The organism is Mucilaginibacter calamicampi, assembly GCF_042676765.1.
GTDB classification, from domain to species: Bacteria; Bacteroidota; Bacteroidia; order Sphingobacteriales; family Sphingobacteriaceae; genus Mucilaginibacter; species Mucilaginibacter calamicampi.
The window spans coordinates 57,672-173,014 of the sequence record NZ_JBHTHU010000009.1 but is presented as its reverse complement, the minus strand read 5'-3'; the positions used below and the strand labels follow the sequence as shown (position 1 = coordinate 173,014).

Below are 115,343 nucleotides of genomic sequence, written 5' to 3'. Positions count from 1 at the left end.
CCCTATCATCTCAGAATACTTCCGTTTAGAGGAAGAGGATACTTACTACAGCATTTTACCTACAGCAACGCAATATGCCCGTAACTCTATATTTGCCGGTTTAATGCCGTTGGAAATGGAAAAGCGTTTTCCGGACAAGTGGCAGAACGATGAGGACGAAGGGGGCAAGAATTTGTTTGAGGCTGATTTTTTAAGTGATCAGTTAAGTCGCGTTTTACGTAAAGATGTTAAGCACTCTTACCACAAAATATTGAATATTGATGAAGGGCGTTCGCTAAATGATTCCGTAAACAATCTGATGAAGAACGACCTGAACGTTGTGGTTTACAACTTTGTAGATATGCTTTCGCATGCGCGTACCGATATGCAGATGATACGCGAACTGGCGAGCGACGATGCCGCTTACAGGTCGCTTACATTATCATGGTTTGAGCATTCACCGTTGTTTGATCTGCTTAAGTTTTTAAGCCAGAAACAGGCGCGGGTAATAATTACTACCGACCATGGCACCATCCGCGTTAAAAAAGCAAGCAAAATAATAGGCGATAGGAATACCAACACCAATTTGCGCTACAAGCAGGGCCGTAATCTTAACTTTAATCCGAAGGATGTTTTTCACATTCGCAACCCGCATGATGCTATGCTGCCTAAGCTACATGTGAGCTCAAGTTTTGTTTTTGCTAAAGAGGACACTTTTTTTGTTTATCCCAACAACTACAACCACTTTGTTAATTTTTATAATGAAACCTTCCAGCATGGCGGCATCTCATTAGAAGAAATGATCATTCCGGTGGTTACTTATGGGCCAAAGTAATGTTGATTATTTTGCTTAATTTTGAATAAAGGTGTACTACTATGGATACTGCCAAGATTAATATACAGATAAACTTCCAGCAGATTGTCAATGCTGTAAAACAACTCAGCCCTGCAGAAAAACTAAAGTTAAATGAGTTAATTTGGGATGAGAGCAATACTATTCCTTTGGAGCATCAACTGTTAGTTTCGGATCGCATTAAAAAAGCCAGGAAAAATCCTGAAAGCATGCTGGATTGGGATGAAGCTTCGAAAACGCTACTGCCATAAATGACTTCGTATAAGATAAAGATCAGCCCAGAAGCTTTATCAGATATTCAGGAGGCTAGTAATTGCTATAATAAACAAGTCCCTGGATTGGGTTCCCGCTACCAAAAAAACGTGAAACAACAAATTGAAATATTAAAGAAACGCGCAGAGGGTTACAGTGTGCGCTATGAGGATGTTCACTGTGTGCTGGTGAAGAAATTCCCATTTTTGATTCACTTTACTATTAACAAAGAAGCTCATTTTGTAGAGGTGTTTGCTGTTTTTCACACAAGTCGTAACCCCACGATATGGCACGAGAGAAAAGGAGAATAATATTCTTATTTTTGACACTCATATCATGCAATAACGATTTGAATTAGAACATAAGTGACGTTAACAGCCACATCCCTTTCTGATCTCCCTACCATTGCGCAACAGCTTCTAAGTTACGCCGGAGATACACGTATATTTTTATTTCATGGTGATATGGGCGCAGGCAAAACTACGCTGATAAAGTCGGTTTGTGCTGAATTAGGTGTAGCAGCCTCCGTTAGCAGCCCCACATTCGCTATAGTAAATGAATATGAGCGTGCAAAAGATCGTATTTATCATTTTGATTTTTACCGCCTTAAAAATCAAACGGAGGCCCTGGATATGGGATGTGAAGAATATTTTTACTCTGGCGACTACTGTTTTATTGAATGGCCGGAAAAGATTCCGGATATGCTCCCGGCTCATTATATCAATATAACCATCAGCGTTTTAAATGACGCTACCCGGACGATATCATTTGAAGCATTTTAATGTTTTTTTCTTATCTTCATCGGCCATAAATAACGCGTTATGAGTTCAGGGAAATACAGTGGGTTCTCAGATGTAGCCAAACAAGCTATGATGCAACCTCAGGAGTCAATGCTTGAGGTAAAAAACAAAAAAAACAAACTATACATAGGTATTCCCAAAGAGGTCTCTTTTCAGGAGAACCGCATACCACTTACGCCATTGTCTGTAGCCTTGCTGGTAAACAACGGGCACGACGTTATGCTGGAAAGCAACGCCGGAAAAGCCGCAAAGTTTTTAGATAAGGATTATGCCGAACAGGGCGCGCAAATAGTATTCGAAACAAAAAAGGTTTACGAGGCTGACATAATCATTAAAATAGCTCCGCCTACCCTGCAGGAAATTGAGCTGATGAAACCCGGTCAGATCTTAATATCCGCACTGCAGATCTCAACCATGAAAGCCGAGTGCCTGCAGGCTATGATGGCGAAAAAGATAACCGCTTTGTGTTTTGAGCATCTGAAAGACGAGGGCGACTCTTTGCCGGTGGTACGCGCTATGAGTGAAATTGTGGGGGCAACCTCTATTTTGATAGCCGCGGAATACCTGAGTAATATTTTTGGTGGTAAGGGCCTGATGTTAGGTGGCATTACGGGCGTTCCGCCTACAGAAATTGTTATTTTAGGTGCCGGCACCGTAGGCGAATATGCTGCCCGTACAGCCATATCCCTCGGCGCTGAAGTGAAGGTTTTCGACCCATCAATCTATAAGCTTCGCCGCCTGCAAAATAATATTGGCGCAAGGGTATTTACATCCGTTGTACAGCCTATTGTATTAGAAAAAGCTATCACCACCTGTGATGTGGCTATTGGTGCCATGCGTGCCGAAGATGGCCGCAGCCCTTGCATCGTATCAGAAGCTACAGTAAGCCGCATGAAACCCAACTCGGTAATTATTGATGTGAGCATAGATCAGGGTGGCTGTTTTGAAACATCCGAAATTACCAACCATACCCATCCTGTTTTCCGCAAGTACGATGTTATCCACTATTGTGTGCCCAATATAGCATCGCGTGTTGCACGTACGGCAACCTATGCGCTTACCAATATTTTTGCCCCTATTTTACTCGATATAGGCGAACAAGGCGGTATAAAGAATGTAATATGGCAAAAAGCGGGCGTACGGGAGTCTGTTTATATCTATCAGGGCAATCTCACTAACAAGTACGTTGCCGAACGTTTTTCCCTGCCATGCAAAGACCTTGATCTATTGATCGTATCGCACCATTAACCTACTGCAAAGCTTACTAATGACTATTTGTAGGGGGAACAAATGATGGGTAAAAGCTCTCCAAAATATATTGCTGAGGTATTTCTGTTGAATGCTGTTTTTTACCGTAATGACTTATAAAAAGGTCAACTTTACCGGAGTTGGCATTTAAAGTAACAGTAAACATAAGGTCATTATCATTAGCGGCTACACCAGAAAAAGGCGACGCGGCCCCTAAAGCGGAGAGCAAGGGTATAACATTATTATATTTGGCCACTACCAACACTTTATTACCCACAAAATTCTTTTTTATCTTGTCGGCTAACGCTTTGATGCTATCAGCATAAACACGCGGAAGTATTTTTGCCTTCTGGCCTAATACGTCGGCAGTTTGTTGCGCTGCCTTAGTTTCGTCAATATAAATGGCCTGTAACTTTTCGCGTTTTAATATTTTAGCCAACTCCTCCGCGCGGGCCTGCCCTGCCGAATTTAAAACATCCTGCTTGCCCGTTTCAGCATGCATTACAATCCAAACGCTGGTTTTCTGCGCAAGGGCATTAAAATTGCTTAGCAATAAGCAACAAATTATAACAGTAAGTATGCGTATAGAAGAAACGTATCTTTTCATGAGCAAAGAAGTATATTTAAAAATTCATGCGTACTATACAAATATATCTCATTTAAAATGATAATTAATAAAGAGTATATGAAAAGATTCTGGAAGGTTTTAGTTGCAACGTTTACCGGCTTTTCTGATGATAACGGGTTAAAGCTGAGCGCTTCTTTAGCTTATTATACCGTATTCTCTATAGCACCATTGTTGTTTTTGTTGATAGCTATAGTGGGGCTTTTTCCAATGGCAAAGGGCGATTCGCTTTACCAGGATCTGGGCAGATTTGTAGGTAAAGACGCCGCTACGCAACTGCATACTACCGTAACAGCATTAAAACTTAGCGGTAAAAGCACATTGGGGTTTGTATTGGGTATTGCCACGCTTATGCTTGGTGCAAGCAGCATATTTATTGAGATACAGGACTCGTTGAATACCATATGGCGGGTTAAGGCTAAACCCAAAAAAGGTTGGGTAAAAATGCTTCAAAACAGGTTTCTTTCCTTCTCACTCATTATCAGTTTAGGCTTCCTGTTGCTGGCGTCGCTGTTGATAAACTTACTGGTGGATGCTTTAAGCGCCCGCATTGAACACTTTTTACCGGCAATAACCGGGCTGTTATTAAAGGGGGTTAACATGGCGGTTGAGGCCATCATAATCTCTATACTGTTTGCCATCATATTTAAATTTTTACCTGATGTTAAGATCAGATGGAAAGATGTACGCATAGGCGCTTTTTTTACTGCCGTACTCTTTATGTTGGGACAATATTTAATTGGCATATACATACAATACACAGCCCAGGGATCAGTTTACGGGGCTGCCGGATCACTTATCGTTATTTTAGTTTGGATCTACTACACATCGGCCATTCTATACATTGGCGCGGAGTTTACACAGGTATACGCCGAAGCTATAGGCAGTAAAATTGAGCCTGCCCCATACGCCGTGTACGTTAAACAAACAGAAGTTGAAGCCGTAGTTAAGGAGTTGCCTCCGCAAAATCCGCAATTGGAGGGTAAACTTAAAACCCCTACAGACAAGGGTAACTAATTGTAAGTTAGGTTAATTCCTTTTTGCTCATTAAAATTTGTAATTTTAATAGCCAATTATAATTATCAGTTAATAATGTCGCGGGCTGTAAAATATAACACCCTTTTATTTTTATTGACGCTTATCTGCTGCGCTTCATCAGCATGGGCGCAGCAATTTGACATTATCGGTAAGAAAAATCGCGTATCTATCAACTTCAAACTGATACGCAGCATGGTGGTTGTACCGCTAAAAATAAACAGTAAAGGGCCCTACAATTTTATACTCGACACGGGTGTCGGGTTGATGCTTATTACCGATCATAAGCTTATTGATTCTTTGAATATTGCAAATAAACGCACCATAACAATAGCCGGATTAGGCGAGCGCGACAATTATGAAGCCGTAATTGCCCCATTGGTGAATATTGACATCGCCGGTAAATTGGTTAGCCGGGATGTATCAGCGGCTATATTAAAAGAGGATTTTTTTGGGCTATCTAATTATGCCGGTATACCCATCCATGGTTTGCTTGGGGCCGATTTTTTTAAAAAACTTGCCGTAAAAATCAGCTTTGTAGATAGCACGCTGGTAATCACCCGGCCAGGCGGCATGCATATTTTCAGGGGGGCAGAAAAAATACCCATAACTGTAGAGGAGGGCAAGCCGTATATAAAAACCCAGGTTACTTTAACCAACGGAAACAAAAAAACCAACAAATTATTAGTTGATCTGGGAGCGGGGCATCCTGTGTCATTAGAAAAAATAACCACTCTGCCACAAAAATCAATCAAAGCGAATTTAGGCGTAGGTTTAAACGGCTTAATTGACGGTCATTTAGGGCGTATAAGCAGTATAGCCCTGGGGAAATATAATATTAACAGCGTAATTGCTTCCTTCCCCTCTGACGACCCATCATTTAAAATATCTGTACAACGCGATGGCAGCATAGGCGTGGGGATACTTAAGCGGTTTGACATTATATTCGATTATCAAAATAATCTGATGTATTTAAAGTCCAATATGTATTTCAAGCTTCCTTTTGAACATGACATGACAGGAATAAGCTACCATGCCAATGGAGAAAATTTTGAACACCTGATAGTTGAAAAAGTTGATGAAGGTTCAGTTGCCGAAGAAATGGGCATACAGGTAGAGGATGAAATAGTATCAATAAATTTAAAGCCAGTTGGCAAAATGAATATGCAACAAATTGACGATCTGCTTAAATCAAGAGACGGGCGCACACTTCTGCTGGAATTATACCGCGATAAAACAACCGAGAGGGTATTGCTTACTTTAAAACGAAGGATTTAACCTGCGTTTATATTATTTTAACTGACTTATATTTTCAAAAAAAGCTGTTTGCAGATCAAGTAGCGACCGGACATTGATTTTTTCGCCATACATATCGAAGCATAAAAATTTTGAATTCTTTTGATCACCGGATTTGCTTTTTTCCAGTAAATTAAATGTTTCAAAAAAATAATGATTGGTTGTTACCTTGCTTCGCTTATTGGTTTGGGAAGTGTTTAATCTGAATCCGATGGCATTTAGCCATTTGTGCACTTTGTTGTGCAAGTTGCCAATATTGTTCATAAGAGAGATTGTTTTATGAATTTAACGAAAAATTAAAAGATATGTTTCATCAAAAACACCTCATTTATAAACAGTTGTTAAATATCTCGCTCCGTGACGTTAAATTAATATATTTAAAAGAAATGACGGTTAGCCATAAGGCTTGGCTATCGCAATACACAAACACAATAAAATAAACCCCAATAAAAACTTATATATGAAAGTAAAATACCTGCTGTCAACTTTATTATTTACCACGCTAATCATTGCATCGTGCGGCAAAACCGGCCCCGACGGACCTAAAGGTGATACCGGTGCTGCCGGGCCTCCGGGTGCCACCGGCGCGACAGGGGCTTCAGGCGCTCCCGGCCCGCAAGGGGCTACAGGAGCCACCGGCGCAACAGGGGCAACGGGGGCTACAGGAGCCGCCGGCACAACAGGGGCCACCGGGGCTACAGGAGCTACCGGTGCTGACGGGCCACAGGGAGCGACCGGACCGGCCGGTGCTGACGGAAAAGATGGTGCTGATGGAAAAGATGGTGCCGACGGACAAAGCGCCGTTGTAGCCAACTATCTTTTTACTAATAAAAGTGTAGTGCTGGTGGGCAATACCCGTTTCAATTTACCGGCTATTACCCAAAGCATTGTCAATACAGGCATTGTATTGGCTTATTTTAGAAATACCGGCACATCTACATCATGGAATGCCTTGCCATATAATGAAGCGGGAAATACGTTAAGCCTCACGTCGTATGGGGTTGGTTATGTTGACGTTAAGGCCAACTTTGCTGCTTCGGGCCTTGATTTTAGGTTTGTTATTATTCCGGGCACATCACTAACCAATATGATGGCCAATAACCCCGGGCTTAATTTGAACAACTTTAACCAGGTACAGGCAGCTTTACATATTAATTAACAGCGCCTTAATGGGCAAACAATTTAAATTAACAAGGATTGCGCCTACGCCAAGCGGGTATCTGCATTTAGGAAATGCCTACTCGTTTGCGCTTACCGCGGCCATTGCTAACCAAACCGGAGCTGAAATTTTATTGCGCATAGACGATCTTGACCGTGAAAGGACAGAGACAGCGTACGTAAACGACATTTTTGAAACACTCAGCTTTCTGAATATCGCGTGGCAGCGGGGGCCGTCTAGTTTGGATGAGTACATAAATCAATGGTCGCAGTTATTGCGATTGAGCATTTATCAGCCGGCCCTTGATAAATTAAAGCAAAGCGGTAACATTTTTGCATGCTTATGCTCGCGCAAACAACTGCAAACTGCCGGATATGAATGTAACTGTGCTCAATTAAATGTCCCGCTTGAAACCGCGGGGGCTGCATGGCGTATACTTACTGATGACAGGGTTTTATTCATCAATACGCTTACAGGGGGCACAATAAATTTGCCATTGCCTGCAGATATGAAAAACTTTATCGTGAGGAAAAAAGATGGGTATACGGCCTATCAATTAACATCCCTTATGGATGACATTCACTTTGATGTAGATCTCATTGTACGGGGCGAGGATCTTTGGCCCTCTACCATCGCCCAACATTATCTCGCTGCTGTTTTGGATATAAATGCATTCAATCAAATAACTTTTCATCACCACAAATTATTACTTGCTGATAGTGATGCAAAGCTTTCAAAATCGACAGGGGCAACATCAATTCAACACTTGCGTAACCAAGGCCTGTCATCTGATATGGTTTATGATAAGTTGGGTCAGATGCTTACCCCGAAAATAAAACTGTCTCAATGGGCCGATCTATCGTACAACTTTTAGTTGTTTCTCAGCACTAAAAGCTCTAAATATGTTTACATCAACGTTCTGTAATATTTACGCACGCCATTAAAACCGTTAAAAGGTTTTTAACTACTTTTGTACCATGATAGAATTGCCGGTAGTTCCAGCTAATCAACAAACGCGTAAGCCAGACTGGCTAAGAGTAAAGCTTCCAACCGGGAAGGAATATGCTCATGTACGTGGTTTAGTTGATGATCATAAATTGCATACTATTTGCGAAAGCGGCAATTGCCCTAATATGGGCGAGTGCTGGGGTGCCGGTACCGCTACCTTTATGATCTTAGGTAACATATGCACCCGGTCATGCTCATTTTGCGCCGTAGCCACCGGAAGACCGCTGGCAGTAGACACCGATGAGCCGAACCGCGTTGCTAATTCGGTTAAGCTAATGCAGGTAAAGCATTGCGTTATAACATCTGTTGACCGCGACGACCTAAAAGACGGTGGCTCAATCATTTGGGCCGAAACTATAAACGCTATCCGCCAGCAAAGCCCGGGCACCACTTTAGAGACTTTGCTACCTGATTTTAGAGGTAATTGGGATAACCTGGCGCTGGTGCTGGCAACACGCCCCGAGGTGGTATCGCATAACCTTGAAACCGTAAGGCGCCTTACCCGCGAGGTACGTATACAAGCAAAATACGACCGTAGTCTTGAAGCGTTAAAGCACATATCACAGGCTGGTTTACGTACAAAATCGGGCATTATGCTTGGCCTGGGCGAAACAGAAGCTGATGTTTTAGAAGCTATGGATGATCTGCTTACCGCAGGCGTACAAATTTTAACATTAGGCCAATATTTACAGCCTACACGCAGTCATCATCCCGTGGTTGACTGGATACATCCGGATCAGTTTGCCTTTTATAAGGAAGTTGGATTAAGCAAGGGTTTTAGATATGTAGAGAGCGGGCCGCTGGTACGCTCGTCATATCACGCTGAAAAACACCTGTTTGAAATCTGATATTTCCTTTATATATTCACCCCCGTTGAGTAGAAAAAGCAAAATATCCCTATCAGAAGAACAGCTGGTTTTGGCCTTACAAAACCGCGAAAAAATAGCTATCGAGGCATTGTACGATATGTACTCGGCCTCGTTATATGGCGTAATTTCCCGCATAATTAATGATACCCCTACTGCCGAAGATGTTCTACAGGAAACCTTTGTAAAAATATGGCATTCCTTTGCTGCCTACAGCCCTGATAAGGGCCGTTTGTTTACATGGATGGTAAATATTGCCCGCAATTTGTCAATAGACAAGCTTCGCTCCAAGGATTTTAAAAATCAGAACAAAAACCAGGAGATAGAAAATAACGTAACTTTTATAGACGAACAGCGCAATACGGTTTACAAACCCGAGCTGCTTGGAATAAAAGAAATGGTGCAAACGTTAAAACCGGAGCAGCAGGCTATTCTTGATCTGGTTTATTTTAAGGGATACACCCATGTGGAAGCTGCCGAAGAATTAGGCATACCATTAGGCACCATAAAAACCCGCTTAAGAACGGCAATAATTGAGCTGAGGAAATACTTTAATTAACGCTTAGTTGGACGATACAAAAGCATATATTGAATCTGGAATACTTGAGTTGTATGTTTTGGGGGATGGAAACCCCGAAGAGCGCGAACAGGTAGAGCAAATGGCTGCTGCTTATCCGGCTGTAAAGACGGAGTTGCGCGATATAGAAGCCGCGCTTGAGCTTTATGCCGCCGAGAATGCCGTTGAACCCGCAGAGCAACACAGGTATAAAGTATTGAACAGCCTGGTTACCAATTTTGCCGACGACAGTACCTTCCGCTCAAAAAAACCCGACGTTGAAACAAAAGTAGTTTCGCTCCCTGAGCGCTCAACCGGTAATTTTTATAAGTATGCCTTTGCAGCCAGTATTACGCTGTTAATTGGCAGCCTGGTTGCCTTATATAGCACGTATAATAAACTGCAAAACAGCAATCAACAGTTGATCGTGCTTAATTCACAAAACACAAAGTTCAGTAAAACCATCAACCATATAGATGAAGAGCTTGGCGTTTTCAGGGACTCTACCTTTAAATTACTGAAGTTAAAGGGAACACCCAAAATGCCCTCAGCACAAATGACGGTGGTCTGGAGCCCTGTTAAAAAGAAGGTGATGATAGACATGGTTGGCATGCAATTGCCAGACAATGATCAGTCGCACCAATACCAGTTGTGGGCCATTGTTAATGGCAAGCCTGTTGATCTGGGCGTATTTGACAAAAGCAATGCTGACGCTACAGACATGAAGCCTATGAAACCCGTTGAACAAGCCGTAGCATTTGCCGTAACGCTTGAGCCCCGCGGCGGCAGTGTTAACCCCACCATGAGCGAAATGATGGTTATCGGTCAGTTCTGACCCTCTCTTTTTTAATTAAAAATCAGTTCCTTTTTCTGGCTTTTGGCAAAAAATTGTCAAAAAAATCATTTTGCGTGTAATTTTTATGCCTTACTGTGCTGTAATTAGCCAAAAGAAAGTGCAAACCGCTACTAATGATCTTTTTAACACATTTTTTTACAAAAAAATACTATTTATTGTAACGAAGCGTATATAAATGGTGTCTTATAGATATACCAGCAAAAGAGTATTAGTTCTTTATAAGATCAGTTAATATGTTTAGAGAAACGGATGTGTGATACTCGCATCCGTTTTTTTTATGCCATTAATTTTGACATTGTTGCCGGCAGCCTTTGTATTACCTGAGTTGGCATAACCACATTGGCGCGATTAGGTAAGGCCAGGTCATCACCTGCTTTACCATGAATATAAACACCTAATATACACGCATCTTCGGGCTGATATTTTTGCGCCAAAAGGGATGTTACTATACCGGTTAAAACATCGCCCATACCGCCCGTAGCCATGGCAGGATTACCTGTAGAATTGAAATAAACACGCCCCTTCGCTGTGGCTATAAGCGTATAATCGTTCTTCAAAATAATATTGATATTCAATTCGGCTGCTTTGGCACTTGCCGTTTGCATGCGTTGCCACCAGTTAGCATGTTGGCCAAACAGCCTGTCAAACTCCTTCATATGCGGCGTTAAAACGCTTCCTGCGGGCAGTTTATTTAACAGGTGAGGAGTTTCTGCTAATAAATTAAGCGCGTCCGCATCCACAACAATGGGCTTGTTAAAATGCTCAAGTGTTTCTGCGAGTAACTTAAGCGCGTTATCCTTTTTGCCCAGCCCTGGTCCAATGCCAATGGCGTTATACTTATCCCAATCAATTTTGGGGGCTTGGTTTTCTTCACGAATAATAGCCATTATCTCCGGCTGTGCGCTGTTCAACGCAACCAAACCGCTTTGCGGGATGCAGGCAGTTGTAAGGCCCGCACCCGTAAACAAACAAGCCGAAGCACTTAATAAAGCTGCACCCATAGTTTCAGGTTCGCCGGCTATAATTAAAGCATGGCCATAAGTTCCTTTGTTGCTGAATTGCGTACGTGGTTTAATGATCGCTTTTGCATCTTTTTCTTCAACAAACTGATAAGGTGAGTTAAGCGAATTAGTAAACTTTTCGTCGAGGCCGATATTTACTGCCTTCCAGCAATGTATGTAGGGCGCGGATTCGGGCAGCAAGAAATTGATCTTGGGCTGCTGAAAGGTAATAACCACATCCGCCTTTATCACCGTTGCATCTGGTGTTATCTCACCATCAGCAAAAAAACCTGTAGGGATATCAACAGCCACCACATTAGCTGATAAGCTATTGATGAACTTCGCGAGCCGTTCATAATCGCCCTTAAGCGGCTTGTTCAGTCCGCTGCCCAATAAAGCGTCAATAATAACTGAAGCAGTCTCGCCGGCAAAGTCAACGCCTGGCAAAAGCTCTAAAATGTTAATTGCTGACTTCTGGAGTCGTTGCAAATTAACATCAAAATCAGGCGTAGTTTTTTCGGCATAACGCGCTACTTTAACATTCAGGTTAACATAGCCATGTTCAAATAATATACGTGCTATAGCTAAACCATCGCCACCGTTGTTACCTGTACCGCAGTAAACGGCGATACCCTGCTTTTTATCCGGAAAATGATTTACAAACCAACCTACAAATGCTTTGGATGCGCGCTCCATCAAATCAACAGAACTTATGGGTTCATTGGCTATAGTATAAGCGTCGGCCTGGCGGATCTGTTGGGCGGTTAATAAAGGCAGCATATTAGATCAATTTGATTTTGACGGCTTTTGTTTTAAATATACCTAAAGCGGGTGCAGCGTAAACAAATGCTCATCCAAAATTTCCCCATCCTTTACAACCGATCTGGGCAATATACCCTGTTTAATAAAACCTGCTTTCTCCAACACCCGCATTGATGCCGGGTTATTACCAAGTGTATTGGCCTGTATGCAAACAATATCCAGATGCGTAAATGCGTAGTTGGTAATCAATTCGACAGCTTCGGTAATTATCCCCTTGCCTCGATGAGCCGGGGTTATCCAGTAACCCAACAAAGGGGTTTTGCGGTAAATATCTTCCCGCATATCAACACTTATTACACCCACAACTTCGCCGTTTATATCAATGGCAAAATTGGTAATGGGCTCTTCAATTATTTTTATGCTGATAAAATACTCCGCATCGGTAATAGTGTAGGGGTAGGGAAACCGGTCTAACAGGGTAGCAGATACGCTTCTGTCATTAGCATGCTTCTGAAGCGAGTTGGCATCGTTAGCCCGCCAGCGCCTCAACACAAAGTTATTTCCGGTTAATTGCATGCCATAAAATTAGTAATATTACACTATCACAATCAGATGAAAAAAATATATCCCCTACTGTTATTACTTTATTTCGGTTGCAGCAAGCCCCAACCCGTTAAAATAAAGGCGGAACTGGTGGCAAAAAAAAGCATACTGGCCATAAGCGGCCTCGACTCGGTTATATTAAATGACATTGCCCGGGATAGTATTGCCAATTGGCAAAGTGTTTTCCCGGTTTACCGCATGCCCGTTGATACCGATATGAAAGATTACCAGAATGAGCAGCCGGGTAACTATTGGGTAAACAAAGGCACCCTGTTTTTTCAACCCGACACCGCGTTTAAACCACACCAACCCTACTTTTTACGCTACTATGATCACTCTACCGGGAAAGAGGCCTGGGATTACATCAAAAACAATAACCAAAAAGGCGCCACAGCCTATACAGACCTTACATTTACACCCTAATGGTATTGATAATCAAATATTAATTATTATATTTGCATCGAATAAAAAAAGAGGGGGCCGTTTGCCCCCTCTTTTTAGTTAACAATAATTTTTTATTCGCGCATTTACTGCATAAAGTTGATGCGGGATATTAGTGTGGCAGAATATGAATATTGAAAAAAGGGTTGCCGAACTTGTTGCTGAGAAGATAACCGAGATTGAACGCCCCGACCTGTTTTTAGTAAGTGCAAACCTGTTATCAAACGGTCAGCTTATTATTCTGGTTGATGGCGATAGCGGGATAGGGATAGCTGAATGTGTACAGATAAGCCGTTATGTTGGCTTTAAACTGGAAGAGGAAGATGTTATTAAAACCGCTTACAACCTGGAGGTTTCATCGCCGGGCATTGATACGCCTTTAACAATGGCGCGCCAGTACACTAAAAATATAGGCCGCAACCTGGCCATTAAGATGGCTGATGGCAGCAAGCGCGAAGGCAAGTTGAACGGGCTTACAGAAGACGCCTTATTAATAGAAGAACAAATAAAACAAAAAGGGAAAAAGGCTGAAATTATTGAAAGCGTTATCCCTTTAGATAATATAACCGAAACAAAAGTTTTAATATCATTTAAGTAAGAACCATCGTGAGCTACAAAAATCAACTCGCTCATGATAGCTTCATTACCTTAAAGAACAACAATTCAATGAAAAATGAGCAATATTAATTTGATCGATTCCTTTCAGGAATTTAAGGATTTCAAGAACATTGACAGGCCCACAATGATGAGCGTGCTGGAAGACGTTTTCAGAAGCATGATCCGTAAAAAATATGGCACAGACGAAAACTGCGACGTAATTGTAAACACCGACAACGGTGACCTGGAGATATGGCGCACGCGTGTGGTTATGGAAGACGGATTTAGCGAGGATGACGACCTGGAGATTGAATTAGCAGAAGCTAAAAAATTGGATGAGGACCTGGAAGTTGGTGATGATTATGTGGAGTTGATCACTTTAGAAAGCTTTGGCCGCAGGGCTATTTTAGCTGCCCGCCAAACACTGGTTTCAAAAATTCTGGAACTGGAGAAAGATGAGATCTTCAAAAAATATAAAGACCGCGTTGGCGAGATCGTTACCGGTGAAGTATACCAGGTTTGGAAAAAAGAAACTTTGGTATTAGATGATGAAGGCAACGAGCTTTTATTGCCTAAAACTGAGCAGATCCCTGCCGATTACTTTAAAAAAGGCGACAGTGTTAAAGCCATTGTTTACAAGGTAGATATGCTTAACGCTAACCCTAAGATCATTATATCACGTACAGCTCCTGAGTTTTTACAGCGTTTGTTTGAACTGGAAGTGCCCGAGATCTTTGACGGTTTGATCACCATTAAAAAGATCGTTCGTGAGCCGGGCGAGCGTGCTAAAGTTGCCGTTGAATCATATGATGACCGTATCGATCCGGTTGGTGCCTGTGTGGGTATGAAAGGATCACGTATACATGGTATAGTACGCGAATTGAAAAATGAAAATATCGACGTAATAAACTTTACTAACAATATTCAGTTATATATACAGCGTGCTTTATCGCCTGCAAAGATCACTTCTATAAAACTGGATGACGAGAAAAAAACGGCGGCGGTTTATTTAAAGCCAGATCAGGTATCATTGGCAATCGGTCGTGGTGGCCACAACATCAAATTAGCGGGCAAGTTAACCGGCTATGAAATAGACGTTTACCGCGAGGCTGATGAGCATGATGAGGACGTGGATATTGAAGAATTTGCAGACGAAATTGACAGCTGGATATTAGACGAGTTTAAACGCATAGGCCTGGATACTGCAAAGTCAGTATTGGCACTATCAGTAAATGAGCTGGTTAAACGTACAGATCTGGAAGAAGAAACCGTTAAAGATGTGCTATCGATATTAAAGGCTGAGTTTGAATAAAATAATATAAGCCAAATTAAAATCGTATTTTTGCATTATTAAGCAGGGAAAGACTTATAAAACAAGAGAAAGAGTAATAAATGTCCGAAGACAAATCTATTAAGTTAATTAAAGCAGTAAAGGAACTCAACATTGGTATGGGTACCATTGTAGACTTTTTAGCCGGCAAAGGCTTTAAAGTTGAAAAGCAGCCAATGGCTAAGCTTAGCAATGACATGTACAGTGCCCTTTTGAAAGAGTTTGCTGTTGACAAAAGTATTAAGGAAGAAGCCAAACAGATCAGCATAGGCAAGATCAGGAAGGAGGACGCAGGGTTTCCTGCCGATAAACAGCCTGAGGTACGCCGTTCGCGTGGTGATTTTGAAAATGAGGAGATCCTTATTAAAAATGCGGGGCAGTTTAACGCTCCTGCGGCTCAACCTAAGCCGGCACCGGCACCCGCAGCACCTGCTGCAGAACGCCCGGAAAGCCAAAATCAGGATGCACTTCCTGGTGTAAAGGTGGTTGGCAAAATAGATTTGAACAACTTACACGCAAAACCTCCGGTAACTGAAAATAAGCCTGAACCACAAGTTGAAAAACCTGTGGCAGAAGAAGTGAAACCTGTTGCACAGCTCGAAGCTGCTAAGCCGGCGGAGCCAGAAGTGGTAAAACCACCTGTGGCAGAAGCACCTCCGGCTGTTGCACCCGTTGCTGAAAAAGCCCCGGCTGCGCCTGCACCAACGCAAAAACCAGCTGCTACACCTGAACCCCAGGCAGAAGCGGCCAGTGAAGATAATGAAGTTATTCGTGCTAAAGCAGAACGCCTTAGCGGACCAAACATTGTAGGTAGAATTACCCTGCCCGTTAACGAGCCTAAGCGTAATCCGGTGGCATCGTCGTCAAACACCAATGCCGACCACAAACGTAAACGGAAGCGTAAAGAGGGCGGCCCTAACCCGCAACAAGGTACAGGCACACCAGGTACTAACCAGGGTGGCGGACAAGGAAATAACAACAACAATAATAATCGCCCGGACTTTAGAAATAACAGGCCGGGTGGTCAAGGTGGTGGTGTAGGTCGCCCTGATTTCAGGAACCGGAATGCTACACCTTCTACGCCGAAAGAAGAACCGACTGAAAAAGACATACAAGACCAAATAAAGGCCACACTTGCCCGTTTAAGCGGCGCAGGTAAATCTGGTAAATTTGCTCAGCGTGCTAAGTTCCGCCGTCAAAAACGTGATGATGTAGCCGCAAATGCTGATGAACTGGCAATGGAGCAGGAAGCACAATCAAGAGTGCTGAAAGTTACAGAGTTTGTTACGGCAAATGAGCTGGCTATAATGATGGACGTACAGGTAACGCAGATCATTTCAACCTGTATGAGCCTGGGTATGTTCGTGTCTATCAACCAAAGGCTTGACGCTGAAACATTAAGCATTGTTGCCGAGGAATTTGGCTACAAAGTGGAGTTTGTTAAGCCACAGGATGAAGAAGCCAACCTTGATCAGGAAGATGAACCGGAAGATCTAATACCACGCGCGCCTATTGTAACCATAATGGGCCACGTTGACCACGGTAAAACATCATTGCTTGACTTTATACGCAAAACCAACGTAATAGGCGGCGAAGCAGGTGGTATAACCCAGCACATTGGTGCTTATGAGGTAACCCTTCCGGGAGATAAAGGCAAAATAACATTCCTGGATACACCGGGTCACGAGGCGTTTACCGCCATGCGTGCAAGGGGTGCACAGGTTACAGATATTGTAATTATAGTTATTGCTGCAGACGATAGCGTGATGCCGCAAACCCGCGAGGCCATAAACCACGCGCAGGCTGCAGGTGCCCCTATCATCTTTGCCTTTAACAAAATAGACAGGCCAGGGGCTAATGCTGATAAAATACGTGAGCAACTGTCTGCCATGAATATTTTGGTTGAAGAATGGGGCGGTAAATACCAAACACAAGAAATCTCAGCTAAATCAGGCTTAAATATTGAGCTGCTTTTAGAGAAAATATTGCTTGAAGCTGAATTGTTAGAGCTTAAAGCTAATCCTAACAAACGTGCTGTAGGTACAGTAATTGAAGCCGCTTTAGATAAAGGCCGTGGTATTGTTACCACGATATTAGTACAATCAGGCCGCCTTAAAGTGGGCGATCCGATATTAGCAGGCTGCTACAGCGGTCGTGTTAAGGCACTGACCAATGAGCGTGGCCAGCGGGTTGAATCTGCAGGACCATCAACACCGGTACAGGTTTTGGGTATGCAGGGCGCACCAACAGCGGGCGATAAATTTAACGCGTTAGAAAGCGAAGTTGAAGCGCGCGAAATTGCAAACAAACGTATGCAGTTACAACGCGAACAAGGCTTACGCACACAGAAACACATTACCCTTGATGAAATTGGCCGCCGTTTGGCAGTTGGTAACTTTAAGGAGCTTAACCTGATTGTTAAAGGTGACGTGGATGGTTCTATCGAAGCATTATCCGATTCATTATTGAAACTTTCAACTGAGCAGATCCAGGTAAACATTGTATCAAAAGCGGTTGGGCAGATCTCTGAGTCAGACGTATTATTAGCTTCGGCTTCTGACGCGATCATCATCGGTTTCCAGGTTCGCCCTTCAGGCGGTGCACGTAAACTGGCAGAGCAGGAGCAGATAGATATCAGGTTATACTCCATCATTTACGATGCTATCAACGAGATAAAAGCGGCGATGGAAGGCATGCTTGCGCCTGAGTACGAAGAGAAAATTGTTGCTAACGTTGAGATCCGCGAAACCTTCAAGATCAGCAAGGTGGGTACTATTGCAGGTTGTATGGTATTGGATGGCAAGATCACCCGTAACAGCAAGATCCGCATAGTGCGCGAAGGTGTAGTTATTTACACCGGCGAACTAGCTTCGTTAAAACGTTATAAAGATGATGTTAAAGAAGTTGCTACAGGTTACGAGTGCGGTTTGAACATCAATAACTTTAATAATATTGAGGTAGGCGACATTGTTGAAGCTTACGAAAATGTAGAAGTTAAGCGTAAGTTGTAAATAAATAAGATAAAATAATGAAAGCCGCCTTGTTGAAAGGCGGCTTTCTTTTTTACCGTTTACTTTGCCAGATGACTTATTCCATTTTCTGATGGTAACAAATCCAATATTCTATAAAGAACAGCAAAAGCCACTTCTTATAATATTAAATTTACGCTTCATTTTCCTGGGAGTTTATCAAAAAGTGATGGAGATCCCAGATCGCTTATATCATATTTATCTGGTGTAAACATATCCATAATTTTATCTAATTCTGTCTCCGGCTTAATGGCATGAAACTCCAACGCGTCTGCTTTACCGTTATAAAATGCAGCCACTCGCAACAGATATTTAAAAGCGCGAAAAAGAATTTGCACCAAAAAGATCAATATAGCAGTCGCGCTAACTCGAACAGTTATCACATTTGCTGGATCTACAACTTTTACAGAATCTACAGGATGAATTAAAACGTAAAACCCCGCTATAATGACAAGTAAGGTTGCAATGAAGACTATAACCGATATATTGTTGAATAATACTGCTCTTAAACGTAATTTTTTAACTAGTTTAACGGAGCTATCATTTGCTATCCATTCATGATTGTCGAAAATTATAAATGGGATTAAATTAAATGGTATCACCAACAATAAACCTATCACCAGCAGCAAAACTGTGGCAAACGAAAGCCATGCGATAGGTGATTGTTGGTTAACCAGGTAGTGCTTTGCAAGCATAACAATTATTGCAATGGCAATTGCAATCAATCCTATTTTAACTTTCATAAATGGTTCAGGATGAGTGTTTGTATAAAAATACGTAAATATTTATCATTATTATATAGCTGCATATAGTATCCATTTAGTGTTAATAATATAACAATATTAAAGTACACCACATTGTTGAAGCTCACGAAAATGTAGAGGTTAACGTAGGTTGTAAGCTTACTAGAATTATAAAGGCCCTTCGTAATGAAGGGCCTTTTGTTTTGGATATAATTGCGTCTGCTCGAGCCAGATTCTCTATTTGCTCTTATGATTATCTCCAACGGGAATATCTTCGTCCCATTTTTTACATATAACTCAACTGAAGCTTCCGGTAAAACAGCGCCAATGTTAAAAATGCTGTAACCATTTAACGCTCAAGGAGGTCTTGTAAAGAAAACCAACAAAAATTATGAAAAAAGCCTTTTTGTATTTCCTTTTCTGTTGCTATGTAATTAATAATGCAAATGCCCAGGCAGGCAAGGCCCCCGAAGCATGGCTCGCCATGACGAATAAATTAGCATCGCTTAAATCTATTGCTTATACGTATAAGCACGAGACCAATAACATCAAAGACAACTCTTACGATACGCTGATGGCGACCTGTTACCTGGATTTTAACTATGATGATGAACAAACTATTTCTAAATTCAGAATAGAATCAGATAAGATCATTTCAATATTCAACGGAACAGAATTATTTACTTTAAACAAGGCCAGCAAAACCTACTCGCTAACCGAACAGGCTAGTCAACGCTTATTCTCTAATCGTTCATTGTTTCAGAATTCTCTGCAAACCTTGCGTAACGCGGCAAACCAAATTACAGCTAACGACGGTATTATTAAAACGCAAAGGGACACAGTTATCAACAACAAAACCTATAAGCTGGTACAAATGGATATGTTCAAAAAAACGCTTTCGTACGCGGTAGATCTGATGCAATTCACAAAGGATGTAACCGTTTACTACAAAGTAATTATAGATCCTGCTACCTGGTTGCCCTATCAGGTATTAAATAGTAACAGCCTATCCAAAGAGGGTTACAACACAAAGACTGTCTTTAGCGATATAAACACTAATCCTGTTAAACCCGATGAGTATAGCTGGTATTACAGCACCTATCAAAACGAATACAAGCCAGAGAAAAAAGAAGCACGCTCCCCCTTGATCGCCGCGGGTTCTAAAATGCCTTTGGATTGGAGCTTACCTGAATATACCCAAAAAGCAAATCCTGTTTTTAAAGGCGATGGCTTAAAAGGCAAGCTAATTCTTTTTGATTTTTGGATAATGAATTGCGGCCACTGTATAGAATCTTTGCCGGTACTTAAAGAATTACAGGCTAAGTATGGTGGCGACAAATTTCAATTGATCAGCATAAACGCGTATGATAAAAAGCAAGAGATAGACGCTTTTTATAAACGCGAGCGACCCCAATATAAGATACTGTATAATGGCTCCGCTTTTGCCAAAAGTTTAGGAGTATTCGGTTATCCAACATTTATTTTAATGGATGGAACAGGCAAGGTGCTTTTATCAAGCGAGCGTATTAATCATCCTATGATTGAACCGCTTATAAAAGCTAATCTTTAACGATGCTTACTTCCCCTTAAACTCAGGTTTCCGCTTTTGCAAAAAAGCGGAAACACCTTCAAGTCTGTCTTCAGTGTCAAAGCAATTGGCAAACCCGTTTATTTCAGTCTCAAAGCCTTCCGCGCTGCCGGCCGCATTTATGGCTGTTATTGCTGATGCGATGGCTAGTGGAGCCCTGGTTAACATCTTTTGCATAATATCCTCCGCTTTAGCCAACAGTTCATCCTGGCTAACTACATGATTAACCAGGCCAAAAAACTGAGCTTGGTCTGCGGTCATCATGTCGGCGGTCATTATCATTTCAAAAGCTTTGCCTTTGCCTATAAGGCGCGTTAAGCGTTGTGTGCCGCCGTAGCCGGGTATCAGCCCTAAGGTAACTTCTGGCAGGCCCATTTTGGCATTCTCAGAAGCTACGCGGATATGGCATGCCATAGCCAGTTCCAATCCGCCGCCTAAGGCAAAACCATTAACGGCCGCGATAACCGGTTTGCTGCCGTTTTCAATTAAGTTGAAGACATTGTTATGCGCGTTGCGGGCCATTGCTTCTGCGCCTGCTTTATCCAAACCTTCCAGCTCACTTATATCTGCCCCGGCAACAAAGGCTTTAGCTCCCGCCCCGGTAATAATAATACCGCCAACGCCGTTGTCGGCAAAGGCAGCGGTAAAAACGGCATTAAGCTCGCGCAATGTTTCCGCGTTAAGGGCGTTCATTTTGCTCTCGCGGTTTATAGTGATATGTAGTATGCGCTCCTTCTGTTCAGTAAGTAGGTTATTGTAGCTCATCTTAATTAAAAATTACGATGCTGATGCACCCATTGGGTAATGTATTCAACTATATCATGCGTGCTGGTTCCGGGCGGGAAAAGTTCGCCAACGCCCAATTCCTTCAGCGCTGCCCGGTCGTCTTCAGGAATAATGCCACCCCCCGTTATCAGTACATCATCCATTCCTTTTTCCTTTACCAGTTTGATGATCTTCGGAAAAACCGTCATGTGCGCGCCGGAAAGAATAGATATGCCGATAGCATCCACATCCTCCTGCAAGGCTGTATTTACCACCATCTCGGCAGTTTGCCGTAAACCGGTGTAGATCACCTCCATACCCGCATCGCGCAATGATGTAGCTATAATGCGTGCGCCACGATCATGCCCGTCAAGGCCTACTTTGGCAACAAGTACACGTATAGGGCGGTTAAAGGGTGAGGTGCTCATTATTATGCAAGATAAGGATAATGTACTGAGATGGGAACAATGAAATGTTTGCTAAGGGAAGCACCTACGGAGCTTAATTTAAACTATTGGTATTTTCTACAAACAGGTAGCTCCTACGGAGCAAAATTGACAGGCAGAGCGTATACAACCACGGGTTGTATTGGCCATTTTCAAGCGTTTTTGTATAAATAAAGATGCGAAGCAACTAAATAAAACTTTATAAATCAACTACTTGCATAATCAGGTGTATATCAATTAAAAATAGTGTATACCTGTATACGGCTACACTTTGCAATAAAATAGTTGGTCAAAAAATCGAAAATCCGAAATCCGAAATAAAACTACCCCACCAACTCCACCACCTTCAAAATAGCATCAACATATTCGCGGTTATTAGCCAGGCGCGGTACTTTATGCTGCCCGCCTAATTTGCCCCTGTCGCGCATCCAGTTAAAGAAAGTATCTTTCGGCACGTTACGCACTATCGGGCGGCGCAGGGCCATATCTTTAAAGCGCTTAGCGTCGTAGTCAGAGTTTACGCGGCGCAGGGTTTCGTCCATAATATCAACAAAGCGTTCAAACTCTAAAGGGCGCTTTTCAAACTCTATCAGCCATTCGTGGGCACCGCACTCATCGCCGTTAAAGTAAACGGGGGCCGCGGTGTAGTCGCGAATTATGGCACCTGTTTGGGCACAGGCTTCTGCCAGGGCACGCTCGGCGTTGTCTATAATTATCTCTTCGCCAAAGGCGTTTATAAAATGTTTGGTGCGCCCGGTTATTTGTATCCGGAAAGGATCAAGCGAGGTGAATTTAATGGTATCACCTATCATGTAGCGCCAAAGCCCCGCATTGGTACTGATGATAAGCGCATAGTTTTTATCCAGCTCCACTTCATCCAACGTTAGCGTATGCGGGTGTTCATCGTGCAGATTTTCTAAGGGCAAAAACTCGTAAAAAACGCCATAATCCAGCATTAGCAGCATTTCGCCGGGTTCTTTGGTGTCCTGAATGCCGAAGAATCCTTCTGATGCGTTGTAATTTTCCAGATAGTACATGTTATCATCAGGAATGAGCTTTTTAAACTGCTCGCGGTAAGGGGTAAAATTAACCGCGCCGTGGAAATACATCTCCAGGTTGGGCCATACTTCCAGCAGGTTTTTTTTTCCGGTTATCTCTAATATGCGTTTAAATAAAAGCAGGTTCCAGGTAGGCACACCGCTTATGCTGGTAACATTAACATCTTTGGTAGCGTGGGCCATACGCTCTATTTTCTCTTCAAAGTTTTCCAGCAGGGCAATATCCAGATCAGGCGTGCGATGAAACTCGGCCCATAGCGGCAGGTTCTTCATCAGTACTGCAGACAGATCGCCAAAAGAGGTATCCGGGCTCAGCTGACTTATTTGATGACTGCCGCCAAGCGTAAGGATTTTACCCGTAAACATCTTGGCATCCGGGCGATTATTGAAATAAATAGTGAGCAGGTCCCTGCCGCCTTTAAAATGACATTCTTCCAGGGCGTCTTCGCTCACGGGGATAAATTTGCTCCTGTCGTTTGTTGTACCCGATGACTTGGCAAACCATCTTATCTCTGATGGCCACAGCACATTTTGCTCGCCTTGCAGCATGCGCTCTATGTAGGGCTTTAACGTATCATAAGTTTGTATGGGTACGCGCTCCTTAAACTCTGTAAGGTTGGTGATACTTTTATAGTGGTGCTTTTTACCCCACTCGGTGTTCTCGGCACGCGTTATCAGTTGTTCAAACCACTCCTCCTGTACCTCGTTAGGATACTTCATAAAAAGCTCTATCTGGTGGATACGCTTTTTCATGAACCACGTAAAAACAGAGTTAAAAATGGTCATACAATTGGTTTATAATTATTGACTTACTTTCTGCCCATCGGCCGAAAAGTTTTTCCGCTTTAAAACAAAGTTGGCTCCAAGGTATACCTTTCGCACCATTTCATTCTCCGCTAAAACTTCGGGTACGCCGCTTTCCAGTATCTTACCCTCAAACAGCAGATAAGCCCTGTCTGTTATTGACAGTGTTTCCTGCACGTTATGGTCGGTTATCAATATACCAATATTACGGTATTTTAGCTTAGCCACCATAGATTGAATTTCTTCAACCGCTATGGGGTCAACACCGGCAAAAGGTTCATCCAACAAAATAAAATTAGGTTCAGCAGCAAGTGCGCGTGCTATCTCCGTGCGGCGGCGTTCACCGCCGGATAGCAGGTCGCCGCGGTTGCGGCGCACTTTATGCAAGCTAAACTCATCTATCAGGGTTTCCAGCTTTTCTTCCTGCACATCTTTTGGCAGCTTACCCATCTCCAGCACTGCCTTAATATTATCTTCAACAGTTAGCTTCCTAAAAACTGATGCTTCCTGAGCCAGGTAGCCAATGCCTTTTTGCGCACGGCGGTACATAGGATCAGTAGTGATGTTTTGATCATCCAAAAAGATGTTACCCTCGTTAGGTTTTATCAAACCAACAATCATGTAGAACGATGTTGTTTTACCCGCCCCGTTCGGCCCCAGTAAACCCACAATCTCCCCCTGCTCCACGTTAAAAGAAACATCGTTTACAACAGTACGCTGCTTATACTTTTTTATTAAATGCTCTGCTCTTAGTATCATTGTGTTGCTTTAGTTGTAAGTTGTATGTTATAAGTTGTAAATAGTCAACACCTACAACTCATAACATATAACTTACAACATTCTAATTCCCTTTATATTTAATTGTATGGTTCGCTTTTCGCGCCAAACGTTTTCTTCAATCGCATAGCAAATATCAAAAGGTACATCCTTTTTTATTTGCGATGCATATTCGCCATGATTAAAGGCTATGCAATCAAAATGTGCAGACCCGGGTTGCATCACCGTCATTTTTATATGATTACTGCCCACAATGGCCGGGCTACCGCTAACATACACATTTTTGCTGATGAACACCGGCGCCATATTTTCGGGCCCAAATGGGGCAAACTGGTTCAATATCCTAAAAAATTTAGGTTCTATCTGCTCTAAACGTAATTCGGCATCTATTGGTATTTGTTGTATCAGTTGCTCGCTGGTAATACTGGCGCTCACCACTTCTTCAAACTTATCTATAAAAGCAGGTACATTGTCTGGGTGCATGGTTAAACCCGCCGCGTATTTATGCCCTCCAAACTGGATTAAAAGGTCGCTGCATTCGCAAAGTGCTTCATAAAGATCATACCCAAAAACAGAACGTGCAGAACCCGCCACATGGCCATTTGATTGCGTTAAAACTACCGTTGGACGGTAATATTTCTCGGTAAGTCTTGACGCTACAATGCCTATCACGCCTTTATGCCAATTCTCATTAAACACAACGGTAGATTTACGCCCAATCAATACATCGTCACTCCCTATCATTTCCAGCGCCTGGTCGGTAATAGACAGATCGTGTTCTTTTCGCTCCGTATTTTTAATGTTGATCAGGTCGCCCTTTAACTGCGCGTCAGCTTCGTTGCAAGCTATCAATAGCTCCACGGCATGTTTAGCATCATCAATACGCCCCGCCGCGTTAATGCGTGGGCCCAACAGAAAAACAATGTCAGATATAGTGTAGCTAATGCTTTTACCCGCTACACCCATTAAAGTTTTAAGGCCTATGCACGGTTCGCTGTTTAGTTTTTGTAAACCAAAATAAGCCAGTGTACGGTTCTCGCCGGTAATAGGTACAATATCGCAAGCTATGCTCACAGCCACCAGATCGGCATAGCGGGCAACCTTTTCAAAATCGATGTCATTCTTTTCGGCAAAGGCCTGTATCAGCTTAAAACCAATGCCGCAACCCGAAAGCTCTTTGTAAGGATAATTACAATCGCGGCGTTTTGGGTCTAATACGGCAATCGCCTCGGGCAGTTCATCGCCGGGGGTATGGTGGTCGCATATCACAAAATCAACTCCTAATGAGTTGGCGTAAGCAATTTTATCAACAGATTTTATCCCGCAGTCCAGCGCAATTATTAAGGTAAAACCATGTTGTGCAGCATAGTCAATCCCCTGCTGGGAGATACCGTATCCTTCTTTATACCTATCGGGGATATAGTACTCAATATAGCTATGGTACTGTTTAAAAAAACTGTACACAACTGCAACTGACGTGGTACCATCCACGTCATAATCGCCATATATAAGTACTTTTTCCTTATTGATAATGGCGTGTTCAATCCGCTCAATGGCCCGCTCCATATCCTTCATTAAAAAAGGATCGTGCAAGTGGCGAATGTCCGGGCGGAAGAAAAACCTGGCCTCTTCAAAGGTATTCACCCCGCGTTGCAACAACAAGGCGCTTAAAACCGGGTCGATGTTAAGTTCGGCAGCTAAACGATTTACGTTATCAACCGCCGGAACATCCTTAATCGACCACCGTTTATTCATATCTTTGTTGCTTAAAACAGTAAATATAATTTAAATGTGCAGATTTTTTAGATGTGCAGATATGCAAATGTGCAGATGTGCAGACTTTTAAATCGTTACTCATTTTAAAACAAGTATTTAACAAACATAATAACAGTAAAAATATTGCACATCTGCACCTTCGCATATCTGCACATTAACACGCATGAAAATATTCGCATTAAGTGAGGGTTCCTATTCGGTGGATGCATCAAAAAAATTCATCCCATTTGATCCTCAAAAGCATAACTACCGCGACCGCCCGGGGTCGCTATTTATACACGTTAACCCGTTTTTGGTAAAAACTTCAACAGATTTGATATTGCTTGACTCAGGTTTGGGTTACAAAGATGAAGACGGCGAGCTGATACTGCATAAAAACATCCGTAAAGCCGGTTTTGATCCTGACGATGTTACGTTGGTTTTAATGTCTCATCTGCATTATGATCACTCCGGCGGCCTGGTTGTTGAACGCGACGGTAAGCTGGAGCCCAGCTTTCCTGGTGCTGAACATGTTATTAACCGTCAGGAATGGGAGACGGCGTATACCAAGGTTTCAGACTCTTATCATACAGAAATATTTGATGTACTGCAGCGCTCGGCTACTTTAACCTTTGTTGAGGGAGATGGCGAATTTAAACCGGGCATAAAATATGAACATTCGGGCGGTCACAGTCCTTATCACCAGGTTTTCTGGCTGGAAGAGGGTGAAGACAAGTGTTTTTTTGGTGGCGACGAACTTCCCGAACCCGAACAATTGATAAGGAAATTTATTGCCAAGTATGATTACGACGGCCGGAAAGCGATGGAACTGCGAGAAATTTATGGCACTAAAGCCGCCAACGAAGGCTGGACCTGCCTTTTTTATCATGCCAAATCCAAACCCGTTAGCAAAGTGGGCCTAAACGAAAATGGCTTTGTTATTTAACACCGATAGTAATACAAATGAAGAAGAATAACACCATACTTATTGTTGACGATATACACCCCATTTTTATAGAACAGGTTGAAGCAATGGGCTACGTGTGCGACTACCAGCCGACAATCAAGTTAGACGAAGCGCTTCAAATTATTGGCAGCTACGCCGGTTTGGTTATCCGCTCTAAGTTTAATGTTGATAAAAGGGTTTTTGATGCGGCTATTAACCTGCGTTTTGTCTGCCGTGCCGGTGCAGGCATGGATAATATTGACGAGGGTTACGCTAAGGAAAAAAATATTGTATTGATCAACGCGTCAGAAGGTAATATGGATGCTGTTGGCGAACATGCGGTGGGCCTTTTACTGTCTTTGATGAATAATTTTAACACCGCCAATGAGGAAATACGCGCCGGCAAGTGGGACCGCGAAGGCAACCGCGGGCACGAATTAAAAGGCAAAACAATAGGCATTATTGGTTATGGCTTTATGGGCCGCAGCTTTGCTAAAAAGCTAAGTGGCTTTGAAGTAAACGTTATTGCTTACGATAAATATAAAACAGGCTTTAGCGATAAATACGCCCGGGAAGTTAGTATGGAAGAAATTGTAAAGCATAGTGATGTTTTGAGTCTGCATATACCGCTTACCAGCGAAACCAAAGGGCTGGTAGACGATGAATACCTGTTCCATTTTAAAAAGCCTATATTTTTTATCAATACCGCGCGTGGCGGTGTGGCCAAAGTGCAGGCAATACTCAATGCAATTAAGCAGGGCAAAGTTTTAGCTGCCGGACTAGACGTGCTGGAAACAGAGAAATTCCCTGCCTTGGCCGAACAAAGCTGGTTTGAGGAATTGACGCGTAGCGGCAAGGTAATACTAACCCCACACGTTGCCGGATGGACGTTTGACTCTTACAGAAGGATAAGCGAGGTAATGGCAGGCAAGCTGAAGCTGGCTTTTAAAGATTAATTATTGATTGCTGAAGATTGGTTGCTGAAGATTGGCTATTGAAGATTGGTGGTTGAAGATTGAAGATTAGGATCTGTCGCGCGGCACTTATCCATAGTATTAAAGAGCTGAATGGTTCGCTAATTTTCAATAACAGAAGCTAATCTTTTTTTAATTCTTCATATCACCAATCTTTAATCTTGAATCACCAATCTTCAAATATCAATCTTTAACCTTCCTCGCATCAATCTTTAATCTTCAATCACCAATCTTTAAATATCAATCACCAATCTTCAAGAACAACACAACAAAAAATTTGGATATTAAAACCCAAATCGCTTATCTTCGTTTAATACAAAAGCAAGACTATACGGGCATACCTGCATAGTCTTGTTTGTTTTTTATAACAACTCGTCCTTCTTTAAGCAGGGAGGGCGGTTTTTTTTGGCAATTTTTAATAACAATATTATACGTGAGTTATGGCAGAGGTAGCATACTTTACCAAAGAAGGTTTAGAGAAATTAAAACAGGAATTACAGGAACTGAAAACCACCGGTCGCTCAGCTATATCTAACGCGATAGCCGAGGCACGCGATAAAGGTGACTTATCTGAGAATGCAGAATATGATGCCGCTAAAGAAGCACAGGGTTTACATGAAGCCAAAATAGCACAGATGCAGGAAACATTAGCGTCGGCACGTATTCTGGATGAATCAAAGCTGGATGTTTCAAAAGTATTGGCACTATCAGTTGTTAAAATAAAAAACGTTAAAAGCGGTGCTACTATGAGTTACCAATTGGTAGCCGAGAGCGAAGCTGACATGAAATCAGGAAAAATCTCTGTTACATCACCAATAGCAAAAGGCCTTTTAGGCAAATCAGTAGGGCAAATTGCTGAGATCATTGTACCTGCCGGGAAGATGGAATTTGAGGTATTGGAGATAAGCAGATAGTATTTGTTAATGCGTGATTGAGTGAATTAGCGAATGAGTGATTGTTTCTTGCTAATTCATTCAATCACGCACCAATACATAATGAACTGGGTGGATCAGCTAACCTATCAAGTTTCTTATTCTCTCAATCACTCAATCACTCAATCACTCATTCGCTAATTCACTCATTAAACATGGCAAGTATCTTTTCAAAAATAGTAGCAGGCGATATACCGGCTTACAAGGTAGCTGAGAGCAATGATTTTCTGGCATTTTTAGATATTAACCCACTTGTTGAAGGGCATTTATTGGTGATACCCAAAAAAGAGGTCGACCGTTTGTTTGATCTGGATGATGAGACCTATACGGGCTTAATGCTCTTCGCTAAAATAGTAGCTGCTGCAATGAAAAAGGTTTTTACCTGCGACCGTATTGGCGTCACTGTTTTAGGATTAGAAGTACCACATGCGCACGTTCACCTTATTCCGCTAAACGGAATGCGCGATATGGATTTTACCCGCCCAAAATTAAAATTCACCCCCGAAGAGTTTCAAGCTATAGCTGATAAGATAAGAAAGGCGTTGTAAGTGTGCAGATATGCACATCAATAATCATTTCACTACTCGCTTGGCGTTATCCTTCACAAAATTTTCCCAACCCGAGTAATTTTTTATGGTCCCCCCCTTACCTGTTGCAACATTTTGGAACGAGTGACAAACAGCCACAGCCAAACCATCCGTAGCATCTAAAAAATCGGGCGTTTCGGTAAAGTTCAACAGGCGTTGCAGCATGCCTGCAACCTGCTCTTTTGTAGCGTTACCGTTGCCGGTAATAGACTGTTTTATTTTTCTGGGAGAATATTCGGTTACATCAATATTTCTGGACAAGGCTGCTGCCATGGCTACTCCCTGCGCACGCCCCAGCTTTAACATAACCTGTATGTTTTTGCCGTAAAACGGCGCCTCAATGGCCAGGCAATCCGGCTTATAGCTATCAATAAGTGCAACTGTTTTTTCAAAAATGCGTTGCAGTTTTAGCATATGGTCGTCAATCTTGTCCATTTTAACCACGCCCATACTTATCAGCTCTGTTTTTGAGCCGGTCTGTTTTACCAGTCCGTAACCCATAACAGCCGTACCGGGGTCAATGCCTAAAATTATACGCTCTTTTATGACTTGCTGCATATTTATTCTTTTCTGTCATTGCTGAACTTGGGTAAAGATAAATAATCACTCCGCACTATCCCGCCAATATCTCCATATATTCATCCCGACCAATCATTCGTGCGCCCATTGATTCCAGGTGCTCCGTATGAACCTGGCAATCTATCAGTTTATACTCTTGCGTTTGGCACAAAGTTATCAAAGCCACTTTTGATGCATTGCTTACCTTGCTAAACATGCTTTCGCCACAAAAAACATTGCCAACTTCAACACCGTACGCACCGCCAACCAATTCATTATTCTGCCAAACTTCAACCGACTGTGCCAAGCCTTCTTTATGCAGTTTTAAATAGGCAGCCTTCATATCACCGGTTATCCATGTGCCATCTTGCCCGGGCCTGGTTATTTGTGAGCAGGCGCTGATAACATCGGCAAAGGCTTTATTGCGTGTTACCTCAAACAGGCCTTGCTTTAAAGTTTTCTGCATGGATTTACTCACCCGCAATTCATCCGGAAAAAGCACAAAACGCTCATGGGGCGCATACCACAAAATGGGCGTATCGTGGCTATACCAGGGGAAGATGCCGCTTTGATAGGCCAGTTTAAGGCGCTCAATGGAAAGGTCTCCACCCACCGCCAGCAAGCCATCAGGCTCTGCAAGTTCAGTTGGCGGGAACACCATATCATCATTAAGCCTGAATACCATCAGGGCAAATTTCAGGAAAATTTAGCTACAATTTCACCTGCCGATAGTTTGTGCTGCGTACCGGTAAGCATATCTTTAACAGTAAGCAAGCCGCTTTGCATTTCGTCGCTGCCTATTAAAATTACGTGAGGGATATGTTTGCTATTGGCGTAATCTAACTGTTTTTTGATCTTAGCTCCGGCCGGGTAAAGTTCGGCACTAATGTTTTCCGCCCTAAGTCGCTGCAGCAGGGGCAGGGCGTACAGCTCGCCGTCTTTGTCAAAGCAGCATATTAAAACCTGCGATGCCTGACCGGCATCTTCAGGGAAAAGGCCAAGCTCTTCCATTACGTCATAGATCCTGTCGGCACCGAAAGATATACCTGCACCGGTTAGGCCTTTCAACCCGAACATACCGGTAAGGTCATCATACCTGCCGCCTCCGCCAATGCTGCCCATTTGCACCTCGTTGGTTTTCACTTCGAAAATAGCACCGGTATAATAATTAAGGCCCCGGGCAAGGGTTATGTCCAGTTCGCAGGTTGCGGTTTGCAGTTGGCAGAGTTTAAGATAACTAAAAACCTGTTCTATTTCATCGCAGCCTTTTAAGCCAATGGCAGATGCCGCCAATACTTCGCGCAGTTGGCGCAGCTTTTCTTCATTGCTTCCATCCAGCAAAATAATAGGTTTAATGCGGTCAATATCAGCCTGCGTAAAGCCACGTTCCAGCAGCTCTTTGGTAACGCCATCTAAACCTATTTTGTCCAACTTATCAATAGCGACAGTAAGGTCAACTATGTTATCAGCTTTATCTATAATCTCTGCTATTCCTGATAGAATTTTTCTATTATTGACCTTGACGGTAAAATCCTTTAATCCCAGGCGGCTTAAGGCCTCATCGTAAATCATTACAAACTCCGCTTCGTTAAGCAGCGAATCAGACCCTACCACATCAGCATCACACTGAAAAAACTCGCGGTAGCGGCCCTTTTGCGGCCTGTCTGCGCGCCAAACGGGTTGCACCTGGAAACGTTTGAAAGGGAAAGTTATCTCGTTTTGATGCTGTACAACGTAACGGGCGAAAGGAACGGTAAGATCATAACGGAGGGCTTTTTCTGAGATAACGGGTGTAAGAGCCTTAGAAGAAAACTCAAAGCTTTCAACTTTCTGCTTTCTGCTTTCTGCTTCTCCCCAAAAATCCCCGCTGTTCAAAATTTTAAACATCAGCTTATCCCCTTCATCGCCATATTTACCTGTTAAAGTGCTCAGGTTTTCCATAGACGGGGTTTCTATCTGCTGATAGCCGTATTTACGGAAAACACTTTTAATGGTATCGAATATGAAATTGCGACGCCCCATCTCCAGCGGAGAAAAATCGCGGGTGCCTTTGGGTACTGATGGTTTAATTACAGCCATGCGGCAAATGTACAAAAATGCGGGTACTAACGTCAAAGTCATGCTGAACTTGTTTCAGCACCTCACGGGACCGGCTGGCGTTGTTTGATGGGATGCTGAAACAAGTTCAGCATGACCAGGGCGATTTGGCGCACAGACTACTTCACATACTCCAACAGCTCCAACCTATTCCCAAACGGATCATAAAACGTAAAACGGGCGCGGCCGGGGATTAATGGCTCTTCGTATAATTTAATACCGTTATGCTCCAGCCAGCTACGTGATGCGGCTATATCAGTCACTTCAAAGGCGGTATGCCTTGCGGAGCGGGGCGATACCGGCTCAATACCTATATGCAGCTCAATATCCGCCCAGGTAAACCAGTGCCCGGGTACATCAAAAACATCGGGGCGCTCTTTTTGAGTAAGGCCCATAACGTTTATGTAAAACAGCCGCGCCTCTTCCAGGCGCTCAACAGGCACGCATATATTAATATGGTCGGTACGTTTATATATCAGCGGATTATTCATGTTCGGCAAATGTAAGTACGTATCCGTTGTTATCTTTTATTGAAAACTCTGTGGCTCCGTAAAACGTGGTTTCCAGGCCTTTTAAAACGGTTACCTTATCTTTTATATCTTCAAAAAACTGCCTTATGTTTTTTAAATTGATATACAACAACAGCGAGCCTCCATCCGTGCGCGATACCTCCGGAAGTTCGCCAGCCAGGCTTTCAAATGTTTGAAACATCATGGTAACGCTGCCGTTAGCCATCATTGCCCAAACCAGCTCGTCGCCGCTTTCGGGCACAGATAGGGTAATGTTAAAGCCTAAAATCTTATAAAAGGCAATAGTTGCCTTCATATCATTAACAAAAATATTGGGTGCCAGGCTTTCCATAACTTATCAGTTTACAGCGTTAAAAATACGCAAACAAGTTTCAATTGTATTTACTCATAAACAAAAAAGGCGCCCTGAATAACAGCGCGCCTTTAATGTATTGTTCAAATACTTTATTCTACCGTAACAGATTTTGCCAGGTTACGTGGCTGATCAACATTACAATTACGCATTACCGCTATGTGGTAAGCCAGCAACTGTAAAGGTATGGTAGCCAGCAGCGGAACAAATGCATCATTTGTCGCGGGTATTTCAATAACATAATCTGCCATTCCCTTAACCTCGGTATCTCCTTCGGTAACTATGGCTATAACGCGTCCGCCGCGGGCTTTCACTTCCTGTATATTGCTTACCACTTTCTCATACGAGGAGTTTTTAGTGGCAATAAACACTACCGGCAAATCGGCATCAATAAGGGCTATAGGGCCGTGTTTCATTTCGGCTGCCGGGTAACCCTCGGCATGGATATATGATATCTCCTTAAGCTTTAAAGCACCCTCTAAGGCCACTGGAAAAGAACTTCCTCTACCTAAAAACAGGCAATTGCTTGCATCTTTAAATACCCCGGCTATAGCCTCCACCTCATCATTACATTTAAGTGTCTCTTCAACCAACTCCGGTATCTGGGTAAGCTCTGTTAAATATTCAATGGATTTGCCTTTGGTCATTGTGCCCCTTACCTGGGCAATGTAAAATGCCAATAAGGTTAATACCGTAACCTGTGCTGTAAAGGCTTTTGTAGAAGCTACACCAATTTCGGGCCCCGCATGGGTGTAAACGCCCGCGTGGGTAATGCGCGGTATAGACGCGCCTACTACATTACATATGCCGAAAATGGTAGCGCCTTTTTCTTTTGCCAGTTCAAGCGCTGCCATTGTATCGGCAGTTTCGCCAGACTGTGAGATGGCAATAACAATATCTTTCTCTGATATGATGGGATTACGGTATCTGAATTCAGAAGCATATTCCACTTCAACTGATACACGTGCATATTCTTCAATCAGATACTCGCCAACAAGGCCGGCATGCCATGACGTACCACAGGCTACAATAATTATACGATCAATATTTTTGATCTTATCAGCATACTCCTTAATTCCGCCTAACTGTACTTTACCTTTCTCTGCATAAATGCGGCCACGCAGGCAGTCGCGTATTGAGCGCGCCTGCTCATAGATCTCTTTTAACATAAAGTGGTCATAACCACCTTTCTCCAACATTTCCAGTTTCAGGTCAAGTTCCTGGATATATGGTGTCTGAACAGTATTGTCTATGTTTTTTATCAGCAGATCATTACGCTGAATATAAGCTATCTCGTTATCATTTAAATAAATAACATTTTTAGTATACTCTACAATAGGTGTAGCATCTGATGCTACAAAATACTCGCCCTTGCCTACGCCAATTACCATTGGGCTGCCTTTGCGTGCTGCAATAAGCAAGTCGGGTTCTTCGGCACTCATAATTACAATGGCATAAGCGCCTATTACACGGTTAAGCGCTATACGCACCGCTTCTTTCAAATCCACGCCCGTTTCGGCCAGAATGTCCTCTACCAGGTGTATTAAAACTTCGGTATCTGTATCGCTTTTAAAAACATGGCCTTTTGCTAAAAGAGTTTCTTTAATAATGCCATAGTTCTCAATAATGCCGTTATGAATAATTGTCAGTTTGCGATCTCCGGATGAGTGCGGATGCGAATTACGATCACTTGGCGCACCGTGCGTTGCCCAGCGTGTATGGCCCATTCCTATAGCTCCGGTGAGCCTGATTCCCTTAACAAAATCTTCCAGATCACTTACCTTACCTGTTTTTTTATATACTTTAAGGTTTAAGTTTTCATCAAGTAAAGCAACACCTGCACTGTCATATCCGCGATATTCCAGGCGGCGCAGGCCTTTAATAATTATTGGATAAGCGTCTCTGTGGCCTACATAGCCTACAATTCCACACATAAATTTTATTTAAATAAAAGCTGTAAAAATAATCAGCTATATAATAAAATTATATAGCTGATTGTTTTTTATTAGTAAAGAAACCACATTTCTGCACAGAAACGTGTTATTTTGATATTTTGGTATAAATTATATTAAGTTTTATGCGATAAGGAGACGGCGAGCTGCTATCAAAGCCGATGGCCGCAGTACGCCCATCCAATTGCGCATTTGGTGTTACATCGCCAAAATAATCTGCCCCAACGTTATTTGCCGCGCCTAAATACGCGCCATAGTCAACCACTTTTCCGCGCATAAGGTCTTGTACATAGGCCGTTACCAAAAAGTGATACTCTTTTTTTTCCGGGTTGTAAAACCCACCAAATGACGAGTTGGAACGGGGGTCTGATGAAAGGTTATCCTGGATGTTAACACGCTGCTTTGCCAGGTCGAGCTTATAAAACATCAGGCTCTTTAAAGGTTCGTAAGGAATGGTTGTGCCCGACTGGGTTGTTATAACTAACTCTGCACGGTTAACAATTATATCGCTACCCACCTTAGTAATAATATCCTTTAAATACGGGAACTGTATTTTAGATCTTAACCCCAATAAACCCTGAACGTAAAAATTACCCCGCGTTTTTTGGGTGCTGGCCAGTTCTGTTGCTATAACTGTTCCGCTATAATCATGACTAATTTCGGCAGATCTTACGTTGCTCGGCATAATTATATATGTGGTATCTATCTTATCAAGCCCGGCAGAAGTTGTTTTTATTTTGAAATAAACTTTAACAGACGCAGAGTCCATGCCTAACATAAAAGTACCACCGGGTCCTGTTTGCCCTTTATCAAGCGTAACATACAATCCGTTAACCGCGTTCTTAAAAATAAGGTTTGATGCTAATTGCGAAGCGGGCGCATCAAATAAATTATCTCTTATAAATTGCGGGTTAATAGGAATGCGTAACTGCGGCGCAAATTTTTGTAATGAATCTTTTTTATCCCTTATAGGCTCAACAACCTTAACACTATCATTAGTTCTGGAAAAGAATGATTGTGAGCCTAACAATACGCTTTTATGCTTCCATTTTTTTGAAGCAGGATAAGAAGCGGATGATAACATGCGTTCGTCTAACTGATACACGTTAGCCTTATAACGCGTTGTGATGGAGTCGCCGTAAAAGCCGCTGGTATAAGGTAAAACTAATACAGCCGAATCTATTGTTATAGTACCTGCCGGCAAGGCGTATGCAGAGCTTACAGGCAAATTCAGATCCATTGCTACATTAGATTCTGTAATGCCAAAAACCGGGTCTTTAAAATAGGATAAAGGTGTTCTTGTTAAACCAGATCCAGGGGCGTCATCCTCGCGCACAGTACTAATAAATACCGAAGATGTGTCTATCAGTTTGCCTTCAATAATATTATCACTATTAACCCCAAGGTTAACGGTGCCTTGCTTTTTACAGCCACTTAAAATAAAAAGACTTATTAACAGGGTCAATAAGTCTAATCTGAAAAATTTCATATTCGATCTCAAAGCTTATACAACATTTACCAATTCTTCAGTGGTAATTTCGTCGTAAAAATTGTAATAATTTTCGAAATCTGCAGTGGAATTGAACTCTAAAACCGATTTATGGCTGTTTTTAACATTATTTAACACATCCTCATCGATATTCTCGCCGGCCAGTACAATGCCATCGCTGTAATGAATAGCACCTTCGTAAAGCGAAGTATTGGTGCCCGGTTTGTACATTTCGGTATGTTGCTCTGTCATGCCGCTCATAACTGCCTTTTGGGCAAAATCAGCATTCATTTCACCTTTAAAATCATTTTCATAAATAGAGTAAACTATTTTTGAATGCTTAAAGGTCGGATCATCTTTATAAGTTGTTTTTAAGTACGCCGGCACTAAAGAACTCATCCAGCCATGACAGTGTATAATGTCTGGCGCCCAACCTAATTTCTTAACCGTTTCCAACGCTCCCTTACAGAAAAATATCATCCGCTCATCGTTATCGGCGTAAAACTTCCCGTCTTTATCCTCAAACACTTGCTTTCGCTGAAAATACTCTTCGTTGTCCAGAAAATAAACCTGCATACGCGCTGCCGGTATAGAGGCAACTTTAATTATCAGCGGATTATCATTATCATTAATAATAATATTCATACCCGATAAGCGGATCACTTCATGAAGGCGATTCCTGCGCTCATTGATATTACCGAAACGAGGCATAAGGATACGGATCTCGTAACCTTTTTCCTGCATTGCCTGCGGAAGTTGCCGTGTTATTTCAGAAATTTTAGTGAGTTCAAGGAAAGGCGACATTTCATGAGTTATAAACAATAGCTTAGATTTACCCATCTCCAATTCAGAATTTAAATTATAAAACTTACCCAAAAAAATTGGGTTTGCAAATATAAGCATTATAATAACAACTATCAACCAATTACACAAGTAGTTTGGTTATTAATGATCTATTATGCAACTTAGCCCCCTTTTGTTGTTGTAAGCGCGGTGAAACATTTTACTACTATACAAAGCCTTGTGCAGCACCTGTCTGGTCTGCATAAAAAGGGCCTAAGCATTGGATTTGTACCCACTATGGGCGCTTTGCACAACGGGCATTTATCGCTTATACGCATAGCGCAGCAACAATGCGATATAGTAGTTTGCAGCATTTTTGTTAACCCAACACAGTTTAATGACCCGCGCGACCTGGAAAAATATCCCCGCCCCATTGCAGAGGACATAAAAAAATTAGAGCAGGTAAAAGCTGATATTTTGTTTGAACCCAGGGTAAAAGAGATGTATGCCGATAATGAGCATTGGCATTTACCCATAGGCGAATTAGAGCATTTGTTGGAAGGGGCATCGCGCCCGGGCCACTACCAGGGCGTTACCCAGGTGGTTAATAAACTGTTTGCCATTGTTAAACCCGACGTTGCCTTTTTTGGGCAAAAAGATTACCAGCAGTTTTTAGTGATAAGCAGAATGGTGACTTTGCTTAACCTGCCTGTTAAACTAATTATGTGCCCTATAGCGCGCGAAACTGATGGTCTGGCCATGAGTTCGCGCAATGTGCACTTGTCGGCCACAGAGCGGCAGAACGCGCTTATACTGTCAAAAACGCTCAACAGGGTTAAGCATAATTTTAATAGCGATGATATATGGCGGCTTAAGCTTGAAGCCGAACGGGCCATTGCCGCCCAGCCAGGAGTAGAATTATCTTACTTTGAAATTGCCGATGCTGAAACATTGCATGCTGCAACAGCAAACACCCCCCATATTGTCGCCCTGGTTGCCGCTAAAGTGGGCAATACCCGGTTGATTGATAATGTGATATTAGTTGATTAGTGATTGGTTGATTAGTGATTAGTTTTAAAAGCTTGATAACATCAGTACTAATCAACTAAATGTAATCATTTACTAATCTCTGCTCAACTAATCACTAATTAACTTAATTTTACCCCCATGATTATTGAATTATTGAAATCAAAAATTCATCGTGCCCGTGTTACCCAGGCAGAGCTTAACTACGTGGGCAGCATTACTATTGATGAGGATTTGATGGATGCGGCAAATATTATTGCCAATGAGAGGGTGCAGATAGTTAACAATAACAACGGTGCCCGTTTTGAAACCTATGTAATTAAAGGCGAGCGTGGCACAGGTACCATTTGCCTTAATGGCGCTACGGCCCGTTTGGCGGCGGTTGGCGATATAGTTATCATCATGTCGTACGCGCACATGGATATGGACGAAGCGCGCAAATATGAGCCTATATTGGTATTTCCGGACAATGATAATAAGTTGCTGAAGTAATTTATTGGCGCCCGTCACTGTAACCCTATTTCAGGACAAACAGTGGGACAAAAAAGTTGAACTTTTCAGCATATCTGTAAATCAGTTAGTTAACTAAAAATTACAGCTAATTTTCCTGACTTATAAGTTGTCTCACTTTGTCCCAGCGCAAAAACACAAATACCTCACTACCAGAATTTTACTGAAAAATCTGTCCCAACTTGTCCCACTTTGTCTCACACACACGTGGGACAAGAACTAGCTTTTACAACGCCAGTTTCCCCTGGTAATAATCTAATATGCGGGTACGGATAAGGTAATCGTACCGGGCGTTTATAAGGTTTATCAACGTTTGATCAAGCTTACCCTTTACAACCAAAAAATCAACAGACGTAGATGCCCCCGCATTAAAACGGGCTTCGGCTATGCGGAACGACTCTGTAAAAGCCTCTGTTTGGGCTTGTAAAAGCTGATAACGCTCAAACGCGGCGCCCATATTAGCATACGCCTGATCTATGTTTACTTTTAACTGTACCTGGTTTGCCTGTTCATTGTCTCGCGCGGTTTGCAGTGTGAGCTTGGCCAGCGCTATCCTGTTCCTGTTTTGAAACCCGTTAAGTATGGGCACACGCAAACCCACCCTTACATTGGTGCTATAATTATTTCTGAACTGATCTACAAAGCCTATGTCTTGCCCTATGTAATTAGATTTCATAGTGTAGACCGGTTGGCGGCCTGCCGGCGTTTCTATAAAGTCGCCGGTAGCGGCAACAGTTTCATTAACAAATAAAGACCGCTGCGCCGCGCTTGAGTAGTTGGTGTTTAAACCGCCTGATAGTGAAAGGGTAGGCAATAAGGTGCCTTTAGCAACTTTCAATCCTTTTTCGGCACTCTGCCTTTTTAATGTGCCTGATTTAACCAGCGCAAAGTTATTTAGGGCCAAGTTGTAAATTTGCTGCGCGGTTTCACCATAATTTCCGGTTACCGCGTCAGTTGCCTGCCGCTGAAACCTGATGCTATTATTGTAGGGTACATTAAGCATCTGCAGCAAGTTCAATTTATTTCCTGTAACGGCATTCCGGGCAGTAATAAGACTCACCTTATCAGCTGCTAACTGTCCTTTAATATCATAAAACGTTTGGGGTGGCGCGGCGCCTTCTTTATTAAGCACATCCGCGCGTTCCATTTGCTTTTCAGAAACCGCCAATTGTGTTTTTGCCTGTTCCAATTGATCTTCGCTGCTGAGCACCTGCAGGTAAGCTATAATTAAGTTAAGCGTTAGAGTGTTTTTGGCCTGCTCCAGATCCATTTTACCGGCCTGATAGGCAAGTGCTGTTTGCCTGATGCTGTTTTGCAGCGTTAACCCGCCCGACAAGATCAAACTTCCGTTTAAGCCATAATTGCCTGAGGTTATTGGCTGTTCAAGGTAACCGTTAGTAAACGGGTTTAAGCTGCGGCCCTGACTAAAGCTCTGGCTGGCATCTCCGTTAAAAGATGGTAGCAGGTTTTCGCGGGCCTGTTGCCAGTAAATACGGGTGGCCTCCATCTGCGCTTCCGTCTGTTTTATCATCAGGTTATTTTTGATACCAATATCCAGGCACTGCTGTAGCGTAAGCACGGTATCGGTTATCTGCTGGGCTGCGGCGTACTTACCCATTGCAAGCAGCGCTAAAAAAATAAAGTATCTACTTACCCTGCCCATTTTTAAATTTGTTGTGATGACGCGATAGCGCCGTCAAGCAGATTAATAATGCGCGTACCGTACGCCGCATTCTTTTCAGAATGGGTTACCTGTATTATGGTCATGCCTTCTTCCTTATTCAACTTGCGAAAGAGCTCCATTATCTCTTCACCCTGTTTTGAGTTGAGGTTACCTGTAGGTTCATCAGCAAGTAATAATTTAGGTTTTACAATAAGCGCACGGGCTATACCAACCAGTTGCTGCTGCCCGCCAGATAGCTGCGATGGGAACAGATCTTTTTTACCCACTATTTGAAAACGATCCAGCATATCGGCAACCAGGGCTTTGCGCTCAGATCCTTTTACATCATGATAAAGCAAGGGCGTTTCAATGTTTTCATAAACATTCAGCTCATCAATTAAATGATACGCCTGAAACACAAAGCCTATATTTTTTTTGTACAGGGCTGAACGCTGTTTTTCTTTTAGCTGATGAACGGGCTCATTCACAAAATAGTGGTAACCGTCTGAAGGTTCGTCCAACATGCCGATAATATTAAGCAGGGTTGATTTACCCGACCCTGAAGGCCCCATAATAGACACAAACTCCCCGGCATCAACATCAAGGTTGATATTGTTGAGTATGTTTACCTGCGCACCGCCGTTTTTATAGTATTTTGATATGTTTTTTAGTGATAACATTATTATAATTTTTGAATTGCTGATTGAGTGAATTATTGATTGAGGGCCGTGAAGTTAGTTTTTATCTAAATAAGTGATTTTAAGGTTAGCAAAGTCCCCGTCTGAATTATTGCCAACCCACAGGCCCAGTATTCCGCTTTTACGATCGTTTAATTTTGTAACTACCAGGCTTGGTGCTGCGGCGCCGTTAACAAAAGTTTTTACAACAGGATAGTTGACTTCTATACGGACGTGAAACCATTGGTTAGGGTCAGGGACAAGCGCAAGGCCAGTTTCGTATTTGCCGTTAAACTTCTCGCGCAAAACTTGCCAGGGGTACTCCGGATGGGATGCATACTGAACTGAATGACTGCGCTTCACCGAATCCAGAGCTTCAAAATTGAAAGGCCGTAAGTAAATCACGTCGAAAGTTTTAGTGTCTTCCAAGCCGTGAAAAGCAACACCTAAAAAGCTTTGCTGTTCAACGTTTTTTCCTTTGATGTCCAGCTCAATAATTCCGTTTGAAAATTTGACCTCATTGAGCCACACTACTCCCTCGCCAGCAGAGGACGATATCCTGATACCATCTTGTTCTTTGCCGGCAAGTTGCGTAGCCTCTCTGTTTGTAGTAGACAATTTACCAGAGCTTAATAACCCGGAAAGATTGTAACTCACTGTTCGCTGTTGCGGAAACCCCAATCCGCAATTAACGATCATCACAAGAGTAACCAGCAGGTATTTTTTTATTCCTTTCATTTATTCGCTCTTTAAACTTTTAACCGGATTGGCCCATGCGGCCCTAACTGCCTGCCAGCTTACCGTAAGCAGGCAAAGCGCAATACTTATGCCCATAGTTGCTATAAATACCCATACACTCATAGCAGTATGATAGGTGTATTTGCTAAGCCATTTATCAATATTATACCAGCTTATTGCCGCCCCTATTGTAAACGAAATCAGCACCAGTTTAACAAACTCCTGCGACAACCTTGCCCATAAATGGATGGTGTTTGCCCCAAGCACTTTACGAATGCCTATTTCTTTACGGCGCTGCTCGGCAGAGAACGATGCCAGACCAAATAACCCCAGGCAGGATATAATTATAGCCAAAGCAGTAAAACAGGTAGCCATAGTACCCAGCAGCTTTTCGGTTTTAAATTTGCTGTCGAAGTTCTCGTCTGTAAACTTATATTCAAACGGATATTGCGGGTTGTACTTTTTATAGATAGCAGCTAATTTTGCAACACTTTCTGAAACAGGCCTGGCGGGATTGAGCTTTATAGCGATAGTACCGGCCCATTCTTTCATAAAGCCAATAATAGCCGGTTTAACAGGTTCGTACGGCGATCCCCAGACAAAGTCTTTTACTACACCAACTACCGTTCTATTAACACCCTGCCACTTTATTTGTGCACCTATAGGGTCTTTAAGCCGCATCATTTTAACGGCTGCCTCATTCAGCATTAATCCTACGGAATCAATTGGCTGGCTTTTATCAAAATCCCGACCTTTTACTACATCAAGGCCATAGGTATTTGTAAAATTATATGTTACCGCAATCTGGTCTATTGGCGTTTTTTCTTCTCCGGGACGTTGGCCGGGCCAGATCACGCCCCATGTACTGCCCGTACTGTTAGTAATACCCCCTGATGTTAGCGCGCCATCAACAATTACCCCGCTATTGATAGCTTCTCTGCGGAAGTCCTCAAACCTGTCGTACATTTTGCCCTCAATATCCATCTCTAGCACGCCGTTGCTATTATATCCAAGGGGCCTGTCTTTTATATAATTTATCTGTTTGTAAATAAACAAGCTCGATAAAATCAGACAGATGGCGAAGGTGAATTGAGTTACTACAAGCACTTGTCTGGGCTTAACTGTTGCCCGTGTTTCAATTAATTGCGCCTTCAGCACTTTTATGGGCTTAAATGAAGAAAGGAACAGGGCCGGATAACTACCGGCTACAAATCCTGTAAGTAGAGTAACGCCTAAAGCGCAAGCCCAGGCCCAAACATTTTTATAAGGCAGATCAAGCGTTGTGCCTATGATACTGCTAAACAACGGCAGCAATAATAACATAACCACAATTGCTAATGAGAACGCTACAAGGGCCATCAGCATTGATTCGCTTAAAAACTGCTTTACCAGGGCCAACCTACGCGCCCCGATGGCTTTGCGCACACCAACCTCGCGGGCGCGGCGCTCAGAACGGGCGGTAGAAAGATTCATGAAATTGATACAGGCGACCAATAAAATTCCGATAGCCAGGTAAAGAAACAGCTTAACCTCCTCAATTTTACCACCCACACTTATACCATTTTCAAAGGTTCCGTATAAATGCAGGCGCTGCCATGGGTAAAGAAACATTGCATGCTCTTTGTTGTCCGGATCATAGCGCTTCACTATGCCTGTCAATTTACTGTTAAAGGCGGCCACAGACACTCCGGGTTTTAACAAAGCAAAGGTTGCAAAGGTGTAATTACCCCAGCCCGCAGTTTTCACCCAGGGCTGCAAGGTAGTATAGGCATCCCAGGGGATAAGTGCCTTAAATGTGAAGTTTGAATTGGCAGGATGATCTTTTATCACAGCACTTACCTTCATGCCTGATTTAAAATTATTTACCCGGATAACTTTGCCAACAGGATCTGCGTTGCCGAACAAAGCTTTTGCTCCGGCCTGTGTTAGTATTATTGATGACGCATCTGCAAGTGCCTTGCGTTTATCTCCTTTAACAAAATCAAAAGTGAATACGTCCAGGGCTGCGGGATCCGCAGCCATAAAATTTAGCTTTATGTTAACATCGCCATAGCCTGTTAAAATATCATAGCCGTTGTTGGTGCGGGCTACCTTGTCAATTTCCGGATAGTCTTTCTGCAATGCTTCCGCCAGCGGGGCCGGTGTTTCGCCGCCCGTACCAATACCACCATCGCGGGGCTGATTGTGCATTACTTTATAAATCCTGCTGACATTTGCGTGCGCACCGTTGTAGGTAAACTCGCTATACACATATAACAGCAGCAAAAAACTCACTGCCATGCCAATAGCAAGGCCACCAATATTTATGGCGCTATACAGCTTGTTTCTAAGCAAATTGCGCCAGGCTGTTATAAAGTAATTCCTTATCATTAATAAGCGTTTTAACTTGTTAAGAAAATACTATACCAAAATATAAAATTCTTATTTACAGAAAGTTACAATTAAAACCCAGGAAAGGCACGTTCATAATTGTAACAGTGGTTGTTCGGTTATGATACAGTATTTATTCGCTTCATAAGCTTTTAACCGGATTGGCCATAGCTGCCTTAACTGCCTGATAACCTACTGTTATAAAGGCTATCAATATAGCCAGCACAGCGGCTATTACAAAAAGCCACCATTGTATATCAATACGGTAGGCAAAGCCCTGCAGCCACTTGCTCATTATCCACCATGCTATAGGCGAGGCAACTACAACGGCGATTAGTATCAGCTTTAAAAAGTCTTTGGATAGCATGGCGGTTATGCCTGCAACGCTTGCGCCTAATACTTTGCGTATACCTATTTCTTTGGTGCGCTGCACGGCAATTAATGATATCAAGCCTAAAATACCGAGGCAACTAATGGCAATGGCAACTATAGCGCTGGTGCTTATCAGCTTGTTCATCATTTCTTCCTTTTTGTAAAAGTCAGCCAGTTGTTCATCCAAAAAGCGGTATTCAAAAACATGATCGGGATAAACACCTTCCCATGCTTTTTGGATCCGTTGAATAGCTGATGAAGGGTTACCGGGGCCGATCTTTACTCCGGCGAAGTGATATTCTTTTCTGAACGGGGCAATATACTCAGGCGCTATAGGAACATACAATGATGTGGCATGAAAGTCCTTCACTACCCCCACAATTATCCCAGGCTCATTAGACAGATTACCCGCGGTAAACTTTCTGCCCAATACCTGTTGCGGATCTTTAACCCCTAATTGATGCATCATGGTTTCATTGATCAGGAATTCGCGGGCATCGTCGCTTTCGTTAAAACTTCGGCCGGCAGCTAAGCGCAAGCCGAACGTTTTAACATAATTGGCATCGCCGGTAACTTCATGCCCAACAAACTTTTCCCAATTGCGGGTATCATATTTAATTGATCCGCCTCTGCCCGATGTTGAAGAGGGGGCCATGTAACAAAACGAAACATTTTTTATGGCCGGGTCTGCCATTAATTGGTTGCGTAAATAGTCGGTTTTACTTTTTGCATTATCCGGAACGGGAAGCATTACGGTAGCGGTCTTATCAAACCCGAGGTCGGTTGTTTTAAGATACCTAACCTGCATGGTTATTAATATAGTACTCACTATAAGCACCTGCGCTATTACATTTTGAACAACAATAAGCCCCTTGCGGGTAAAAGCGCCGGTTTGCAGCTGAGTACTGATCTGATTTTTTAACGCGTTTACAGGTTTGAATCTGCTTAATATTAACGCCGGGTAAGCTCCGGCGGCAGGTATTACTACCATTAATATCAGCGTTATAAAAATGGCAAGTTTATAGTCTGTAAAAAAATTAAAGCTCAACTGTGTTTGGAGCCAGTTATTTATTGTAGGGCAGGCTACAGCAACCATAGCGAAAGCCAACAACACGGCAAAAATTACTATATAAGCTGTTTCGCAAATAAACTGTATAAATATTGCGCCGGGCGAGCTGCCCAAAACTTTACGCGTACCTATCTCTTTGGCCCTTTTAAAACTTTGCGCGGTAGCCATATTTACAAAGTTTACACAAGCAATGATGATAAGCAACAAGCCAATTATACCCAATGTGGTTAATAACGACCGCTGCATTACTCCTGCAAAGCGGCCATCAAAATGCATATCACTTAACGGAAGAAGCATAAAATGAAACGCTTGTGCCATATTTGCGCCCTGGGCCTTTATATTCAGTTGGGCAATGCTACGCTCAATTACTTGCGGATCAACGTCATCCTGTAAAGTAAGGTATACCGAATTGGTGCTGTTTATAAACGACCACTGCTGCTCTATCGCTTTCGCATACTCAGGGGTTATATTTTTTAAGCTTGATAAGGAAAGGAATAGATCTGATTTAATATCCGTATTAGCCGGATGATCTGCCACCACGCCGGTTACTGTAAAAGTATTCTTACTATCAACCCGGATAGTTTTGCCAACAACATCCTGGCTGTTAAAGTATTTTTGAGCCAGGCTGTGGCTTAGCACAACCGTGTTAGGCTGCGTAAGCGCGGTGTTTTTATTGCCTTGCTCCCATTGATAATCAAACAGTTTAAAAAACTGCCCGTCTGTTAAGCCGATGTTTTCATGTTCGGCAAATTTTTTCTTTTCTTTATTATCATCTCCCTCAATCACAACATTTATATTGTGCATACGCAGTAAAATACCGATATCCTTTATGCGGGGATCATTGGCTTTCAGGTCGCGTGCCAGGGCAAGTGGGGCTCCCTGATCATACATAGGCACCCCATCTTCAAAAGTAATTGAGTGGACAACCCTGTATATGTTTTTTGCTTCGCGATGATAAGTATCAAAGCTTAGATGGTAAGTAATAAACAAAAACAGGATAATGCTACAGCTAATGCTTAACGCCAACCCGAATATGTTTATAGATGTATAAAACTTATGTTTCCATAAGTTACGCCATGCTATTTTTATGTAGTTGTTTAACATAGGTAATGGTTCATGATGCCTTATCGACTCTTGGTTCTTGATTCCCCCTACTCGCTCCTTAAACTTTTAACCGGGTTTGTCAGCGCCGCTTTTATACTCTGAAAACTCACGGTTAATATCGCTATAAAAACTATTACACTACCCGAAAGCGCAAACATCCACCACGGCACGTTTGCTTTGTACGCGAAGTTTTGAAGCCAGTTATTGGTAACAAGCCATGCTATTGGCGAGGCGATTAAAAACGATACGATTATAAGTTGCAAAAACTCTGATGAAAGCAACCTGAATACTGAGCTAACGCTGGCGCCGAGCACTTTTCTGATACTTATTTCCTTACTGCGTTGCTCGGCAACAAAAATGGATAAACCTAATAGCCCCATGCACGAAATAAAAATTGCCAAAACCGCGCTGCAATTAGATAGCTTGCTTACCAATTGCTCGCTTTTATACAAATTGTTGTATTCCTGGTCTGCAAATGAATAGCTGAATGTATAATTAGGATTTATTTTTTTAGATAAGGTTTGCAACCCCATAATTGCCTGCTGCGTTTTACCGGGGCTAACGCGTACCAGGATGGTTCCCCATCTCTGGTTGTCTGCCAGTCGGATAATTAATGGCTCTATAGTTTGGTGCATAGAGTTAAAATGGAAGTCCTTTAGCAGGCCAACTATCTTTCCCTGTTTGCCCCTAAACCAAAGTGGCATTCCAACCGGGTTGTTATAACCTATTTTTTTTGCTGCCGCTTCGTTTAACAGAAAGTTAGCAGAATCGGCAAATTCTTTCGAGAGATCGCGTCCGGCAGCCAGCTCTAATTTCATGGTTTGCACAAAATCATAATCAACCACAGCATCGTTGAGTGAAACCTCTGCTTTTGCATCTTTACCTGTCCAGCCAAAGTCTCCGGTAGAATGGCCTATAACAGTAGGCGACTCCTTCATTTTAGTGATGGCTTGAATACCGGGTATCTTTTGCGCTTCATCTTTAAATACGGAATAGCTTTTTACCAGATCGCCCTCAAAAGGAATAAAAACCAAATTCTCGCGATCATAACCAAGATTTTTTGCCTGCACGTATTGCATCTGCCGATAGATGACCACAGTGCCTATCAGCAACATTATTGTTAAAGCAAACTGAAACACCACAAGCCCTTTTCTAAAATACGCGGCACTGCTGCTAAATGTAAGCTTACCTTTTAAAGTACGGATGGGGTTAAGTGATGCCAGGAAAAATGCCGGATAACACCCGGCCACAAGCGCCGTGAGCGCAAACATGCCAACCACGATCATCCAAAAGTTGAGGCTTAAAATTGGAATGGTTAGCTGCTTTGCGGTAAGGGCGTTAAACGCCGGTAACAACAACACTATTAACGCCATTGCTACACCAACAGCAATTAAAGTAAGTAACACGGCTTCAGATAAAAATTGCGCTACCAGCGCTAACCGTTGCGCACCAATAACTTTTCGCACGCCAACCTCTTTAGCGCGTTTAGTTGAACGCGCGGTGGCAAGATTCATAAAGTTGATGCAGGCTATCAACAAAATAAAGACTGCAACTATTCCAAAAAGCCGCACATATTCAATACGACCTCCATCGATCTCTCCATTTTTAAAGTTGGAGTGCAGATACCGTTCAGCGTAAGGCTGAAGCGCCAACTGGATGTTTGCTTCGGGAAGATGCTGACGGATGAAATTTTTTATCTTGCCGTTTACTTTTTCAGCATCGGCATTCGCGTTTAATTGTATAAATGTTGCGGGGCTTGTGCTTTGCCAGCCGTTTGCCCATGATGCATTGTCAGCAACAAATGCCGTCCAGCTCCTTAAAAATTCAAATTGTTGCGACGAATTAGCCGGAACATTTTCAAAAACGGCGGTAACCTGCAGGTTATCTGCATTTTCATAACGTATTATTTTGCCCATGGCGTTCTCCGGCGAACCGAAAAAAAGTTCTGCCATTTTGCGCGAAATAGCAATATCATTAGCGTTCACAAGCGCGGTCTCTGTCTTACCCTGTAACAACTTGTAACTAAACATCCTGAAAAAATCCTGACCGGCATAAGTTCCGTCTTGCTTAATAACTTTTTTCCCAGCTTCAAAAGTGCGCGGAAAGTTTTGCTCCATACCGGTTGCATACCTAATTTCGGGGATGTTCTTTTTCAGCTCGTTAGCCAATAAACCTTGCGTTAGATAACTTGCTTCAACCTTGCCTTCGTTAGTTTTCCGTTCGTACACCTGGTATAAATGATCAACGTTGGTATGGAAACCGTCAACGCTTCGCTCGTCCTGTATCCAAAGCATTATCATCAGGCTGCAGGCAAGGCCAACAGAAAGACCTGTTATGTTGATAAACGCATTTGCCTTATGCTTAATAAGGTTGCGCCATGCTACTATTATGTAATTTCTTAACATATTTTTAGGTTTTAAATAATAAGTAATAGCCTACTCGCTCCTTAAACTCTTAACCGGATTAGCCAGCGCGGCCTTAATTGCATTATAACTTATAGTAATCACTGAAACAACTACAGCAATTATTGCAGCCAGTAAAAACACCCACCACGGCACTGCAATACGGTAAACAAAGCCTTGCAACCATGTATTCATAGCCCACCATGCAACAGGCGACGCGATGATAATGGCCAGTATAACCAGCTTTAAAAAATCTGCGGATAATAAATTGTTGATGGATGTGGTACTGGCCCCTAACACCTTACGGATACCGATCTCCCTAATACGCTGGTGAATGGTGAATGCTGTTAGCCCGAACAGCCCAAGCACCGCCAATGCTATAGCTGTACAGGTAAAAAAAGTAAATATGGAGGCCAGCCTGTCTTCTGCATGGTATTGCGCTTTAAAGTCTTCGTCTAAAAAGGTAAACTCAAAGGGAGCTTCCTTGTCGTAATTAAGAAAATTTGCTTTTATACCCTCTAAAAGCGACCGCATGTTTGTATTCGGTTTTACCTTCACAAAGGCATACCCGCCAGACCCACCCCAGCCTTTTACATCTTTGGGTAGCATTAAAAACGCCAATGGCTTAATCGCTTCTTCCATAGACTGGTAAGTAAAGTCTTTTACTACTCCCTCAACCATTTTATCAGTTTGCCACATCTTAACTTTTTTTCCTACCGGATTTGGCCCCAGTTTTAACTGTGCCGCTGCTGTTTCATTAATAATAACGCCGTTATAACCGGTCAGCTTATCCATACCCTCGGGCTTGTGTTTCCAGCCAACATTAAGTACCGAAAAAAACTCTTCGTCAACCTGCATATCATTCACAGTCAATGTTTCGTCTGAGTTAGGTACGGGCGCTATAGAAGAATCATAATACTTACTGTAAATTGGAAGACGTGCTGTAGCCACCTCTTTCACTCCGGCAAGCAATTGCACATCATGTTTAAAAGCCTGGTAATTGTCTCCAAATGTGGGCGGGATCTCGATGGATATAACATTTTCCCGGTCAATACCGGTGTCTTTAGTAGTCAGAAAAAACAACTGTCTGTCTATAACTACCCCGCAAATAATCAACGCCACGGCTATGGTAAATTGCAGAGTAGTAAAAACTTTACGCACTATGTATCCGCCAGATCGCCTGTCGCTGCTGCCCTTTAATGAAACCACGGGCTTTAGCGAGGAAAGTATGAATGAGGGGTAAACACCCGCTAACAAAACTGTTATTAGAAACAGCGCTAAAACAGCATAGGTAAGCTGCGAAGTATAAAAGAAAGACATATCGATATTTAACTGTAGCCGCGCAATAAACCAGGCTGCGGTTAACGAGCAAAGCACATAAGCCAATACAAATGCCAAGAGTGTATACAATGCCGATTCGAGGTAAAACTGCACAAACAGGCCTTTTCGTGAAGCGCCGGTTATTTTGCGTACGCCAATTTCTTTAGATCTTAAAGTGGCACGCGCGGTAGAAAGGCTGATATAATTTACCAGGGCAAGCAACAATATCAATGCTGCTACAAAAGGAAATATCTTTAAGTATTTAACTGCCGAGTCATTAAAATCAGGATTCAAGTGCAGATCAGGTAAAGCAGATAGCATTACACGGGCTTTTTTTGTTGGTTCTTTCTTTTCAGCCAGCACTTGTAGTGATTGCCTGAATCGGGCCGTATCAGCGTCCGGCGTTAACACAAAGTATGTTTTAAATGATCCCTCTCCAAAGCTTTGCTCATCTTCAAACACGCTCGACCTTTTGCCCATTGATCTTAAACTTTCAGTAGACGCTATAAAATCATATAAAATGCTGGAGTTAGAGGGTGCATTTTGTACTATCCCAGTAACGGTATAAGTGTAAGCTGAGTCTATTTTTATTTTTACGGTTTTGCCAATAGCATCATCATTACCAAAATATTTTTTGGCTGTGTTTTCTGTAAGCACTATGGTAAATGGTTGACTAAGCGCCGTTTGCTCATTCCCTTTTAATAGCTTGAACGAAAAAAAATTAAAGAAATCTTTTTCACCGAACAGCACTTCATTCTCCGAAAATTTAACCGCTGTGTTTAGCGGGTTTTCTACTATAAGAGGAGCATAGTGCTTGTATGTGCGGGCATAATTTTCAACCTCGTTATCAAGCTGTTTTGCTAAGGGCGCCGTAGCATAAGTAAACGTGCTCGGGCGCCTGGTAAGGCTGCCATATTGAAGACTCTGCCTTATTGTATATATATTTTTCGCGTTTTTATGGAAACTGTCAAAACTCATCTCGTGGTCCACATACAGCATTATCATAATGCAAACCGCCAATCCAACAGTCAAACCCGATATAGTAATAAGGCTATATAATCGTTGTTTAACAAGATTTCGCCACGCTATTTTTATATAGTTTTTTAACATAATCCCTGGTTTATCGTTAATAGTTCATCCTATTTATCTTCATTTCCGGCTCTTGCTTCTTGACTTTAAACTATTCGCTCCTCAGGCTCTTAACCGGGTTTGCCAGCGCGGCCTTTATCGATTGAAAGCTAATTGTGGCAAAAGCTATTAAAGCAGCTCCAATTCCGGCTGTCAATAGCATCCACCAGGTTATTGTGGTTTTATATGCAAAACCCTGTAGCCATTTGTTCATAAATAGCCATGCCAGGGGCGCTGCTATTATAATGGCTATTAACACCAGCAGCAAAAAGTCCTTTGTAAGCATACCTACAATTGCTGATATATTAGCGCCTAAAACTTTTCGTATACCAATCTCTTTGGTGCGCTGCTCTGCAGCATACGCCGCAAGGCCGAACAACCCCAGGCAGGCCACTACTATAGCAAGCGAAGTGAACGCGATGGATATTTTACCCATACGTTGCTCTGCAAAATAAATGTGGTTAAAATCATCATCCATATAAGAAAAATCAAACTGTACATTTGGCGACAAGGCTGCCCATTTTGACGCAATTTGGGCACGGGTGGCGGCAACATCATTAGCATTAAAACGAACACTCATAGAATAGGTCTCGTCGGCTGCGCGGAGTAAGAGGGGACTTACACTCTCTTTTAATGACCTAAAATTGAAATTTTTGATAACTCCAATTATGTTATAATGTCTTACGTTGTTTGCATCATTACCCCCGGGGTTATATAACTTTTTACCTACCGGATCCTGATAACCCAATAGCTGCGCTGCCGCTTCATTGATAATTATCGCATCCGAATCCGTTTTCATATCTTTTGAAAAATTTCGGCCGGCTTTTAATTTTATACCGAGTGTAGGCAGGTAATCTTCGTCTACACTCCATATTGATGTATTCAGCGCCTGTTTAGCATCCATTGTAGACTCTTTAAAAAAGGATGTTGTGTTGTCAGAAGTCGCCGTTGGCAGAAAACTGGTTAGCGTAACGCTTTTTACACCCGCCAGTTGCTCAACATCATGCTTAAATGTTTTAGCTTTTGTAACCCCAAGGCTGCCAACCTGGTGCACAACTATTACTTGTTCGCGATCATAACCTACATCCTTGTTCTGAATGTATTTAAGCTGACTGTAAATAACAATGGTGGCAGTAATAAGAAAAATAGATATAGAAAACTGAAAAACCACCAGCGAGCTACGCAACCGCCCGCCCTTAAAACCTGCGGCCAGCTTCCCTTTTAGTACTTCTATAGGTTGAAAGCCGGAAAGGAAAAGCGCGGGATAAGAACCCGCCAGGCAACCTACAACAACTATGAACGCCAACAAAACCGGTAATAACCAGGCTATAATTTGAGGTGTTACAGTTAGCTCTTTGCCAGACATTTGATTAAAAACCGGCAAAAATGCCCATGCCACAAATACGGCTATTAAGGCACCAGCTAAGGTTACCACAATTGACTCCGTAAGAAACTGTGCAATAAGATACTTGCGCGGCGAACCCAATACCTTCCGAACGCCAACCTCGCGTGCACGGTTTGATGACCGGGCGGTTGAAAGATTCATGAAGTTAACGCATGCGATGAGCAATATAAATAAAGCAATAGCCGAAAAAATATACACAACGGTAATATTACCTGGCTGGCCCAGGCTGCCTTTTATACTTGAATTGAAGTGTATATCTGTTAGCGGTGTTAAACTCCACCGAAAATAACTGCCAGATGCCTCCAGTTTGGAAAACGTCATGTGTATAACCGTTTGGAGTTCGGGCTCTGCATTCTTCGTCAGAAAGGCCGACATTTTAGGTTCGAACTTTGTAACGTCCGTGCCTGGTTTGATCAGAATGTAAGTATGAAAATTGTTGGTGAACCAGCTTTCGTTCCGGCTTTGTCCATTGTCCGCCATAGGCAGGAAAAAGTCGAAATCCAAATGCGACTGTTTGGGGATATTCCTTATTACACCGGTTACTTTATAAAACGCGGTATCGTTAAGTGTTAAAACTTTACCAACGGCATTTACGCTATTGAAGTACTTCTGAGCCGTTTTTTCGGTAATTACAACAGAATGTGTTGCTTTCAAAGCTATTGACGGCTGCCCCTCTACCATGGGTAAAGTAAACACATCAAAAAGGGTGGAGTCTGCATAAGCAATTTTCACTTCAGGGATATTCTGATTCTCCTTTTTTACCCACTGCTTTCCGCCTGATAGAATTCTGGCAACCTGTTTAACCTCTGCAAAATTTGTTTTTAATGCGGCTGCGGCTATGGCGGGCGTTGTTGCATAGCTGCCTTCGGTGCCGCCAAATTTCATATCATTATTCACCCGGTAAATCCTATCGGCGTTAACGTTGTATCTGTCGTAACTCAGTTCGTCAAAAACGTAAAATACAATAAGCAAACAGGTGGCCAACCCCAATGCCAGGCCAAAAACATTTATTGCGGTAAAGCCTTTGCTTTTTAAAAGCGTGCGAAAAGCAATTTTTATGTAATTCTTTATCATGATTCCTGATTTATGGTTTTGGTTCATTTATCATCTTAATTCTTGCTTCTAAACCTATTCGCTCCTCAAACTCTTAACCGGGTTAGCCAGTGCGGCTTTAATTGATTGAAAGCTAATAGTGGCAAAGGCAATCAAAGTAGCTCCAAAGCCGGCCGCTAAAAGCATCCACCAGGATATTGCCGTTTTATATGCAAAACCCTGCAGCCATTTATTCATAAAAAGCCATGCTAAAGGCGACGCAATAACTATTGCGATTAAAACCAGCAAAAGGAAATCTTTTGTGAGCATACCTACAATTGTTGACAGGCTTGCAACCAAAACCTTGCGTATGCCTATCTCTTTGGTACGCTGTTCAGCCGCGTAAGCGGCCAGACCAAACAGCCCCAGGCAAGCCACCACTATAGCAAGCGATGTGAACGCTACGGATATTTTGCCCATGCGTTGCTCCGCAAAATACAGGCGGTTAAAATCATCATCCATATAGGAATAATCGAATTGCACATTGGGTGAAAATGCGCTCCATTTTGACGCTATCTGCGCGCGGGTAGTGGTTATATCGGCAGAATTGACACGAACACTGAGCGAATACCACTCGTCTGCTGCCTCGAGAATCATGGGGCTTACACTTTGCTTAAGGGATTTAAAATTGAAGTTTTTAATTAGCCCGATAATGTGAAGCGATTGAGTCAATTTTTTTTCTCCGTCTTGTATGGAGTACAATGTTTTACCAACCGGATCCTTATAACCCAGTACTGCCGCTGCGGCTTCATTGATAATTATCGCGTTCGAGTCCGTCTTCATGTCCTCAGAAAAATTGCGGCCGGCCTTTAATTGTATTCCAAGCGTAGGCAGGTAATCTTTATCTACAGCCCACACTGAAGTTTGCAGGGCCTGCCTGGCATCCAAAGTGGCATCCTTAAACAGCGATGTGGTGTTATCAGAACTGGCTGTAGGTAAAAAAGCGGTTAGCGTAGCGCTTTTCACACCAGCCAGTTGTTCCACCTCATGTTTAAGCATTTTTGCCTTTTCCCTGCCAAGGCTACCGGTTTGGTGCACAATCATTACTTGCTCGCGGCTGTAGCCGATATCTTTGTTTTGAATATACTTAAGCTGGCTATAAATAACTATAGTGGCGGTAATGAGAAAGATGGATATCGCAAACTGAAAAACCACCAGCGAGCTGCGCAACTTACCACCTTTAAAGCCTGCGGCCAGCTTTCCTTTTAACACTTCAATAGGTTGAAAACCTGAAAGGAACAAGGCGGGGTATGATCCGGCAATGAATCCCACTACAATAATAAATACGAGTAATAGCGGCAACAGCCCGGCAACCACCTGCGGTGTTACTGTTAACTCTTTTCCAGACATTTGATTAAAAACCGGTAAAAATATCCATGCCGCAAATACTGCTATCATCGCACCTGCAAATGTTACCAATACCGATTCTGTAAGAAACTGGATTACCAGGTATTTACGCGGCGAGCCTAACACCTTACGTACACCAACCTCGCGCGCCCGGCTTGACGACTGCGCTGTGGAAAGATTCATGAAATTAACGCAGGCTATGAGTAATATGAATAGCGCTATTGCCGAAAAAATGTAGATTATGGTAATATTACCAGGTTCGCCCAAGCTTTCTTTGATGGTTGAGTTAAAGTGGATCTGTGTTAGCGGAGTTAAACTTAACCTGAAATAACTCCCGGACTGTTCCAGCTTTGCAAACGTCATCTCCAAAATGCGTTGTAACTGCGGTTCTGCTTTGTCCTTTAGAAAGGCCGGCATTTTTGCCTCAAACTTCTTAACATCAGTGCCCGGCTTAAACAATACATAAGTGTGAAAGCTGTTATTGAACCATGCTGTCTCTCTACTCCTTTCAAAGTCTATCATGGGTAAAAAGAAGTCGTAATTAAAATGCGACTGTTGGGGTACATTCTTTATTACGCCGGTTACTTTATAAAACGCAGTATCATTAAATGTTAAAACCTTTCCGAGGGCATTGATGGTGTTAAAGTATTTTTGTGCTGCTTTTTCTGTAATTACAATAGAATGTGTTCCCTTTAACGCTGTAGCAGGTTGTCCTTCTATCATAGGCAAGGTAAATACATTAAAAACAGTTGGGTCGGCGTAAACAATTTGTATTTCCGGGATATTCTGATTCTTCTTTCTTATCCACATTTTGCCACCATACTTAAGTCTTACTACTTCCTCAACTTCCGGAAAACTGCTTTTTAATTCTTGTGCGGCTACCGCGGGAGTTGTTGCATAGCTGCCTTCGTTACCACCAAATTTGATATCATTATTCATCCTGTATATCCTATCGGCGTTGACGTTATATTTATCATAACTTAACTCGTCAAACACATAAAATACAATAAGCAAACAGGTAGCAAGCCCTAAAGCCAGCCCAAACACATTTATGGCCGTAAATACCTTGCTTTTTAAAAGCGTGCGAAAAGCAATTTTTATGTAGTTGTTTATCATGATTGCTGGCTTATGGTTGATGGTTCATTTGTAATCTTAATTCTTGCTTCTAAACTATTCGCTCCTCAAACTCTTAACAGGGTTTGCCAAAGCTGCTCTAACAGCGTTATAACTAACTGTAAGCAATGATGTAATAACTGCAATAGCCGCTGCCATTATAAATACCCACCAGGGTACTGCAATACGATAGGCAAATTTTTGCAGCCAGTTGTGCATTGCCCACCATGCAATTGGCGATGCTATTATTACAGACAGCACAACCAGCTTTAGAAAATCTATTGACAGTAATGTATTTATAGAGGTAATACTTGCACCCAAAACTTTGCGTATGCCTATCTCCTTAACCCGCTGCTCAATGGTAAATGCTGCCAGCCCAAATAAACCCAGCGTTGCCAGTATTATAGCGATGCAAGTAAACAAGCTGAATATGGATGCCAGCCGATCTTCGGTTTTGTATTGCGCATTAAAATCATCATCTAAAAACGAGTAATTAAAAGGCGTTTCCGCATCATACTTATCGTAAAGTTTCTTTATGCTGTTAATAAAAGTGGGGATGTTGGTGTGCGGTTTAATTTTAATATAAAGATTAAAACCAAAGGCATTCCAACTTGATGCCGTATCTGGTTTAACGGCAACTGCCATAGGCTGTATGTTAGTTGCCAGCGAAAGCGAGTTAAAGTTTTTTAGTACACCGCCAACGGTGTAGCTCATACCCTTGGTTCCAATTACAGTTCCAACCGGGTTTGGATCCAGATGTAGCTTATTAATAGCTTCCTCATTGATAAAAAGCTCGTTATTATCTGCTTTATTAAACGTGGCGGGCTTATGCTTCCATTTTAAGTTTAACAGCCGCATAAACTGGCTGTCCACCTCCATATAGTTTACAAAATTGGTTTCCTTACTCACCATGTCATCCAACATGAGCATATTAAAACCCGGATCATAAACGTTACGCTGCGAGGTTGCCACCATATCATTGCCAACCAGCGCTTTAACATCCTGATTAAAGGCCCTATAGTTTTCACCGAAGCTGGCTCGCCCGGGTACTATCAGCACATTTTCGCGGTTTAAACCTGTATCAGCATGCCTGAAAAAATAGAGCTGCCGGTCTATAGTTATCCCGCAGATAATAAGCGCAACGGCTATGGTAAATTGCAGGGTTGTGAACACTTTACGCACCACCACGCCGCCGTTGCTTTTACCCGTTTTTCCCTTTAGCGTGCTTGCCGGTTTAAATGCCGAAAGCACCAGCGCAGGATAACTACCTGCTGTTATTATGGTACCAACAAGCAAAATCAACAACAGCGTTAAAACCTTAGGATTGAACAAAAATGAATCGTCTATTTTAAGCTGCAATACGTTTAAAAACCAGGGTTTAAACAAGTAGAATAATACATAAGCCAATGCAAAAGACAGGAGCGTGAAAAGGGCCGACTCAACAAAAAACTGAATGGCTATAGTTTTTCGGCTCGCGCCGGCTACTTTTCGCACGCCTACCTCTTTTGCACGTAAAGTTGCTTTAGCGGTAGCAAGGCTCATATAATTAACCAGGGCAAGCAATAATATTAAAGCCGCAACAAGGGGGAAAATTTTTAGAAAACCTCCTGTTGCACCAGCGCCAAAAACGCCTTTAAGATGCGTATCAATTAAAGGGGCAAGCGCGAATTTTGCTTTTTCGTCTTTTTTATAAGTTGACTGTACGCTGCGTGCTACTGTACTGCTGTCGGCTGCATGTTTTAACCTTAGGTAGGTTGTGCCATTAATTCTATAGTTGCCATACTCCTCCAGCTTTAGCAAGGTGCTGCCCGAAGCGATAAAATTAAAACTAATGCTGGAGTTAGATGGGTTATTTTCGGCAACGCCGGTGACGTGGTAGGTATGAGAACTGTTTGTTCTGATTGCAATTGTTTTACCCACGGGGTTATCCTGGCCAAAATATTTTTTAGCCATATCTTTTGATAGTACTACCGAAAAAGGATCTTTAAGTGCTGTAGCAGCGTTGCCGGATAACAGCCTGAATGAAAAGAAACTAAAAAAATTATCCCCGGTAAATATTAAATTATCCTCTTCAAATTTAGCCGCGGGCGATGATGGCAAACTTACAATGACCTTTTTGTGGTTGTGCACACCAATGTAGTCGTCTACTTTCGGTTGAGTTTTCTTAATGTCCTCTCCCGCATTATACAGTTGAAAATCCATTCGATTTTCGCCCATTTGAGTTATGTTATGCGATGTAAAAATACGGTCGGCATTTTTATGGAAACTATCGTAACTTCTCTCATGAGCTACATACAGCAATATGGTTATGCAAACAGCCAAGCCAACGGCCAGGCCAGATATGGTTATAACACTGTATAACCGCTGTTTAACCAGGTTACGCCACGCGATTTTTAAATAGTTCTTTATCATTTTATTATGGCTTATGGTATTATTCGCTCTTTAAACTCTTAACCGGGTTAACGGTTGCTGCCTTTATTGCTTGAAAACTGATAGTAATAATGGTGATGATTAATGCCAATGCAGCCGATAGCACGAACACACCCGGCCCTATGCTGATGCGGTAATCATAATTCTGTAACCAGTTGTGTAAAAAGTAATAAGCTACAGGCGATGCTATCAGGCAGCTTATCAATACCACCTTTATAAAATCAGTAGACAACAACACCCATATTTGCGCAACCGAAGCTCCCAATACTTTTCGCACCCCTATTTCTTTGGTACGTTGCTCTGCTACATATGATGCCATACCAAATAAGCCCAGGCAACTTATCAAAATGGCCAACCCGGTAAAACACCACGCCAGCTTACTTATGCGCTCTTCGTTGCCAAACTTCATGTTATAATCCTCATCAATAAAGCTGAACTCAAACGGTTGATCAGGATTGTTCTTTTTAAACACGCCCGCAATGGCTGCAATGGCTTGGGATGTGTTGCTTCTGCGTCCGAGTTTTAACAGCACAACCGCGCCGGCATAGGTTGACAGGCCGTATACCGCCGGGCGTGGGCGCCCATAAGGCGACTGCATAACATCCTTGATAACGCCAACTACAGTGTACTTCTGGTCAAACCATTTGATGGTTTCGCCAATAGGATTTTTAAGGTTCATGAACGCTACCGCTGCCTCATTGACAATAATGTTACTTGAATCTGCGGGAAAGCGAGGTGAAAAGTCGCGCCCTTTTACAAACTGCCAGCCAACTGTGTTACCATAATCATAAGAAACTTCCGTCACAGCAAAATCTACACTCATTGCCGGGTCCTTACCCGCCCACTCAATCCCGCTGGTGCTTGACCATATCTCTGTTGGCGGTGCGCTGGCTTCGGCTACCGATGTAACAGCACCGGTTTGCAGCAATTGGTTTTTCACCACATCCATATGTTTGTGAACATCATTGGTAAGCATTGGCACGCAAACCAATCCATCACTGCTAAAGCCAATGGCACGGTCTTTTGCAAACTGTATTTGCTTATAAACTATTATAGTACCGATTATTAGGGTGATTGATACCACAAACTGCACTGTTACCAATACTTTGCGTGGCATTGCAGCCAATTTACCCACCCTGAAAGAGTTTTTTAGCGCGTTTACCGGCTTGAAAGAGGAAAGATAAAAAGCAGGATAGCTACCCGCAATAAGGCTGGTTACAATACAAAATACCGAAAGCATCAACCAAAAAACAGGATTGGCCCACATAATATGCATGTCCTTATCGGCAAGTTGGTTAAAGTAGGGCAGGCTGAGCAGCACAAATAGCAACGCTATACCAAATGCTATACAAACCACCAAAACAGATTCGCTTAAAAACTGGTAAACAAGTTGTTTACGCATAGAACCGATTGCTTTACGTATGCCTACTTCGCGCGCTCGTTTCTCTGACCGGGCGGTACTCAAATTCATAAAATTTATGCAGGCTAACAGCAGCACAAACAGGCCAATTATACCAAACATCCATACGTATTGAATGCGCCCGCCCACATATACGCCATTTTTAAAATCACTATATAGATGCCACCTGCTCATTGGATACAAAAACAAGGCGGGCTTTTTTTTCGCCAAAACCTTACTTACTTTGTTAAGTTTTGCATCCTTTATTTTCAATGATACATCGGCAGGGTTAGCACCGTCGGCCAATTGGGTATATATCGCGAATGCATTCGGTCTCCACGGGTCCTCGGCATGCTTAACCCAATCATTGTTATTATAAAAAAGATCCCAGGCGGCAATAAATTTAGTATTGGCAAAGCTGGAATTCATCGGGATATCATCGTACACACCCGTTATTGTGGCGTTTATCCGGTTATCAATCTTCATTACTTTATTGATAGGATCGTCACTTCCAAAGTAAGCGCCAGCTGTAGTTTTTGAAATTAATATTGCTGTTGGATCATTGAAACTATTACTTCCGCCTTTTAACATTTTCAGCGTAAGCATATCTGTTACATGCGGCTCAAAATAGCCGCCGCGGGTAGTAAGTTTTTTATCTCCAAATGTTAATATATGGTTGGTAATATCGGCTGCCATTACCACATATTTAAAATCGCTGCCGTAGCTTTTACGCAACTCGGCCGCTAGCGGGAATGGTACATTTTGCCAGGTTTGAACCTCGTTATTATTGGTTACATTTTGCCATACCTGGGCAATACGGTCGTAATTACCATGTGTTTTATTAAAACTCAGCTCATCCCACATCCAAAGCCCTATCAATACCGCCACAGCCATCCCAGCCGATAATCCGATAACATTAATAAAGGAATTAACCTTACTACGATAAAGGTTTCTCCAGGCGATCTTTAAATAATTCTTTATCATGTTGTACGTTTTAGGTTGTACGTTTTACGCTTTATTTTTTACTCGCTTCTTCGTGGCTCAAGCACTCATCTTGCTTCCTGACTCTTGCGTCTTAATTCTAATTAAGCCCCGCTGCGAGGGGCCGGTCAGAGCCCCCGCAACACCTTCGGGCCAATCGTATTGTGTATTTTAGTTCCCTTTACTTTCCCTGCCAACTGGCGGGGAGAGTAAAGGATTTGTTATTCTTAGCATCAAAGCAAACTGCCAACTCTAAACCGGCGACTAATTTATTCGCTTCTTAAACTTTTAACCGGGTTGGTTAACGTGGCTTTAATGGTTTGAAAGCTAACTGTTAACAATGTTATTACCATAGATCCACCAATAGCAATGGCAAACACCCACCAACTTATTGGCGTGCGGTACTCATAATTTTGTAACCAATTATGTAAAAAATAATACGCAACAGGTGTCGCTATTAAACTTGCAACCATTACCAACACAACAAATTCTTTAGATAACATTTTCCAGAGGGTATATAAGGTTGCTCCCAATACCTTGCGAATGCCAATTTCTTTTGTTCGTTTTTCGGCAACAAAGGAGGCTAACCCAAACAAACCCAGACAGGAAATAAAAATGGCCAGCGCGGCAAAAAAAGAAGCAATTTTGCCAATTCTTTCCTCCGCGGCAAATTTTCGCGCATACTCTGTATCAACAAATTTGTAGTCGAATGGAACCGACGGAACCAGTTTTTTGAAAATTGATTCTGTTTTGGCAACAGCCTCGCCGGGACTCATTTTAGGGTTTATGCGTATGTGTATGTAGGAGTTCGCCTCGTCAAAATTGACCAGGTACATGGTTTGCTTTACAGGATCGTAAGGCGATTCCATCACCATATCTTTAATAACGCCAATAATTCTGAAAGGATAATTACCCCACCTGATCACTTCGCCTACAGGGTTTTTAAGTTCCATGTATTTCACTGCAGCCTCATTAACAACAATACTATGTACCGTGCTGCTATCGCTGGCCCTGCTTATAGAATCGCTTGTAAAAGCTGTTGAATAATCCCTTCCTGCCGCGAAATCCCATCCCACGGTTTTACCATAATCATGCGTTATCCAAATTGTACCAAAACCCTCTACTTTGTCGGGGCTTTTATTTGGCCAGATAACGCCATCGTTGTTAGACCATATAGCCGTTGTAGGACTTGAAGTTCTTGATATCTCAGTGGCAACACCTGCATTCTTTAACTCCCTTGCCAGCACATTATACCTTTGAAACAGATCTGGCGATTTAATTTGAATCGCCATTAATCCTTCTCTACTGTAGCCCACCGGCCTGGCCTTAGCGTATTGAATTTGGCGGCTAACAATGATAGTCCCGATAATTAGTACCACCGAAACTGTAAATTGAAGCACTACCAACACCCTGCGCGGCAAACTTGCAAAACGCCCCGCACGTAATGTTCCTTTTAATACCTGAACAGGGTTAAAAGAAGATAAATAAAAGGCAGGATAACTTCCGGAAACCAAACCGGTAAATACAATAAAAACCAGGCTTATGATCCAGAAATAGCCATTGCTCCAAACCATGCTCATCTCTTTGTCAGACACCCCGTTAAACCATGGCAACAATGCAATAACCAATAGTATTGCTAAAATGAAAGCTATAAAAACAATAAGAAAGGATTCACATAAAAACTGTTTGATCAATTGGCTGCGCATTGAACCTATTGCTTTACGCACCCCCACTTCTCTTGCACGTTTTTCGCTGTGCGCGGTGCTTAAATTCATAAAATTAATGCAGGCCAGCAGCAATACAAAAACACATATAATTCCAAACATCCAGACATATTGAATGCGCCCTCCTGTATTAATACCGTTTTTCCATTCAGAGTATAAATGCCACCTGCTCATGGGATTGAGGAATACCTGAAAATTAAATTTTCTATCCTCGGCGCTAACATTGTCCTGTTTAGCATTTTTTATCATCGCAGATACACCATCAAATGTAGTATTAGGCTGCAACTGCACATACATCAAAAAAGAACTGTTGCCCCATTGGTCTTTTGCAGCATCCATCCATTTATTGTTTGCCATTAACAGGTCCCATGTAGAAAGAAATTGGAGATTTTGAAACTCTTCAACATTAGCGGGCAGGTCTTGATAAACTCCCGTTACTTTCACATCCATTTGGTTATCTATCCGTAATGTTTTATCAACCGGGTTTTCATCACCAAACAGTGCCGTTGCTGTTGACGAAGACAACATGATAGAATGTGGATCCTTCAATCCCGTCCATGATCCTTTCACCATTTGTAACGTTAGCATTTCCGGCGCGCCCGGCTGCATGAACCGGCCCGCCTGCGAGATCTTTTTATCGCCGACAGATAAGATATGCCCTTCCGTCCAACGAGACATTACTATATTTTTGAAAGAACTTCCGTATTTATTGCGCAATTCAAACTCAAGCGGGCGGGGTAGTGAAAAGTCGGTAAAGCTTTGTCCGTTAGAATTCCGATTCATCATCACCTTCGCAATGCGATCATAATTTTTATGGTATTTATTAAACGAGAGTTCATCATAAATCCACAAACCAATTAACAAGGCTACAGCCATACCAACTGCAAGCCCGCCAATGTTTAAGGCAGAGTAACCCTTGTTTTTTAACAGGTTACGCCAGGCTATTTTTATATAGTTCTTTATCATGATAAGATCGGTTTACTCACTTCTTAAACTTTTAACCGGGTTTGTGATAGCCGTTTTAACGGTGTTTAATCCTACTACAACCAATGTCAGCATCAGCATAATCATTCCAACCCCGGCGAATAACCAGATACTTATATGAATATGATAGGTGTACTTATCAAGCCAGGCATTCATAAACCACCAGGTAAGCGGCACAGCGATAGCAAAAGCAATCAACACAAGCTGTAGAAATTCTTTTGAAATAAGCATTAGCAATTGCCTTATTGTTGCTCCAAGTACTTTTCGTATGCCTATTTCGCGTATGCGTTTCTCTACAGTAAAGGAAACTAAGCCTGCTAATCCTATGCAGCAAATAAAAATGGTAAGGCCCGCAAAAACATTTGTGATCTTGCTGACCAGCTCTTCGGTTAAAAATTTCTTGTCAAATTCCTGGTCAACAAACTTGTACTCAAACGGGTAAACAGGATTATACTTTTTAAAGATGGCTTCAATTGACTGTAAAGCTTTATGGGTTTGCGCAGAACGTTTTAAACGAATATTAATTGAATTAGATTGACCACCATCAAAGTAAACCACCATAGGATCCACAGGTTCAAATGGCGAGCCCATAATTACATTATCTGTAACACCTACAACTATATGCGGGGTACCCGTCGTATTTATCAACTGCATGCCTACGGCATTTTTTATACCCATTGCATCAACAGCAGCCTTATTTAACATTATCGCGTTTGAATCTGACGGCGTTCCTAAAAAATCTCTTCCTTGTAAAACCTTTACACCCAAAGTTTTTGCAAAATCAACATCGGCGGTTTGCAGCGTAAAAAGGATATTTTGATTTGCCGGCTTGCCGTTGTAATCAGGGCCGGGCTCCCTTGCCCATATATCAGTAACAGGTGAAAACGTTCTTGTTAATGAACTAACCATGCCCGTATTCAGCAATTCTTGTTTTATTACCGTAAAGTTTTTCTGTATGTCGGCAGAACCCGGCACCATTATCATATTATTGGGATTGTACCCTAAATGGCGATCCTTGATGTGCTGTATTTGCTGGTATATAATAATTGTAGCAGAAATAAATAAGATTGAAATACCGAATTGCGCTACAACTAAAATCCTTCTGGGTAGTATTGCCGCTTTACCGGGAAGAAAAGTTCCTTTTAAAACTTTTACAGGATTGAAGGAGGAAAGATATAATGCCGGATAACTGCCTGCCACAACACCCGTAAATAAAATGAGGGCACAGGCGCCCAACCAGAAAATTGGTTGCAAAACGGGCAAATGCAACTGTTTATCAACTAAATTATTAAATGACGGTAACAGAAAATAAACGACACTAAGAGAAAAAAGAAATGCAACGAAAGCAAGGATCATTGATTCAAAAAAGAACTGAAGTATTAGTTGCTTTTTAGCCGAGCCCAATGTTTTTCGTATGCCTACTTCCTTAGCCCTTTTTTCGGAGCGCGAGGTAGACAAATTCATGAAATTAACACATGCTATTAACAGAATGATAAATGCAATGATGGTAAACAATCTCACATACTCTATTAATCCGCCTGCGTTTTTGCCATCCTTAAACTCACTGAAAAGCCTCCATTTTTCCATAGCGAACGGAAAATAGGTGCTTGTCTCTTTACCGGCATCGTTATGCAGATGCTGTATATCATTGATACTTTTTTTCAGCCCGGTTATATCAGCACCCTCTTGCGTTTGTATAAAAACATTATACGAGAATCTGTCCCACTTATCCATAGCATTGCGGTAATCTTCGCTGCTTTTATTGAATGGCGTTATAAAATCAAACTTAAAAGTAGAATTACCGGGTGGGTCGGCAATAATGGCGGCCACCTTCATTTCCCGGCCTTCATCAATTTTAACTGCCTTATTTATTGGATCATTGTCGCCGAAAAAGGCTTTTGCTGCCGATTGCGTTAAAACGATAGACGAGGGATCGGTAATAGCTGTTGCGGCGTTACCCTTGATAAATTTCCACGAAAAGATGTCAAAGAAATGGTCGCTTACATTATATCCTTTTTTCTTCAGCCTGGTGTCGCCATAAGTAATTATATGCTGTTCACGGTGCGACATAACCACGGCATTTTTTATTTGCGGAAGATTAGCCTGCAACGCACCTGCCAACGGTAATACCATATTGCCATCTGTAGCTACCTGATTGTTAAAATTACGATTAGCCATTACCTGGTAAATATTTTGGTAATTAGCATGGAACGTATTATAACTGCGCTCATCCTGAACCCACAAACCAATCAATATTGTACAGGTGATGCCAATTGTAAGCCCCAGCAAATTGGTGAGGGAGAAACCTTTATTTCTGAATAAGTTTCGCCACGCTATTTTAATGTAGTTCTTTATCATAACGGTTAGGGTTATTCATTTCTTAAACTTTTAACAGGATTGGCTAACGCCGCTTTTATTGATTGAAAGCTAATTGTAAGCACCGTTATGAGCATTGCAGCGCCGGCGGTGGCTACAAAAACACCCGGCCCTATAGTAATGCGGTATTGATATTTTATAAGCCAGCCGTGTAAAAAATAATAGGCGACCGGCGATGCAAGAACACAGCTTATTAAAACCAACAGCACAAAATCTGTTGACAGCAGTAGCCATACCTGTGCTATTGAGGCGCCTAAAACTTTGCGTATACCTATTTCTTTTGTGCGTTGCTCTGCTATATAAGCGGCTAAACCGAACAAGCCAAGGCATGATATAAATATGGCCAGGGTAGCAAACACGCCCGCCAGTTTGCCTATAAGCATTTCCAGGTTAAATTTTTGAGCGTATGTTTCATCAGCAAAACGGTAATCAAAAGGATAAGCCGGGTTATATTTATCAAATATCTGCCCTATTTTTTTTATGGATTGTTGCATATCCGCGTTAGCTTTCAAATCATACATCGCCACATTACCCATGCTGCCATGCGAAAATATGGTAGCCTCAACAGGTGTAAATGGCGAGTCCATTAACGCGTTTTTTACTACGCCAATAATTTCAACTCCATCCTTGGGGCCCTGGTTCCATTTAATTTTCTGACCAACTGGGTTTTTAAGCCCCATACGCTGTACCGCGGCTTCATTTATCAGCACCTTGCCAGTATCTTGCTGCCATTTCTGCAAAAAATCATGCCCCTGCAGTATTTGCATACCAACGGTATTAAAGTAGTTGTGGGATATGCGTACGGTTGCTATGTTAAGCGGTTCTTCGCCTGAGCTCTTTTTGGGCCAGTCAAAAACAGTAGTATGTTGGTACACATTGGTTACCGGGCTGCTTGCCATTGCTACATTGTTCACCATCCCGGTTTGCAGTATTTCATTTTTTAAGGCCTCATAGCTTTTGTTCAGGTCGTCGCTCATATCGCTCATCACCAAACGGTTAGTGTTATAGCCTATGGGCCGGTTTTTAGCATATTGTATTTGCTGATATATAATTGCCGTGCTTATAATTAATGCTATTGAACAGGCGAACTGCACTACAACCAATACCTTACGGGGCAATGCCGCCGCCTTGCCTACCACCATAGCGCCTTTTAAAACCTTTACCGCGTTAAACGATGAAAGGTAAAAGGCCGGTCTGCTGCCTGCCAGTAAGCCTGTAAGCAACACATAGCTGGCCATAATAAGCCAGAACAATAAGTTTCCGTAAGGCACGCTAATGCTTTTGCCGGTAAGCTGGTTAAATGCCGGTAAGGCCAGTTGCACTACTATAATAGCGAGGAAAAAAGACAGGATTGCCACTAACACAGATTCTGTTAAAAACTGAAACACCAGATCTTGCTTAAGTGAGCCCATGGCTTTACGTACGCCAACCTCCCGTGCCCGTTTTTCTGAGCGCGCGGTTGATAAGTTCATAAAATTGATGCAAGCTATCAGCAGCACTAGTATGCCAATAATGCTAAAAATGCGTACATAGTCAATAAAGCCGCCTTTAGGAACACCATTTTCGTATTCAGAATACAAGTGCCAGTCTTTTATAGGCTGCATAATAACTTCAGGCTTAGCTATACGCATCTCCTCCGCATGGTCATAAACAATCGATTTTATTTTAGGAGCTACCTGCTCATAAGTAAAACCCGGTTTCAGCATCGCGTAAATTTTGTATGATTTGTTACCCCAATTGCTGCGGGCATCTTTCTCCCAGTAAGGCGTATGCTCGTTATAGCTAAACGGTAACAGATAATTGAATTGTAGCGAAGAGTTTGCCGGGAGGTCTTTAAGTACTCCGGTCACTTTCACATTATTCAAATTATCTATTTTGATGACCTTACCTATCGGGTCGGCATCGTTAAACAAAGCGCGGGCGGTAGATGCTGTTAAAACTATTGACAACGGATCTTTTAAAGCGTCTTTAGCGTTACCGCTTATAAAAGGATACTGAAACATCCTTAAAAAATCAGATCCAACGGCAGATCCATCTATGTATAATTTCTTATCGCCTGCAATAAGGCTTCGTGTGCCGTTCCAGTTAGCTTCGGCAACGAATTCAAATTCGGGGTAGTCTCGTTTTAACGCGTCAGCCAGCGGCAATGCCAAAGCATTTTGGGTAAATGTACCGGCTTGCTGACTGGTAAGGTTAAGCTTAACTTGGTACAGTCTGTCGGCATTAGGCAAAAATCTGTCGTACGAGTATTCGTTAAACACCCACAACCCAATAAGCAACGCAACTGCCATCCCAACGGCCAGGCCGGTAATATTAAGCGCGCTGAATCCTTTGCTTTTCAGCAAGTTTCGCCAGGCTATTTTTATGTAGTTTTTTATCATGATAGGGTTAGGTTTTATTCGCTTCTTAAACTTTTAATGGGGTTAGCAAGGGCGGCTTTAATAGCTTGAAAGCTTACTGTTAGAACCGTTATAACAAGCGCAATAATTGCAGCCGCTGCAAATACTTCCCAGCTTATTGATATCCGGTAATCGTATTTAATAAGCCAGTTTTGCAGGTAATACCAGGCAATTGGCGTAGCTATAAAGCATGAAATAAGCACCAATGCAAAAAACTCTGATGAAAGTAAACGCCATACGTTACCTACGCCGGCCCCAAGCACTTTACGAATTCCAATTTCTTTGGTGCGCTGCTCAGCAACAAAACTTGCCATACCAAACAGGCCCAGGCACGAAATGAAAATGGCCAGCACTGCGAAATATAAAGCCAGCTTTCCGATGCGTTCCTCAGCTTTAAACTTGCCTTCAAATTGGTCGTCGACAAATTTGTAACGAAGCGATATACCTGAAGTGTATTTTTTCCAAACTTGTTCAATTAGCAATAATTGTTGTGCTACACTTTTTTGTGGGTTTAATTTTACGATAAGGTTCGTCATGTTATCATAGTTACCTAAATGATATACACTCGGCCGTACAGGGTAAAAGGGCGACTCCTGCATAATATCGTTAACAACACCAATTATGGTGTAGGTCTTACCATCCCATTTCAATTTCTTTCCGATAGCGTCTTTAAATCCCAAAAACCTCGCTGCCGATTCATTGATAACAAAACCAGCCGAATCCGTTGCAAACTCCCGCGAAAAGTCGCGGCCCTTTATCACTTTCCAAGCCGCCGTTTTACCAAATTCGTACGACATAGCATTCGTTGGAAAATCAACAGAGAGATTTGGATCCTTACCTTCCCAATCATATCCTCCTGCTGAATTCCATACTTGAGTGAGAGGGCTTTGTGATGCGGCCATTTCTTCAATAGCGCCTAATTTTTTTAATTCAGATCTAACAGCTTCATAATGTTCTTTTATTTCGGGCTCAAAATTGAGGTTTACTAGGCCCTGACGCATATAACCTACGGGACGGTTTTTAGCATGCTGAATTTGCTGGTAAACAACAATGGTTCCTATTATAAGCATTACCGATACGGTAAACTGCAGGGTTACTAAAACTTTGCGCGGAACGGATGCAAACTTACCTACTCGAAAAGTGCCTTTTAATACTTTTAATGGCTGAAAAGATGAAAGATAAAGGGCAGGGTAACTGCCGGAAACCAATCCTGTAACTAAGATAAATGCAATACTGGAGGTCCAAAACACGGGGCTCGTCCAGGCAATCTCAATTTTCTTACCTGCCACATCGTTAAAAACCGGAAGCAGCAGAGCCACTAATACCAAACACAATATAAACGCCAGTAAAACAACTAAATAAGACTCTGCAAAAAATTGCTTGATAATTTGCGACCGTAACGAACCAACCGTTTTGCGTATACCCACTTCCTTGGCCCTTTTTTCGCTTCGTGCTGTAGAAAGGTTCATGAAATTGATACATGCGAGGGTTAACACAAAAATGCCGATAATACCAAATAGCCACACATACTGAATATTACCTCCGGTGTTCACGCCATTTTTAAATTCGCTGTATAAATTCCACTTGCTCATTGGGTGTAAGAATACTACCCATTTAGCTGCTCCGTCTTCCTTGCCCAGGTTATCAAGCTTTACATTCTTAATCCTGGTGGATACATTAGCTACATCTACATTGTCTGCTAACTGAACAAATGTTAGTGATTGATTACTTCCCCAGGCAGGGTTTAGATCTTTTACCCATGGATTTCTGATCAGCCATAAATCCCAGGGCATCATTATCTTAATTCCTTTAAATGTTGTGTTGTCGGGTAGGTCCTTATAAACACCGGTTACTTTTAAGTCAACAAATCGGTCAAGCTTTATGGTTTTATTAATGGGATTGTCATTACCGAAAATTGCTTCTGCTGTTGATGCTGACAACATGATTGAGTAAGGGTCCTTCAATCCTGACCTGGCTCCCTTAATCATTTCAAGTGTGAACATTTCCGGGGCATCAGGCTCGAAATACATCCCGGTTTTAATAACGCTTTTATTATCTACGGTAATTAAATGATCCTCTGTCCATGATGCTTGTACAACATATTTAAAATCACTTCCGTATTTGGCCCTTAGTTCGGAAGCCATTAATGCCGGATTAGCTTTTTGCGTTTTTATTTCGCCATTGAAGTTGGCGTGCTGCATTACCTGTGTAATACTATTGTAGTTCTGATGGTATTTGTCAAAGCTAAGCTCGCTATACACCCATAAGCCAATCAACATGGCCACGGCCATGCCAACCGCAAGGCCGCCAATATTCAACGCAGAATATCCTTTACTTTTCAGCAAGTTTCGCCACGCTATTTTTATGTAGTTTTTGATCATGGGTGTTAATGTCAATCAGTTATATCATTATATTCTCCATCACCGTCTGCCCATCCAACAAGCGGATGATGCGGTGGCTGTAACGTGCGTCATGCTCAGAGTGGGTAACCATTATAATGGTTGTTCCCTGTTCGTTCAGGTCGGTAAGCAATTCCATTACTTCGTTACCGTTGCTGCTATCCAGGTTACCTGTGGGCTCATCTGCCAGTATTATCTTAGGATTGTTTACTACCGCCCTTGCCACAGCCACACGCTGCTGCTGCCCGCCAGATAACTGCTGCGGGTAGTGATTACGGCGGTGCATGATCTGCATTTTGTCTAATACTTTCTCAACCCTGGCTACACGCTCAGACGATGGCACGCCGGTATAGATCAGCGGTAACTCCACATTTTCAAATACGGTTAGCTCATCTATCAAATTAAAGCTTTGAAACACGAACCCTATGTTATGCTTGCGCAGATCTGCACGTTTACGCTCGTTAAAATGCGCTACTTCAGTACCGTTAAACAGGTAACTGCCCCCATCAGGATCATCCAGCAAACCCAGAATGTTAAGCAATGTGGATTTTCCACACCCCGAAGGCCCCATAATGGCAACAAACTCGCCTTCCTTTATATCAATTGATAGTTTGTTAAGCGCGATGGTTTCTACCTCTTCGGTACGGTAAAATTTTTCTAAGTCGGATATTTTTATCATTGAGCCTCCCCAACCCCGCCTTCCGGAGGGGCTTTTTATTTTTAGTTTTTTATATTCTTAGTTCGTTCTTCTCTTTGTTGCCTAACGTTAGCGATGGGTTTGAACCCATCGCTATGTTAAGCATGGCACGGTCTATTTCTGCAACACCAATTCCTGTATATCCCCGTAATTCTCGTAACTTGATGTGATAACCTTATCACCCGGCTTAAGCCCTTGCATAACCTCGTAATATTCGGTGTTTTGTCTGCCCAGCTGTATATCTACTTTAAAGGCCGACTTGCCGTTCTCGCTCATTTTGAATATCCAGTTACCACCTGTTTGCTGATAAAAACCGCCTTTAGGCAACAAAACCTGTTTAGATTCATCACTCAGCGCCAGCAGTATTTGCAAACTTTGCCCGCGACGAATACCCTGCGGTACATTGCCAACAAACTGCATATCAACCTGGAACTTGCCATTGGCTACCTGTGTAAATACCTTTTTAATTTTAAGTGTATAGGTTTTATCAGCAAAACTAAAAGTGCCTGTTAAACCGGTATAAACCTGCGATATATAATGCTCATCCACGTCAACGCGTACCTTAAAGCCCGATAGCACATCTATCTGCCCCAGTCGTCCTCCTTTGTTTTTATTTTGGCCTATTTCGGCATCTAAAGAGGTTAACTGCCCGTCAACCGGTGCGCGTACGGTAAGATCAGCTACTTTTTGGCGCATTAAGTTTAGCGTGGTGCGCATTTGGGTATACTGCTCGCGGGTTTGCTGCGTCTGGTCTTTTGTAAGTAAACTATCTTGTTTAAGTATGCGTTTGGTAAGATTATAACGGTTTAGCGCATACTGGTAGGTATTTGATGATTGCTGATACTCCTGCGATCCGATGGCCTTTTGATCGTACAAACGCTTGTTCAATTTGTATAGTCGCTCAGCTTCACGAAACGCGTTATCCGCGTCGGCCATTTGGTTAAGCTTTCCAACGGTATTTTGCTCGGCATTATTCTGCTGAATACGGATCTGGGTTTGGGCAGCATAAACCGCGGTTTCCTGGTTAGCCAGGCTCAATTCCAAATCAGTATTTGATAACTTAATTATAGGGTCGCCTTTTTTTAAGTTGGCACCATCCTCAACAAACAGCTGCTCAACCCGGCCGCCCTCAATTGCATCAAGATATATAGTTGTAATAGGCATTACCAATCCGTTTACCGGGATAGTTACCTGAAACGGTCCTTTTGTTATCTCGCTTACCGTTATACGCTCGGTTTCAACATCCAGCTTGCTTTTCCCTGATGTGAAATAAATACTCGATGCAATTAATATAACAAGCGCGGTAATTCCTCCAATCGTTAAAATACGTTTGCTATTCCACCTTTTCTGTTCAATTTTTCTGTCCACAATATTAAAAATGACGATATATATTTATGTTATTAACAAAACAACGTGCCAAGCTGCAAGTAGCTGTAAATCAAATTTATAAATAAGATATTTGATCAAACCACGTTCGGTTTTGCAACAGCGGGTGTACGGTTGTGATACACTTTATGCACGTACTATTTTACGCAAAAAATTGTTATACAGTACCTTATATTTACGGTTATATTGTTGCTTAACTGCTTAAAATAAAATTACATTTATTAAATTTTCGGCCGTACCTATATGTTATTAAAAAAAGCCACCGTTTTAATTGTTGATGACGACCCCGATGTGCTCACCGCTGTTAAGCTGCTGCTTAAAACCGAAGCCGGAGAAGTTATAACCGAGAAAAACCCTGAAAACCTAAACAGCCTGCTGCAGCGCAATACTATTGACATTATTTTGCTGGATATGAACTTTAACAGTGCCATTAACACCGGCAACGAGGGTTTATATTGGCTGCGCAAAGTAAAGGAATGGAAGCCTGACGCCATTGTTATAATGATAACCGCTTACGGAGATATTGATCTGGCGGTACGATCATTAAAAGAAGGGGCCGCCGACTTTGTTGTTAAACCCTGGCACAATGACAAGCTTACCGAAATAATTAAAGAGCTGCTTGATAAAAAAGATAGCCCCAAACCTGCAAAAAATACTGCTGCCAAAAACGCCGGAGCCGCTACCACCTTACTTGGCGGATCGGGTGTTATGCAGGACATATTTTTAAAGGTGAACAAAATTGCCCCTACCGATGCCAACATTTTAATTCTTGGCGAAAACGGCACAGGCAAGGATCTGATAGCAAAAGCCATACACGAACGCTCCCTGCGTGCCGGCAAACCCTTTGTTAAAGTTGACGTTGGCGCGCTTACCGATACCCTTTTTGAGAGCGAGCTTTTTGGACATAAAAAAGGCGCGTTTACTGATGCCCGCGAGGACCGGTCCGGAAGGTTTGAGGATGCCAATGGCGGCACTTTGTTTTTGGACGAAATAGGCAATATATCCCTAAGGCAACAGGCCAAACTGCTTACCGTTTTACAGAACAGGCAGGTTACGCGGCTGGGCAGTAATAAACCCGTTGATATTGACATACGGTTGATATGCGCTACCAACCTACCCTTAAATGAATTGGCCAGCGACGACCGTTTCCGTAAAGATCTGATCTACCGCATAAATACCGTAGAGGTTACCATGCCGCCGTTGCGCAAGCGCGATGATGATATTGTTTTGCTGGCTAAACATTTTGCATCTACCTATGCCAGCAAATATTTAAAGCCTGCTGTAAGTTTTGACGCAGGAGCCTTACATAAGCTAAATAGCTACCACTACCCGGGTAACGTGCGCGAACTGCAATATACCATGGAGCGTGCGGTAATTATGGCCGATAGCGATGTGCTTACCGCAAACGATCTGATCTTTTCTTCTTTAGAAAACTCAGGCCCCGAACCTGAAATGCCGGATGATATGCCGCTAAGCATGGTTGAAAAAAACACCATTATGCGGGTTATTGATAAACATAGCGGCAACATTACCCGTGCCGCTAAAGAACTTGGATTAACCCGCACCGCATTATACCGCAGACTAAGCAAGTATGATATTTAAAGGATACGAAGTGCGCCTGCTGCTGCGCGTAACGCTACTGTTTTTAAGCTTATTGGGGTTAAGCGTTATACTGGTAAAAGGCTGGTATGAAATGCTGGTAATAGCTGTCCCTCTTATGCTGTTTATATTAACAGATATGCTACGTTTTCAAAAAAAGGCGCATAGCGAGGTAGAGCAGTTTGCAGAATCCGTACACTACCGGGATTTTTCAAGGCATTTTGATGTTAACAGGGCACCTGTTGAGCTTAAACCCCTGCGTAAGGGCTTTAATGATATCAACACCACCTTTAAAACTATTAGCCGCGAGCGCGAAACGCAATACCAGTACCTGCAAAAGATACTTGAGCTGGTTGACACCGGCATTATATCCTACGAACAGGAAACCGGCACCATAGGCTGGATGAACGAGTCGTTTAAAAAAACTTTTAGCATCCCTTACTTAAAAACCATTCAATCCCTGCAAAAACGCGACGAGGAACTTTACAGCGCTGTGATTGCTTTAAAACCCGGTGACAGTAAAGTGGTGTCTATAACGCGCAACCAGCAGGTAGTTAAAATTTTGCTTACTGCCAGCATTATGCGTAGCGATGACAAAGTATACAAACTACTGGCTTTTCAAAACATAAGCGAGGCCCTGGACGAAACCGAATCAAAAGCATGGCAAAAGCTGTTGAATGTAATGACGCATGAGATAATGAACTCTGTGGCCCCCATCTCGTCATTAGCTGATACGTTGAAGAACAGGCTTAAACTGTACAGCGAAAAGAACAACGGCGGCACTGATCTGGACGATCTGGAGCTGGGCATTGATACCATTAAGCGCCGCAGCGAGGGCCTGCTAAAGTTTACCGAAAGCTACCGCAACCTGAACAAGATCACCCGGCTTGATCTGAAGCATACTTTGGTGCGTGATCTGTTTGAGAATTTAAGCAGCCTTATGCAGCCAACCCTTACGCAGAAAAACATAGAATTAAACATTGTGCTTCGCGATACGCAAATGGCGGTGAACATAGACCGCGAGCTGATTGAACAGGTGCTGATAAACCTGCTGGTAAACGCCATTGAAGCTGTAAAGGGTGCCGACAAGCCCGTAATCACCCTTAGCGCCGAAGTATCAAAAGAAGGGCGGCAATTAATAAAGATCACAGACAACGGCACGGGCATGTCGGCGGAGTTGATAGATAAGATCTTTATTCCGTTTTTCAGCACCCGCAAAACCGGCAGTGGCATTGGGCTGAGCCTGTGCAAACAGATTATGCTGTTGCATAAGGGGACAATAAAGGTACAGTCGGTAGAGGGCGAAGGCTCTGTTTTTGCCATGCAGTTTAATTTAGCATAGCGCTTTTCTCATCGCAGTAGCATAAAAAATAGATACGCGCGGTGTTGCAGGAATATTGGCAACAGTTTGCAACACTTGCAACAGCATTTTTTGTAACATACTTGTTATAAGTTATTTATAAAAACTAAACGTTTAAACATGCAACACTTTGCAACACACTTATTCGTCAGCAAAATCAGCTTCAAATTGTTTGTAATAAATTGACTATCAATTGATTGAAAACACATTAAAAAAGCTCATTTCTCAGTATGTTTTGCAACAATTCCGCGGTTTAAATTTCCGCCGCCCTCTTTATTTTTCACCGCCAAATAAAGAGCTGTTCAACAGCACTATAGTTGTTAATACGCCAACGTACAGACAGGTTTCAAATTGGATTTTTTTTCTCAGTTTAAATAAAAGATTTATTACTTTGCAAGCCATTAGCTACTAAGCGTACTACGCTTTGTATGCTTATACAAGTCTGGTAATGCCGGGCCCCTGATTTGAATTATACTAGAATAATATACATTAATTTTTATGAGCAAGTTTCGCAGTGCCGATTGGTTTGGTACAAAGGATAAAATGGGCTTCCTATACCGCAGTTGGATGAAAAACCAGGGTATGCCCGAGGATATGTTTGATGGGCGCCCGGTAATAGGTATATGTAACACCTACTCTGAGCTTACCCCTTGTAACGCTCACCTGCGCGATATATCTGAAAGTGTTAAACGCGGTGTGTTAGAAGCCGGTGGTTTCCCGGTTGAGTTTCCTATCATGTCATTAGGCGAAACTTTGTTAAAGCCTACCGCGATGCTTTTCCGCAATTTGGCAAGTATGGATGCTGAAGAATCTATCCGTGGTAATCCTATTGACGGTGTTGTGCTGTTAACCGGTTGCGATAAAACCACTCCATCAACCTTAATGGGCGCTGCCAGTGTTGACCTGCCTACACTTGTTGTACAAGGTGGCCCAATGTTAAACGGTAAGTTCCGTGGTGAAGATATTGGTTCCGGCACAGCCTTATGGAAATTTAACGATAAGCTAAAAACGGGCGAAATGACTTACGATGAGTTTGCCGAGGCAGAGAGCTGCCAGTCACGCAGCCCCGGACATTGTATGACCATGGGTACCGCTTCAACCATGGCTGTAATGGTTGAGTCGTTAGGTATGTCATTAAGCGGCATGGCCGCTATTCCGGCTGTTGATGCACGTAAGAAAAGAATAGCGCAGCTTTCGGGCCGCCGTATTGTTGATATGGTTAAAGAAGATCTGCGCATCTCAAAAATATTAACCCGCGAAGCGTTTGAAAACGCTATCAAAATAAACGCCGCCGTAGGTGGTTCAACCAACTTTGTTATCCACTTAACAGCCATTGCCGGCCGTGTGGGTATTGATCTGAACATTGATGATTTTGATAACCTGGGCTCAAAAATGCCTTTGTTGTTAAATCTGATGCCATCCGGTAAGTTCCTGATGGAAGATTTCTACTATGCAGGCGGCTTACCGGCTATTATTAAGCAAATACAGTCTGAGCTGCACATGGATGTGATAACCGTTACAGGTAAATCGCATGCAGAAAACATTGCCAACAGTGGTACCATCTACAACAGTGATGTTATTTACACTTTTGATGAGCCATTGATACCCGAGGCCGGAACAACCGTGCTGAAAGGCAACCTGGCGCTTAATGGTTGTGTTATTAAACCATCAGCAGCTACACCTGCTTTAATGCAGCACACCGGCCGCGCCGTGGTGTTTGAAAATATTGAAGACTACCACGCACGTGTTGACGATCCGCTTTTGGATATTGACGAAACATGCGTAATGGTACTTAAAACCGTAGGCCCGGTGGGTTACCCTGGCATGCCTGAGGTTGGTAATATGCCATTACCTAAAAAATTGCTGGATAAAGGCATTACCGATATGGTGCGGATATCTGACGGACGCATGAGCGGAACTGCTTTTGGCACCGTGATCCTGCACGTATCGCCTGAGTCTGCCATAGGTGGCAATTTAGGCCTTGTTGAAAACGGCGATATGATAACATTGGATGTAGCTAAGAAACTGATCCAGCTGGAAGTATCAGACGAAGAACTTGAGGCCCGCCGCAAAGTATGGCAGGCACCACCTGCAATGGCCGAGCGTGGTTATGTTAAAATGTATATAGACACCGTGCAACAGGCTGATAAAGGTGCTGACCTTGAGTTCCTGGTAGGCTGTTCTGGTTCAAAGGTTACCAGAGACTCGCACTAAGCAAATAGTATAAGCTGTTAAGGGATGGGCTTTTAATAGCGATAATAAAAACGGAGGGGGCAGCAAAGTCCTCTCCGTTTTTCCATATTAAACCAAATATAAATTATGTTAGTGTTTATTCTTATTCTTTGTATAGGTACACTCATTGTGTTAACTACATGGGCAAAGATGAACGTGTTCCTCACGTTTATAATTGTATCTGTTATGGCGGCCCTGCTACTGGGGATGCCGTTGGAAATGATACCTAAAACCATCAATAAGGGCATAGGCGATATGCTGGGCTCGTTAGTAGTGGTGATCGTATTAGGCGGTATGCTGGGCAAGCTGGTGGGCGTAAGCGGTGCCGCGCAACGCATAGCCACATCCATGCGCAACGCCTTTGGCGAAAAGTATATTACATGGGCCATGAGTTTAACCGGCCTTATTGTGGGTATACCTTTGTATTACAACGTTGGTTTCTTTTTGCTCATTCCTATTATATTTTCTGTAGCGTCTCGTTACAAACTACCATTGGTGTACATAGGTATACCTATGCTTACGGCGCTATCGGTAATGCATGGCTTTTTGCCTCCGCACCCCTCGCCTATGGCATTAACGGTGCAGTTTCAGGCAGATATAGCTAAAGTGTTTTTGTACGGATTTATTATAGCCATCCCTACCATAATATTGGCGGGGCCAATTTTCGCTAAAACGTTAAAGGGCATAAAGTCTAACACCTCCATCACATTTACAGCCGAAGATATTCCGGAAGAAAGACTACCATCCCTGGCAACAAGTATTTTATCATCATTACTACCTGTATTGCTAATAGGCGTAGGCAGTGCTGCTGCAAGCTTTACCGCGGGCAACCCCGGCGCACAGAAGATCTGGCATTTTATTGCTGATCCGAACATTGCTATGGTAGGCACTATTTTAATTGCTACTTATACTTTAGGCATCCGCACCGGACGTACCTTAAAACAGGTAATGGATGTGTATGCCGACGCGATAAAAGAGATATCACTCATACTGCTTATAATAGGCAGCGCGGGTATACTTAAGCAAGTGTTTATTGATACAGGTGTAAGCGGACAAATAGCCGATGGCCTGCAGCAATTAAACATGCCACCCCTGCTTTTAGGATGGCTTATAGCCGCTATATTAAGGTTATGCCTTGGCCCTGCTACTGTAGCTGGCCTGGCAGCGGCTGGTATAGTTTTCCCGTTAATGCAGCAAACCCACGCAGATCCTAACCTGATGGTATTATCTGTAGGTGCCGGAAGCTTGTTTTGCTCGCACGTAAATGATACGTCGTTCTGGGTATTTAAAGAGTACTTTGGCCTGGATATGAAACGAACATTCTTATCATGGACGATGATGGAATCGCTGGTATCAGTGTTCGGCCTTATAGGGGTATTAATATTAAATATGGTTATATAGCCCGCATTTGGCCCCAAATAAAAAAAGGCGATGAGTTTTAATTCATCGCCTTTTTTATTTAATAAGATGTTCATGTAGCATTGGCCACCCCCTCTATGTCATTTCGACGACCCGCGTGGGAGAGGAGTAGTGCGGGAGGAGAAATCTTTTCGAAAAAACCGCTCTTATGTATCGCTTCGAAAAGATTTCTCAGTCGCGCCTCCTCATAGTCCACCGCACTGCTTCTTCGAAATGACAACACACTAAAATTTTCTTTTACTCCACCTTTTCTACTGCGCCTTCTTGATCTCTACCCTTCTATTCAGCACGCGGCCGGCCTCTGTAGTATTATCAGCAACGGGCTTACTTTCGCCATTACCCACGGTGCGTAAATTATCTGCATTTATGCCGCTGTTAACCAAATAAGTTTTTACAGCGTTGGCACGTTCAACAGAAAGCGACATGTTATGCGCAGGGGTGCCTTCGGCAGATGCATTGCCATTTAATACAAATTTTACCGAAAGATCCTTTTTCATCTCGGCAACCGCGCGGTCCATTAATGGATAGGATTGCGTTTTCAAAATACCCGAGTTAAACTCAAACTGGATATTTGCAAAATTGTAATCAGGCGGGGCCGGTGTTGGCGCGGGTTGCGGAGCCGGCGTTGGCGCGGTGGCAACAGGTGCAACAGCCGGTGTTGGTTTAGCTACCGGCGCAGGCGGAAAAGACTCGGCAACAGGCGCGGGTTGTACTATTTTTTTTGCTTTACAGCCCGGGAGCGTAACTGCAGCCACCACAATAAGTACCGGAAATAAAGAAAGTCGTAAATTTTTCATGTTGTAAAAAGCTGGTTGAAAATGATTATAACGATTGGCCGGCTTTTATAGTGCCGTGCCTATCGCATATTTCCAAAACTATCAGCTGTTCTTCAACTTGTCAATACCTCAAATAGATAATTTTTGTTCAAAATTTACGAGCGCCCTGAGGCACCTTAAACCCCGGGGCTCCCGTAATACACTCCTATATTAAGCAACAACACTAAGCGTTGTGCCGCTTATATTTACTGTATATTTTCTTAATGCAACTGCCGCCGGCCCTAAAAGTACGCTTCCGGTTTGGCTAAACTCGCTGCCATGTAAGGGGCATACAAATTTGCTTGCCGAGTTGTTATAGCCAATATTTGTACCTTCGTGTGTACAGGCTACCTGAACGGCTGTGAATGATCCGGCTACATTGCCTGCCGCAATTCTAACCAATATAACACCACCACTTACTTTTGTTGTACCAATGGCGGTCACCTCCGAGTTAAGGTCGGCAGTAAAAACCGTTCCTGAGCCCGGCGCGGGTGGGGTAACACCGCCGCCGCCACCACCTGATGGACCAGGATCATTACTTTTGCTGCCACAGCTGGCAATGCCACACCCGGTGCAGATAGCCAACACGCCTATGCCCAGTTTTGATAAAAATTCTTCTCTTTCCATTTTTATAGTTTTTTGCGGGTTATTTATTTAGATGATTTATGTCCGGACAGGTCAAATATTCTGGATATGGTGAAGCCCAGCCTGAACTCGCCCTTGCCTATATCAGACCGCGTATCGCTTAAATAATTTGTTTGCGATATGGCCTTGGCGTTTGAAAAATTGATGGTAAAAACATGGCCGCCGGTTTCAACTTCTATGCCTACACCAATAGGGTCATAAAATTTATCAGGGGCAGGCGAGTTGCTTCTGAAAGTTGAGAACGGATGCGCGTAATCTACTACTATACCCATGCGTTTTGTTATTTTTAAACGGGCGGCCGCACCTAATGCAAAAAATCGCTTATCATTTCCGGGTAAAGCGGGCTGCGCTGTATTACTGCTCACAAAGGTTGGAGTAATCTGCATGGAGAATGCTCTTGAAAACTTATGGCCTATAATGGCTTGGGCAACATAGGCGAACCTGTCAGAGTAAGCATTGAACGCGCCGATATTCTTGTACGGTTTGAGTCCCATTTTACCCAGTAAAGTAATAGCAACCGGGCTGCCATCATTTGATTGATGCACGATGTTATATTTTAACCCCAGATCTATTAATTGCTGAAATTTGCTACGGCCAAATTGTATGTCAAGGTTTTGGCCAAGGCCGTATTCAAACCCAATATATATATCGCTGGAGTTGTCAAGGCCAAACAAGCTTTGCCCACCGCCAAAGGGGCCGCCTATATCGCCAAAGCGGTGTATCACTAAAAAGTTGAGATTACCTTTTTTAACGGTTTCATTGGTTTCTGAAAGGATAAGCCTGCTTGATGCAAAAATGGCTGTTGTGGCGGCCTGGGGCGGGTTAGCAGCGGCCATGGCGTTCATTAAAGAATCTTCGCGACTTATTTTTCCGGTTTGCTGCGCGTTAAGCTTAACAGACAGTAATGCAAATATCAGCAGTAAATAATAGTGTTTTTTCATGACGTGGTTATTTTGATTGAGGGACAAGTGTATAAGTGGCGTTAACGTTTATTTTTATGCTTTCGGCAATGTTGTGAAAAACGATGGTGGGGATCTTAATGTCGTGGTCGGCACATTTCACCATAAACTCAGCAGCCAGGCTTACAGTGCCATTGCTAACTGTAATTTTACCTGGAAACGTGCGGCTTTGCTTTATACCATGCACTTCCAGTTCACCCACGGCGGTAACAGGATAAGTGCCGTTTTGAGCAGCGTTAATTGTTTCCTGTATCTTGCCTTTAAAAACAGCTTTAGGATATTTATCACTCTCCAGGTATTCGCTGTTAAAGTGTTCCTGCATCAAAGATTTTTTGAACTTAAACGATGATATATTCACGCTAAAGTCAAGCTGACCTGTTGTTGTGTTTAAAACCGATGTTCCGCTTGTTGATGCTGCAGCAATATCTTCTATAGGTGCTGATGAGAACAGCGCTATACGCGCGTTTTTACAAGCATAGAGGTCCTGCCCTGCCTGGAATGAAGACATCCAGACAAGTAAAATAAGAGCTATATATTTCATAATTACTTGGGTTTTGGGAGCGAATTTATATTCCAGTTAAGGCCAACTGCTACGCCAACAGTTTGCAATTTTACCCTGCTGTATCCAATATCATTGAGGGGTATTTTTACATACGGCATTACATTTACCCCTATTTTTGAGTTGATCTGCCTTCTGTAATTTGCCTGAAAATTTACCGAGCTGAATAAGTACTTATCAGGGTTGGCAACATTATAAGACGATGACCCATACACATGGCTGGTTGAATAATTATATTGATAATTTTCCTTCAGCATAACAAAAGATGATATGCCCGTGCCCACGGATATGGAGTTTTGGTTTTTTTCAAATACCTGGTAATCTATATTAAGCGGTATATCCAGCATACGGCAATCAGCAGTAACGCTCTCCGGCGAATACTTAAACTTATAAGCCGAGTTGGGGCTGTATGCAGAAAAAGGCATGGTGTAAGGCTTATACGAATAATAAGCGCCCGTGCTAATAGATAACTTTTTAAACCTGGCCGAAAAAAGCATTCCGATATTTTTACCGGTACCTGTGTTGTTGAATGAATTTAAGCCATTTATATCAGCCGAAGAAAGTACAGTAAGTGCTAACCTCGGTTTTTTCAGCCAGCTTTCGTCTTTGGCTTTATTGTCCTGTGCAACCCGGGCAATTCTTCCAATGCTTTCATTTACGTTAACAGGCTTAATACTATGGTTAGCTATTGCTGTATTAGGTAAAATAAATTGCTTCGGTTGCTCAAGTATTATAAATCTGTCATCTCTGTTAACAGGATTAATAATAGCGGCAACTTTACCATCTTCTTTTACTGCCGCACCATTGGGTGACACCAAAGCTAAGTTGGGTTTACCGGTGTATCTGTCGGCGGTGCCCAGGTTTGGTTTATCAATGCTTCTGTCGCCGGTGCCCAAGTTTGGTTTATCTGCAGAAAGTACAGCCATATTTGCCCCTTGCTGATCTTGCGAAACTATTGGAGCTGTTTTTAAACCAGCAGCAACATCAGGACGTTGGCCTGTAACTGCGCCGGTTGACTTCTTTATTACCAGCTGTTGAGCAGAATTGGCGTTCTCTGCATGCTGAGGAGTAAAATACCACCAGCCCAGCGCGATCAATAGCATAGCGGCGGCGCTAAGTGGTAACCAATAAACCAGTTTACCCGGCTTCTTTTTACCGTTCAGCATTTCATCCAATGCATTCCAGTGGTCTGGCCTGTATTCAGGTTCATTGGCCGGGTTCTCCATAACCCGTCTGAAAACGTCGTCTATATTTTTATGCTGCTCGTCTTTCATTCTCTTGTATCGATGTTATAATACACCGGTTTTATTGCCGCTGCGCCATTTATGGCCACAACCGGCGAAAATTTTGTTCCGTTATTATAATCATAAGCCGATGCCTCGGCATCCATTATCATTTGCTTTAATTTTTGCCGCGCTTTAAACAGGTTTGATTTTGATGTGCCCGAACTAATGTCAAGCATTTCGGCTATCTCCTCGTGCGAATACCCGTCAATTGCAAACAGGTTAAAAACAGTGCGGTAACTTTGTGGCAATTGCTGTATCATGGCCAACAGATCATTATAATTAAGATTGTTGTCTGCCATACTTACTTCGCCTATATGCTCTGCGGTATCCAGGTCCTGCGCGTAAGCCATTTTTAAGTTAGACCTGTAGTAATCAATTGCCGTATTCATCATAATCCTACCCAGCCATGCTTTAAAAGGCCGCGAGGCGTTATATGCCTCAATTTTGGTAAATATTTTAAAAAAGCCCTGGTTCATAACCTCCGCGGCCTCGTACTGGTTGGTAGCATATCGCAAACATATAGCCATAGAAAACCCATAGAAAGCTTTGTAAAGCAATTTCTGGCTCTTACTATCTTTTTTTACACAGCCTTGTATAAGGTGATGTAACTCTTCGTCGCTCATATGTTACGGTTACATTGTATTGGCTCCAACCTGTATTCTACCCCATCACGGCTAAAATTTAATAAAGGTTGCCTTTTAGAATAAATTTATTATAAAATATTGTAAATGAGATTATCTATTTATACCCCCCCAATTAAGTTTTTACATGGTCTGATGCAGATACCGGGCAAATAAAAAAAGCCCTCCAATTACGGAGGGCTTTATACGCGGTCTTATGCACTTATCTATTTCACTTAATATTCAGACCAACTTTTTATAGGGCTCCCTTGCAGAAGCCGGCTCAATTAGGGGACTAAATTGGTGTACTTAACGCGGTTAAGTAAAAGTGCCGTCCATGTAAAAAAGAATAAGCAAACCAACAATATAAGGTTGCCGGCTATGTTTGCCGTAGAGCCTTCGTTTACCACATAGTACACTGATGATACAGTTAAAACAATTAATGCAATTGTTACCAGCACTGTTACAAATAATGATCTTACTTTCATAATCTCCTCCTTTTTTGAATAGATATATACAAAAGCTTTGCCATTGCTAAAAAGTGCTCTCTATATGTGTTTTTTGGGCTTTTTGGGCGGGGGCGTTTTTAGAACTGTGAATAGAGTTCCCCAAAATATGGATTTTGTAACACGCCCGTTACAAAGATGCGCGCTATAAGGGGATGCGCCCCAATTTGTGTACGAAAGCCACAAAAAAGGCCAATCAGTAAAAAGTACCATAAATGCCCCGAATACTGCCATTAAAAGCGATTATTATACTTTAATTTTGAGACATGAAAACCAATATCCCTGTATATGACATATGCAGCCTTACGAACAACAGTAAAGATGATATTTTAATAAGCCGGTTTGCCCATTATTTATCCGTTCATAAAAATCTGTTTATACCACATAAACACTCGTTTTATCACCTGGTATATTTTACCCAAGGCGGCGGATCGCAGACCATTGACTTTGAGTATGTTGCCGTTAAGCCAGATCAAATATATTTTATGATACCCGGGCAGGTACACAACTGGGACTTTGAGGGGCATGTGGATGGCTATATCATTAATTTCTCCGCGGCCTTTTTCCAGTCGTTTTTACTTAAAGCGGGGTATTTGGATGAGTTACCCTTCTTTTCGGGCATTGTGGCAGATTCTGTTATAGATATCCCTGCAGATATGCAGACAATAATACCCGCCCTGTTTGAGGAACTTGTAAAAGAGAACGCAGGCGAGCAGCTTTTAAAAGCGGACATGATAAGAGCTATACTGTTAAAATTATTTATAGCGGTATCGCGGTTGGGTAACAAGCACGACAATGTGCCGGCTTATAACTACACCTTGCTGCGCAACTTTCAAAAATTAATAGAGAAAAATTACACTACACTAAAGCTACCTAAAGAATATGCCGAACTGTTGTTTATAACGCCTAATCATTTAAACGCATTGTGTAGTGCCATGCTGGGCATACCTGCCGGCGAGGTGATACGTAACAGGATAGCTTTAGAGGCTAAGCGCCTTTTAATAAACCGGGAGCTTGGCATTGCCGAAATAGCTGATCAGTTAAATTTTGCCGACAACTCTTACTTTACCAAGTTCTTTAAAAAACAAGCCGGTGTAACTCCCGAAGAATTCAGAAAACATAACCATAATTAGTATGTATACCTTAGCAGATAACACCATGAAAATTTCGCAAACATATGCAGCTGTTAACGCCAAATGCCCTAAATGCCGCAGGGGAGACATGTTTGCCAATGGCATGTACAGCCTTTCGTCGCAAAAAATGAACGAGACCTGTCCGCATTGCGGCTTTAAGTTTGAAATTGAGCCCGGCTATTTTTATGTAGCCATGTTTGTTAGCTACGCCTTTAACATTGCACAAATGGTGACGCTTGCTGTGGGGCTATATATTTTAACCGGGAGTAAAAATCCGTGGATATATGTTGCCGTACTGTTAAGTTCTGCAGTTGTATTATCGCCTTTCAATTTCAGGTACTCAAGGGTGGTGCTGCTTTACTGGCTCACTCCGGGCGTGCATTATGATCCTAACAGGTCAAAAGACGACTATAAAAGGATAGGATAGAACGGATCCGCAAATTCAAGTACGGGCAGGTAATTTTCCTTCTTGCTGATAATTACTTACTTTAGCAGAAAGTGTTACAACCTACTTTCTGATGAAAAAAAATTTGCTTACTGTCTTTGCCGCTCTAGTTATTGTTGCCACATTCCAATCCTGCGGAAAAAAAGAACCCAAAAGAACTATTAACGTTGTCGGCCTTTTCTCGTTAACGGGTAACTGGTCATCATTAGGCATAACATCAAAAGCTGCTTTAGAAATTGCATCTGATGATATTAACCAATACTTAACCGCCAACAAAGTTCCTTATGGAATACAGTTTAGCGTTTACGATACCAAGCTGGATGCTGATTTAACAAAATCATACTTTTCTAAAGCCAGGAGCGAGGGGGCTAAATTTATAATCGGCCCGCAATCAAGTGCTGAGTTGGCGGCACTAAAACCAATTACAGAAGGTGCAGAGGTGCTTGTAATAAGCCAAAGCAGTACCGCCGGAAGCCTGGCTGTACCCAATGATGCTATATTCCGCTTTTGCCCGCCAGACAAAATTGAAGGTGCGGCTACCGCGGCTACCATCTATAAAAAGGGGTTCAAAGGCCTGGTTACCGTATCACGGGATGATGCCGGCAACAAAGGGTTACAAACTGCAACCGGCGCTGCCTTCACCACTAAAGGGGGGCAAACGGTTGCTATAACCCCTTATGCGGCCACGGGCGCCAACTACGCCGCGCTTATTGCTTCTATTAAAACACAGGTTAATACTTTAATTGGCACATATGGGGCGGATAAGGTGGGCATATACCTGGCATCATTTGATGAAGGTGTAGAGATATTCAAGTTGGCTGCGGCTGATCCCGTTTTGAGCGGCGTTAAATGGTTTGGCGGCGATGGAGTAGTGTTGAGCACCGCTTTTTTAAGCGACGCTGCAGTGGCTGAGTTTGCTATAAAGACAGGCTTTTTTGCACCATCATTCGGCTTACCTGTTGCTACCGAATCTCAGTGGAAACCAATTGCCGCACGTATTAAGGCAAAAACCGGGGTTGAGCCTGATGCCTTTGCCCTGGCAGCTTATGATGCCGCATGGACAATAGCTTACACCTTAGAGGCTACCAAAGGCTCTACCATTTATTTTGACAATCTGACAAGTAAATTTGTTGAGCAAGCCAACACACACAGTGGCATAGTTGGGGCCGAAGCGCTGGACGTTAACGGCGATAGGGCAAGCGGTACGTTTGATTATTTTGGTATTGTCAAAGAAGGCGGCGCTTATGTATGGAAACTGGTAGGTAAATCAGAATAGAAATCTTTTTTTAAAACCAAAGGGGCTGTTTTTGTTGAAACAGCCCCTTTATTGTATCTACCTAAAGCAGTTTTACTTCTTAATATTGCTCCGTACCTGTTTAATGATCTTTATTTTTAAAAAAACAAATAAAGCCGCTATAATAACGCCTGCGGCAACATATTCATAACGTTGGTTATTAAACCCCCAGTAAGCAGTCATTAGGCTTATAAATATGCCTACGTTATACAGGGTGTTAAGTATTATTTGCTTACCCATTAGTATACTACTATATCCGGGTCAATCTCTGCAGACCAGGCTAAAATACCGCCTTGTAAATTTGACAGGTTGGTAAAGCCTTGTTGCTCCAGCTGCATTATGGCAGCCGCGCTGCGTTTGCCGCTGCGGCACATCACCACAACCGGTTTGTCTTTGGCTATTTTATCAGTTTCAATTAATATTCCACCTAAGGGTATAAGCACGCCGCCCAAATTTGATGTTTCGTACTCAAAATCTTCTCTTACGTCAATCAGTTGAAAGTCTTCATTATTATCTATCTTATCTTTCAGTTCCTGTACTGTTATTTCCTGCATGGTTTTAAATTTTATCCAACCAAAGGTAAGTGTTCTGTATTAAATATTTAAGCCATACTTTTGTAACAATACGCCCCTTAAAGCGTTTCATTGTATATAAAATAACTAATGGATAAAATTACCCGGTTTTTCTGGTTCTGCTCGGGCGCGCAAGTTGATATTTTAAAGAAATACCCGGTTGAGCATAACAAGTATGTGGGTATAGGGGCCACTATATTTTTTACTGCGCTTTTTGCATCATTATCTGGCGGTTATGCCATGTATTTTGTTTTTAATGGTGATGCTTTTGCAGTGGGCTTTGCTATACTTTTCGGGTTACTTTGGGGTACGGCCATTTTTAATATGGACCGCTACATTGTATCAAGCATAAACAAAGAAGGCAGCACCAACCAGCAGATACTACAGGCATCACCGCGTATTCTGTTAGCTATAATGATAGGTATTGTTATATCGCGCCCCTTAGAATTAAAGATCTTTGATAAAGAGATAAGGCAGAAATTAAAAAGCGCCTATACCAAGGGCCAAAACCGTAAAATAGATACCCTGCAAAGAACCTATGCGCAGAAGTACGGTTCTGAGATTATTAAAAGTGCCGACTTACGCAAGGAAAAGGATTCCCTTGAGAAAGACATTAATCGCTCCCGGTACGAGCTTAATCAGGAAGTATTCGGCGATAAAACTAACCAAACCTCGGGCATTACAGGTTATGGCACTTATGCCAAGCGAAAAGAGGATGTTTTAAAAGAGAAGCAGGATCGCTTGAAAACGGTAACCGGGGAGGCAGAGCGGATGGACAACTATCTGAGTGATAGAAGAGATTTTGAAGGGTTAAAAAACCTGCGACTTTTTAGCGAAAAACAATTAGACAGCCTGGCTAACGTAGCCGGCTTTGCAGACCGTAACTGGGCACTGGGGCAGTTGGGCTACAATAATGACGGTACACGAGACCTGGATACTTACCTCGCCATCTCGTTTATCGGTTACCTGTTCATTTTGTTTGAATGTTTGCCGGTGTTTGTTAAACTGATGTCGCCGAAAGGGCCGTATGATGTTGCCATTAGCAAAATGGCCGAGGCGGATATACATTATGCCGAGCGGGACAAAGAACGTGATATAGCCATAACCGATAGCGTATTTGATCATCACCTTGATGAAGATGTAGGGAACAGAAAAAAGGCACTTATAGGGCAGTCTGAAAATGATATGGGCCGCTACCGCTACCGGTAACATTTAAGCCAAAAGCATTTCTGTTGTTTGGTTTTTTACGTTATTTTGCCTTTAATTAACTGATGTAATGAAAAAGCTTTATCTAACAGTGCTGGCCACTGCATTTTTTGCGTGTGCCAGCCTGGCGCAAACCGCCCCCAAGCCCCTATATTACTTAATATCCTTCCCTAACGCCGCTCACCACGAAGCCGAAATAGTGTTAACTATTCCCAAAGCGCCGGCCGGTAAAATCAATTTGCAAATGAGTCGCTCATCGGCAGGGAGGTATGCCACGCACGAGTTTGGTAAAAACATTTATAATTTGAAAGCTTATAATACTGATGGCACACCGCTGGTGATAACCCAGGTGGAGGGCGACAGGTATGAGATAGCAGACCACGGCGATGCCGTAAAAGTAAGCTATACCTTATTTGGAAACTGGACCGACGGCACTTACACAGGTATTGATGCCAGCCATGCGCATCTTAACATGCCTGCTACTTTTATGTGGGTAGCTAATGTGGATCAGGGACTGCGCGAGGTACGTTTTGAGTTTAACGACCTGGACAAGTATGGCTGGAAAGTGGCTACCCAGCTAAAACACGAAGGTGCGAATGTTTACTCGGCACCCAACTTTCAATACATGATGGATAGCCCTACGGAGCTGTCTAACCATAAAGTTGCCAACTGGGAGGTAGTAAATCCCGATGGCAAAAAACAAAAGATCAATCTTACCATACACTCAACAGATGACCAGCCTGTTATTGACAATTTTGGCAAAATGGTGCAAAAAATGGTGGTGGAAGAGCAAGCGGTCTTCGGCGAACTACCTGCTTATGATTACGGCGAGTATACCTTTTTAGATGATGTGTATCCCACCAACGCCGGCGATGGCATGGAGCACAGAAATTCTACCTGTATTGTTGACGTTGCCGATAAAGTAGAGGGTAACGAACTGGGTTTGTTAGGCACATTCTCGCATGAGTTTTTCCACGCCTGGAACGTAAAGCGCATAAGGCCAAAAACATTAGAGCCTTTTAACTTTACCCACGCCAATATGAGCAGCGAGCTGTGGTTTGCCGAAGGATTTACCCAATATTATGGCGAACTGATATTAACCCGCTCGGCATTTTATAAAACCGACGATTATACGCGCGTTTTAGGAGGCTTGGTAAATGCTGTATTGAACACGCCAGGCGCGGCAAAGTACCCGGCTACAGAAATGAGCCGTAAATCAGTTTTTACTGATGCCGGGGTGTCCATCGACCCAAATAACTATATAAACAATTTTACAAGTTATTATACCTACGGCGGAGCTATCGCCCTTGCGCTCGACCTGAAATTACGCAGCGATTATAACTTAACTTTGGATGATTATATGCGCACGGTCTGGCTGGAGCGGGGCAAAAAAATGAAGCCCTACACCATACCTGATCTGCAAAGCGATCTGGCTAAGCTGACTAAAGACCCCAAGTTTGCAGCCGATTTTTTTAATCGTTACATATACGGCACAGAGAAGAGCAATTACGAGGCCTTGCTGGCCAAAGCAGGATTGTTACTGCGCAAGGCCCAACCTGGTAAGGCATGGGTAGGATTATCATCTGCATCCACACGCGGGCGTTCAGGGCAGATCCGGGTCAATGCCGCAACAGGATTAGCTATTACAGGCAGTACCATTATTGGAACGCCAATTTATAATGCCGGTATTGATGCCGGTGACGTTATACTTACTGCCGATGGTAAAAAAATAACCGACACGACAACATTAAACCAGGCAGTTGCCGATAAAAAGCCGGGCGATAAAGTGCAGATAACTTATACCAACCGTGCCGGTAACCACACAACAACATTAACTTTAGCTGAAAATACAGCTTTTGAAATTGTTACTTTTGAAAAAGCCGGGCAACAGCCAAGTACCGCGCAACTGGCTTTCAGGAATAGTTGGTTATCATCCAAAGTAAAATAACAACATGAAAAAAATCTTCGCCATTACTTTTTTGCTAAGTGTATCCGTTTGCGGCTATGCGCAGAAAGTAGATAAACTGATCAAAGAAAAAGACGTAAAACGCATTATAGAAACCCTGTCTGCTGATGACATGCAGGGCCGTGGCACCTTTACGCCCGGCATTGAAAAGGCTGCCCTGTTTATTGAGGATGAATTTAAACACATCGGCTTGCAACCCCTGGAGGGTTTGAGTGGTTTTCGCCAGGTGGTTGACCCAAAAGCCCTGGGACCATTGCCAACCCGTGGTAATATGGCCGAGAAGCTGACCAATATCCCGCTATTTAATGTGGTTGGCGTATTGCCCGGCAAAAGCAAGCCCGATGAGTATGTAATATTCTCTGCCCATTATGACCATTTGGGGATTGTTAAAGCAATGGATGGCGACAGCATTGCCAACGGCGCGGATGATGATGCATCCGGCACCACGGCTGTTATTGCTTTAGCTAAATACTTTAAGGAAACAGATAACAATGCCCGCACTTTAATTTTTGTAGCATTTACTGCCGAAGAGATAGGCGGCTACGGTGCCCGGTATTTCTCTAAGATGGTTAACCCTGATAAAACGGTAGCCATGTTTAATATTGAAATGATTGGCAAGGCATCCAAATTTGGTGAGAACTCGGCATTTATAACCGGCTTTGAGCGCTCAGATTTTGGCCCCATCCTGCAAAAAAACCTGGAGGGCACCGACTTTAAATTTTATCCGGATCCGTACCCTACGCAAAATCTTTTCTACCGCAGTGATAATGCTACGCTGGCGAGGTTAGGCGTTCCGGCACATACCATATCGACAGATCAGATAGATATTGATAAGCTTTACCATACCGTAAAGGATGAGTTTGGATCTTTAGATGTTAAGAATATAACTGCTACTATAAAAGCTATTGCCTTAAGCTCCCGCGGCATTGTAGCGGGTACAGAAACGCCTGCGCGGGTGGCAAAACTGGAACGGTAACATGCCAAAAGCAGCTAAATTAAGCGGAAGCGAAGCTGTATCAGCCTATATAGCGCAATTGGACGAAGCCGTTAAACCTATTATTGAAAAGCTGCGGCAGATAATTTTAAGCACCGGTGCTGAAATTGCCGAGGAAATAAAATGGAACGCGCCAAGTTTTTACTATACCGGCGAAATGAAGCCATTTGATCGCAAAGAGTACAAGCGGCACATTATTGTAATGAACCTCCACAAGCGCATACTGCTGGTGTTCCCCAGCGGTGCGAAAATTGATAACTCCAGTGGATTACTCACCGGCGACTACGCTGACGGCCGAAAGATGCTTTCCATAACCGGGATGGACGACGTTTTGCAAAAAGAGCAAGTCCTGCGCAATGCTGTAAAAGACTGGATAAGCAAGGTAGAGTAATAGCAGGTGTAGCCGTATACAGTGTATACGCCTGTTTTATCCCGTATACACCATTTTTTAAATAGCTATAGTTTAAGCTATTACAATCGCTTACATTTTTTAAAACGATCAAAAAAGCGCCAATACAACCATTAGTTGTATACACCCGAGCGTTGCAACCAGCTAAATATTTTTTGGGGTAATATTATTGTTTACTCAATTTTAAACGGCCCGTAATAAAATGTTCTGCTACCGGCAACAGTCCGCCAAATATTAAGGTTATTATATAAACGGGCGGTATTGCATTAATTTGTTTTATAGCATTACCCCCAATGCTGGCGCTAAAAGCGTGCTGACCCGAACCGCCCGATACTACCGTTAATATTAATATGCATAGTATTGAGGCCGCAATGGCGTACCAGGCCTTTTTTGATATGATTGGGTTGTAGTTAATTTCCGTTTGCTGCGGGTTTACCTGCGCCATTACATTATTTGTAAATGCCATCGGAGCAGCATCAATGACGTGTTTTTGCAGCAGGTTTTTTAACGCGGGGCTTATAGCAACTTCATCATCGGCTACGGCTGTAATTTGCTGCATAACCAGATTGGCCGTATCATCAGCAGGTTTTTGGCTTTCTGCTTTGCTGATAACCTCTTTGAAAATATCTTTCTTATTCCTGCTCATTGCTCAATTTCTTTTCATCATCCAACAAAAATGCCAGTTCAGTTTCCAGCTTTTTTCTGGCCCTGAACAACTTTATTTTGATATTAGCTTTTGACAGCCCCGTTATCTCCTGGATTTCTTTTACAGGCAGATCATTTATATAATATAAAGTTACCAATAAAGCTTCAGTTGGCGGCAACCTGTCAATAGCTATACGCACCTGTTGCCCCACTTGTTTTGCTTGCAGCTGATCAAACTGGTTGTTACCATTATCCAATACCTCGTTAACGCTATCGCCAATAAAAGTGGTATCCAGCTTATTACGGCGCAGCTGCGTAACGGCGGCCCTATAAACAATTGTATATAGCCATGTTGAAAATTTAGACCGCCTCTGGTATTTATGCAATTGCTGGTAGGCGGTAATAAAACACTCTTGTGCAATATCCTGCGCCTCGTCGGCATCGCGCAGTATTTTTATGGCAATACTGTAAACCATATCCTTATATTTATTTACAAGGAACGCGTATGAAGCCGGGTCGCCGTTAAGTATCTTATCTAAATAAACCTGTTCATCTAAATGCTTCATGCACACATAAGAGTAAAAAACGGGCGCGACGGTTACAGATAAAATAAATTTATAATTTGTAACCGCTTGTTTAAAATTTCACTCATATGGGCGTAAATCAATTTATTAACATTAAATATCAAGACAATGTCAGACGGATTAGAAGTAGTTAGAGACGCGATAGTATCAATAGTATTATTCGCGGCGGTATTCGGTTTAATATATGTTTACCTGGTGTCGCGTCACCGGGAACGTATGACCATTTTAGAGAAAAACGTGGCATCGCCGTTTAAAACGGCAGATAACATCAACCTGTTAAAATACGGCATTATTTCGCTCGGAATAGCGGTAGGCGTTATAATAGGGTACATATTGTACGATTTGGGGCTCGACGAAAATTTTGCCTATACAGCAATGGTATTCCTTTTCGGCGGCCTCAGCCTTATCGTAGCCTTTTTTGTGGTGCAGAAACAAAATAAGCAATAACCCCCCAATAGCCTTTTTGCAGCTATTTATAGCATAAAGGCCTTCAAACAAATTTTTTTATTACAAGCTAAGAGCGCCTTGCAGGTAGCCTACGGGAATCTTTTTGCCCAAAATCTTTATCATGAAATCAATTTACAAAAAAATATTTACGCTGCTGGTTGCCTTGTTAGGCACCGGCTTAAGCCTGACAGCGCAGGTTGCCCCAGCGTATTCCATATTAGGGAAAGTGACAGATGCGCTAACCAAACAACCAATGGCTTTAACAACGGTTATATTAAAAACCGACAAGAATATTATTGTTAAACAAATGGTCACCAAAACCGATGGTGCATTTGCTTTTACGGGTATCCCCCGCTCAAAATATAACATAGTGCTGGTTAACGTTGGTTATCAGAATAAAACGGTAGTCGTTGACGCGGCTGATGCGTCAAAAATCAATACCGATGTAGGCATGATAGCTTTGGAGACGCAGATGAATAACCTGAAGGAAGTAGCCATAAAGGCCGACAAGCCTATAATTAAACAGGAAATAGACCGCCTGAGCTATGACCTGCAGGCCGACCCTGACAGCAAAGTAAGTAACGTGCTGGAAATGATGCGCAAAGTTCCGTTTATATCTATTGATGCTAATGAGAACATCCTGCTAAAAGGCAACAGCAGTTATAAAATATTTATTAACGGCAAGCCATCGGGCATGTTAGAGCGCGACCCCACAAACATTTTGCGCAGCATGCCTGCGTCAACCATACAACGCATTGAGGTGATAACCGCCCCGCCTGCAAAATATGATGCCGAAGGTTTAGGTGGCATTATCAACATTATAACCACTAAAATACCTGCCGCGGGTTATAACGGAACCCTTAATGTAAACGGCCGATACCCCGCGGGGCCGGGTTTGGGCACTACGTTCAATATTAAGGAAGGCAAATTTGGCATATCAGCGTTTGGCGGAGGCAGCTTTAACAATACCCCGCAAACCGAAAGTTTAAACACACGGGCTACCACAGGCGCAGCATCTACCTATCTTACACAACAAGGCAATACAAAGGCCGAGGGTAAAAGCGCTTATATAGGTACTGAATTGAGTTATGAAATAGACTCGCTTAACCTTTTAACCGCGCAGTTTAATATCAGCGGAAACAGATCAAACGGAGACATTCTGCAAAACACTGTACTTAGCGGTAATACGGGTGTTTCCGAAGCATACCGGGTAAGCAATACCGGCACCAACAGCGGCAAAAGTATTGATGCATCCTTAAATTACCAATTGGGTTTTAAGCGCGATAAGGCACGTTTGCTCACTTTCTCCTACCGGTACATGAACTATAACAGCGACAACAATAATGTGTTACTGGCAACCAACCGGGTAAACTACTTAAACCCGGACCAGGTACAGGAAAACAAAACCAACGTGCGCGAGCAAACCCTACAGATTGATTATGTGCGCGGATTTAAAAAATGGTTGGTGGAAGCGGGCGTGAAAGGCATTTTAAGAAAGAATGAAAGTGATTTTCAATATAATGTAAACGGTTTAAATAGCTCATCGGCCAATAATTACAGTGGCGACCAAAACATACTGGCGGCATACAATACCTGGCAATATACCGGCAAAAAATGGGGAATAAAGGCGGGGGCGCGCATAGAGCAAACTTTTACCGATGCCGATTTTATTGCTACTACAACAAATGTTAAGCAAAACTACCTTAACGTTGTTCCCTCTGTATCCATGAATTGGACGCTGAGCAAGACCAGCAGTTTAAACCTTGGCTACTCGCAAAGATTAAGGCGCCCAAGTGTAAACAAGCTAAACCCTTTTGTTGATCGGTCTAACCCTAATTTTTTAATAGCCGGCAACCCTGAATTACGCAGAACCATAATAAATAGCGCCCAATTAAGCTACAGAACATCAAAAAAAACAAGCCTAACTTTGAGCCTTAATTATGATTTTGTAAATGGTATGGACCTGCCGGTTGCCACTTTTGATCCGGTTAGTAAAATAACCACTACCACCTATAAAAATATGGGCAACGTAAGTGCTGTAGGAACATCGGCCAACTTAAATTACCCCATAAGCAAGCAATTAAACTTTAGCACTAACGCTAACATTCAATACTTTACCATGCGGGGCGAAGTGGCGGGCATTATGCAAAGCAACCAGATTTGGGTCATTTCATCATCGTCAACATTGGCATACGCGTTTAACAGCGGCTGGCGTATTTCTGGCGGTGTTGATGTTACCGGGCGCAACCCAACAGGTTTACAGGGATACACCAGGGGCTTTGTAAGCTCTTCATTAAGCGTAAACAAACCGCTTATTAAAAATAAACTTACCTTCTCGGCGGCTGTGCGTAATCCCTTCACTCAATATCGTTACAATATAACCCAAACTAACGGTAATGATTTTACGCAGCTTTCCACTAATCAAACCTATTTCCGGTCATTCACCGCCAGCCTCAATTACAATTTTGGTAAGCTAAAAGATGCGATAAAGAAGAATAAGCGGGGTATTAATAATGATGATGTATCTAAGTAGGTACAGCTTTTAGCTAATATTGTCATTGCGAAGCACGAAGCAATCGCGAACTTTGCATGCGGCTTTTCTCCGCACGATTGCTTCGTGCTTCGCAATGACAAAATTTTTATTTACTTACTACTAAAGTTCTTATCATCAGCAGACGGGCCATAAATAGATGGCACTGCAATATTCAGCAAACGCATATAAACCGTAAGCTGCCCACGGTGGTGCACCATGTGGTTAATGCATTGTGCCACCTGCTCGCGTTTAGTTGAGCTAAGTACAACTTGTCCGTTAGTTTTCAACTCAAACTTTGCTTCCAGATCGCCGTCGGCCACGTTGTTAAGCGTTGCTACCGCGTCGTTTACATTTTTATTAAAAAGCCCGGCAAGCTCTTGCCCTGTTTTTTGCTGATCATGGGCAAATGTGGCAAGATCTATTTCGGGTTGTAATATGATGTGGGTTATCCAGCGTGGTATCTCCCCTGTAAGCAAAGCCAGGTAGCCCAACTGCATTGATCTTTCATGCGGTTTCCAGTCGAACTTTTCTAACGGAATGCGCTCAAGGCATTTTGTTGTTGAGGGTACTTCGGCAGCTAATTCTTTAGCATACTCTTGTGCAAATGCTTTATCGTTCATGGCAAATCTGTTTTAAAATACTAACGTTGAGTTGGTTAAAAAGATTTAAGAAAAATTAAATGCAATTTTGTTGCATTTAATAATTATAGTGTTTAGCTTTAATAAAGATTTAGTTAACCTGAATAATTCACCCGCCTGTAAGGCACAAAACCTAAAATTATGGCAGAGCTAAACACCTCCGAAAACAGCAAAGGCAACACCCGCAGCAAAAACAAAGCACTGCGTGTTGACCTTACCGCAATGGTAGATCTCGCTTTTTTGCTGATCACCTTTTTTATATTGACCACCACGCTGCAAGAACCGAAAACAATGGATTTGGCTATGCCGGTTGACGGGCCCGAAACCGGCATTCCATCAAGCCGAACCCTGACTATATTGATCGGAGCCGACAGCAAGGCATCCTGGTATATGGGCGAAGCAGATAAGCCAATTAAGGGGCCGTTGGTTGTTGCTTTAGATAAACAGGGCATCCGCAAGGTGCTGCTTGAACAAAGCGCCCTTATTAAAAAGCAGCAGGGCAAGGATCTGATCGTTTTAATAAAACCCAGCAAGCAATCAATTTACGGCAATGTGGTAGGTATAATGGATGAGCTGAATATTACCAATAACCATATCCGCGCAATAGCCGATATCAGTCCGGCTGATGTGGCTATATTAAAGAAAGATAAGATCTATAACTAAACAAAAGCTGATTTGAAGCGCTACCGCTGGCTGCGCTTCAAATCAATCTAAAATCCAGTTTTTAAATTGTTCTATTGATGTAAACAGCCAATCGGGGTGTTGCGCCTCCAAAGCAGATATATCAGCGGTTCCGGCCCAGGCAGCGGCCGCTATAGGAATGCCTACCTGTTTACAGTAAATTACATCGCTCGGCGCATCACCAATGTAAAGGCAGTCTTCGGCATTGGCTTGCAAATGTTCCAGCACCGCCCGGATGCCGTTTACTTTATTCGGCCCGTTTGGAGAACCCGTTGCTAATACATCAAAGTAACGGGCAAGGCCAAATTGCCCAAGTGAAATTTTTGTGCTGTGTTTTCCTTTTCCTGTAACCATGGCCAGTTTTATACCCCGGGTATCAAGCGCTTCTAACAGGTCAGTAATCCCGGGGAATGGCGCGGGGCAGGTAATATGCAATTGCTGATAGTGTTCAAGGTAAGATTTTACGCCGGCTTCTTCATGATGCGGGATCAATGCCCGGATAGTTCCCTCTTCCGAAGGACCAAAATTTGCAATTATTTCCTCATCGCTCAATTGCTGGCCTAAAATAGGTTCAATGCTTTTTTTAAAAGCAGCTATACAAAGCGGTAAAGTATCTGCAATAGTCCCATCAAGATCAAATATGACGGCTTTAAAAATAGGCTTCATCAATTTCGTTTTTATAATCAGGCTTCTGCTAACTGTATCCACACCGGCGCGTGGTCGCTGCTTTTCTCCCATCCCCGCACATGGCGGTCAACCCCGGCGGCCTGTAAGCGCCCTTCAATTTGCGGGCTTAACAAAAAGTGATCAATCCTTAACCCTGCATTGCGCCCATAAGCATTACGGAAATAATCCCAAAATGTGTAAATGGTTTCGGTAGGATACAGCTTGCGTATAGCATCTGTCCAGCCCTGATCAACCAGCGTTTTAAAAGCCGCGCGGGTTTCGGGTCTAAACAGGGCATCTTCTACCCAACGCTCAGGTTTATATACATCTATTTCGGTAGGCATAACGTTATAGTCGCCGGTAAGTACAACAGGTAAACCTTTGGCCATCAGTTCGGCGGCATGTAGGGTAAATCGTTTAAACCAGGCCAGTTTGTAATCAAACTTCGGCCCGGGTGCCGGGTTACCGTTTGGCAGGTAAAGGCAACCAATAACCACATTATTCACTATGGCCTCAATATACCTGCTGTGTTCATCCTCAGGGTCGCCGGGTAATACGCGGCGTATTTCTTTTATTTCATGTCTCCGGGTTAAAATAGCCACGCCATTCCAGCTTTTTTGGCCGTGCCATATGGCGTTATAACCGGCCTGCAGCAAGGCCTCTTCGGGGAATTTTTCCTGTGGTGCCTTTAACTCCTGCAGGCACACCACGTCGGGTTGTGCTTCGGCAAGCCAGCGCAGCAATACAGGCAGGCGGCCATTTACACCATTAACATTATAGGTTGCTATTTTCATGGAGGTGCTGTTTCAAATTATAATCAATAATAACATTAAACTGATAAACAACAATGGCTGATAAAAGATTGTTATTATTGCATACTATACTGCCACGGCGGCCGATTAACAAAATTATCCCCAATAACAATACTGCATGAGAGTAATTTATGCATGTGTACTGCTGACTACCTTATTAGGGTTTGGTACAACCTGTTTAGGGCAAAAAATAAACCGGCAGGCGCTGGTAAAAAGGCATAATGTAACCATGACCAATATGGACACCCTTGGCGCGCTAACGGTGGGCAATGGTAAATTTGCCTTTACGGTTGATGCTACCGGTTTACAGTCTTTCCCGGAATATTATGCTAACGGTGTTCCGCTGGGTACCGAGTCTGAATGGGGCTGGCACAGTTTTCCTAACGCAGCAGGATATAATTTCGATAGTACGCTCACGAATTTTAATTTTAACAATAAACCGGGTTTATACGCCACGCAGGTAGCATCGCCGGAGAGGATCAAAAAAGCGGTTGATTATTTCAGGCAAAACCCACACCGTTTGCAACTGGGTAACATAGGGCTTACTATCATAAAAAAAGACCAAACGACAGCCTTACCCAAGGATATTCAGCAAATCCACCAGGAACTTAATTTATGGACGGGCGAAATAAACAGTTCATTTACCGTAGAGGGCGAGGCGGTAAATGTGATCACCTATTCTGATTTTAATAAAGATGGCATCGCGGTAAAAATAACATCCGAACTATTAAAAGAGAACCGCATCGCTGTTCGTATCAGGTTCCCCTACCCAACAAACGAGTTTAAAGATGTTGGGGTTAATTATCAGCAACCAGACGCCCACCAAACAACTATGGTGAAACTGGGCTCGTCGGGCGCAGTGTTTTCGCGTGTTTTGGATGACTATCATTACTGCCTTAATACAACCTGGACCGGCAACGCCAACATTGCTTCAAATGCCGCGCATGACTATAGTATCGCTCCGGCTGACACCAATGTTTTTGAATTCTCGGCAGAATTTTCATCGCCGGTTCCATTGTTTAAGCCGGGTAGTTTCGATCAGGTAAAAAACAGCAGCCTAACAGGCTGGAAAAAATTCTGGAGCACAGGCGCGGCGGTGGATCTTTCCGGCAGCAAAGATCCCAGGGCGAAAGAGCTGGAAAGGCGGATTGTGCTTTCGCAATACCTTACCCGTGTGCAATGCGCCGGTAGTTTCCCGCCGCAGGAAACAGGTTTAACATTTAACAGCTGGTTTGGTAAGCCCCATATGGAAATGTACTGGTGGCACGCCGCTCATTTTGCCCAATGGGGAAGAACGCCACTGTTGGAGAACAGCATGCAATGGTATTTTACCGCGTTTGACGGGGCCGAGGCGATAGCAAAGCGCCAGGGTTTTGAAGGCGTAAGATGGCAAAAAATGACCGACAATAACGGCGGCGAAACGGCTTCGTCCATTGGCTCATTTTTGATATGGCAGCAACCACACGTTATCTATCTTTCCGAGTTAATTTATAGAGATAAACCATCAGCGGCTACGCTTCAAAAGTATAAAAAGCTCATTTTTGCTACTGCTGATTTTATGGCGTCGTTTGCGCATTATGATTCTGTTACGCACAGATACAATTTGGGTAAAGGCATTATCCCTGCACAGGAATCCTTTGATCCGGCAGAGACATTTAACTCCCCCTACGAATTGGCCTACTGGAGATGGGCCCTGCAAACCGCGCAAAACTGGCGCAAAAGGTTAGGTATGCCTGCCGACAAAAAATGGCAGGATGTAATTGATAAACTGGCCCCAATGGCACAGGAAAGCGGCCTATACAAGGCTGCCGAAAGTGCAGTTGACTCATACTCCCCCAACAGTAAATATCTTAATGATCATCCGGCGGTTTTGGCGGCGTTAAGTACATTGCCCGCTACCGGTTATGTTGATGTTGCTACCATGAAACGCACTTATGCCAAAATTAAACAGGTATGGCACTGGGACAAAACATGGGGATGGGATTTTCCCATGATTGCCATGACTGCTACCCGGTTAAAACAACCGGAGGAGGCGTTGGAAGCTTTATTTAAGGATGTTACCACCAACACTTACCTGGTTAACGGTCATAATTACCAGGATAAGCGCCTTACTATTTACCTGCCTGGTAATGGCAGCCTGCTATCCGCCATCGCATTGATGTGCGCCGGATATGATGGCAACACCGAAAAGAACCCGGGTTTCCCCAAAAACGGGCAATGGGTTTTGCGCTGGGAAGGGCTGAAAAAATTGCCGTAACGTTTAGTTACTTTTTAGACACTACTTTATACTTATTTAAAAAGTAGGCTATAACCACCAACGGAACGCTAAGCGTTATCCACGATAATACATCCCAAATATCATCGCCGGTAAGTGCAGAAAGCAGCCCGGCCGCGCTTATTACGGCAATTACTATAGGCGCAAGCCAAATACGAAAAAAAGTACTCATGCTGTTACAGTTAAAGTGTAAGTGGCTTCCATTCTGGCTAACTGCTCCCGGCTTGATTTGCTTCGGGCAAACCAAAGGTACAGACCGCTGCCTAATACCACAATGGTAGCAATATCAAAAATGGCCCAGATTATCTTTAAAGGCATGCCCCCGTAGTCGCCAAAATGCAGGGGTTGAGATATGAAATAGGCGTTTACAAAAAATGGCATATCGCGCATATCTGTTAGCGCACCTGTTTTAGCATCAATAAGAGCAGGTTTAAGCAAGCGTTTGGTAAGCGGCGTGGTTCCCTTTACAAACACGGCGTAGTGATGCTTGCTTGAGTACATAGTACCGGGATAGGCCACAAAATAGGGCTGCATTGTAGGCACTTTTTGCTGAACAATATTTACGGCCTCGTCAAGCGAGCTTAGATTTCCGCTAAGTGGTTTTGCATTTTTGTAAGGCGCGGTCATTTCAGTAAGCTGGCCTTGCTGCCAGGCATAAAGCATAACATCTGCAAGTGCATTAATAACGCCTGTTAAACCTACAACGGTAGCCCAGGTAAGTGTAACAACACCCAGCATGTTATGCATGTCCAGCCATTTAATGCGTTTTGATTTTTCGGTGCGGATCATGCCAAAATCAAATTTCTTCATGATTGGGCCATAGAGCATAACACCTGAGATGATAGCTATTATGAACAAAATGCCCATAAAGGCCATTAAAAACTTGCCGGGTATGCCTGCAAACAGATCAACATGCAGGTGCAGCATAACATACATAAAACCTTCATCCGGCTTAGGCGTCTCCTCAATTTTGCCGCTGTAGGAGTTTATTACAACATACTTGTCTGTTTGGTACGGCGATGATGGCGAATCGCCAACTGTAACATTTACAAGGCCGGGGTGCTCATCGTCCCATACTACTAATTTGGCAACCTTGCCCGGAAAATGCTGAACGGCGGCAGCTAACATCGCGTCAAGCGGTACAGGTTTGGCATTTTCGGTATGAGCGATCTCTTTTTTGGTCTCGCTCATCGCTTCTATTTCTTCGTGAAATATCAGTGGCAAACCGGTAAGGCAGAGCAATAATAAAAATGCAGTGCATATAAGGCTGGTCCATTTATGCCACCAAAACCATCTTTTAACGCTTTTAATAGTTGCCATATTCTATTTACAAAGTATGCCTGCTGCAATAACTTGCAGCAGGCATTGATAAATGACTTGTTTACTAAAATTTGTAAGAAGCGCTTAATACAAACTGACGCAGTCTTTGTGGGTTAATTGTAGTATAACCTGTATAGTATTGCGTGTTGGTTAAATTATTAACAGCTAAACCAAAACGGTATTTTGTTCTGTCAAAAAACACGTTTGCGTTATACACATAATATTCCGGCAATTGGAATGTGCCTTCGCTGATGCTGTTTACAGCGTAAGTTTTACTTCCGTAATTACCGCCCAGGCCAAAACCTAAGCCCTTAACAGCTGTTTCAGACAAACGATAGCTTAAGTAAAAGTTAGCCAGGTAAGGTGAACCCGCAGTAACCGGACGACGACCTGCTACGTTAGGATCTGTACTGTTAGTGATCTTTGAATCGTTATAGGCAAAACCCGCAACTATGTTAAAGCCCGAAAATGGCGCCGCAACGATATCAGCTTCAAATCCTTTACTTACTTGCGTACCATCCTGCTCTTGCGCGAAGATAGCCGAACCCGGCACATTGCGCATGGTGTTGGTTAGGCTGATGTGGTAATAGCTGATAGTTGAATTTAGTTTGCCATTAAATAAAGCCGTTTTAACACCACCTTCTATTTGTTTCGCGTTTTGGATTTTAGGCGTTATAGACTGGCCTGTTGTGTTTACATATACATCCGGGTTAACAAAACCATTCTGGAAGTTAGCAAACAATGATACGGCATCTTTAACCGGCTGGTAAATTAACCCAAATTTTGGAGCAACTGCTGTTTGGCTGAAAGGCTTATTAACCTGCACCCTGTCGAAATTGTATGTTCCCTTATTTTCAAAACGGTCAACACGTACACCAACAGAAGCGATCAAACGATCTGTAATGTTAACCACATCTGATAAATAGGCACTGTAAGTATTCTTTTTGTAATAATAAGTAAAGGCATTTGCCGCGCTTGCAGGGTTGGCTGCATAATAGGCATCAACAATGTTTTTATTCAAAGCAGCGTAGTCAAAGTTCTTATCGTTAATACGAACAACATCATATGTACCGCTAAGGAATACCTGGTTTGAATTAATGTATTGGTAATCCAAGCCAAATACAGCACGATGCCTTAAAGATCCCGTTTTAAAATCTCCGTTGAAATTTTGCTGCACTTCAACAGCTGCAAACTTGCTGTTTCTGGTTGTTTGATCGCCGCGTACAATATAATCATGACCGGTAGGGGTTGCCGGTAATGTTGGGTTAAATAACTGCGCGGTGGCGTCATTAACCAGGTAATAAAATGGGTTAGCACCATCTGAGAAACTATTTGATGATGAGAAAACAGTTTGTGATATAAACTTATCGGATATCTTGTAGTTAGCCTGAGCAAAATAATTAGTGCTACGGCTATACATAGTAATATCATCATTTACATAAGCTTGTTTGTAATCAATACCCAGGTCTTTCACTTCTGTAACTCCTTTAGGCCCCATATCTTTTGGCGAGTTGTAGAAAAAGAAGAAAGGTTTTGCAGCGGCATGACCGTAATAAAGTTCTGCCTCTAAAAGGAACGATAACCTGTCACTTGCCTTTATTGAAAGGCTGGGTGCAAAAGCAAACGTACGGGTTTTGCCATAGTTGCGGAAACTGCCCTCGTAGTTATAGGCAGAGTTTATGCGTAATAAAACGTTTTTGCTGGTAGTAAGCGGGGTATTAAGGTCAAGCGTGGTGCGGCTCAGATCATAGCTTCCAACAGAATGGCCTACTTCCGCGCCAAATACATCATACGGTTTTTTGGTAACGCGATTGATCAACCCCCCAAATGAGGTTAACGTGCTACCAAACAAAGTGCCTGACGGGCCTTTTATAACTTCAATTTTCTCCAGATTTACCGCATCAATTGTATTTGTTACTAAACCGGCTATACCATTACGCACGGTAGCTTGCGTAACAAAGCCGCGTTGCGTAAAGATCCCCCCTCCATCGCCTGCGCGACTGGTAGCATCCCAAAGTTTCTGTATGCCAGGGGCATTTCTTAATGCATCATCCAAACTAAATATCTGCTGCTCTTTTATTAAACCGCCGGTAATGGTGGTGTAGCTTTGCGAATTCTCTAATGCAGCTAATGGAATTTTAGCGGCATCATTACTTATGCGGCTGGTAAAACGGTTAGCGCTGTTAGCAATTACGTTAACCTCGGTTAACTGCGACTGGCTGGCTTTAACGGTAATTTGAGCAACATCAGTACTTTGAGCGGCGTTTATAGTTACAGGTATCTCCACACGCTCAACACCAACGTAAGAAATAACCAATTTATACGTACCGGCGGGAGCCCTGAACGAGAACTCGCCCTGCTCGTTAGTGGTGCTGCCATGCGTAGTACCTTCTAAACCGATTGATACATAAGCAGCAGGCTCGTTTTTAGCGGTAACCACTTTACCGCGAACGGTGCCACGGATATTTTGCGCCAAGCCCGCAACTGATGATGTGAGCAACAACACCAGCGCCATTATTTTAATTGTAACAGGGAAATGTTTAAGCATGTTTATTAAATTTATTAAGACTAATTATAAATAATGCCGCAAATGTATTCTTTATTTTTAAAGTGACAAATGATTTTTTTAAAAGAGCTGCGTCGGTATACTACAATTCATCCCTAACACTGTAAAAATTATACAGGATGGCGTGTGCTCCGCTAAGAGCCGATTAATTTTAGTCCGCTAAAATTTTTTGAAGAGAATGCTTTTTTTATTCCTTTTCCAGGGGATATCCGGCAGATGTCCAGTTGTTGCGCAGGTTAACGTATAGGTTAAGCACTTTAACATTGGTATAGCCCAAATCTTTTAACAACTTATAGGCCGGGCGTATGTTGGGGCATTTGCCAAAGGGGCAGCAGCCGCAGTATACCACAATTTCTGTGTTCTTCGCGTGTGCTTTTAGCGCGGTTTTTAATTTCTCAAGATTGGCAGATTCGTTTATCGAGCCGATATGAATAGCGCCCTTTATATCTTCTACAGTACCTGTGTTGAATATTACAGGCGCTTTATTTGATTTAATAACGTAGTTAAGCTCTCCGGGTTCCATCAATTCTGTTGGGCTCCATGGCGTGGCGGTGGCGGGCATTGACATGCTGGCTGATACCTGCGCGTTGGCCATCAGGGCCATAAATAACAACAAAAGAGTGGCGGACAGATTTTTCATACATCAAATATAGGTAATACAGCGCTGTTATTAACTTATAAGTGTGGTAAATCCTCCGTCAACAGGATAATCGGCTCCTGTTATAAAAGCGGCTTCATCGCTGCACAGATACAGGGCAAGCGTAGCAATTTCGCCGGGGGTAGCCATTCTGCCTATGGGCTGCGCCTTTGAAAGCTTTTCAAACATTTCGTCTATATTATCGGGATAGTTTTTCTGCAAAAAGCCATCAACAAAGGGTGTATGCACGCGCGCGGGCGATATGGAATTACAACGAATGTTCTCGCCAATATAATCTTTTGCCACGCTCATGGTCATTGAGCGGATAGCGCCTTTAGCAGTACTGTAAACAAACCTGTCAGATATTCCCACTAAAGCCGCTACTGACGACATATTAAGGATGACGCCCCCACCGCTTGCCCTTAATTTAGGTATTGCAGCAAAAAGGCAATTGTACGCGCCTTTTACAATCACATTCATCACCTTGTCAAAATCTGCTTCGGGGGTTGTATCGGCCTTACCTATGTGGGCTATGCCCGCGTTATTGATGAGGATATCTATAGGGCCTATCTTTTCAAATACGTTTAAAACAGACTGATGGCTGGATACATCGCAAACATGTGTGGTTGCCTGCCCGTTATTCTGCCTTATCTCTGCCACAACAGCGTTAGCCTGATGCTCATTAAGATCAACAATATGAACGTCGGCACCATGCGCGGCAAGTAACAAAGCAATTGATTCGCCTATGCCGCTGCCTCCTCCTGTTATTACTGCCTTTTTATTTTGTAATGAAAACATGTTATACTTTTATGATCATGAATACATTGTCATTGCGAGGTACGAAGCAATCGCGAACTTTACAGGCGGACTTTTCTTCGTGCGATTGCTTCGTACCTCGCAATGACAAAAATTTGGTGAGCCCGCCCGCCATGGTTCGACGGGCTCACCATGACAGCCCCTTTTATCTTTTACAAACTTACTCCCCGTTTCCACGGAATAAAATCATCCTGGTTTAGCTGCACGGCTTTGGGTACCTGCCTGCCGCTGGCCGCTTCAATGCAATACTCCAAAATGTCTTCGCCCATTTGCTCAATTGTTTTTTCGCCGCGTATTATAGCGCCTGTATCAATATCAATTATATCCGCCATCCGCTTAGCTAAAGTAGAGTTGGTTGCTACTTTTATAGTAGGGCAAACAGGGTTACCGGTAGGCGTACCCAGGCCGGTGGTAAATAAAATAAGCGTTGCGCCCGATGCTGCCTTACCTGTGGTAGCTTCCACATCGTTACCCGGTGTACAAACCAAACTCAGGCCCGGCTTAGTAACCGGCTCGGTATAATTTAAAACATCAACAACCGGCGAACGGCCGGCTTTAAGCGCCGCCCCTGCTGATTTAATGGCATCAGTTATCAGGCCATCTTTAATATTGCCCGGCGAAGGGTTCATAAAAAAGCCCGAGCCATCGCGGTGCGCCATGGCATCGTAATCGGTCATTAATTTGATAAATTTTTCTGCCGTTGGGCGATCTACTGATCTGTCAATCATTTCCTGCTCAACCCCACACAATTCAGGGAACTCGGCCAGCAGCACTTTGCCGCCTAAGCCTACCAGCAGATCGGCGCAGTAACCTACCGCCGGGTTGGCAGAAATACCGCTAAAGCCATCACTGCCGCCGCATTTAACACCTAAGGTTAGTTTATCTAACGAAGCGGGCGCGCGTTCTATTTTATTGATCTCTATAAGTCCTTTAAACGTGTGGCGAATAGCCTGTTTAATCAAATCTTCTTCGCTTTGCGAGCTTTGTTGTTCAAACGTAAAGTAAGGTTTATTAAAGTTAGGATCTCTAAGCAACAGTTCCTGCTTAAACTCGTCCAATTGCAGGTGCTGGCAGCCTAAGCTAAGCACGGTTATCCCCGCAACATTAGGATGATTGGCATAGGCAGCCAACAATTTGCTCAATACTAATGAATCTTGCCGGGTACCGCCGCAACCGCCGGTATGATTTAAAAACTTTATACCATCTACATTTTTAAAAACGCGGTTGGCCTTATGCTCTGTTATTGGGTGCAGGCTGATGTTGCTAATGTCCTCGCCATTCGCAAAAGCCTGTACCAACTCATGCGTGTAAGAGCGGTATTTATCGGTAACACCATAACCCAGTTCGGCATATAATGCTTCCTTTATGGTATCAAGGTTGCGGTTCTCGCAAAAAACCGTCGGTATAAACAACCAATAATTCGCGGTGCCAACCGTACCATCAGGCCGGTGGTAGCCATTGAATGTGCGGCCCTTAAATTTACTTACATCGGGGGCTTCCCATTTATAATCAACCTCGCGGTAGAAAAAAGGCTCGGCGGCGTGTTTGGTATTATCCGTGCTCATGCGTGCACCTCGTTTCACATCATACTGTACTTTTCCAACCAGCACACCATACATAAAAAGTTCCTCACCGGCGCTCATGTCCCGCATAAAAAACTTATGCTTGGCAGGTATGGCTTCAACAAGCGTGTAAGTTTCGCCTTCAAAAGCTACCTGCTGGCCCGCTTGCAGATCCTGCAGGGCCACCAGCACATTGTCGGCTTTATTTATTTTTAGTACTAAATTCATTTCAACATTTATATTTTAGCTGCTATAGGGGCTTCTTTAACAACCGGCGCCCATTTTTTCCACCCGTAGAACATTATCACCACGAAACACAATATCGGTACTACATAACCAAAGCGGATCTGTCCGGTGGCATCAGATATATAACCAAGGCCCAAAGGTAATAAAGCGCCGCCTACTATTGACATTACAATTAACGATGAACCCAGTTTTGTATCCTTACCTAAACCGGCAATACCCATTGAAAATATGGTAGGAAACATAATCGACATAAAAAAGCACACACCTATCAAAGCGTAAATACCCAACATACCGCCGGCCAGCACTGCAACACTGGTTAGTATTGCGCACAACAGCGCGTAGAGTATTAATAAACGGTTGGGTGCTATATATCGCATAAAAACGGTGCCCGCAAAACGGCCCACCATAAAGGCCAAACCAGCTACCAACTGGTACCATTTTGCCTGGCTCTCAGGCATATCGGTGGAACCTGTTATATATCGTAAGAAAAAGCTAATAACACAAACCTGGGCACCCACGTAAAAAAACTGCGCTATAATGCCCCATGTAAGGTGACTGTGTTTAAGTGCATGACCGATGCTCGATCCCTCTAGCTCATCCTTATTTTCTTTTATATCGGGCAGTTTTGTAAATATAACTATGACAGCAATCAACAATATCACTATGCCTATTATCATGTATGGTGTTTTAACACTGTCTACCTGCGCATTTAAAAAAGTCTGTTGTTCCGCTACAGGCATGGTAGCCAATTTCGCGTCGATATCGGCACTGTCAGACATAATAAAAGTTACGCCAATGAATGGAGCTAAACTCGCTGCTAATCCGTTAAAAGATTGAGAGAAGTTAAGGCGCTGAACAGATGTCTCAGGCGGACCCAAAATGGTAACGTATGGATTAGCTGCCGTCTCTAAAAATGTAAGGCCGCAAGCAATTATAAACAGCGCACCCAGAAAGTATATATATTGGCGCGTATCGGCAGCCGGCAAAAACAGGAACGAGCCGATAGCGAATAAAACCAGACCTAAAATAATACCGCCTTTGTAACCAAATTTGCGCATAAAATATCCCGCAGGCAAAGCCATAGCAAAGTAGGCAGCATATACTGATGAGTCTATGAAAGCCGTTTCCAGATCGCTAAGCGTAAATGCTTTTTTAAGGTGAGGAATAAGTACAGGGTCGAGATTGTGTATAAAGCCCCACAGGAAGAACAAAGTGGTTACCATGATGAAAGGGAAAAGGTAACCTTTGGTTTGGGCAGATTGCTGTCCGGTTGTTGAATTTTGGTTCATATTTGGTTTTATGGTTTAGTACAAATTAAGGGTTTTGTATCGGTATTTTGATTAAGCTGCCGTACAGGGCGCAAGCAGGGCTAAGCCGAACAAAAGCAGGTTGCGGCCAGTAATAAATTGCTGGGGTTTTTGGCACTTAATTTTAGTATTATAACGTGGTTAACTTACAAAGTAATATTAAAAAACCATTTAAAAATTTAATATTATTATCTAAATAGTAAGGGATATTACCCTGTAGCGGGTGAGAATGTGCAGCTGAAAATTAAATTAGCTACGAGGCGGGAAAGATAGTAAGTATTAATAACCCATCAGCTGCCCCATCGCCTTTTCCAGTCGCGATTTGGCCAGGAATTGATTTTCAAGTCCCTTATCCATAGGCACAGGGGTATCTAAGCTGGCGCAGCGCATTACCGGGGCGTCTAAAACGCCAAAACAGGCTTCGGCTATGGTAGCGGCAAGTTCGGCCCCAAAACCGCCGGTATAAGTATCTTCGTGTAGTACCAGCGCGCGACCGGTTTTTTTAACACTGGCAATAACGGTATTTCTATCCCAGGGTTGCAGGCTGCGCAGGTCTATAAGTTCAATAGATTGGTCGGGGTGTTTAGCCATATATTCCAATGCCCAATGCACGGCGTAGCCGTAGGCTACAATGGTAGCATCGGTGCCTTCTTTTACAATACGCGCTTTGCCTATTTCAACGTAGGTTTCGCCATCGGGCACTTCGCCTGTAAGGTTGCGGTACAAAAACTTATGCTCAAAATACATTACCGGGTTGGGGTCTTCAATGGCTGCCATCAGCAAGCCTTTGGCATCATCAGGGAAAGCAGGGTAAACCACCTTAAGACCGGGTGTTTTTACAAACCAGGCCTCGTTACTTTGCGAGTGGAACGGCCCTCCCGATGTACCTGCCCCCGTTGGCATGCGTATAACAACATCAACATTCTGGCCCCAGCGGTAATGCGTTTTAGCCAGGTGATTAACTATTTGTGTAAAGCCACTGCTGGCAAAATCTGCAAACTGCATTTCAACAACTGCCTTGTAGCCGTTTAACCCCAAACCCATGGCAGCGCCAATAACGCCGGATTCGCAAAGAGGGGTGTTGCGTACCCTTGTTTTACCAAACTCATAAACCAGGCCTTCGGTAACTTTAAAAACCCCGCCATACTCCGCTATATCCTGCCCCATTAAAATAAGGTTATCATGCTTTTGCATGCCCTGCCTTAGCCCGGCAGTTATAGCATCAATATAGCGTATAACGGTTTTATTTTTGTTTGGAGTTATTTGGGGCAGTGCAGCCTCGCGGTATACATCTCTCAGTTCGGTAAAAACATTGGGCCTTATGTTTGGCTCGGCAAGTGTTTTCTCTATCAATGGCTCTAAGCGCGAGTTAAACTCATTACGCAGATAAGGCCCCCAGGTGCGCCGCATTACCTCCTGGCCGACCAGGTAATCCTCAAACGCTTGCACCGGATCCTTGTCTTGCCACTCACTTAAAAGTTGCTGCGGAACGTATTTTGTGCCCGAAGCCTCTTCATGCCCACGCATACGGAATGTCATACACTCCACCAGCGCGGGGCGTGGCCGCTTGCGTATGTTAGATGCTATTTCGCTTATGGTATAATAAATATCAAGTACATTATTACCGTCAATTTGCCTGCCCTCTATTCCATAACCCAGCGCCCGGTCGACCAAATTTTTGCAATTGTATTGCTGAGCAACAGGGGTTGATAAGGCATACCCATTGTTTTCAACCAAAAATATAACAGGCAAATTCCAAACCGAGGCAATGTTTAAAGCCTCGTGAAAGTCGCCTTCGCTGGTAGTGCCTTCGCCAACAAAAACAAGTGTGGCTTTTGCCTCCCTATTCAACACATCAGCCAGCGCTATACCGTTGGCCAATGTAGGCTGAGGCCCCAGATGCGATATCATGCCCAGGATCTTATGCTCCTGCGCTCCGAAATGGAATGAGCGGTCGCGTCCCTTTGTAAACCCCGAGGCTTTGCCTATCCATTGGGCCAATAAGCGCTCAAAGGGGACATTGCGGGTGGTAAAAACGCCCAGGTTGCGGTGCATGGGTAAAATATACTCATCGGTTTGCATGGCCATAGCCGCGCCAACCGCAATTGCCTCCTGCCCTATGCCGGAAAACCACTTGCCAATGCGCCCCTGGCGCAACAACACAAGCATTTTTTCTTCAATAACACGCGGAAATAACAGCTTTCGATAGATGTTGATCAGCGCGTTATCGTCAAGGTTCCTGCGGTCAAAAATCATTTAATTTATTTTATCGGGCTTGGGGGTACTAACAAACAGTGGGCCTGCCATGCATAGCATATTAATTGCACGTTAAGCACCGCAATATTATGAATTTTATTGAATAGGAATTGCTTTTTTTAAGTAAACGCCTTTACTTTAAGGGGTTATTCTTTTCTTCCCATTGTTTGGCAAAAGATCTTTCGGCAACATCAGGCAGTTCTTTGTAGTGCCCCCATGTTTTTTTGAAGAATGTTTTCAGGAAAAAGTTCTTCATTTTTCCGCCAAAAAAGTCTTCGGTTTTGCGGCTTAACATGCCCTTGGCCCACATTTTCCAGCCCCATTTTTCTTTACTGGTAACCAAGCCGCTGTTAACGGCATCGCGACGGTTTAACAATAGTATTTTATGGATATCAATTTTAACGGGGCATACCTCGGTGCACTTACCACACAAGCTTGACGCGTAACTTAAGTGCTTAAATTCCTTCATCCCCTGCAAATGCGGGGTAATAATAGATCCGATAGGCCCGCTGTAAGGGGTCTTGTAAGTATGGCCCCCTATATTTTTATAAACCGGGCAGGCGTTTAAACAGGCACCGCAGCGTATACAATAAAGCCCTTGGCGCTGATCTTTTTGTGCCAGCAGGTTGGTACGGCCGTTATCCAGCAAAATAACGTACATCTCATCCGGCCCATCGGTTTCATTGGGCTGGCGCGGACCACTTAGTATGGTATTATACACCGTTAAATTTTGCCCGGTGCCATGCCCTGCCAACATGGGCCAAAAAAGGTCAAGATCGGTTATGGAAGGAATGATCTTCTCAATACCCACAATGGCAATATGTATTTTAGGGAATGTAGTGGTTAAACGTGCGTTGCCCTCATTCTCGCTGATGGCTACGCTGCCGGTATCGGCAATTAAAAAGTTTCCGCCGGTTATACCTACATCGGCACGTAAATATTTTTCGCGCAGCAATTCACGCGCTTTAAGGGTTAGTTGTTCCGGCGTAGCATCGGGCGGAGTACCAAAACGCTCGTGAAACAGCTTTGCAATGTCCTCCTTAGACAAGTGCATTGCGGGGGTAACAATATGATATGGCCTTTGCCCTAACAATTGTACAATATATTCGCCCAGATCCGTCTCAATAGATTCTACATTGTTGCTCTCCAGAAACTCGTTCAAATGAATTTCTTCCGTCACCATTGATTTTGATTTTACAATGGTTTTGGCATCAACCCGCTTCAGGATATTTAAGATCTCCTTGTTAGCTTCGGCGGCATCATTGGCCCAGATAACCTTGCCGCCGCGTTTCTGAAAATTGGCTTCAAACTCCGGCAAAACCTTATCCAGGTTCTCCATCATTTTCCATTTTATTACATGGCCACGGCGCTTGGCATTGTCCATATTAATAATCCGCGAAAGTCCCCGCGCAACAGCCGTATCGTATTTCGCGATGTTATAATTAATTATACGCCTGTGATCTGTGTCAAAGGCCTTATTCTCAGCATCGGTCAAAAACTCCTCGGCAATGGTACTCATAGCGCTAAGTTAGGGTTTTTAAGGGCTATTTAGAAACGCACGGCTATGTAAGGTATTTTTTTACCCTCTTGACATTATGAATTGTGTTAGCTAAGTTTGGTATGACTAAACTCTTAGTCGATTACAAGCCTTACAGAACAAATTAGCATTAGTTACGCAATACCATAATGAGCAAGCATATAGGCCGGTATATTTTTGTATTTGTTTTAAGCGTGGCTTTTTTGTGCAAGGCTACTTATGGCCAGCAAGTTCTCCCCTCTAAACTTAAGAC

96 protein-coding genes (2 of these 96 cut by a window edge) are annotated in these 115,343 nt (G+C 42.9%); 39 read left to right on the top strand and 57 right to left on the bottom strand.

Going from position 1 to position 115,343, the window contains the following annotated elements; translation table 11 throughout:
• The 5 genes in view from porX to ACFQZS_RS12820 are tightly spaced (at most 54 nt apart) and all read left to right on the top strand, a layout consistent with a single transcriptional unit that may run on beyond the window.
• Positions 1-814, top strand: the 3' portion of a protein-coding gene (porX, locus tag ACFQZS_RS12840; RefSeq protein WP_377100836.1) for a T9SS response regulator signal transducer PorX. It extends 740 nt beyond the left edge of the window; only the last 814 of its 1,554 coding nucleotides appear in the window; its start codon lies beyond the left edge, outside the window; its stop codon occupies positions 812-814.
• Positions 815-855: 41 nt separating this feature from the next.
• On the top strand, positions 856-1,083 hold the full coding sequence (locus ACFQZS_RS12835) for an addiction module protein (RefSeq protein WP_377100834.1): 228 nt from the start codon (positions 856-858) through the stop codon (positions 1,081-1,083).
• Positions 1,084-1,395: a type II toxin-antitoxin system RelE/ParE family toxin gene (locus ACFQZS_RS12830; RefSeq protein ID WP_377100832.1), complete on the top strand. Its 312-nt coding sequence runs from the start codon at positions 1,084-1,086 to the stop codon at positions 1,393-1,395.
• Between the two features lie 54 nt (positions 1,396-1,449).
• Positions 1,450-1,866, top strand: coding sequence for a tRNA (adenosine(37)-N6)-threonylcarbamoyltransferase complex ATPase subunit type 1 TsaE (tsaE, locus tag ACFQZS_RS12825; protein ID WP_377100830.1), 417 nt, complete (start codon positions 1,450-1,452; stop codon positions 1,864-1,866).
• Positions 1,867-1,905: 39 nt separating this feature from the next.
• Positions 1,906-3,132: an alanine dehydrogenase gene (locus ACFQZS_RS12820; protein ID WP_377100828.1), complete on the top strand. Its 1,227-nt coding sequence runs from the start codon at positions 1,906-1,908 to the stop codon at positions 3,130-3,132.
• A 16-nt stretch (positions 3,133-3,148) separates the two neighbouring features.
• Here ACFQZS_RS12820 and ACFQZS_RS12815 read toward each other — a convergent pair whose 3' ends face one another.
• Positions 3,149-3,739 (bottom strand): hypothetical protein, encoded by a 591-nt coding sequence (locus ACFQZS_RS12815; protein ID WP_377100826.1) that lies wholly within the window; start codon positions 3,737-3,739, stop codon positions 3,149-3,151.
• 78 nt (positions 3,740-3,817) lie between these two features.
• On the opposite strand from ACFQZS_RS12815, the gene ACFQZS_RS12810 reads away from it, so the two are divergent.
• From ACFQZS_RS12810 to ACFQZS_RS12780, 7 genes are all read left to right on the top strand, one after another.
• Complete coding sequence (locus ACFQZS_RS12810; RefSeq protein WP_377100824.1) at positions 3,818-4,774, top strand: YihY/virulence factor BrkB family protein; 957 nt, start codon at positions 3,818-3,820, stop codon at positions 4,772-4,774.
• A gap of 75 nt (positions 4,775-4,849) precedes the next feature.
• Positions 4,850-6,070 carry an aspartyl protease family protein gene (locus ACFQZS_RS12805; protein WP_377100822.1) on the top strand — a complete coding sequence of 407 codons (1,221 nt, stop codon included), beginning with the start codon at positions 4,850-4,852 and terminating at the stop codon, positions 6,068-6,070.
• Positions 6,071-6,548: 478 nt separating this feature from the next.
• Entirely contained in the window at positions 6,549-7,247 is a 699-nt protein-coding gene (locus ACFQZS_RS12800) for a hypothetical protein (protein WP_377100821.1), read from the top strand.
• A 10-nt stretch (positions 7,248-7,257) separates the two neighbouring features.
• A complete protein-coding gene (locus ACFQZS_RS12795; RefSeq protein WP_377100819.1) occupies positions 7,258-8,121 on the top strand; it encodes a glutamate--tRNA ligase family protein in 864 nt (287 codons plus the stop codon).
• A 103-nt stretch (positions 8,122-8,224) separates the two neighbouring features.
• Positions 8,225-9,103: a lipoyl synthase gene (lipA, locus tag ACFQZS_RS12790; protein WP_377100817.1), complete on the top strand. Its 879-nt coding sequence runs from the start codon at positions 8,225-8,227 to the stop codon at positions 9,101-9,103.
• Positions 9,104-9,128: 25 nt separating this feature from the next.
• Positions 9,129-9,680 (top strand): RNA polymerase sigma factor, encoded by a 552-nt coding sequence (locus ACFQZS_RS12785; protein ID WP_377100815.1) that lies wholly within the window; start codon positions 9,129-9,131, stop codon positions 9,678-9,680.
• 7 nt (positions 9,681-9,687) lie between these two features.
• A complete protein-coding gene (locus ACFQZS_RS12780; protein ID WP_377100813.1) occupies positions 9,688-10,512 on the top strand; it encodes an anti-sigma factor in 825 nt (274 codons plus the stop codon).
• 296 nt (positions 10,513-10,808) lie between these two features.
• Here ACFQZS_RS12780 and ACFQZS_RS12775 read toward each other — a convergent pair whose 3' ends face one another.
• Positions 10,809-12,314, bottom strand: coding sequence for an NAD(P)H-hydrate dehydratase (locus ACFQZS_RS12775; RefSeq protein ID WP_377100811.1), 1,506 nt, complete (start codon positions 12,312-12,314; stop codon positions 10,809-10,811).
• A 42-nt stretch (positions 12,315-12,356) separates the two neighbouring features.
• On the bottom strand, positions 12,357-12,872 hold the full coding sequence (locus tag ACFQZS_RS12770) for a GNAT family N-acetyltransferase (protein ID WP_377100809.1): 516 nt from the start codon (positions 12,870-12,872) through the stop codon (positions 12,357-12,359).
• Between the two features lie 36 nt (positions 12,873-12,908).
• Here ACFQZS_RS12770 and ACFQZS_RS12765 point away from each other — a divergent pair, with 36 nt between their 5' ends.
• The 4 genes from ACFQZS_RS12765 (at position 12,909) to infB (ending at position 18,278) form a co-directional block, all read left to right on the top strand.
• Positions 12,909-13,322 carry a hypothetical protein gene (locus tag ACFQZS_RS12765; protein WP_377100807.1) on the top strand — a complete coding sequence of 138 codons (414 nt, stop codon included), beginning with the start codon at positions 12,909-12,911 and terminating at the stop codon, positions 13,320-13,322.
• A gap of 145 nt (positions 13,323-13,467) precedes the next feature.
• A complete protein-coding gene (locus tag ACFQZS_RS12760) occupies positions 13,468-13,938 on the top strand; it encodes a ribosome maturation factor RimP (RefSeq protein WP_377100805.1) in 471 nt (156 codons plus the stop codon).
• A gap of 75 nt (positions 13,939-14,013) precedes the next feature.
• Positions 14,014-15,249 (top strand): transcription termination factor NusA, encoded by a 1,236-nt coding sequence (gene nusA, locus ACFQZS_RS12755; RefSeq protein WP_377100803.1) that lies wholly within the window; start codon positions 14,014-14,016, stop codon positions 15,247-15,249.
• Between the two features lie 80 nt (positions 15,250-15,329).
• A complete protein-coding gene (gene infB / locus ACFQZS_RS12750; protein ID WP_377100801.1) occupies positions 15,330-18,278 on the top strand; it encodes a translation initiation factor IF-2 in 2,949 nt (982 codons plus the stop codon).
• Between the two features lie 158 nt (positions 18,279-18,436).
• Here infB and ACFQZS_RS12745 read toward each other — a convergent pair whose 3' ends face one another.
• Complete coding sequence (locus tag ACFQZS_RS12745; RefSeq protein ID WP_377100799.1) at positions 18,437-19,039, bottom strand: hypothetical protein; 603 nt, start codon at positions 19,037-19,039, stop codon at positions 18,437-18,439.
• Between the two features lie 391 nt (positions 19,040-19,430).
• On the opposite strand from ACFQZS_RS12745, the gene ACFQZS_RS12740 reads away from it, so the two are divergent.
• Positions 19,431-20,609 (top strand): TlpA family protein disulfide reductase, encoded by a 1,179-nt coding sequence (locus ACFQZS_RS12740; protein WP_377100797.1) that lies wholly within the window; start codon positions 19,431-19,433, stop codon positions 20,607-20,609.
• 6 nt (positions 20,610-20,615) lie between these two features.
• On the opposite strand, the gene ACFQZS_RS12735 is transcribed toward ACFQZS_RS12740, so the two are convergent.
• The 5 genes from ACFQZS_RS12735 to recJ form a co-directional block, all read right to left on the bottom strand.
• A complete protein-coding gene (locus ACFQZS_RS12735) occupies positions 20,616-21,392 on the bottom strand; it encodes an enoyl-CoA hydratase/isomerase family protein (protein ID WP_377100796.1) in 777 nt (258 codons plus the stop codon).
• 5 nt (positions 21,393-21,397) lie between these two features.
• Entirely contained in the window at positions 21,398-21,820 is a 423-nt protein-coding gene (locus tag ACFQZS_RS12730; protein WP_377100794.1) for a cobalamin B12-binding domain-containing protein, read from the bottom strand.
• Positions 21,821-22,161: 341 nt separating this feature from the next.
• Positions 22,162-23,682 (bottom strand): GH3 auxin-responsive promoter family protein, encoded by a 1,521-nt coding sequence (locus ACFQZS_RS12725; RefSeq protein WP_377100792.1) that lies wholly within the window; start codon positions 23,680-23,682, stop codon positions 22,162-22,164.
• Between the two features lie 15 nt (positions 23,683-23,697).
• A complete protein-coding gene (gene lptB / locus ACFQZS_RS12720; RefSeq protein ID WP_377100790.1) occupies positions 23,698-24,459 on the bottom strand; it encodes an LPS export ABC transporter ATP-binding protein in 762 nt (253 codons plus the stop codon).
• Positions 24,460-24,531: 72 nt separating this feature from the next.
• Positions 24,532-26,232, bottom strand: coding sequence for a single-stranded-DNA-specific exonuclease RecJ (gene recJ, locus ACFQZS_RS12715; RefSeq protein WP_377100788.1), 1,701 nt, complete (start codon positions 26,230-26,232; stop codon positions 24,532-24,534).
• 184 nt (positions 26,233-26,416) lie between these two features.
• On the opposite strand from recJ, the gene ACFQZS_RS12710 reads away from it, so the two are divergent.
• The 4 genes from ACFQZS_RS12710 (at position 26,417) to ACFQZS_RS12695 (ending at position 29,632) form a co-directional block, all read left to right on the top strand.
• Positions 26,417-27,178, top strand: a complete 762-nt coding sequence (locus ACFQZS_RS12710) for an MBL fold metallo-hydrolase (RefSeq protein ID WP_377100786.1) — start codon at positions 26,417-26,419, stop codon at positions 27,176-27,178.
• A 17-nt stretch (positions 27,179-27,195) separates the two neighbouring features.
• On the top strand, positions 27,196-28,134 hold the full coding sequence (locus tag ACFQZS_RS12705) for an NAD(P)-dependent oxidoreductase (protein WP_377100784.1): 939 nt from the start codon (positions 27,196-27,198) through the stop codon (positions 28,132-28,134).
• A 458-nt stretch (positions 28,135-28,592) separates the two neighbouring features.
• The gene (gene greA, locus ACFQZS_RS12700) at positions 28,593-29,066 is read left to right on the top strand and encodes a transcription elongation factor GreA (protein WP_377100782.1); all 474 of its coding nucleotides are present in this window, start codon (positions 28,593-28,595) and stop codon (positions 29,064-29,066) included.
• A 173-nt stretch (positions 29,067-29,239) separates the two neighbouring features.
• Positions 29,240-29,632, top strand: a complete 393-nt coding sequence (locus ACFQZS_RS12695) for an HIT family protein (RefSeq protein WP_377100780.1) — start codon at positions 29,240-29,242, stop codon at positions 29,630-29,632.
• A gap of 24 nt (positions 29,633-29,656) precedes the next feature.
• Here ACFQZS_RS12695 and ruvC read toward each other — a convergent pair whose 3' ends face one another.
• The 8 genes from ruvC to ACFQZS_RS12655 all read right to left on the bottom strand — a co-directional run bounded on the left by ruvC (position 29,657) and on the right by ACFQZS_RS12655 (position 37,489).
• A complete protein-coding gene (gene ruvC, locus ACFQZS_RS12690; protein ID WP_377100778.1) occupies positions 29,657-30,229 on the bottom strand; it encodes a crossover junction endodeoxyribonuclease RuvC in 573 nt (190 codons plus the stop codon).
• 55 nt (positions 30,230-30,284) lie between these two features.
• Positions 30,285-30,914: a leucyl/phenylalanyl-tRNA--protein transferase gene (gene aat, locus ACFQZS_RS12685; protein WP_377100776.1), complete on the bottom strand. Its 630-nt coding sequence runs from the start codon at positions 30,912-30,914 to the stop codon at positions 30,285-30,287.
• An 11-nt stretch (positions 30,915-30,925) separates the two neighbouring features.
• Entirely contained in the window at positions 30,926-32,308 is a 1,383-nt protein-coding gene (hisS, locus tag ACFQZS_RS12680) for a histidine--tRNA ligase (protein WP_377100774.1), read from the bottom strand.
• Between the two features lie 137 nt (positions 32,309-32,445).
• Positions 32,446-32,817, bottom strand: coding sequence for a VOC family protein (locus ACFQZS_RS12675; protein WP_377100772.1), 372 nt, complete (start codon positions 32,815-32,817; stop codon positions 32,446-32,448).
• Positions 32,810-33,187 (bottom strand): VOC family protein, encoded by a 378-nt coding sequence (locus ACFQZS_RS12670; RefSeq protein ID WP_377100770.1) that lies wholly within the window; start codon positions 33,185-33,187, stop codon positions 32,810-32,812. Before ACFQZS_RS12670 ends, ACFQZS_RS12675 begins: the two co-directional genes overlap by 8 nt.
• A gap of 113 nt (positions 33,188-33,300) precedes the next feature.
• Positions 33,301-35,142 (bottom strand): glutamine--fructose-6-phosphate transaminase (isomerizing), encoded by a 1,842-nt coding sequence (gene glmS, locus ACFQZS_RS12665; protein WP_377100768.1) that lies wholly within the window; start codon positions 35,140-35,142, stop codon positions 33,301-33,303.
• A gap of 106 nt (positions 35,143-35,248) precedes the next feature.
• Positions 35,249-36,649 carry a DUF4270 family protein gene (locus ACFQZS_RS12660; RefSeq protein WP_377100766.1) on the bottom strand — a complete coding sequence of 467 codons (1,401 nt, stop codon included), beginning with the start codon at positions 36,647-36,649 and terminating at the stop codon, positions 35,249-35,251.
• 15 nt (positions 36,650-36,664) lie between these two features.
• Complete coding sequence (locus ACFQZS_RS12655; protein ID WP_377100764.1) at positions 36,665-37,489, bottom strand: glycogen/starch synthase; 825 nt, start codon at positions 37,487-37,489, stop codon at positions 36,665-36,667.
• A gap of 153 nt (positions 37,490-37,642) precedes the next feature.
• Between ACFQZS_RS12655 and panC the strand changes: the two genes are divergently transcribed.
• Both panC and panD read left to right on the top strand, forming a co-directional pair.
• The gene (panC, locus tag ACFQZS_RS12650; protein ID WP_377100762.1) at positions 37,643-38,482 is read left to right on the top strand and encodes a pantoate--beta-alanine ligase; all 840 of its coding nucleotides are present in this window, start codon (positions 37,643-37,645) and stop codon (positions 38,480-38,482) included.
• Positions 38,483-38,599: 117 nt separating this feature from the next.
• Entirely contained in the window at positions 38,600-38,950 is a 351-nt protein-coding gene (gene panD, locus ACFQZS_RS12645; RefSeq protein WP_377100760.1) for an aspartate 1-decarboxylase, read from the top strand.
• 244 nt (positions 38,951-39,194) lie between these two features.
• Here panD and ACFQZS_RS12640 read toward each other — a convergent pair whose 3' ends face one another.
• The 17 genes from ACFQZS_RS12640 to ACFQZS_RS12560 all read right to left on the bottom strand — a co-directional run bounded on the left by ACFQZS_RS12640 (position 39,195) and on the right by ACFQZS_RS12560 (position 73,525).
• Positions 39,195-40,631 carry a TolC family protein gene (locus tag ACFQZS_RS12640; protein WP_377100758.1) on the bottom strand — a complete coding sequence of 479 codons (1,437 nt, stop codon included), beginning with the start codon at positions 40,629-40,631 and terminating at the stop codon, positions 39,195-39,197.
• Positions 40,632-40,633: 2 nt separating this feature from the next.
• Entirely contained in the window at positions 40,634-41,311 is a 678-nt protein-coding gene (locus tag ACFQZS_RS12635) for an ABC transporter ATP-binding protein (RefSeq protein WP_377100756.1), read from the bottom strand.
• A gap of 54 nt (positions 41,312-41,365) precedes the next feature.
• Entirely contained in the window at positions 41,366-42,046 is a 681-nt protein-coding gene (locus tag ACFQZS_RS12630) for a family 16 glycoside hydrolase (protein ID WP_377100754.1), read from the bottom strand.
• Positions 42,047-44,416, bottom strand: coding sequence for an ABC transporter permease (locus tag ACFQZS_RS12625; RefSeq protein WP_377100752.1), 2,370 nt, complete (start codon positions 44,414-44,416; stop codon positions 42,047-42,049).
• A gap of 142 nt (positions 44,417-44,558) precedes the next feature.
• Positions 44,559-46,961 carry an ABC transporter permease gene (locus ACFQZS_RS12620; protein WP_377100750.1) on the bottom strand — a complete coding sequence of 801 codons (2,403 nt, stop codon included), beginning with the start codon at positions 46,959-46,961 and terminating at the stop codon, positions 44,559-44,561.
• A gap of 47 nt (positions 46,962-47,008) precedes the next feature.
• Entirely contained in the window at positions 47,009-49,366 is a 2,358-nt protein-coding gene (locus tag ACFQZS_RS12615; protein ID WP_377100749.1) for an ABC transporter permease, read from the bottom strand.
• A 30-nt stretch (positions 49,367-49,396) separates the two neighbouring features.
• Positions 49,397-51,793: an ABC transporter permease gene (locus ACFQZS_RS12610; RefSeq protein ID WP_377100747.1), complete on the bottom strand. Its 2,397-nt coding sequence runs from the start codon at positions 51,791-51,793 to the stop codon at positions 49,397-49,399.
• 70 nt (positions 51,794-51,863) lie between these two features.
• On the bottom strand, positions 51,864-54,290 hold the full coding sequence (locus ACFQZS_RS12605) for an ABC transporter permease (protein ID WP_377100745.1): 2,427 nt from the start codon (positions 54,288-54,290) through the stop codon (positions 51,864-51,866).
• A gap of 54 nt (positions 54,291-54,344) precedes the next feature.
• Complete coding sequence (locus ACFQZS_RS12600) at positions 54,345-56,771, bottom strand: ABC transporter permease (protein WP_377100743.1); 2,427 nt, start codon at positions 56,769-56,771, stop codon at positions 54,345-54,347.
• Positions 56,772-56,825: 54 nt separating this feature from the next.
• Complete coding sequence (locus ACFQZS_RS12595; protein WP_377100741.1) at positions 56,826-59,180, bottom strand: ABC transporter permease; 2,355 nt, start codon at positions 59,178-59,180, stop codon at positions 56,826-56,828.
• Between the two features lie 19 nt (positions 59,181-59,199).
• Positions 59,200-61,581, bottom strand: coding sequence for an FtsX-like permease family protein (locus tag ACFQZS_RS12590; protein ID WP_377100739.1), 2,382 nt, complete (start codon positions 61,579-61,581; stop codon positions 59,200-59,202).
• Between the two features lie 266 nt (positions 61,582-61,847).
• Complete coding sequence (locus ACFQZS_RS12585; protein ID WP_377100737.1) at positions 61,848-64,268, bottom strand: ABC transporter permease; 2,421 nt, start codon at positions 64,266-64,268, stop codon at positions 61,848-61,850.
• A gap of 12 nt (positions 64,269-64,280) precedes the next feature.
• Positions 64,281-66,644, bottom strand: a complete 2,364-nt coding sequence (locus ACFQZS_RS12580) for an ABC transporter permease (protein ID WP_377100735.1) — start codon at positions 66,642-66,644, stop codon at positions 64,281-64,283.
• Positions 66,645-66,655: 11 nt separating this feature from the next.
• Positions 66,656-69,043, bottom strand: a complete 2,388-nt coding sequence (locus ACFQZS_RS12575) for an ABC transporter permease (protein ID WP_377100733.1) — start codon at positions 69,041-69,043, stop codon at positions 66,656-66,658.
• 14 nt (positions 69,044-69,057) lie between these two features.
• Positions 69,058-71,442, bottom strand: coding sequence for an ABC transporter permease (locus ACFQZS_RS12570; protein ID WP_377100731.1), 2,385 nt, complete (start codon positions 71,440-71,442; stop codon positions 69,058-69,060).
• Between the two features lie 19 nt (positions 71,443-71,461).
• Positions 71,462-72,139: an ABC transporter ATP-binding protein gene (locus tag ACFQZS_RS12565; protein ID WP_377100729.1), complete on the bottom strand. Its 678-nt coding sequence runs from the start codon at positions 72,137-72,139 to the stop codon at positions 71,462-71,464.
• Between the two features lie 132 nt (positions 72,140-72,271).
• Positions 72,272-73,525, bottom strand: a complete 1,254-nt coding sequence (locus tag ACFQZS_RS12560; RefSeq protein ID WP_377100727.1) for an efflux RND transporter periplasmic adaptor subunit — start codon at positions 73,523-73,525, stop codon at positions 72,272-72,274.
• A 261-nt stretch (positions 73,526-73,786) separates the two neighbouring features.
• Between ACFQZS_RS12560 and ACFQZS_RS12555 the strand changes: the two genes are divergently transcribed.
• The 4 genes from ACFQZS_RS12555 (at position 73,787) to ACFQZS_RS12540 (ending at position 80,135) form a co-directional block, all read left to right on the top strand.
• A complete protein-coding gene (locus tag ACFQZS_RS12555) occupies positions 73,787-75,145 on the top strand; it encodes a sigma-54-dependent transcriptional regulator (RefSeq protein WP_377100725.1) in 1,359 nt (452 codons plus the stop codon).
• On the top strand, positions 75,135-76,484 hold the full coding sequence (locus ACFQZS_RS12550) for a sensor histidine kinase (protein WP_377100723.1): 1,350 nt from the start codon (positions 75,135-75,137) through the stop codon (positions 76,482-76,484). The genes ACFQZS_RS12555 and ACFQZS_RS12550 overlap by 11 nt, the downstream gene beginning before the upstream one ends.
• 516 nt (positions 76,485-77,000) lie before the next feature.
• Complete coding sequence (locus ACFQZS_RS12545; protein ID WP_377100721.1) at positions 77,001-78,716, top strand: IlvD/Edd family dehydratase; 1,716 nt, start codon at positions 77,001-77,003, stop codon at positions 78,714-78,716.
• 105 nt (positions 78,717-78,821) lie between these two features.
• Complete coding sequence (locus ACFQZS_RS12540; RefSeq protein ID WP_377100719.1) at positions 78,822-80,135, top strand: gluconate:H+ symporter; 1,314 nt, start codon at positions 78,822-78,824, stop codon at positions 80,133-80,135.
• Positions 80,136-80,404: 269 nt separating this feature from the next.
• On the opposite strand, the gene ACFQZS_RS12535 is transcribed toward ACFQZS_RS12540, so the two are convergent.
• The 7 genes from ACFQZS_RS12535 to ACFQZS_RS12505 form a co-directional block, all read right to left on the bottom strand.
• On the bottom strand, positions 80,405-80,950 hold the full coding sequence (locus ACFQZS_RS12535; protein ID WP_377100717.1) for an OmpA family protein: 546 nt from the start codon (positions 80,948-80,950) through the stop codon (positions 80,405-80,407).
• A 189-nt stretch (positions 80,951-81,139) separates the two neighbouring features.
• A complete protein-coding gene (locus ACFQZS_RS12530; protein WP_377100715.1) occupies positions 81,140-81,595 on the bottom strand; it encodes a QcrA and Rieske domain-containing protein in 456 nt (151 codons plus the stop codon).
• A 23-nt stretch (positions 81,596-81,618) separates the two neighbouring features.
• Positions 81,619-82,554, bottom strand: a complete 936-nt coding sequence (locus ACFQZS_RS12525; RefSeq protein ID WP_377100713.1) for a DUF5777 family beta-barrel protein — start codon at positions 82,552-82,554, stop codon at positions 81,619-81,621.
• 7 nt (positions 82,555-82,561) lie between these two features.
• Positions 82,562-83,113: a YceI family protein gene (locus tag ACFQZS_RS12520; protein ID WP_377100711.1), complete on the bottom strand. Its 552-nt coding sequence runs from the start codon at positions 83,111-83,113 to the stop codon at positions 82,562-82,564.
• A gap of 2 nt (positions 83,114-83,115) precedes the next feature.
• Entirely contained in the window at positions 83,116-84,405 is a 1,290-nt protein-coding gene (locus tag ACFQZS_RS12515; RefSeq protein WP_377100709.1) for a hypothetical protein, read from the bottom strand.
• Positions 84,402-85,040 (bottom strand): RNA polymerase sigma factor, encoded by a 639-nt coding sequence (locus ACFQZS_RS12510; protein ID WP_377100707.1) that lies wholly within the window; start codon positions 85,038-85,040, stop codon positions 84,402-84,404. The genes ACFQZS_RS12515 and ACFQZS_RS12510 overlap by 4 nt, the downstream gene beginning before the upstream one ends.
• A 284-nt stretch (positions 85,041-85,324) precedes the next feature.
• Positions 85,325-85,525 (bottom strand): hypothetical protein, encoded by a 201-nt coding sequence (locus ACFQZS_RS12505; RefSeq protein WP_377100705.1) that lies wholly within the window; start codon positions 85,523-85,525, stop codon positions 85,325-85,327.
• Positions 85,526-85,809: 284 nt separating this feature from the next.
• Between ACFQZS_RS12505 and ACFQZS_RS12500 the strand changes: the two genes are divergently transcribed.
• The 3 genes from ACFQZS_RS12500 (at position 85,810) to ACFQZS_RS12490 (ending at position 88,397) form a co-directional block, all read left to right on the top strand.
• Entirely contained in the window at positions 85,810-86,676 is an 867-nt protein-coding gene (locus ACFQZS_RS12500; protein ID WP_377100703.1) for a helix-turn-helix domain-containing protein, read from the top strand.
• Between the two features lies 1 nt (position 86,677).
• Positions 86,678-87,103, top strand: coding sequence for a DUF983 domain-containing protein (locus ACFQZS_RS12495; protein ID WP_377100701.1), 426 nt, complete (start codon positions 86,678-86,680; stop codon positions 87,101-87,103).
• 91 nt (positions 87,104-87,194) lie between these two features.
• Positions 87,195-88,397, top strand: coding sequence for an ABC transporter substrate-binding protein (locus tag ACFQZS_RS12490; protein ID WP_377100699.1), 1,203 nt, complete (start codon positions 87,195-87,197; stop codon positions 88,395-88,397).
• Positions 88,398-88,469: 72 nt separating this feature from the next.
• On the opposite strand, the gene ACFQZS_RS12485 is transcribed toward ACFQZS_RS12490, so the two are convergent.
• Entirely contained in the window at positions 88,470-88,655 is a 186-nt protein-coding gene (locus ACFQZS_RS12485; protein ID WP_377100697.1) for a DUF6358 family protein, read from the bottom strand.
• Positions 88,655-88,969, bottom strand: a complete 315-nt coding sequence (locus ACFQZS_RS12480; protein WP_377100695.1) for a rhodanese-like domain-containing protein — start codon at positions 88,967-88,969, stop codon at positions 88,655-88,657. Before ACFQZS_RS12480 ends, ACFQZS_RS12485 begins: the two co-directional genes overlap by 1 nt.
• A 108-nt stretch (positions 88,970-89,077) precedes the next feature.
• Between ACFQZS_RS12480 and ACFQZS_RS12475 the strand changes: the two genes are divergently transcribed.
• From ACFQZS_RS12475 to ACFQZS_RS12460, 4 genes are all read left to right on the top strand, one after another.
• Positions 89,078-90,196, top strand: coding sequence for a DUF4407 domain-containing protein (locus ACFQZS_RS12475; RefSeq protein WP_377100693.1), 1,119 nt, complete (start codon positions 89,078-89,080; stop codon positions 90,194-90,196).
• Positions 90,197-90,263: 67 nt separating this feature from the next.
• Positions 90,264-92,141 carry a M61 family metallopeptidase gene (locus tag ACFQZS_RS12470; RefSeq protein ID WP_377100691.1) on the top strand — a complete coding sequence of 626 codons (1,878 nt, stop codon included), beginning with the start codon at positions 90,264-90,266 and terminating at the stop codon, positions 92,139-92,141.
• Positions 92,142-92,145: 4 nt separating this feature from the next.
• Positions 92,146-93,135, top strand: coding sequence for a M20/M25/M40 family metallo-hydrolase (locus ACFQZS_RS12465; protein WP_377100689.1), 990 nt, complete (start codon positions 92,146-92,148; stop codon positions 93,133-93,135).
• Position 93,136: 1 nt separating this feature from the next.
• Positions 93,137-93,544, top strand: coding sequence for a DUF1801 domain-containing protein (locus ACFQZS_RS12460; RefSeq protein WP_377100687.1), 408 nt, complete (start codon positions 93,137-93,139; stop codon positions 93,542-93,544).
• Between the two features lie 184 nt (positions 93,545-93,728).
• On the opposite strand, the gene ACFQZS_RS12455 is transcribed toward ACFQZS_RS12460, so the two are convergent.
• Both ACFQZS_RS12455 and ACFQZS_RS12450 read right to left on the bottom strand, forming a co-directional pair.
• Positions 93,729-94,208 carry a hypothetical protein gene (locus ACFQZS_RS12455; RefSeq protein ID WP_377100685.1) on the bottom strand — a complete coding sequence of 160 codons (480 nt, stop codon included), beginning with the start codon at positions 94,206-94,208 and terminating at the stop codon, positions 93,729-93,731.
• Positions 94,195-94,773 carry an RNA polymerase sigma factor gene (locus tag ACFQZS_RS12450; RefSeq protein WP_377100683.1) on the bottom strand — a complete coding sequence of 193 codons (579 nt, stop codon included), beginning with the start codon at positions 94,771-94,773 and terminating at the stop codon, positions 94,195-94,197. Before ACFQZS_RS12450 ends, ACFQZS_RS12455 begins: the two co-directional genes overlap by 14 nt.
• Before the next feature lie 126 nt (positions 94,774-94,899).
• On the opposite strand from ACFQZS_RS12450, the gene ACFQZS_RS12445 reads away from it, so the two are divergent.
• On the top strand, positions 94,900-95,238 hold the full coding sequence (locus ACFQZS_RS12445; protein WP_377100681.1) for a DUF6249 domain-containing protein: 339 nt from the start codon (positions 94,900-94,902) through the stop codon (positions 95,236-95,238).
• A gap of 121 nt (positions 95,239-95,359) precedes the next feature.
• Positions 95,360-97,771: a TonB-dependent receptor domain-containing protein gene (locus ACFQZS_RS12440; RefSeq protein WP_377100679.1), complete on the top strand. Its 2,412-nt coding sequence runs from the start codon at positions 95,360-95,362 to the stop codon at positions 97,769-97,771.
• 110 nt (positions 97,772-97,881) lie between these two features.
• On the opposite strand, the gene ACFQZS_RS12435 is transcribed toward ACFQZS_RS12440, so the two are convergent.
• Entirely contained in the window at positions 97,882-98,391 is a 510-nt protein-coding gene (locus ACFQZS_RS12435) for a DinB family protein (RefSeq protein ID WP_377100677.1), read from the bottom strand.
• A gap of 159 nt (positions 98,392-98,550) precedes the next feature.
• On the opposite strand from ACFQZS_RS12435, the gene ACFQZS_RS12430 reads away from it, so the two are divergent.
• A complete protein-coding gene (locus tag ACFQZS_RS12430) occupies positions 98,551-99,072 on the top strand; it encodes an ExbD/TolR family protein (RefSeq protein WP_377100675.1) in 522 nt (173 codons plus the stop codon).
• 42 nt (positions 99,073-99,114) lie between these two features.
• On the opposite strand, the gene ACFQZS_RS12425 is transcribed toward ACFQZS_RS12430, so the two are convergent.
• Together ACFQZS_RS12425 and xth are read right to left on the bottom strand one after the other, a co-directional pair.
• Positions 99,115-99,756, bottom strand: coding sequence for an HAD family hydrolase (locus tag ACFQZS_RS12425; RefSeq protein ID WP_377100673.1), 642 nt, complete (start codon positions 99,754-99,756; stop codon positions 99,115-99,117).
• A gap of 17 nt (positions 99,757-99,773) precedes the next feature.
• Positions 99,774-100,550 (bottom strand): exodeoxyribonuclease III, encoded by a 777-nt coding sequence (xth, locus tag ACFQZS_RS12420; RefSeq protein ID WP_377100671.1) that lies wholly within the window; start codon positions 100,548-100,550, stop codon positions 99,774-99,776.
• Positions 100,551-100,686: 136 nt separating this feature from the next.
• On the opposite strand from xth, the gene ACFQZS_RS12415 reads away from it, so the two are divergent.
• Positions 100,687-102,825 carry a hypothetical protein gene (locus ACFQZS_RS12415; protein ID WP_377100669.1) on the top strand — a complete coding sequence of 713 codons (2,139 nt, stop codon included), beginning with the start codon at positions 100,687-100,689 and terminating at the stop codon, positions 102,823-102,825.
• Between the two features lie 7 nt (positions 102,826-102,832).
• On the opposite strand, the gene ACFQZS_RS12410 is transcribed toward ACFQZS_RS12415, so the two are convergent.
• The 9 genes from ACFQZS_RS12410 to ACFQZS_RS12370 all read right to left on the bottom strand — a co-directional run bounded on the left by ACFQZS_RS12410 (position 102,833) and on the right by ACFQZS_RS12370 (position 115,072).
• A complete protein-coding gene (locus ACFQZS_RS12410; protein ID WP_377100668.1) occupies positions 102,833-103,015 on the bottom strand; it encodes a hypothetical protein in 183 nt (60 codons plus the stop codon).
• A complete protein-coding gene (locus ACFQZS_RS12405; protein WP_377100666.1) occupies positions 103,012-104,163 on the bottom strand; it encodes a PepSY-associated TM helix domain-containing protein in 1,152 nt (383 codons plus the stop codon). The genes ACFQZS_RS12410 and ACFQZS_RS12405 overlap by 4 nt, the downstream gene beginning before the upstream one ends.
• 64 nt (positions 104,164-104,227) lie before the next feature.
• The gene (locus tag ACFQZS_RS12400; RefSeq protein ID WP_377100664.1) at positions 104,228-106,711 is read right to left on the bottom strand and encodes a TonB-dependent receptor domain-containing protein; all 2,484 of its coding nucleotides are present in this window, start codon (positions 106,709-106,711) and stop codon (positions 104,228-104,230) included.
• Positions 106,712-106,916: 205 nt separating this feature from the next.
• Positions 106,917-107,369, bottom strand: a complete 453-nt coding sequence (locus ACFQZS_RS12395) for a rhodanese-like domain-containing protein (protein ID WP_377100662.1) — start codon at positions 107,367-107,369, stop codon at positions 106,917-106,919.
• A 30-nt stretch (positions 107,370-107,399) separates the two neighbouring features.
• Complete coding sequence (locus tag ACFQZS_RS12390) at positions 107,400-108,164, bottom strand: SDR family NAD(P)-dependent oxidoreductase (RefSeq protein ID WP_377100660.1); 765 nt, start codon at positions 108,162-108,164, stop codon at positions 107,400-107,402.
• 170 nt (positions 108,165-108,334) lie between these two features.
• A complete protein-coding gene (locus ACFQZS_RS12385) occupies positions 108,335-109,972 on the bottom strand; it encodes a UxaA family hydrolase (protein ID WP_377100658.1) in 1,638 nt (545 codons plus the stop codon).
• 8 nt (positions 109,973-109,980) lie between these two features.
• Entirely contained in the window at positions 109,981-111,279 is a 1,299-nt protein-coding gene (gene fucP, locus ACFQZS_RS12380; RefSeq protein ID WP_377100656.1) for an L-fucose:H+ symporter permease, read from the bottom strand.
• 297 nt (positions 111,280-111,576) lie between these two features.
• Complete coding sequence (locus ACFQZS_RS12375; protein ID WP_377100654.1) at positions 111,577-113,553, bottom strand: alpha-ketoacid dehydrogenase subunit alpha/beta; 1,977 nt, start codon at positions 113,551-113,553, stop codon at positions 111,577-111,579.
• A gap of 133 nt (positions 113,554-113,686) precedes the next feature.
• A complete protein-coding gene (locus tag ACFQZS_RS12370) occupies positions 113,687-115,072 on the bottom strand; it encodes a LutB/LldF family L-lactate oxidation iron-sulfur protein (RefSeq protein ID WP_377100652.1) in 1,386 nt (461 codons plus the stop codon).
• Between the two features lie 167 nt (positions 115,073-115,239).
• Between ACFQZS_RS12370 and ACFQZS_RS12365 the strand changes: the two genes are divergently transcribed.
• A protein-coding gene (locus ACFQZS_RS12365) for a carboxypeptidase-like regulatory domain-containing protein (RefSeq protein ID WP_377100650.1) crosses the window boundary here: on the top strand, positions 115,240-115,343 show its start. The gene runs 2,767 nt beyond the window's last position; only the first 104 of its 2,871 coding nucleotides appear in the window; it begins with the start codon at positions 115,240-115,242; its stop codon lies beyond the right edge, outside the window.

What these genes read in the sequence shown, in the direction of transcription:
- ACFQZS_RS12835 (WP_377100834.1), top strand. Translation starts at nt 856, where the DNA reads ATGGATACTGCCAAGATTAATATACAGATAAACTTCCAGCAGATTGTC.
- ACFQZS_RS12830 (WP_377100832.1), top strand. Translation starts at nt 1,084, where the DNA reads ATGACTTCGTATAAGATAAAGATCAGCCCAGAAGCTTTATCAGATATT.
- ACFQZS_RS12820 (WP_377100828.1), top strand. Translation starts at nt 1,906, where the DNA reads ATGAGTTCAGGGAAATACAGTGGGTTCTCAGATGTAGCCAAACAAGCT.
- ACFQZS_RS12815 (WP_377100826.1), bottom strand. Translation starts at nt 3,739, where the DNA reads ATGAAAAGATACGTTTCTTCTATACGCATACTTACTGTTATAATTTGT.
- ACFQZS_RS12810 (WP_377100824.1), top strand. Translation starts at nt 3,818, where the DNA reads ATGAAAAGATTCTGGAAGGTTTTAGTTGCAACGTTTACCGGCTTTTCT.
- ACFQZS_RS12805 (WP_377100822.1), top strand. Translation starts at nt 4,850, where the DNA reads ATGTCGCGGGCTGTAAAATATAACACCCTTTTATTTTTATTGACGCTT.
- ACFQZS_RS12800 (WP_377100821.1), top strand. Translation starts at nt 6,549, where the DNA reads ATGAAAGTAAAATACCTGCTGTCAACTTTATTATTTACCACGCTAATC.
- ACFQZS_RS12795 (WP_377100819.1), top strand. Translation starts at nt 7,258, where the DNA reads ATGGGCAAACAATTTAAATTAACAAGGATTGCGCCTACGCCAAGCGGG.
- lipA (WP_377100817.1), top strand. Translation starts at nt 8,225, where the DNA reads ATGATAGAATTGCCGGTAGTTCCAGCTAATCAACAAACGCGTAAGCCA.
- ACFQZS_RS12775 (WP_377100811.1), bottom strand. Translation starts at nt 12,314, where the DNA reads ATGCTGCCTTTATTAACCGCCCAACAGATCCGCCAGGCCGACGCTTAT.
- ACFQZS_RS12770 (WP_377100809.1), bottom strand. Translation starts at nt 12,872, where the DNA reads ATGCAATTAACCGGAAATAACTTTGTGTTGAGGCGCTGGCGGGCTAAC.
- ACFQZS_RS12765 (WP_377100807.1), top strand. Translation starts at nt 12,909, where the DNA reads ATGAAAAAAATATATCCCCTACTGTTATTACTTTATTTCGGTTGCAGC.
- ACFQZS_RS12760 (WP_377100805.1), top strand. Translation starts at nt 13,468, where the DNA reads ATGAATATTGAAAAAAGGGTTGCCGAACTTGTTGCTGAGAAGATAACC.
- nusA (WP_377100803.1), top strand. Translation starts at nt 14,014, where the DNA reads ATGAGCAATATTAATTTGATCGATTCCTTTCAGGAATTTAAGGATTTC.
- infB (WP_377100801.1), top strand. Translation starts at nt 15,330, where the DNA reads ATGTCCGAAGACAAATCTATTAAGTTAATTAAAGCAGTAAAGGAACTC.
- ACFQZS_RS12745 (WP_377100799.1), bottom strand. Translation starts at nt 19,039, where the DNA reads ATGAAAGTTAAAATAGGATTGATTGCAATTGCCATTGCAATAATTGTT.
- ACFQZS_RS12740 (WP_377100797.1), top strand. Translation starts at nt 19,431, where the DNA reads ATGAAAAAAGCCTTTTTGTATTTCCTTTTCTGTTGCTATGTAATTAAT.
- ACFQZS_RS12735 (WP_377100796.1), bottom strand. Translation starts at nt 21,392, where the DNA reads ATGAGCTACAATAACCTACTTACTGAACAGAAGGAGCGCATACTACAT.
- ACFQZS_RS12730 (WP_377100794.1), bottom strand. Translation starts at nt 21,820, where the DNA reads ATGAGCACCTCACCCTTTAACCGCCCTATACGTGTACTTGTTGCCAAA.
- ACFQZS_RS12725 (WP_377100792.1), bottom strand. Translation starts at nt 23,682, where the DNA reads ATGACCATTTTTAACTCTGTTTTTACGTGGTTCATGAAAAAGCGTATC.
- lptB (WP_377100790.1), bottom strand. Translation starts at nt 24,459, where the DNA reads ATGATACTAAGAGCAGAGCATTTAATAAAAAAGTATAAGCAGCGTACT.
- recJ (WP_377100788.1), bottom strand. Translation starts at nt 26,232, where the DNA reads ATGAATAAACGGTGGTCGATTAAGGATGTTCCGGCGGTTGATAACGTA.
- ACFQZS_RS12710 (WP_377100786.1), top strand. Translation starts at nt 26,417, where the DNA reads ATGAAAATATTCGCATTAAGTGAGGGTTCCTATTCGGTGGATGCATCA.
- ACFQZS_RS12705 (WP_377100784.1), top strand. Translation starts at nt 27,196, where the DNA reads ATGAAGAAGAATAACACCATACTTATTGTTGACGATATACACCCCATT.
- greA (WP_377100782.1), top strand. Translation starts at nt 28,593, where the DNA reads ATGGCAGAGGTAGCATACTTTACCAAAGAAGGTTTAGAGAAATTAAAA.
- ACFQZS_RS12695 (WP_377100780.1), top strand. Translation starts at nt 29,240, where the DNA reads ATGGCAAGTATCTTTTCAAAAATAGTAGCAGGCGATATACCGGCTTAC.
- ruvC (WP_377100778.1), bottom strand. Translation starts at nt 30,229, where the DNA reads ATGCAGCAAGTCATAAAAGAGCGTATAATTTTAGGCATTGACCCCGGT.
- aat (WP_377100776.1), bottom strand. Translation starts at nt 30,914, where the DNA reads ATGGTATTCAGGCTTAATGATGATATGGTGTTCCCGCCAACTGAACTT.
- hisS (WP_377100774.1), bottom strand. Translation starts at nt 32,308, where the DNA reads ATGGCTGTAATTAAACCATCAGTACCCAAAGGCACCCGCGATTTTTCT.
- ACFQZS_RS12675 (WP_377100772.1), bottom strand. Translation starts at nt 32,817, where the DNA reads ATGAATAATCCGCTGATATATAAACGTACCGACCATATTAATATATGC.
- ACFQZS_RS12670 (WP_377100770.1), bottom strand. Translation starts at nt 33,187, where the DNA reads ATGGAAAGCCTGGCACCCAATATTTTTGTTAATGATATGAAGGCAACT.
- glmS (WP_377100768.1), bottom strand. Translation starts at nt 35,142, where the DNA reads ATGTGTGGAATTGTAGGCTATGTAGGCCACAGAGACGCTTATCCAATA.
- ACFQZS_RS12660 (WP_377100766.1), bottom strand. Translation starts at nt 36,649, where the DNA reads ATGAAATTTTTCAGATTAGACTTATTGACCCTGTTAATAAGTCTTTTT.
- ACFQZS_RS12655 (WP_377100764.1), bottom strand. Translation starts at nt 37,489, where the DNA reads ATGGGTAAATCTAAGCTATTGTTTATAACTCATGAAATGTCGCCTTTC.
- panD (WP_377100760.1), top strand. Translation starts at nt 38,600, where the DNA reads ATGATTATTGAATTATTGAAATCAAAAATTCATCGTGCCCGTGTTACC.
- ACFQZS_RS12640 (WP_377100758.1), bottom strand. Translation starts at nt 40,631, where the DNA reads ATGGGCAGGGTAAGTAGATACTTTATTTTTTTAGCGCTGCTTGCAATG.
- ACFQZS_RS12635 (WP_377100756.1), bottom strand. Translation starts at nt 41,311, where the DNA reads ATGTTATCACTAAAAAACATATCAAAATACTATAAAAACGGCGGTGCG.
- ACFQZS_RS12630 (WP_377100754.1), bottom strand. Translation starts at nt 42,046, where the DNA reads ATGAAAGGAATAAAAAAATACCTGCTGGTTACTCTTGTGATGATCGTT.
- ACFQZS_RS12625 (WP_377100752.1), bottom strand. Translation starts at nt 44,416, where the DNA reads ATGATAAGGAATTACTTTATAACAGCCTGGCGCAATTTGCTTAGAAAC.
- ACFQZS_RS12620 (WP_377100750.1), bottom strand. Translation starts at nt 46,961, where the DNA reads ATGTTAAACAACTACATAAAAATAGCATGGCGTAACTTATGGAAACAT.
- ACFQZS_RS12615 (WP_377100749.1), bottom strand. Translation starts at nt 49,366, where the DNA reads ATGTTAAGAAATTACATAATAGTAGCATGGCGCAACCTTATTAAGCAT.
- ACFQZS_RS12610 (WP_377100747.1), bottom strand. Translation starts at nt 51,793, where the DNA reads ATGTTAAAAAACTATATAAAAATAGCGTGGCGAAATCTTGTTAAACAA.
- ACFQZS_RS12605 (WP_377100745.1), bottom strand. Translation starts at nt 54,290, where the DNA reads ATGATAAAGAATTACATAAAAATTGCTTTTCGCACGCTTTTAAAAAGC.
- ACFQZS_RS12600 (WP_377100743.1), bottom strand. Translation starts at nt 56,771, where the DNA reads ATGATAAACAACTACATAAAAATTGCTTTTCGCACGCTTTTAAAAAGC.
- ACFQZS_RS12595 (WP_377100741.1), bottom strand. Translation starts at nt 59,180, where the DNA reads ATGATAAAGAACTATTTAAAAATCGCGTGGCGTAACCTGGTTAAACAG.
- ACFQZS_RS12590 (WP_377100739.1), bottom strand. Translation starts at nt 61,581, where the DNA reads ATGATAAAGAATTATTTAAAGATCGCCTGGAGAAACCTTTATCGTAGT.
- ACFQZS_RS12585 (WP_377100737.1), bottom strand. Translation starts at nt 64,268, where the DNA reads ATGATAAAGAACTATATAAAAATAGCCTGGCGTAACCTGTTAAAAAAC.
- ACFQZS_RS12580 (WP_377100735.1), bottom strand. Translation starts at nt 66,644, where the DNA reads ATGATAAAGAACTACATTAAAATAGCGTGGCGAAACTTATTCAGAAAT.
- ACFQZS_RS12575 (WP_377100733.1), bottom strand. Translation starts at nt 69,043, where the DNA reads ATGATAAAAAACTACATAAAAATAGCCTGGCGAAACTTGCTGAAAAGC.
- ACFQZS_RS12570 (WP_377100731.1), bottom strand. Translation starts at nt 71,442, where the DNA reads ATGATCAAAAACTACATAAAAATAGCGTGGCGAAACTTGCTGAAAAGT.
- ACFQZS_RS12565 (WP_377100729.1), bottom strand. Translation starts at nt 72,139, where the DNA reads ATGATAAAAATATCCGACTTAGAAAAATTTTACCGTACCGAAGAGGTA.
- ACFQZS_RS12555 (WP_377100725.1), top strand. Translation starts at nt 73,787, where the DNA reads ATGTTATTAAAAAAAGCCACCGTTTTAATTGTTGATGACGACCCCGAT.
- ACFQZS_RS12550 (WP_377100723.1), top strand. Translation starts at nt 75,135, where the DNA reads ATGATATTTAAAGGATACGAAGTGCGCCTGCTGCTGCGCGTAACGCTA.
- ACFQZS_RS12545 (WP_377100721.1), top strand. Translation starts at nt 77,001, where the DNA reads ATGAGCAAGTTTCGCAGTGCCGATTGGTTTGGTACAAAGGATAAAATG.
- ACFQZS_RS12540 (WP_377100719.1), top strand. Translation starts at nt 78,822, where the DNA reads ATGTTAGTGTTTATTCTTATTCTTTGTATAGGTACACTCATTGTGTTA.
- ACFQZS_RS12535 (WP_377100717.1), bottom strand. Translation starts at nt 80,950, where the DNA reads ATGAAAAATTTACGACTTTCTTTATTTCCGGTACTTATTGTGGTGGCT.
- ACFQZS_RS12530 (WP_377100715.1), bottom strand. Translation starts at nt 81,595, where the DNA reads ATGGAAAGAGAAGAATTTTTATCAAAACTGGGCATAGGCGTGTTGGCT.
- ACFQZS_RS12525 (WP_377100713.1), bottom strand. Translation starts at nt 82,554, where the DNA reads ATGAAAAAACACTATTATTTACTGCTGATATTTGCATTACTGTCTGTT.
- ACFQZS_RS12520 (WP_377100711.1), bottom strand. Translation starts at nt 83,113, where the DNA reads ATGAAATATATAGCTCTTATTTTACTTGTCTGGATGTCTTCATTCCAG.
- ACFQZS_RS12515 (WP_377100709.1), bottom strand. Translation starts at nt 84,405, where the DNA reads ATGAAAGACGAGCAGCATAAAAATATAGACGACGTTTTCAGACGGGTT.
- ACFQZS_RS12510 (WP_377100707.1), bottom strand. Translation starts at nt 85,040, where the DNA reads ATGAGCGACGAAGAGTTACATCACCTTATACAAGGCTGTGTAAAAAAA.
- ACFQZS_RS12505 (WP_377100705.1), bottom strand. Translation starts at nt 85,525, where the DNA reads ATGAAAGTAAGATCATTATTTGTAACAGTGCTGGTAACAATTGCATTA.
- ACFQZS_RS12500 (WP_377100703.1), top strand. Translation starts at nt 85,810, where the DNA reads ATGAAAACCAATATCCCTGTATATGACATATGCAGCCTTACGAACAAC.
- ACFQZS_RS12495 (WP_377100701.1), top strand. Translation starts at nt 86,678, where the DNA reads ATGTATACCTTAGCAGATAACACCATGAAAATTTCGCAAACATATGCA.
- ACFQZS_RS12490 (WP_377100699.1), top strand. Translation starts at nt 87,195, where the DNA reads ATGAAAAAAAATTTGCTTACTGTCTTTGCCGCTCTAGTTATTGTTGCC.
- ACFQZS_RS12485 (WP_377100697.1), bottom strand. Translation starts at nt 88,655, where the DNA reads ATGGGTAAGCAAATAATACTTAACACCCTGTATAACGTAGGCATATTT.
- ACFQZS_RS12480 (WP_377100695.1), bottom strand. Translation starts at nt 88,969, where the DNA reads ATGCAGGAAATAACAGTACAGGAACTGAAAGATAAGATAGATAATAAT.
- ACFQZS_RS12475 (WP_377100693.1), top strand. Translation starts at nt 89,078, where the DNA reads ATGGATAAAATTACCCGGTTTTTCTGGTTCTGCTCGGGCGCGCAAGTT.
- ACFQZS_RS12470 (WP_377100691.1), top strand. Translation starts at nt 90,264, where the DNA reads ATGAAAAAGCTTTATCTAACAGTGCTGGCCACTGCATTTTTTGCGTGT.
- ACFQZS_RS12465 (WP_377100689.1), top strand. Translation starts at nt 92,146, where the DNA reads ATGAAAAAAATCTTCGCCATTACTTTTTTGCTAAGTGTATCCGTTTGC.
- ACFQZS_RS12460 (WP_377100687.1), top strand. Translation starts at nt 93,137, where the DNA reads ATGCCAAAAGCAGCTAAATTAAGCGGAAGCGAAGCTGTATCAGCCTAT.
- ACFQZS_RS12455 (WP_377100685.1), bottom strand. Translation starts at nt 94,208, where the DNA reads ATGAGCAGGAATAAGAAAGATATTTTCAAAGAGGTTATCAGCAAAGCA.
- ACFQZS_RS12450 (WP_377100683.1), bottom strand. Translation starts at nt 94,773, where the DNA reads ATGAAGCATTTAGATGAACAGGTTTATTTAGATAAGATACTTAACGGC.
- ACFQZS_RS12445 (WP_377100681.1), top strand. Translation starts at nt 94,900, where the DNA reads ATGTCAGACGGATTAGAAGTAGTTAGAGACGCGATAGTATCAATAGTA.
- ACFQZS_RS12440 (WP_377100679.1), top strand. Translation starts at nt 95,360, where the DNA reads ATGAAATCAATTTACAAAAAAATATTTACGCTGCTGGTTGCCTTGTTA.
- ACFQZS_RS12435 (WP_377100677.1), bottom strand. Translation starts at nt 98,391, where the DNA reads ATGAACGATAAAGCATTTGCACAAGAGTATGCTAAAGAATTAGCTGCC.
- ACFQZS_RS12430 (WP_377100675.1), top strand. Translation starts at nt 98,551, where the DNA reads ATGGCAGAGCTAAACACCTCCGAAAACAGCAAAGGCAACACCCGCAGC.
- ACFQZS_RS12425 (WP_377100673.1), bottom strand. Translation starts at nt 99,756, where the DNA reads ATGAAGCCTATTTTTAAAGCCGTCATATTTGATCTTGATGGGACTATT.
- xth (WP_377100671.1), bottom strand. Translation starts at nt 100,550, where the DNA reads ATGAAAATAGCAACCTATAATGTTAATGGTGTAAATGGCCGCCTGCCT.
- ACFQZS_RS12415 (WP_377100669.1), top strand. Translation starts at nt 100,687, where the DNA reads ATGAGAGTAATTTATGCATGTGTACTGCTGACTACCTTATTAGGGTTT.
- ACFQZS_RS12410 (WP_377100668.1), bottom strand. Translation starts at nt 103,015, where the DNA reads ATGAGTACTTTTTTTCGTATTTGGCTTGCGCCTATAGTAATTGCCGTA.
- ACFQZS_RS12405 (WP_377100666.1), bottom strand. Translation starts at nt 104,163, where the DNA reads ATGGCAACTATTAAAAGCGTTAAAAGATGGTTTTGGTGGCATAAATGG.
- ACFQZS_RS12400 (WP_377100664.1), bottom strand. Translation starts at nt 106,711, where the DNA reads ATGCTTAAACATTTCCCTGTTACAATTAAAATAATGGCGCTGGTGTTG.
- ACFQZS_RS12395 (WP_377100662.1), bottom strand. Translation starts at nt 107,369, where the DNA reads ATGAAAAATCTGTCCGCCACTCTTTTGTTGTTATTTATGGCCCTGATG.
- ACFQZS_RS12390 (WP_377100660.1), bottom strand. Translation starts at nt 108,164, where the DNA reads ATGTTTTCATTACAAAATAAAAAGGCAGTAATAACAGGAGGAGGCAGC.
- ACFQZS_RS12385 (WP_377100658.1), bottom strand. Translation starts at nt 109,972, where the DNA reads ATGAATTTAGTACTAAAAATAAATAAAGCCGACAATGTGCTGGTGGCC.
- fucP (WP_377100656.1), bottom strand. Translation starts at nt 111,279, where the DNA reads ATGAACCAAAATTCAACAACCGGACAGCAATCTGCCCAAACCAAAGGT.
- ACFQZS_RS12375 (WP_377100654.1), bottom strand. Translation starts at nt 113,553, where the DNA reads ATGATTTTTGACCGCAGGAACCTTGACGATAACGCGCTGATCAACATC.
- ACFQZS_RS12370 (WP_377100652.1), bottom strand. Translation starts at nt 115,072, where the DNA reads ATGAGTACCATTGCCGAGGAGTTTTTGACCGATGCTGAGAATAAGGCC.